Genomic DNA, 113,887 nt, shown 5'->3' with positions numbered 1-113,887 from the left:
GCGGCATACCGGTGCTGCCGTCCCCCGGATAGGAGGCGGAGCGGCTGCGCAGCGCATCCGCGGCGGTGACCATCTGCTCCTCGCGGAAGGCGCCGTGAGCGTCGCTTCCGGTGAGGCCGAAGAGGGAGTTGACGCAGTCCGTCGTGGTCGAGGTGATCTGCTCGACGAGCGCTGCCCCGGTCCGCGCGAAGTCCCCGGGTGAACAGGCGGCGCGGGCGTGGCCGTCGGCCGGTGCGAGCCGGGCTGAGGGCCGTTCGCGAGGGGGCCGGGGGGCGGGGCTGTCGTAGTCCGTCCGGAGCCGGTCGGGGGACGCCGGGAGCGGTGCGCGGTCCGCCACCTCGAGCCGTCTGCCCTGGATGTGCTCCGGTTCCTCTCCGGTGCGGACCGCCCGGGGGCCGCTGTCCCGGTGCGGGGCGACGTCCCGGGCGGAGTCTCCGGGCGCTGCGGCGCGGGCCGGGGTGCCGCCGAGCTGTGCGGCGCCCGCGGCCAGGGAGAGCGCGAGAGTTCCGGCGCCGACGGCGCGTATCAGGTGGCTGCGTAACAGGTTGCGCGTTCTTCGTCCTCGGCAGAGCATCTGATGCCTCCTGTGGGGGTGTTCACCGGTCCGATCCGGTGGGGGTCGTGCTGCGCTCCTTGACGCGAGCACGACGAATCGGCTCAGTACAATTTCACACATCACATGTCATGGGGGAAGGGCCGTGCGGCGGCGGGATTCCCGGAGCCCCGCCGACGGCGACGCGCTCGCCCTACACTCGACACGATCACCAGCACGATCACGCTCGTCCCCGCACGCCGAGGAGCAGCGCACCCATGACCGCAGACCGCCCGCTGAAGCTGCCCGCCGTGCCGGACCGGCTCAGCATCCGCGACCATGTCGCGCAGGCCCTGCGTGCCGCGCTGATCGCCGGTCGGCTGCGCCCCGGCACCGTGTACTCCGCACCTCAACTCGCCGCGCAGTTCGGCGTCTCGGCCACGCCTGTGCGCGAGGCCATGCTGGACCTCACGCGGGAGGGCATGGTCGAGCCCGTGCGCAACAAAGGTTTCCGGGTGACCGAGCTGTCGCGCCGCGATCTGGCCGAGTACGTCGGGATCCGCGAGCTGATCGAGGTGCCCACCGTCGGGGAGGTGGCGCGCAGCGCCGACTCCGCCCGGCTGGAGGAGCTGCGCCCTGTTGCGCAGGAGATAGTCGCGGCCGCCCGCGCCGGCGACCTCGTCGGCTTCCTGGAGGCCGACCGCCGCTTCCACCTGGCTCTGCTCGAACGCGCGGGCAATCGGCGCCTGGTGGAGACCGTGGCCCAACTGCGCAGCCACTCACGTCTCTACGGCCTCGCGGGTCTCGCGGAGAGCGGCCAGCTCATCGAATCCGCCGAGGAGCACGAGGTGCTGCTCGACCTCGTACTGGCCCGCGACGCGGCGGGTGCGCAGGCGTGCATGCGCACCCATCTGGGCCGACTGCGCACCCAGTGGGAGCGCGGCGGCGGCTCCCCGGCGGAGTAGCCGTCTGCCGCCTGCGGTGCGCCGCACACCCGCCGAGGGGGCGGGGACCTGCCCCCGACCCCGGTTGCGTTCGCCGGGCGCGGCGTCATGGACCAGGAGCGTGCGGGCCGGTGACACACGCGGCGTCTTGGGTAAAATATGAAATTGTACTGTCCGCTCGCCCGAGAGGGAGCGCCTGTGCCCGTGATCCGGCAGGACGCCGCCGCCGTCCGCACCGTGAGCCATGACCTGCCCTACTCGGACGAACTCAAGCGCTTCATGGCCCAGGGGTGGCGACCGGCGCCGGTGTCCGACGGCAGGGCACTGCCCGGCGCCGCGGTGACCCCGGCACGCAGGGCGCAGCTCTCCGCCCGCTTTCCCGGCGAGCGGCTGGTCGTCCCGGCCGGTGAGCTGAAAGTCCGCTCGAACGACTGCGACCACCGGTTCCGCCCGCACAGCGCGTACGTCTGGCTCACCGCGCTCACTGGCGAAGAACAGGCGGGCCACGTACTGGTATTGGAGCCGTCCGGGCCGCACGGCCACGAGGCCGTGCTCCATCTGCGGCCCCGCTCGCCCCGCACGGATGGCGACGCGTTCTACCGGGACCGGCGCCACGGGGAGTTCTGGGTCGGGCCCAGGCCGGACCTCGAGGAAGCGGAGCAGCTCACCGGCATCCGGTGCGTCCCGCTGGACCGTCCGGCGCGGGAGATCAGCGGCCGCAACGCCGACCGCGACAGCGAACTGGCCTCGGTGCTGGCCGAGTTGCGGCTGGTGAAGGACCCATGGGAGGTCGCACAGCTCGAAGAGGCCGTACGGCACACGGTGTCCGGCTTCGAGGACGTGGTGCGGGCGCTTCCCCGCGCACTGGAGCACCCCCGGGGCGAGCGCTGGGTCGAAGGCGTCTTCAACCTGCGCGCCCGGGCCGAGGGCAACGGAACCGGATACGAGACCATCGCCGCGGCCGGCGCGCACGCCTGCGTCCTGCACTGGACACGCAACGACGGTCCCCTCGACGCACGCGAACTCCTGCTGCTGGACGCCGGAGTGGAGACCGACACCCTCTACACCTCGGACATCACCCGCACCCTCCCGCTCTCGGGCCGGTACTCGTCCGTCCAGCGACAGGTCTGTGAACTGGTGCTGGCCGCACAGGAGGCGGGCATCGCGGCGCTGCGGCCGGGCGCGGACTTCCGCGACTTCCACCGCGCCGGAATGCGGGTCGTCGCCGAGGGCCTGACCGAGTGGGGCATCCTCCAGAGCCCGGACGGCGAGCGGTACCGGCGCTACACGCTGTGCAGCAGCGGCCATATGCTCGGGCTGGACGTCCACGACTGCGCCCGGGCGCGCGCCGACGCCTACCTCGACGGCACCCTCGCCGAGGGCCAGGTCCTCACCGTCGAACCGGGGCTCTACTTCCAGCCGGACGACGAGACGCTGCCCGCCGAACTGCGGGGCATCGGGGTGCGGATCGAGGACGATCTGGTGATCACAGCGGAGGGCGCGCGGCTGCTGTCGGGGGCGCTTCCCCGTACTCCCGACGCCGTCGAGACCTGGATGGGTGAACTTCTGGCAGCCTGACGGCCTCGAGTGCGAGCAGTCGCCCCGCGACGGAGCGCACCCTGGCGACGTCCGGCCAGGGCGGTACGGGCAGCGGCACGGGAGCGCCGCACGCCCCGCCCGCCGACGTCAGCAGCACGCGGCACCGGGAGACCGCCGGCGCCGCACGGGAGGGCGGCCGGCGCGGCTCGGCAGGGTGTCCGGCAGGGGCACGCTGTGGTAGTCAGTCCTCAGCCAACTCTCCTGACGGCCGCACGGAGACGTCCCGGGCGGCCGCCCCCACATCGACTCGGAGCCTGCAGATGTCACGGTCCGGCGGTTCGCCGCGGCGCGGGAGCCCTTCACGCCGTACGGTGCTCGCCCTCGCCGGCGCGTCCCTTGCGTCGGTACCCCTGGCGGGGGCCCGCTTCCTCCCGGCCGCCTCGGCCGACGTGCCGGGAGCGGGACTCGACGATCCCGCCCGGAAGGAGATCGCCATGCAACTGGTCTCGAGCGCCGAGAACTCCTCGCTCGACTGGCAGGCGCAGTACGGGTACATCGAGGACATCGGCGACGGCCGGGGATACACCGCCGGGATCATCGGGTTCTGCTCCGGTACGGGGGACCTGCTCGACCTCGTCGAGCTGTACACGGAACGCGCACCGGACAACGCCCTGGCCCCGTACCTGCCCGCGCTGCGCGCAGTGGCCGGCTCCGACTCGCACGACGGGCTCGACCCGCGCTTTCCCGGCGACTGGCGCACCGCCGCCCGGGACCGGGTGTTCCGGCAGGCCCAGGACGACGAACGCGACCGCGGGTACTTCGCTCCGGCGGTCGCACGGGGCAAGGCCGACGGGCTGCGGGCACTGGGGCAGTTCGCCTACTACGACGCCTACGTCATGCACGGCGGCGGGAGCGGCGGCACCGGCTTCGGCGGCATCCGCGAGCGCGCTCTGGCCCGGACGCGGCCCCCTGCCGCGGGCGGCGACGAGACCGCGTACCTCCACGCCTTCCTCGACGCGCGGGTCCGGGCGATGAAGCAGGAGGAAGCACACAGCGACACGAGCCGGGTCGAGACCGCACAGCGCGTCTTCCTGCGCCGCGGCAACCTCGACCTCGACCCGCCGCTGGACTGGAAGGTGTACGGGGACAGCTACCGCATCCGCTGAGCTCGCCGCCCCTGGCGCCGCGCCGGGCCCGGGCCCACGGCCCCGGTTTCCTCCGGGCCGCCCGGTGAGCCGCCGTCACACCAGCACGGGCAGTGCGGACAGGCCGCGGACCAGCCGGGTCGGGCGCCACTCCAGCTCCGCCGGGTCCACGGCCGGCCGGATGTCCGGGAACCGGGTCAGCACCATCCGCAGCGCGATCTCCCCCTCCAGCCGGGCGAGCGGCGCCCCCAGACACCGGTGGATGCCGTGACCGAAGGCGAGATGCCCGGAGGCGTCCCGGGCGAGGTCCAGCCGGTCGGGCGAGGGATACCGGTCGGGATCCCGGTTGGCGGCGCCGATCGCCACCTGCACCGGGCATCCCGGCGGCAGCTCGGTGTCGCCGAGTGTGCTGGGCCGCGTCGTGAACCGGAAGGTGGCCGTGCTCACGGGAGAGCTGTGCCGGAGCAGCTCGTCGAGCACGTCGTGTACCCGGTGGGGGGCTCGGCGCAGCAGTTCGAGCTCGGCGGGATGCTGCAGCAGGGCGAGGAGCGAGCTGCCGATGAAGTGTGTGGTCGTCTCGTGTCCGGCGACGAGCAGCAGGACGCCGAGGGACACCAGCTCCTCCTCGCTCAGCCGGTCAGTGCCGTCCCGGACCGCGATGAGGCGGTCCAGGAGCCCGTTCCCGCCCCGGACGCGTTTCTCGGCGACGAGCCCGGTCAGGTAGTCGGCCAGCGCGTGCGAGGCCGCGTCGATCAGCTCGGGCCGGCCTGCCGCGAACAGGTCCGCTGACCAGCGTCGTACGTCTGCGCGGTCGCTCGCGGGCACCCCCAGCAGTTCGCAGATGACTGTGACGGGCAGCGGCATGGCCAGTTCCTCGACGGCGTCGACCGGCCCGGGGGAGGGCCAGCGCTGCAGCAGTTCCGCGGTGACCTGTTCGACGAACGGGCGCAGCGCGGCGACGGCCCCGGTGGTGAAGGCCCTGGTGACCAGCTTCCGCAGCCGGGTGTGCCGCGGGGGGTCGCCGGCCAGCATGCTCCGGGCCACGGCGGGGTGCAGACGGCGCCGCGAGGGCGCGTCCGAGAAGAAGGCGGCGGTGTCCTTCGACAGCCGCGGGTCGCCGAGCGCTTGCCGGGCTTCGGCGTACCCGGTGACGAGGTACGTGGTGCGGCCCGCCGGTCCGCCCTCCAGCGCGCGCACCGGGCGCTCCCGCTGCGGGCTCGCACGCTGTGGTGAACCGGCCTGCCCGTGCGGCTGCTTGCGGCGCGACGAGGGTTCCTGCACGGTGCCGGACTCCCGATTCCTGGTCGTGTCACGTGCCTTCGCGGGACGTGCGGGGCAGCACGCGGACCGCGGACGCCCCCGGCAGACTACGCGTGCCTGCCGCGGCTCGCCGCCGCGCCGCAGTGCCCGGCGCGGCGGTACCCGAGGAACCTGCCGTGTCCGTGCACGGGAGTTGGGTGCGCCGGGTGGGCGGCTCACGCGTCCTTCACCGGCACCGGCCGCTCGAAGAACGTCTCCAGGACGACGGTGGCCTGGGTCCCGCTGACACCCTCGATCGCGTACAGCCGCCGCAGTACGTCCTGCAGCTCCACGGTGGTCGAGGTGCGCACTTTCACCAGCACCGAGGCGCTGCCGGCGATGACATGGGCCTCCTGGATCTCGGGCAGGGCGGCGAGATCGGGTGCGGAATCACCCATCCAGGACGTGGAGTCGAGCATGACGTAGGCCAGTACGTTCCCACCCACCGCGGCCGGATCCACCTCGACGGTGGTACGCCGGATCACCCCGCGTTCGCGCAGCTTCCGCACCCGTTCGTGGGTGGCGCCGGGGGACAGGCCGACCGCCTCCCCGAGGGCGGCGTAGGACTCCGTGGCGTCCCGCTGGAGTCGGGTCAGCAGGGCGCGGTCGATGTGATCCACAGCTCTCCCATTCGACAAAATCTTGTGCTAGCAATACATCATACTGTTGATGCGAGTAAGCACCGAATGTGATTCAGGTGCGAGAGGGTGTTTCCATGAGTGCTGAACAACGGCCCCCGCTCTACGAGTGCCTCGACGACCGCTTCCGCTCCGGGCGCTGCATGAACGGCGACGAGCGGTGGGAGGTGCTGCACACCGGCTCCCGCTGGGCCGAAGGTCCGGTGTACGTGCCCGCCTGGCGGCAACTGGTCTGGAGCGACATTCCCAACGACCGGATGCTCCGCTGGGACGAGGAGACCGGCGCCGTGGGGGTCTTCCGGCGCGAGGCCGGTCACACCAACGGCAACACCCTCGACCGGCAGGGCCGCCTGATCACCTGTGAGCAGGGGAACCGCCGGGTGACCCGGACCGAGCACGACGGCACCCGCACGGTGCTGGCCGACCGCTGGCGGGGCAAGAGGCTGAACAGCCCCAACGACGCGGCCGTGACGTCGGACGGCGCGATCTGGTTCTCCGACCCGGACTTCGGCATCACCAGCGACTACGAGGGGCACCGGGCGGAGAGCGAGATCGGCGCGAACAACGTCTACCGGATCGATCCCGCGACCGGACGGGTGGAGGTGGCAGCGGACGGCTTCGGAGCCCCGAACGGACTGGTGTTCTCGGCGGACGAGCGGCAGTTGTTCGTCTCCGACACCCGCGCCGGATGCATCCGGGTCTTTCAGGTGCGCGGTGACGGATCGCTCGACGGGGGTGCGGTGTTCGCCGACGCCGCGGAGCGGCCCGACGCCCGCTTCGACAACCTCCGCTTCGACGCCGACGGCCGGCTGTGGGCGGCGGCGATGAACGACGGTGTGCACTGCTACGACCCGGACGGCACCCTGATCGGCAGGCTCGACGTACCGGAGCCGGTCGCCAACATCGCCTGGGGCGGCGCCAAGCGCAACCGCCTCTTCGTCGCCGCCACCACTTCGCTGTACTCGCTGGTCAGCGCGGTGACGGGCACCCACCCGACCGGTCCCGGCCGGCCTCCGGCCCCCGTCGCCCTTCCGGGTGCCGAGGGCCAGGTCTGAGACCGGGCGATCCTCTCCGGCGGCACGGGTCCTGCCACCGGGCGCTGCCCCGGCTCCCGGTCCGCTTCACCCCTGCCGACTCGACAGCACGGGAGTCAGCAGTGGATGACGACCTCGTCGTGGAACCGACCGGCAGCGATCTCCACGGTGCAGCCGAGCGGCTGCCCGTCCCGGGGCCCCGCGGCCGGCCACGGCCCCGGGACGGGCGTCGACCTGTGCACCGCCTTCGGGCATCCGCTGCCCAGGGCCGTCATCCGCCGCCGACCGTGCCCCCGTGAACGCACGAGCAGCGCCGTCAGGGCGGGCCGCGGCCGGCCGCGGCCCGCCCTTCCCTGCTCGCTCACACGGTGGAGGCGATCCATCCCACCGTCTCGGACGTGTGTGTCCCGTCCGAAGTGACCTTGCCGTTCACATGGATCTCGTTGATGCGGATCTTGAAGCCGGTGGTGGTGACATCAGCGATGCGCAGGCCGGGAGTGTCGGGGCCGTTGAACGTCTGGACGAAGGGAACCACGATCACCGAGGACCCGCTCGGGAAGGCCGAGGGGAAGGTGACCTGGGTGAAGGTGGAGATGTCGCCGCCCTGCGTGGCCACAGGGTTCGAGGAACTCAGGTTCAGCTTGCCGGTCTGGATCATGCTCATCCGCGTCCGCCCTCTCCGCGCGCCGGCTGCCGCAGGACCGAGCCGGGCGACCAACCACGCCCGCGCAACCGGTAGTTGAGCCACTTCTCGTGAAGCGGCTACTCAGGCATTGCCCGTGCGCAGGGCTGGCCAGTGGTGAAGTCATCCGAAAGTGTACTTTTTACGATGTGCAGCTTTCCGGATGCCGAACGGCCCGCCGGGGAGTCCGCGCACTCGGCTCCGGGACTCGTCGACGGCGCGGGCCGGAGCGGCAAACGACGGCCGGGCCGCCGCCGCTGGTGCTCCATGGAGCACTGCGGCAACCGTCACAAGGTCAGAGCGGCGCGGGCCCGCCGCTTCGCGGAGGGGCGATCCCGTAGCGGCTGTCGCGGCGAGGGGCGCGCGGTTCCCCGTCCGCTCGGGGGCGAGGCCGACGGCGAAGCGGGCGTGGCACGCCCCTGCGGCGGCTCATGAGCTGTCACCGAGACGCCTGCGCACGTGGGTGGGGGTGAGCGGCACGTCGGAGAGCACGTCCAGGAAGGCGCCGGCGATCGGGTCGGCGCCGGTGCGGGTGTAGGCGGCCACGGACCGCCGGAACGGCGGCTCCGGACGCAGGACCACTCCGGGGAAGTGCCGGGGAACGACGTTGCCCGGGACGAGGGTGGGGCCCAGTCCGGCGGCGGCGAAGTTGACGGCGGAGGGGCCCTGCTCGGTGCGCACCGCGACGGACGGGCGGAACCCCGCCGCGCCGCACGCCTCCTCCAGCGTGTCGGCCAGGCCGCTCGCATGGGTGAAGTGCACCCAGTCCCGCCGGGCCAGGTCGGCGAGGCGCACCGTGCTGCCGGAGGCCGGGGCGGCTGGGTCGTCGGCTCCGGCGACGACGACGAACTCCTCCTCGCCGAGGTGGCGCACGATGCCTTCCCAGCCGGGCGGCGGCGGCCCGATCGCCACATCCGCCTGCCCCGCGGCCATCGCCGCGGCCATCTCGCTCGCCTGTCGGTGCTCGAAGAGGGTGATCCGCACTTCCGGGTGGAGCGCTCGCCACCGCGACAACGCAGTGGGCAGGATGCCGCTGCTGACCGAGTAGAGGGCGGCGATCTGCAGCTCGCCGGAGGCGACGCCGGTCGCGCGCCGAGCCGCGGTGACACAGCGGCGGACATCGGCCAGTGCGGCACGCGCGGACGGCAGCATGGCCCGTCCCGCGGGGGTGAGCCGCACACCGCGTGGCAGCCGCTCCAGCAGCCGGCCGCCGACCTCCTTCTCCAGAGCGAGGAACTGGTGGGACAGGCCCGGCTGGGTGACGTCGAGCAGGGCCGCCGCCGCGGTGAAGGAGCCTTCGTCGACGATGGCGACGAAGTACTCGAGTTGCCGCAATGTGGTCATGAGCTCAGTTTATCGTTTTCACAAACTGGAGTACTTGGACTTATGGCCGATGCCGCAGCACACTCGAACACGTCCTCCGCCCGGAGGGCACCCCGACCACCGGAGAGCACCACCATGACCGCCCCCATGCTCAACCGCGGCCTCGACCACGTCGCGCTGCACTGCTACGACCTGGACGCAACCGTCCGTTTCTACACCGAAGCGCTCGGCTTCCGGGTGGCGCAGGAATGGTCGGCACCCGACGCCGGGGTGCACCGGTGCGTCTTCCTGGACGCCGGCGACGACCGCGTCATCGAACTGTTCGACGCCGCCTCCACGCCGCCCGGAGGTTCCCCGACCGGTCTCGTCCCGCGACGGCGGCCCACCGACGAGGAGCGGGCCGACCGGGCCGCCCTCGTGCACTTCGCGATCCGCACGGACGATCCGGTGACCCTCTTCCAGCGGGCCGTGGCCGCCGGTGCGCGTCCCCTCATGGAGCCTTCCGTGATCGAGACGAGCGGCGACGTGCCCATGATCCTCCACGTCGGATTCGTCCACGGGCTCGACGACGAGGTCATCGAGTTCATCGACCGCCCCGCCGTACGTCACTGACCCGCCCTGGCGTCCCGCCTGCGGCGGGGCGGACTCGCAGGAGGCAGCACTGTGCTCACACCCCCTCGTACCACCACGGCCGTCGCCGCGCCGGCAGCCGGAGAGGTCGACGCCCCGGCGTCCTTCGCCGTGCTGGACGTGCCCCTCGATCCGATGGGTCCCCACGACCTGCTCGTCGAGGTGCGCGCCGTCTCGGTGAACCCGGTCGATGTGAAGGTCCGCGCCTCCTTCCCCGCGCAGGCGGCGCCGAAGGTGCTGGGCTTCGACGCGGCCGGAGTGGTCGTCGCCACGGGCAGCGAGGTCACCTTCTTCGCCCCGGGGGACGAGGTCTACTACGCCGGCAGCATCGCGCGCACCGGATCCAACGCGGAGCACCACCTGGTCGACGAGCGGATCGTCGGGCCCAAGCCCGCTTCCCTGGACTTCGTCCAGGCCGCAGCCGCACCGCTGACCGCGATCACGGCCTGGGAGACGCTGTTCGAACGGATGGGGCTCACCGCGAAGAGCGCCGGCACCCTTCTGGTGGTGGGGGGTGCGGGCGGTGTCGGTTCGATGGTCACCCAATTGGCCCGGCAGTTGACAGGTACGACCGTCATCGCCACCGCGTCGCGTGACGAGTCGCAGGCGTGGGCCAGGCGAATGGGTGCACACCATGTCGTCGACCACCGCCGGTTGCGCGAGGAGGTCGCCGAGGTGGCGCCCGGCGGGGTCGACCACATCTTCTCGCCCTTCTCCGCGGGCAATGTGCAGACCTACGCCGACATCATGAACGTTCACGGACAAGTGGTGGCCGTCGACGAACCGGAGGGCCTCGACACTCTCCCGCTCAAGGCCAGGAGTCAGACCTGGCACTGGGAGTTGATGTTCTCCAGGCCGCTGCACGATCCCACCAGCACCGCCCAGCGCGACCTGCTCGTCCGGGTGGCCGCCTTGTTCGACGCCGGGGTCCTCGAGTCCACCCTCACCCGGACTCTCGGTCCGCTGACGGCTGACACGCTCCGCGAGGCGCACCGGTTGCTGGAGAGCTCCCGGACGATCGGCAAGGTGGCAATGCCCGTGACGCACGCTCCGTCCAGCGGGGCGTATACCGCCTGACCCGGCCGCATGGGCGCCGGTCCATGCCGGCCGCCGTTCTCGGCGGCCCCCGGTGGACATTCCGGGCAGGCCGCACCCGAGGGGTGCTTCGGAGCGCTGCGAGCTGAGAGGGCGTCAGCGCTGGAGCAGCCGTGCTCTTGGTGTGCACAGCTCGCCGCTCCCCGCTGGATCGTCGACTTCCGGCCCCTTCGGGGCCGGATGACGGCGTGAGTTCGGCATCCGGCGAGAAGCTGATCACATATTCAATCAACGGTTGAATGCCGCTGGTCTATGCGGGGCAACTATGGCCATGATCACGACGCCACGTTCCCCCTCGTGGCGCTCATCATCCCTGGGAGTCTCATGATCAGCTGCATTGCGGACCTGCCGATACCGCATCGGGCCCACGCCGTCCGTCCGCAGGGGCCTGCGCTATGACCACCGCTGTCCTTCCGGTGCCGTCCTTCTGGTGTCCCCTGCCCGGCGGACAGCAGACCGGTGCGTACGAACTGGGCGCAGCAGCGGCCAGGTTCGTGCACGACTACGGGCTGGAATCGGATCCTGTCCAACTCCGCAGACTGGAGCAGGCCGATTTCGGCGGGCTGACGACCCGTACCGTCCCCGCGGGCAAAGGCGCCGTACTCACCTGGATCGCCCGGCTGCACGCCACTCTCTTCGCGCTCGACGACGGGATGTGCGACGAGGGCGAGCCGGCACCGGAGTACGTCGCTGCTGAAACGATTCGCCTGGAAGAGGTGCTGACCCCCGGCACGCTTCTGCGTCCGGACGACTCGCCGTTCGGCAGGGCACTCCAGGCGATCGCCGCCGGGTTGGCGGAGCACGCCGACCCCCAGCAGATGGACCGCTGGCGGGCGGGCATGCGAACCTACCTCTCCGCCCTCCCGGCGGAGACCGCGTTCCGTCGCTCCGAGGGGCTTCCCGTGCTCCAGGAGTATCTGCCGGTGTGGATGGGGGCGATAGGAATGGCACCGGCGACCGCGCTGCTGCCCGTCGCCCTCGGCCGCCCGGTACCCGTCGAGGAGCTGAACCGGGCGGACGTCGGAGCGCTGACAGAGATCACCTGGACCCTCGTCGCGCTCGACAACGATCTCTACAGCCGCCCCAAGGAGATCGCCCGCGCCGACGACGACCTCAACGTCGTCGACGTCCTGGCCGCCGAGCACGGCTGGGATGCGGCACGGGCTCTGCACGAGGCGATCGTCCTGCGCGATCGCGTCATGGCCCTCTTCCTCGCGCTCTCCCGGCAGGTCACCTCCGGCGCGGACGCGCCGTTGCGGCACTACGTGCGCGCACTCGGCCAGTTCGTGCGCGGACACGTGGAGTGGGCGAGCCGCAGCAGCCGCTACACCTCGGAGGCCCCGGCGACGGCCGACGGCTGGTTCACCGAGGTCCCCGCCGACAGCAGCCTGCGGCCGGTAGCGGTGCCGCGGATCGCCTGGTGGTGGGAGCAGTTGGCGGTCTGACCGGCCGTCGAGCGCCGTGTGCCGGGCCCCGGCCCGGCACACGGCACTGCCCGGACCTCTCGGTCCCGCGCTCTGGCCGCCCGTCAGCGGCGCCCCAGCAGCGACCGCCGCCTGGCCTGCTGCTGGGGCGCCGCGGGCGGCGGGGCCGGGGCGTGCTGCGGGGCCACCGGGGCGGGCTGCGGGCGGCGGACGACCTCCTGCTCGTGGGGGAAGTGCCGGGGCACCGGGGTGAACTCCACCGGCAGGGACTCCAGGACCCGGGACATCAGGGCCTGATGCTCCAGTACCGCTTCCTGCCCCACCGACAGCCGGTAGTCCGGCAACCGCTCCAGCAGGGTGTCCACACCCGTCTCCACGATGGCCCGGCCCAGCTCCTGACCCGGGCAGACGTGCTCACCGGCACTGAAGGTCAGGTGGGAGGAGTTGTTGTGCACCGGCTCCCCGTCCTCGGGCCGGATGGCGGGGTCGGTGTTGGCGGCCCCGATCGCGTGCACCACCAGATCCCCCTTCCGCAGGTCGTACCGCCCCAGCACCGTGTCGGCCTTCACCCACCGGCCGACCAGCCGGGGGAACGGCGGCTGGTCCCACAGGGTCTGCTCCACGGCGTGGGGCATGCTCATCTGGCCCCCTGCGAGCCGGCCGCGGAACCGCGCGTCGGTCAGCGTCATCCGCAGGGTACTGGCCAGCAGACTGGCGGTCGGTGCGTGCGCGACCGTCAGCAGCAGCCGCAGGTGCTCGCGCACCTCGTCCCGGAGCTGGTCCTCCGTCAGGACGGCGTCGGTCCGCGCCGGGTCGGTCTTGTACCGGATCAGGGACGAGGTGATGTCGTGCCCGGGGGCCCGCCGCTTCTGCATGAACAGGTCGTTGAGGAGTCCGGATATCAGCGCGTTGCTGTGCACCGCGGTGGCCGACCCGGTGAGCATGTCGCGGACCGAGGTGATCAACTGCGGTACGTGCTGTTCGTCCAGGCCGAGCAGCCGCGCCACCACGCGGAGCGGAAGCTGCTCGGTGTACTGCGAGACCAGGTCCGCCTTGCCCACCTCCGCGAAGCTGTCGATCTGCTGGTGCGCGCAGCGCACCGCGTAGCGGCGCACCCCTTGCCGGTCGAAGGTCTCCAGCGCGTGGGTGACCGCGCCCCGCAGACGTGCGTGCTCCGGGCCGTCGGTCAGGTTCGGGAGCGGCGCCCAGGCGGTCAGCGGCGCCAGCGGGCTGTCCGGGGCAAGCTCCACGTTCCAGTTGCGCGGATCCCGGGAGAACAGCGTGCTGTTGCGCATCGCTTGGAGGTTCTCCTGGTATCCCAGAATCAGCCAGGCGCCCACATCACCGGAGAGCCGGACCGGGGCGACCGGGCCGTGTGTACGGCGCAGCCGCGCCTCGACCGCGTCGAAGTCGGCTTCGACCTCCGGCCCGTACAGGCGCACCGCGTCCGCGAAACGGTCGTCGCGCCTCCCACCGGAGGCGTGGGCGGGGCAGCCGGGCGGCGGCTCTGCGGGGCTGGAGGGCTGCTGCCCGCGGGGCGAGGTTGTCACTGGGGTACTCCATGATGTGTTGATCACTGCGCCGAATCCGCAGCATATCGCCGTGCCGGAGCGGGGCCCGCCGCCGAATGCCCCGCCCTGCAACGGAGTTGCACCGCCCTCGACCGCTCCTGCCGGGCGCCCCCGGGTGACGTCCTTGCCCCCGCGATTCCGGTCCGGCGCCTCAGCTCCCCCGGGGCGCCGCCACCGGCCGGGCCGCGGAGGCCGGGGACGGGCTCTTCGCCGCGAACAGCACACGGCTCATGATGCGGGGAGCGGCCATCGCGGCGGGACTCGCGAGCATGTGGTAGACGCGCATGAAGGTCTTGACCACCCCGGGATCACGGGTGGCCAGGTGCAGCAGCCGCTGCTTGTACCAGGCTGTCGCCCGCCAGTGCAGCGGCAGCCGCGCCCCGCGCATGGCGTAGGACCACACCAGGTCGTCCGAGGTGGCCATCAGCCAGGGGATCCGGGCGGACCGCGCCACCATCCGCTGGGTCTGCCGCCCGAGTCCCGCCGGATCCCCGCCGCGTGCGGCGAGCGCCTCACCGAGCGCGACACACTGACCGACGGCGATCGTCATGCCCTGCCCGAAGACGGGGTTGAAGGCGGTCGCACTGTCGCCGAGCGCGACCAGTCGCTCGGGCCAGCGGCGCATCCCGGCGTACGCCCGCCACCGGTTGGCCGTCGCCTTGTACTGGAACACACCCGAGACCGGGGTGCTCTGCTCCAGCAGCCGGTCCAGATCCTCGTTCCCCAGGCTCTCGGCACAGGCGAGCCAGCCCTCGTCGTCCACCGGGGGATGCTGACCGCCCGCGCCGAAGAGGGTGACCGTCCACCGGCCCCCTCCGGTGTGCGAGGCGTAGACGCCCCCTGGACGGTCCGGAGGCTGGTTCATCTGCTGCAGGCCCTGCGCGGGTTGCTCCCGCTCCACCTGCACAGTGCGAGTGGCGTAGGCGAGACCGCCGTCCACCACTGTCTCCTTCGGCGCCGGGTACCCCGCCGCGGTCAGCCAGTCGGGCAGGGCCGAGTTCCGCCCGGAGGCGTCGACGACGAGATCCGCCTCGATGACCTCCGTGCTGCCGCCCGAAGCCGGCGTCACCGACACCCCTTCGGCTCGGGTGCCGTCCTCGCTCACGTGCAGACCGGTCACTGCGGTGGCGTCCCGGACCGCGACCTTCTCCAAGGCGGCGACCCGCCGCCGCAGCGCACCCTCCAGAGCGTCCCGGTGCGCGGTCTGCACCTCCAGGCCGACCGTGACGGTCGGCAGCGACCCGGCCCACACGCGGGTACGGGCACCCGCTCCGTGGTCGTAGACCGGTGCTCCGGCCTGCGCCAGTTCCGTGCGCAGCCCCGGGAAGAGGTCCTCCAGATGTCCGGCGCCGCGGGCCAGCAGTCCGTGCACATGGCGCGCCTGCGGGGTGCCGCGTCGCCGCTCGTCCCCGTCCGGGAGGGTGTCCCGCTCCAGCAGCGTCACCGTGTCGAAATGCTCCGTCAGCACGCGCGCGGCGGTCAAGCCGCATATGCCGCTGCCTATGACCACAGCGTGTCCGCGCTGTCCGCCCATACGAGTTCACCCATCCTCACCGGAAGCAAGATCATCGTATGCGTGCCCACGTCGAGTCCCACGGACACCTCCTGTCCCATGGGTCGGTCTAGTCCGTCCGGTCCCGGAATCGTTCCGCCGAGTCGCGCAGCCCCCACCCATCCGCGGCCGCTCCGGCTCCGAAGGGGAAGACGAGCCCGTGGGCGGGCGCACCGCGCAGGCGGCCGGTACCCGGTGACCGAGAGGAGCCGGGCGCCGGTGGCTCGGACCGGCCCGCCCTGCGATCCTGGCCGCCCGCCCAGTCCGAGGAGTTTCCGGTGGAAGAGCCCGCTTCCGCAGTGTCGTTGACCGTGCCCGCTTCCGAACCGCAGGCCGCGGTCCTGGTCCTGCACGGTGGCCGCGCCGACGGGTTGGAAGCCCCGCCGCCGTGGAACCTCCCCGGCGCGCGGATGCGGCCCTTCGTGCGGATGATCGGGCGGGCGACAGCGGGGCAGGGCGTGGTGCTCGGCACGGTCCGCTACCGCCACCGGGGCTGGAACGGCGACCGCCAGGACGCGGCGCGGGACGCCCGGCGCGCCCTGGCAGAGCTGGCGGACCGGGTGGGCGACGTCCCGGTCGTGCTGGTCGGGCACTCGATGGGTGGCCGGGCCGCGCTGCGGGTGGCGGGGCATCCGCGCGTGCGGGGCGTCGTCGGCCTCGCGCCCTGGTGCCCCGCGGCCGAACCGGTGGCGCACCTCGCCGACTCGCGCATCGTCCTGGTGCACGGCGACCGTGACCGCACGACGGATCCGCGGGCGTCGCAGGAGTTCGTACGGCGGGCCCGTGCCGGGGGAGCGGAGGCCCGCATGATCCCGGTCCCCGGTGGGGACCACGCGATGCTCCGCCGGCCGGGCTTCTGGCACCGCCTCACCACCCGCCTGGTCACCGGACTGCTGGACCCGACGCCACGGCCCCCACGCGCCGCCGCTCGTTAGACCGCTGCCGCTGCCCGTGGTGTCGCCCGGGGGCGACGGGTGCGGCTGCCTCGTCCGACCGGTCCGGGGCGAGCCGTCCGCGGGCGGCCCCGCATCCTCGACGGGGCCGCATCCTCGACGGGGAAGTCCAGCGGGCCCGTGCACGCGGGCATCGTCCCGCCGTGGACAGAGAGCCCGGCGCGCTGCGGAGCGACCGGCCGGGGGTGCTGCTGCCGGGTGCCCGAACCCCCCCCGCGTCGGCACGAGCCCGGTTCGGCCAGGGGTTCGGCTGGTACGTTGCGTGGGTGACGACAGGTGAAGACGACGGCGCCCTGCTGTACGGCTGCATGGGACTCGGCGGGACCGCGGAGGCGGAGACCGGCGGCCCGGCGGAGATCGGCGCCGCCGAAGCGGCTGTCGAGGCCGCCCTCGACGCCGGAATCACCGTCTTCGACCATGCCGACATCTACCGCAGCGGCAAGGCCGAGGCCGTCTTCGGTGAAGTCCTCGGCCGCGCGGCGGGGTTGCGCGAGCGCATAGTGCTGCAGACGAAGTGCGGCATACGCCTGCCCGACGGCGACCGCCCCGGCCACTACGACCTGCGCGGAGCGAGTATCCGCCGCCGGGTGGAGGAGAGCCTCACCCGGCTGCGCACCGACGTCCTCGACGTCCTCCTGCTGCACCGCCCCGACCCCCTCGCAGACCCGGCCGACGTCGCCGAGGCGCTGACCTCGCTGCACCGGGAGGGACTGGTGCGCCGCTTCGGCGTGTCCAACATGAGCGCCGGCCAGATCGCCGGGCTGCAGGCGCACCTGGAGCTGCCGCTGGCGGTCGACCAGTTGGAGATGAGTCTGGAGCGGCGGGACTGGCTCGAGGCAGGCGTCCTCGTCAACACCGCGGCGGCCGCGGACAACGGCTTTCCCTTGGGGACCCTGGAGTACTGCCGCAGCAACGGCATCCGCCTCCAGGCGTGGGGCGCCCTCGCCCAGGGCCGCTACACCGGTCGGCAGGAGACCCCGGAGCAGCACCGCACCGCGGCGCTGCTGAAGGAACTGGCAGCGGCCAAGGGCACCACCCCGGAGACGGTTCTGCTGTGGTGGCTGCAGCGCCACCCGGCCCGCATAGCCCCCGTCGTGGGAACCACCAGCCCCGAACGGATCCGTGCCTGCAAGGACGCGGCGGGGGCGGCTCCGCGCCTCACGCACGAGGAGTGGTACGCGCTGTGGATCAGCGCGCGCGGAGAGCCGCTGCCCTGAACGCACGTTTGCGTTGTCGCTCGACGTCTCGCGGGCGCGTGTGCGCCCACCGCGCCGACGAGGGGAAGAGCCCCCTTGCGACGTGCTTCGTTGCCACGACGGAACATGCGTCACCAGGTTTTCAGCATCGTCGAGCGAAGTGCCCGACGGGACTGCGAGGGCTTTCGCGAGCGGCTCGACACGGCTCAGCAGCTTCGGGGTGAAGGTGTCCAGGTGCCACAGTCCGATTCTCCGATTCGGCAACGTGGTGCGAGAGCTGCGGCCATATCGCCGGACGGGGTGTCGGCTTCCTGGAGTTCGAGTTCCCGCGTCCGGTGCCGAATTCGATGATTCGGCAGATCATGCCAGAAGACGCACCGAAACTCCGAAAGTGGCGTATATATAGATCACACCATCTGGTCAGGTGCTGGGCGGTCGTCGGCAGTGACCGGCTTGCGGGCGCCCTGGAACGGCCTCGGCGCCGGAAGATGCGGCACAACCGCCGGTACCCGGAGCGCGGGGGAGGCGCTGTGGCGGGGTTGTCGCGGAGGAAGCGGCTGTTCGTGCGTGCGGCTTTCGGTTTCTGTGCGCTGGCGGTCGCGGGGCTCGTGGCCACAGCGATGCTGGCGGAGACCGAGGCTGCGACGCTCTGGGCGACGGTGGCCGCAGCGGCAGCCACCCTGGCGGGGGTGGCGGTCACCGTGCGCGGTACGGGCGGGGCCCCGGCGGTCCGGGGCAGTGCACCTGAACCCCGGAGGGCCGAGGGCGAGGCAGCGCCGGAGGGGCCGGGATCGAGTGGACCGAACAGGTCTGGGAACGGCGGCATCGACGTGCGCACCCGTGACGTCGGCGGCCAGATCGTCGCAGGCGACGGCAACACGGTCGTTCAAGGCGTGCAGCCGCCCTCGGCGCGGGAGCACGGCCTGAGCCGGGCGCAACGTTCGGTGCTGCGTGCTGAGTTCGCGGGGCTGCGGGCACGGCTCACTGACCTGCCGGGTGAGGTCGTGCGGCCGGCGGTGGACCTGCTGCAGGAGCTCGAAGACACCGTCGCGGGTCCGTGTCCGGAACCGGACGTGATAGCCGCCGCGTACGACTGGTTCCGCGATCATCTGCCCGAACTGGCCGACGCACTGGGCGAGCTGCTGGCACGACCGGCTGTCCGGGCGCACGTGTGCGGGGACAGCGAGACGTCGGCCGCTGCACTCGCCCGGCGTCTCGGCTGCGGAGAGGCGGAGCGGTGAGCGCCCGCGGGACAGCTGTCACCGTCACCGGAGACGTATATGGGCAGATCGTCGTGGGCGACCACAACGTCGTCGTTTCCGCCGAGCGTTCCCACGTCACCGTCATCCGCGAGGGGGAACGTCCTGTTCCCCGCCGGCGTTCCGCACCGGAACTGCTGCCGCGTCGGGTGCGTCGCGCCGTGGGGCGGGAGACTGAACTGCGCCAGCTCGAGGAGTGGTTGGCCGAGGACGGTGCGGCGCAAGTCCATGGTCCTCCGGGCATGGGCAAGAGTACCCTGCTGCGCCTGGCCGCGCACCGTGTCGCGGACGGTGCACGTGGTGCCGATGGCGCCGCCGGGTTGGTGTTCGTAGACGGGCGGGCCGGGACGTCTGGGACGTGCTGCACGAGATCTTCGAGTCCTGCTGGGAGGCACCCGGATACCGCCCGAGCACCCTGGAGTTGCGCCGTCTGATGAAGGACGTGCGCGCCACGGTGATCGTCGACGACATCGAGTGCGAGGCCGACGTCTGGCGGAGTGCCCTGGACGCGTTGCCCGAGGCGACCGTGCTGTACTCCACGGGGCGCCGCCTCCTGCACGACGAGGCCCGGACGTTGGCCCTGGGTGGCCTCGGCCACCGCGAGAGCGCGAAGCTGTTGTCGGGACGGCTGGGAAGGTCACTCCGCGAGGACGAGGAAGTGGTCGCGGAAGCTCTGTGGCGGGCCACGGGCGGCGCGCCTCTGTCGCTGCTGCGGGCGGTCGCGCCGTTCGGCCTGCGCCGCCCGGCCGAGTTGGCCGAGGTGCTCCCGGATCTGCTGGCGGGACTGACGGGAGCAGACCGTGAGGCGGTCGTTCTGCTGGCGTTGGCTGGATCCTCTGGGGTCGGCGAGTACCTGCTGGGTGAGCTGCTGGGCGAGGGGGCCTCGCCCAACGCCGTGTACGAACGTCTGGTCGCGCAGGGCTTGGCGATCGTGTCAGCGCACGGGTACCGCCTCGCTTCGGACATCGGCGGGATGCTGCCCAAGGGGCTGGTCCCGGATGCCGGGTCGGTCGGGCACCTCGCGGAGCGTCTGGCGCACTGGGTTACGGCGCCTGGTCGGACGGCGGCGGAGACGGCCGCGAGCGGGGCGCTGATCAGCGGTGTCATCGCGGCGGCGGACCGGGCCGGGGTACCGGCTGCGGGCGCCCGGCTGGCACGTGCTGCCTCACCGGTGGTCGCTTGTTCGCTGCGGCTGGGGACGTGGGGGCGGATCCTGCACGTGGGGAATCGAGCCGCGCAGCGCGCCGGGGACAAGGGCACTCAAGCCTACCTCAGCCACGAGGAAGGCGTTCGACGGTTGATCGACGGACGGCGCGTGGCCGCAGCGGCGGCCTTCGCGACGGCGGGGAGCCTCTGGGGGGAACTCGGCCGGGGCGTGGACGCCTCCGCTGCGTGGGAATCCGAGACGTCGTGCGACGTGCCGGACGGTGGCGCGATGCCTGATGGGTCATCGGCCTCGGGGTCTGGCGCTCCTTCGGGGGGCGACGCTGATCCGGGAGGTGCCGTCGATGCGGTCGCGGACGCCGTGGGGGAGGGGGCCGGCCAGGCCGCGGGGGCGGTGCCGCCCGGGGACCCGGCCACCATGGGGTCGGTCGCAGGGGGCGGTGGCGCTTCCAGCGGGGGCGTCGGAGGTCTGTCGGTGACCGCGAAGGTGGTCATCGGCGGCGGGCTGGCCACGGTGGTGGCAGGGGGCACGGTGCTTGTGCAGACCACCACGTCTTCGGACACGGTTCCGGTCTCCGTGACGGTGACGACCGCCGTGGCCGAGATCGGTATGCCGGGCGAGGCGCGTGAGGGCTGTTCCGTCGGGGGTGGCACGACGGACTGCACTACCGTCGTCTCGGCGAAGAAGGGGAAGAAGGGACCGGTGAGGGTAGATCCGAGCGCCCCCCTTTCGGAGGGGGTGAGCATCCTCTACTGGGGGTGCTCAGAGGGGCCCGAGTCCGGTGAGTGCACGGTCACGGCGGACGTGAAGAAGACGGTGTGCATCAGCACGACGAGCCCCGAGGACGCGGGGTCTCGCCAGGACTGCGCGCGGGCCACCGGGTCGCCGCCTGCCTCGGTCTTCCGTCCCTTGGCGTGGGCCACCGGTACGCAGGTCAAAGTGCTCACGGATCCGCAGAAGGAGCCTCGGGTGATCGGTACCGCCACGGGCTGGAACACCCCCGCCAACATCTGCTGGTCGCCCGACCGTTCACGGGTCGCCTGGGCCGAGGTCCGGGGCGACCAACTGGGTCTGGAGGGTGTGGCGCACCTGCTGGACCTGGAGTCCGGCACGGAACGGTCCTGGGCCTGCTTCGGCAGCTGCGGCCTGGCGTTCCTCGGGGAGGACCTGATCACGTATGCGGACCCCGGGCTTGTCGGCAAGACGCCCTCCGACGCCGGCATCTACAGGTATCCCGCGGACGGCAAGGCGATGGAGCGGCTGGACATCGACGGGATCACGATCCCGGAGACCTCCTTGCCCGAACCCTTCTCCATTCGGACCAGGTCGGGTCTGGAGACGTACCTCCGTGTCGACGCCGGCGGCACCGGTGCGAAGGCCGCCCTGTACCGGCTGTCGTCCGGCGCCGCTCGGCGTGTCGCCACGTTCGACGGGGAGAAGTACGAGCTCACATCCGTCAGTTCCGGGGGCTCTCGGCTGCTGCTGGCGGAACATCCGCAGAGGGAGGCCGGGTGTGAGGAAGCGGCTTCGACGTTTGTCGTGGTGGACACGAAGACGGGTCGCCGATCTGTTTCGGCGACACCGCAGCCGGCCGCCGTTGTCGCAGAGGGCTGGTTCGACGTCGACGGAACGGCGCATACCCTCTCCTGGCCTCTGAAGCCCTTGGCGATGCACTGCGAGCCTGTGCGGGGCGGTGCCGGCGGGCAGCACCATGTGCTTGCTCCCGACGGCACATCCTGGACCAGGGCGTCTGTGCGGTTCAACTCCCAGGCTCTGGGGGTGGGTTGGCAGGTCGTCACGGAGGGGGGAAAGGAGAAGAACAGGCTGACTCTTCGGGCCGGATCCGGGAAGAAGACGGTGCTCGACAGCGGGGTGGTGGAGCTGGCGCCCTCCGGCGTCCGGCGGATGCCCCGGCGGTGATTCGACTCTTGCCAGGAGCGTTCGAGGGACGGTCGGCGGATCCCCCGGTGCAGCGGCCGGTGCGTGCGACGGACCTCGGCCTTTGCGGTGCGATCCGGCACCGGCGGTCTGGAGTTGCCGTAGGCCGTGCCGGACCGTGGTGACGAGGTCGTCGGGGTCGGCGAGGGCACGATGGGCCGTGGTGGTGCGTCGCAGGACGGAGCAGATGCCTCGACCGGGTCGAGAGGACGGAGCTGGTTGGGCGGTTGGTGCCGGACGAGTTGTGGGTGCTGTTCCGGCGGGTCGTTCCGCCGACGGAGGCAAGGCGTCCTCAAGGCGGCGGTCGGCGGCGTGCCGGTGATCCAAGGCTCTGGCAGCGATCATTTTCCTCGCCTCGTCGGACTGCACGTGGTGTCGGCTGCCGCCGGAGTTCGGTCCGGCCTGGCCACGGTCTGCCGGCGGTTCGCCCAGTGGAGCCGAGCCCGGGTCCGGGCAAGGCTCCACCGGGTCGTTCTCGACGAACTCGGAGCCAGAGGCGAGTTGGACCGGTCGCGGTGCGCGAGCGGCTCCGTCAGTGTGCGAGCCGCGAAAGGGGCCCGCTGACCGGACCGACCCCGACCGACCGTGGCAAGCCGGGATCGACAATCCACTGATCACGGACAGAAACGGGCTGCCCCTGTCGGTGGGCGTCCCCGCCGCCAACACGCACGACGGCCTCGGCCTCAAGTCGCTGGTCCGCGACCTCGCCCATCCGCTCGCGGCGGGGTCTGCGCCGCCGACGCATGCATCGCTGCTGCGGACGCAAGATCGCACACTTCCTCGCCTTCGTCGGCGTTGCGGCGGCCTTCATCGGCTACCGTCGACTCACCGACTGAAACGATGGCTCAGCAGCTCAGATGGTCACCCGCGGGCACCCCCAGGATCGCGGTGAACTGCCGGTACTTGTCGATCCGGCTCTGGACCTGGCCGGGGTTTCCGCCGTCGCACTCCAGGCTGCCGTTGATCGCCCGGATCGTCTCGCCGAAGCCCGCGCCGTCGACCATGGCGCGGTGCGCCGTCATGCTCCCGGGGCCGGACTGGGTGTTCCAGTACCACAGAGCGGTCTTCCAGGAGACCGCCGCGTCCCGCTCCACCTGATAGGGGTCGTTGAGCAGGTCGATCCCCAAGGCGTCACCGGCGGCCTTGTAGTTGAAGTTCCAGCTGAGCTGGATGGGGCCCCGCCCGTAGTAGGCGGCCTGCCCGGCGGGGCAGCCGTACGGCTGGCCGGCGTCGCAGTAGTGGGGGTAGTTGCTCTCGTTCTGCTCGACGATGTGGACGAGGCCGCCGGTCTCGTGGCTGACGTTGGCCAGGAACGCCGCGGCTTCCTGCCGCTTGACCGTGTCGCTGCCGGTGTTGGCGAAACCCGGATAGGCGTCCAGGGCGGCGGTGAGGCCGCTGTAGGTGTAGAAGGAGTTCCGGTTCGGGAACATCTGGTTGAACTGGGCTTCGCTGACGACGAACTCCGCTGCCGCACCCTTCCGGGCCGGAGCGGCCTGTGAAGTTGTGGGCATGACAAACCACAGGGCGCATCCGACCGCCAGTGCGGTCAGCAGTGCCATGACGCGTCGCTTCGACACCGGTGCTCTCCTCGCATGTAGGGGGTGAGGAAAACTGAACTGCATTGGTCTGTACCAAGTCAAGGTGTGGGATCGCGTGACTCGCGGCGGTCGCCGGTGCGGTGCGGTCGCCTCCGTGTGACGCGTGCGCCGCCCGGGGGAGACCTCCGCTCGGGTGCCGGGGGCCGGCTGACCGGGTGCGCGGAATCCGCTGTGAGCGCGCCCGGTTCCCCGCCGTCCTGCGCGTGCGGGCCCGGGGCTGCCTCCCGGGCTGCCTCCCTCGGCCCCACTGCCCGCCGCGCTGCTCAGAGCCCGGCCAGCAGACCCGCGAGCGGAGCCGGCACCCGGTCGGGGGCGAGGGCCTCGACGAGGACGCGGCCGTAATGGATCTTGCGGCCCTTCTTGGTGCCGAGGAAGCGCCGCAACTGCTGCTGCGGGGTGCGGCCCTGCTGCGCAGGCTGGCGCAGGAACGTCCGCAGGGCACGCTCGTCGCCCTCTGCCCGGACGAGTTCCGCCACCCGCGCCGTGCCCAGCGTGCGGATGAGCTCGTCCTCCAGATCCGCTGCGCAGACGAAGAACTCCTGCGGTGCCGCACCGGCACGCTCCCACCCGCGCGCGTAGTAGCGCCGCTCCGCCTCGTCGCACAGTCCGGTCAGGCGCAGGTCCAGGCCGGGCGGTCCGAGCACCGAGGCGAACCGTCCGACGCTCATCGCACCGCCCATCGGCAGGACGCAGACACCCTCGGCCGCCAGATCCCGGCCGCGCCGCGCGGCCAGCGCGTCGACCGCCGCCAGGTCGCTGGCTCCTTCGAGGAGGACGGCGGTCCGCACGGACAGCCGCGCGGCCAGCTCGCGCGCGGTGTCACCGGCGCCACCGGCCGCCCAAGCGGTCACCGCATCCCGGAACGCCTCGATGTCAGTCATGCGGTGAGTCTCCGCCTCCGGCCGCCTCCGCGGTAGGGAGATTCCGCCCGGCCCCGCCGAGGGCGACCGGGCGCCCTGGGCGCGGAGCGGCAACCGGGATCCGGCCGGCAGCTCCGTGGCAGGCCGTGCCGATGCCGTCGCGCCGCACGCTGCCCGGTCACCGGCGTCGGACCGTCCGCCTCTCCGCATGCGGGCGCCGCAGCCGCTCCGCCCGGCTCCTCGTCACTCGCTCTCGCGCCGGGACGACCGGGGCGCGTCTGCATGGGTATGGGCGCGCAGCCCCTGCAGATCGAAGAGAATGAGCAGTTCGACCGTGCCGCCGTCTGCACTGCCCAGCCAATGGGGCCGGGACGTGTCGAACTCGGCCGCCTCGCCCGGGGGCAGCACCAGGTCGCGTTCGCCCAGGACCAGCCGGAGCCGGCCGTCGAGCACATACAGCCACTCGAAGCCCTCGTGGGTCTGCGGAGCCGGTTCGAGGGGCTCCGGCCGGGCCGGAATGATCATCTTGAACGCGTGCGTGCCGCCCGGTCGCCGGGACAGCGGAACGAGGACCGTCCCGAACCGGTGGATCGGCTTCAGGTGGATGCGGGGGTCGCCCGTGCGCGGAGCGCCGACGAGATCGTCCAGCGGCACGTCGTAGGCGCGGGTCAGCGGAAGCAGCAGCTCCAGGGTCGCCCGGCGCCGTCCGCTCTCCAGCCGCGACAGCGTGCTCTCCGACACCCCCGTCGCTGCCGCGAGTTCGGCGAGGGTCAGGCCGCGCCGGCGGCGCAGAGCGCGCAGCCGCGGCCCCACGGCGTCGAGTACCTCCTCCTGCGCGGGATCCACGGGGGCATCTTGCCAGAACGGCAAGATTTCGTGCCAGGTCGCGATGAGCCGCGCGAGGCTGACCTGCGTCCCGACAGAAGGAGATGCGATGAACACCGAAGCGGTTGAGTTCTGGGACGGCGTCTACAAGGCCCGTGCCGCGCCCGCCGACCCGCGGCCGAACGTACGTCTCACCGAGACGGTCACCGGCCTGGCGCCCGGCGACGTGCTGGACCTCGGTTGCGGAGACGGCGGTGACGCGCTGTGGCTCGCCCGCCAGGGGTGGCGGGTGACCGCGCTCGACATCTCGGATGTGGCCGTCCGCAGACTCGCCGGTCTCGCCCATGCGCACGGTCTCGCCGACCGGGTCACCCCCGAGCGGCACGACCTGGGCGAACCCCTCCCGCGCGGCCGGTTCGACCTGATCTGCGCCCACTATCTGCACACCCCACTCGGCCTGGACCGGGACGCCGTCCTGCGCGCGGCGGCGCACGCGCTGCGCCCCGGTGGACGGCTGCTGGTCGTCGACCACGGCTCCACCGCTCCGTGGTCGTGGAACCAGGACCCCGGCATCCGCTATCCGGCCCCGCGCGAGATCGCCGCCGGTATCGGCCTGGACCCGGCGCACTGGCCGGTCGAGCGGGCCGACGTGCTGCACCGGACGGCCACCGGCCCCGGCGGGCAGACCGCCGAGGTCACCGACCACCTCCTGGTCATCCGCCGCACCCCCTGAACCCGCACCCCCTGAACCCGCACCCCCTGAACCCGCGCCGCCGAGGCGCCCCGCAAAGGAGATCACCGTGCCCACCGGCTCCCCCCGCCGCGACACCCCGCCGCCCCGCACCGGACCCACCGAGGCCGACGTACTGCGCGGATTCCTCGACCACCTGCGCGACGCGATCGCCACGAAGGTCGAGGACACGCCCGAACCGCAGGTCCGGACAGCGCAAGTACCCTCCGGGACGAATCTGCTCGGACTGCTCAACCACCTCGTCTCCGTCGAGAGCGCGACGTTCCTCGGCGGCCGGGTGGCCGACTGGCAGGCGACCTTCCACGCTTCGCCGCAGGACAGCGTGGCCGAAGTGGTCGCCCGCTACCGTGCCGTGACCGTGCGGGCGAACGCCGTCCTCGACGAGTGCGCCGACCTGAGCGCTCCGCTTCCCCGGCCCCGGCCGAACAGCCCGGCACCCAGCCTGCGCTGGGCGCTCACCCATCTGATCGAGGAGACCGGCCGCCACGCCGGGCACGCGGACATCCTCCGTGAACTGATCGACGGCACCACCGGACGCTGACCCCGGGCACGGTCCGTCGCCGCCCAAAACGCCCGGCCTGCGGACGGTCGTTGCTGGGCACCCCGGCCGCGTCGGGGCCGGGCGGCGGGCCCACCGGGCGGCGGAGGCGGCTGCCGGTACCGCCGGCCGCGTCGCCCGGGAGGTTCGACGCCCACTTGCGGATCGCCGGTCCGACGGCACTGCGGGACGCGTGCGAACTGCCGGCCGCCGGTACGCGCGCGCTGCGACCGGTGGACCGGACCAGGCCCGTGCGGGCCGGTGAAGCGACCCCGTGCCGCCCGCGGGGGAGTTCACCGCGGGTTCCCGCGTCGGTCATTCGCGCCGGTTAGTCTGCCGCGAGCAGCAGCACCATCCGTGCCCCTCCCTCTTCTCCAGGAGCGCTCATGGATCGTCGCTCACTCCTCCGCACCGCAGCCGTCGCGGGTTCCACCGCCGCGCTGGGCGGCTCGCTGTGGCGCACGGCCGCCGTCGCTGCTCCCGCGCAGCCGGGCGCGGGCCCCTATGGCCCGCCGGGTCCCGCCGACGCGAACGGCATCCGGCTGCCGGCGGGCTTCACCAGCACCGTGATCGCGCGGACCGGGCGGAAGGTCGGTTCCACCGGATACACCTGGCACCCGGCACCCGACGGCGGAGCGTGCTTCGCCACCGAGGACGGCGGCTGGATCTATGTGTCGAACTCCGAGGTGTCTCCAGGCGGCGGAGCCGGTGCGGTCCGGTTCGGGGCCGGCGGCGACATCACCGGAGCCCACCGCATCCTGGACGGCACGCGGCGCAACTGCGCGGGCGGCAGCACCCCCTGGGACACCTGGCTCTCCTGCGAGGAGACGGACCGCGGCGCTGTGTACGAGACGGACCCGCGGGGCCGGGAGGCGGCACGGCGCCGCCCCGCCATGGGGCTGTTCAAGCACGAGGCCGCCGCCGCCGATCCCGTGCGCGAGGCCGTCTACCTCACGGAGGACGAGCCGGACGGCTGCCTCTACCGGTTCCGCCCCAGCACCTGGGGCGCTCTGTCGGCGGGCAGGCTGGAGGTGCTGACCATGGGGTCGGGTACCTCGGGCCCCGTCGGCTGGTCGGCGGTGCCCGACCCCGCGGCCCGGCGCACCCGCACCCGCCACCAGGTCGCCGCGGCCAAGCACTTCGACGGCGGCGAGGGATGCCACTACGCGGCCGGGCACTGCTGGTTCACCAGCAAGGGCGACAACCGTGTCTGGCAACTGGACTGCGCCGCGAACACCCTCGACCTCGTCTACGACGACGATCTCGTACGGCAGGGCGAGGACGCGCCGCTCAGCGGGGTGGACAACATCACCGGCAGTGCCTCCGGCGACCTGTTCGTGGCGGAGGACGGCGGCAACATGGAGATCTGCCTCATCACTCCGCAAGCCGTCGTGGCGCCGTTCCTCCGCGTCGAGGGCCAGAGCGGGTCCGAGATCACCGGCCCGGCGTTCTCCCCCGACGGGAAGCGGCTGTACTTCTCCAGCCAGCGCGGTGTCGGCGGCCGTTCGTCCGACGGGATCACCTACGAGGTGTCAGGGCCCTTCCGGGGACGCTGAGGCGGTGCCCCCGCACCGGGGCGGGGGCAGGGCCTCAGCGGGCGGATGCGGTGCGCGTCCGACACACGGAGAGGGACCGGGATGGGTCGTCAGGTGACCGCGCGCCGGAGGACCTGGCGTGAACCGCCCTCCGGCCCCGGTCCGGCCGCTTCGGCCGCAGGGGCCGAGAGAGCCGGTCGGCGGAGGGCGGAGCGTACGGAGCGCAGCCATTGATTACCCGCGGGTAATATGGCGTACGCTCTTCCGGGCGCGGGCGCTCGGCCCGTGCCGTCCGCCCCGGCAGACAGCACGCGAAAGCGCCCGCGACCCGGGGCGGTCCGAAGGAGAAGGAAGGACCGGACCTCATGGCCGTCGCGCGTCGGCTCCGCGGAATACTGCTCCCGCTGGCTCTGGCCGCCGGAGCAACCCTCGTCGGGGCCGGGAACGCCCCCGCCCAGCAGCCCGCTTCCCAGGAAGCCTCCTCAGCCGCTGCACAGCAGCGCCCCACCTGGGCCATCGCCCACCGGGTACTCACCACAGGCGGGGTGACAGCGTCCCTCCGGCAGGGGGCCAACGCGCTGGAGATCGACGCCACCGCCTGGCGGGACGGCTGGTGGGCGGACCACGACGGCACCCTCACCAGCTACGGTGACTCCATGGCCGCCATGTTCGACCAGGTGGCGGAGGAGCACCGGGCAGGGCGCCAGGTCTCCTTCGTCTGGCTGGACATCAAGAACCCCGACTGGTGCGAGAGCGCCGACCCCGAGTGGCGCCACTGCTCCGTGGCGGCGCTGCGGGACCTGGCCCGCAGCAAACTGGAGAGCCAGGGCATCCGGGTGCTCTACGGGTTCTACGGAAGCGAGGGCGGCGCCGGCTGGCAGGACGCCGTCGGCGGCCTGAACGCCAAGGAGGCCATCAGCTACAGCGGCGACTACGCCGAGGTGCGGGACGGCTTCGCCGAGCACGGAGCGGCCGTGCAGAGCAACCAGCGCATCATGGACAAGGGACTGTTCAGCATGGCGCTGGACTTCGGCAGCATCCAGGAGGAGCTGCGGGCCGGGGGCGCGGCCCGGGACCGCGGCGAACTCGCCCGCACCGTCGGCTGGACCGTGGGAACCGGCGACCGGGAGCGCACGGCCGAGCTGCTCGACTCCTCCGGTTCGGGTGCCGCCGTGGATGCGCTGATCTACGGCAACCGCATGTCGTGCTACCCCGACGGGGTCAGCGGTCCGGACGGCTGCGGAACGGACGACAGCGGCGTGCGTACCGCGCTGTCCTACCTCAGGGACTATGTGCGGGCACACCCCGGCACCCGTCGTATGGCCACCCCGCAGGACATCCCCTTCGGGAGCTGACCCGCGCGGGCTCCCCGGGCCGGGACGGATCCGGCTCCGGCCCGTCCGGTCGCCGTGACGCGCTCCGGCAGCACGCGCCCCGCCGCCCGCAGCCGGCCTCCGCAGCGGAGCCGTGCGGCGGGCGGCCCGCACGGGACGGTTCAGATGGCCATCGCCTCCTGGATCCAGCGCCGCACCCGGTAGGGCAGCCACCAGACCATCTCGCCGACGTCCCCGACGAGTTGCTCGGACCGGAAGTCCTCGAGGATCGCCGCCGGTACTGCCGCGGCGGGTGCGCCGTCGGCCAGCAGCGCGATGGCCTCCTGGTAGTCGGGTTCGTCCACGGTGAAGCGGTGGAGTTCGCCCCACCGCCGGTCCCGGATCTGGACGAAGCCCGGCCCCTGCCGCCAGAGGCACTTGCACAGGTAGTGCTCCTCGCGCCAGGTGCGCAGCGCCTCCTCCGGGTCGGGCGGACCGGAGAGGGCGAGCGGTGGCTGGAGGTGGTTGAGCGGTTGCCACACGTCGGGTCCGGGAGCGGTGCGCAGCTCCCACTCGACGTACACGGCGTGCGCCGTCAGCTCCCGTACCAGGCACAGCCTGCGCACCGTCCGGGCCGCGTCGGCGGGTTCCGTGTTCGCTGCGGGGCGCAGGTCGGTGGTGCCGGTCAGCCGGACCCGCCGGGCGCCGGAGCGCCACAGCCGCGCTGCGGCCTCGGAGGGCGGTCCGGCCGCCTCCAGTTCGCCCAGTGGCATGCCGGGCAGAGCGGCGGCCTCGAGTTCGTAGTCGCGCCAGGCGGTGACGGTGTCCATGGAGCTCCTCGGTACCGGGGTGCGTGCGGATGAGAGTGCGGCCGCGGGGCGGCGGGCTGCGGCCGGGCGCGGTGCGGCGTCAGGGGACCGGGACGGCGGGCCGCTCTCCCGGATCCTGCGCGGCTGCCGGTTCCGGGGCGGCTGCCGTGCTGCGCATGAACTCCAGCCGCAGCAGGTCCTCGTTGACGGCAGCCGGGGCGAGCTGCACGTACTGCCCCGCGTCGGTGAACACCACACCCCACTCGAGCCAGCGCTCCAGCAGCTCCCGGATCGCCGGCTCGTCGGCGGCGCCGCCCTCCTGCGGCGGGCCCTCCGCGCCCTCCGACGCGAGCTGACCGGCGACCTTCCGTGCGAGTGCGGCGGGGTGGTGCGGCTGGTCCAGCAGCCGGAAGGCGGCCAGCTCCACCGGCGCTGTCAGCTCCCGCACCCGCCAGTCGAACATCCGGCGGCGGCTGACCAGCACGATCCGGTCGCCGAGATCGGTGTGGGTGAGCCGGCTGGACGGGTACGCCTCGTGCCACGCCTTGATGCCGTCGTTGAGCCGGCCCGCGGTCTCCTCGCCGATCCCCCGCTCGGGCGCCTCGAACACGTAGGCCAGATCGTAGAGTTCGGACTCCGGCAGGTCGTAGGTGAAGCGGTAGTGCACGTCCGGGCGCAGCGCGTCGTAGCCCAGTTCGGGCCGGTTGAAGTAGGGACTGAAGCGCTCGATGGCGATGCGGGCCGAGAGGTCGACAGGCGGCATCAGATGCTCCAGCGCCGGGAGCTGCGCGATCACCGGGGTGTAGTCCTCGTCGCGCTCGTGCGGAAAGCCGTGCAGATAGTTCCAGGAGACGGCCAGACCGGTCTCCGCGCCGTCGCGCAGCATCCGCACGTTCTGGCAGCCGCTCACCCCCTTGTCCATCAGGTCCAGCACCCGGCTGTTGAGGCTCTCGATGCCCGGCTGGACGTAGATCATCCCCGCGTCGGCGAGGGTCTGGAGCTGGGAGCGGCGCATGTTCGCCTTGATCTCGATGTGCAGCCGCAGATCGTATCCGCTGTCCACGATGCGGGGCAGCACCGTGCGCACGTAGCCCATGTCCAGGATGTTGTCGACGACGTACATGTCCAGCACCCGGTGCTTGCGGGCGAGTTCCATGATTTCGTCGTAGAACCGCTCCGGGGCCTTGCTGCGGAACTCCATGAAGGTGCCGTTGAGCCCGCAGAACGTGCAGTGGTGCTTCTCGCCCCACCAGCAGCCCCGGGCGCCCTCCACGACCAGCTTGGGCTCCACCCAGTGCCGGGCCGCCGAGGCGGCGAGCCGCTCGAAGTAGCCCGAGTAGTCCGGCGAGGTGATCGCGGCGGGCGGAAGCGGGGCGGTGGCCATCGGGTTGGCCACCGAGGTGCCCTCGGCGTCCCGCCAGCACAGGCCCGGTATCGCACGGGGGCTCCCCGAACCGTCGAGGGCGGCGAGCAGCCGCGGGAACGCGGCCTCGCCCTCGCCGCGCACCACATAGTCGACGAACGGGAAGTTGCGGTGGGCCGCGTGCCCCTGTTCGGCGTCGCAGTTGGCACCGCCCAGCACCGTCGTGATGTGCGGCGCGAGTCTCTTGACGTATTTGGCGGCCGCCAGCGCCGCGGTGTTCTGCTGGAACGTCGAGCAGAACCCCACCACGTCGGGCTCCCGCGCCACGATCTCGCGGGCGGTGCGCTCCACGAACTCCGGCGCGAGGCGGTGCAGCTCGTGGCTCATGCGCATCCGGGAGGCGGACAGCTTGCCGCGCAGCGCAGCGGTGAACTCCTCGGTGCGCCACTCCGGATCGTCGTAGAGCGCCGAGGAGAAGACCCAGTCGCCGCAGCCGAGGAAGTAGGAGGAGAGCGCGTAGTACTCGTAGTCGCCCTTGCCGAACTCGGTGCGCTCGGTGATCCAGTCGGTGTACTCGAGGTTGGCGTGGTACACCTCCGCGCTGGTGGCGGGTCGGTTCTCGACCGCGCTGCGCTTGAGGATGCCCAGCGCGAGCGAGGGCACGTCGATGGGGGACCAGGGCATGTTGACCAGCAGCACGCGCATGGGCGGACTCCTCGGAACGATCGCTGTCGGGCGGGCCGGGCGGGCCGGGCGGGGCCGGGCGGTGACGGTGGGGAGCGGCGGTACGGCGGCCGGGGGCCGGGATGGATCCCGGCCCGGTGCCCCGGGGCACCGGGCCGGGACGCCGGGTCAGATCTCCTCGGTCTCCTCCGCGTTGCGGATCGGAACCGTGATCGTGATGCTGACGCCGGGCTTGCGGTTCTCCTCGTCGTCCTCGAGCGGGTTGTTGTGGATGACGTCCTTCTGCATGGTCATCGCCTCCCTTCGGAGTGTCGGCGGACGGTGCCGGAGGGGTCCGGAGCACCGGCCTGCTGGGCCCCGCACCGGTCGGAGCGGGGAGCTGCGGAGGCCGTGCGGCGGGCGGCCGCGCCCAGGTGGCGGTGGAGGAACTCCAGGGCCCGGCGCAGGGTGGCCACGTGGTCGGCGCCGCGGTAGCCGTCGTGGCCGGACTCCAGCCACAGCGACTCGTGCGGTGCTCCCGCGGCCCGCAGCGCCGCCAGGTAGTCGGCGATCTGCTGCGGTGGGCACTTGGTGTCCCGGGCGGCGGCGACCACGAGTACGGGCGCGGTGACGCGGGCCGCGTGGGTGACCGGGGAGCTTCGCGCATAGCGCTCCGGCACCTCGTCCGGCGTGCCGCCGAACAGCCGCTCGTCCAGGGCGCGCAGGGCGGGCAGGCCGCTACGATGCGCCGCGGCGAAGTCGGCGACGGGCTTGACGGCGACGCCCGCCTGCCACAGCCCGGGCCGCACCCCGAGGGCCAGCAGCGCCAGCGCTCCGCCCCACGAAGTGCCCCAGAGGCCGACGGCGCCCTCCCGCGCCAGGCCGCGTGCCAGCAGGTCGGCCCGTACCGCCACCAGGTCGTCGACCTGCGTGAGACCGACCCCGGCGCCGAAGGCGGCCCGCCAGCGCGGCCCGTAGCCGGTGGAGCCGCGGTAGTTCACCCGCGCGGCACCGAGACCGGAGGCCACCAGCGAGTGCACGGTGCCGTCGTAGGCGTCCCGGTCGTGGTCGGCGGGGCCGCCGTGCAGCAGGAACACCAGGGGCGGAGGCGCCGTGCCGGTGCGCTCCGGGAGGCTGAGCAGAGTGTGCACGGGGCCGTCGGGGCCGGGCGTCCACAGTTCGCTGTGCACGCCGGGCACCCGCTCGGGCAGGGTGCCGAGCACCGGCGGATGTGACCGGGCCGGGCCCGCTGCCGCTGTGGTGCACAGCCGCGGCGGGGTGGCGCTGTCCGTCCATACGTAGTGGATCCCTCCGCCGGGGCGCGGGGCGGCGTCCGGGATGCTGCCGGGCGGGGTGGCCGCTGTGGACAGGGTGCGCCGGTCCAGGTCCGCGGTGTGCAGCAGGCTGCGCCCGTGCCGGTCCTGCCGGATCAGGACCTTGCGTGCGTCGGGGTACCAGACGGCGTCGATCTCGGTGTCGAAGGCGCACCAGGCGTGCTCGCGGAGTCCGTGCCGGGCATCCCAGGTGGCGAGCCGGTACCGGTCGGAGTGCTCGGTGACCAGCAGGAGTTCGGCGGGTTCGGCCGTCGGCGCGAAGCCCCGCGCCCAGATGCGGGCCGCGGCGGGCGCGCCCGTCCCCGCCTCCCGTTCCGGGAGTGCGGACGCGCCGGAGTACGCCGCGGTGTCCGGGGCGGCGGCCACCTGCGGCAGGTCGCCGCCCCCGAACTCGGCGACGGTGCGTCCGTCCGGGCTCAGCAGGGTCACGGCGCGGAGGTCGTGCGGCGGTCCGGCGACGGCCAGCAGTGCGCCGTCGGGGGAGAGTCCGGCCAGCCGCCGCGGGCCCGCGGCCCGGTGGACCTCGCGGGCCGGGCCGCCCCGCCGGCCGAGCCACACGGCCAGCCCGGCGGGGCTGCCGACGCCCGCTGCGACCTGCCCGGCGGCGTTCATCGCGAGCCCGCGCGGGGTGCCCGCGGGGGCCGGAGGCAGTCCCGCCGTGTCCGGCCCCCCGTCGAAGTCCTGGACCCGCCAGACGCCGCGTCCCTCCAGGTCCTCGTCGAACCACCACACGGCCCCGTCCCGGTCCAGGGTGCCGTGCAGGGTCCCGTGCGGCCGGTCGGTCACCTGTCGGGTGCGTCCGGTGGCGGCGTCGTGGGCGAAGACTTCGCAGCGTCCCCCGGCGTCGGCGCTCAGCACCATCCGGTCCGGGTCCGCCGGGCAGACCTCCGGGATGACAGGGCGGTAGACGCGGTAGCCGCGTTCGTTCTCCGCGGCGCCGGACCCGGTGCCGGCCGATCGTGTGGCGCCGGACCCGCCGCCGCCGGCCGGTGTGGCGCCGGACCCGGCGCCGTGGGATCGCGTGCCGCCGGCTGGTGTGCCGCCCGGCCCGGGCACGTCCGCTTCCGTTCCGCCGCGCGTCATGGGGCCTCCTTCCGCAGTACCACGGGGGCACGTGCTGTGGACCACAGGGAGAGCAGGACCAGTGCCGCGCAGCAGCACAGCGCCGTGCGGCCGGTGCTCCCGGTCCCGGCGAGTCCGCCCGCCGCCAGTGGCCCCGCGGCGGCCGCGAGTCCGGTGGCGGTCGCGAGCACCGTTCCGGTGCGGGACTGGAGCTGCTGCGGGGTCACCTCGAGCGCACGGGCCTGCAGGACGACGGCCGCCGCCGGAAGCAGCAGCGAGATCGCCCCGAACAGCAGCGCGTACGCCCAGACCTGGGTGGTCAGTGCGAGTCCGAGGGTGGGGGCCACCATCAGCCAGGACACCGTGATCACCAGGCGGGCACCCGGCAGCGCGCGAGCGAGCCGGGGTGCGAGCAGCGCGCCGGCCAACCCGGTGGCCCCGGCCACGGCGAGCACCGCACCGACCGGTGCGCCGCCCGCACCTGAGTCCCGCAGGGTGAAGATCGTGCCGTAGGAGAGGGCGGCCAGCAGCAGGCTCATCGCCGTCGACCAGAGCACGACGAAACGCAGGAACGGCTCTCGGCGCACGAACCCCGCTCCGGCGCCGAGTTCCCGCAGAAAGCTCCTGCCGGCCGCGGCGAGCCCGGCGCCGGACACGGTCGCAGAGCCGGAGCCGGAGCCGGAGCCGGAGTCGGAGCCGGAGTCGGAGCCGGAGCCGGAGCCGGTAGGGGAGCCGGAGCCGGACTCGGCCGGGCCGCCCCGGCGCGGGCGCAGGTCGGCACGCATCGCCGCCACGCAGAGCGCCGAGGCCAGATAGGAGAGGGCGTCTGCGAGGAACGGCAGCCAGCGGCCGAGCTGGAAGAGGGCACCTCCGAGGGCCGGTCCCACCACGAGCCCGGCCTGTTCACCGGCCTGCAGCATGGAGACGGCCCGGGGGTAGCGGTCGGGCGGCACGAGGGCTGCCACCGTGCCCGCCGAAGCGGCCTCCTGGCAGGAGGTCGCGGTCCGCTCCACGACCACGGCGGCGCACAGTTGCCACAGCGGTGGATCGCCCGCCAGCGCGCCGGCGGCGACCCAGGTCATGGCCCCGGCCGAGACCAGAGCGGCGCAGACCAGCACGCGCTTGCGTGCGCCGTGGTCGGCGAGGACGGCGGCGAACGGCCCCGCGAGGATGCCGCATCCGGCCGACACGCCGGCCACTGTGCCGACGACAGCGGGTGGGGTGCCGAGAGCGAGCAGCAGCAGCGGAAGAGCCAGACCGGAGGTCTGGGTGCCGAGCGCGTCCGCGGTATTGGCCCACCAGAAACGGCGGAAGTCCCTGTCCGCCGCGGCCCCCGGAGCAGTCGCCCGCCTTCCCGGGCGGGCGGTGTCCGGGCTCAACGCGCCGTGGGCGTGCGCCGATCCGGCGAGGGAGGTGCGGAAGGTGCGGGCGGGCGGAGTAAGCAGCCTCTGCCGTGGTGCGCCATGGAACGTTCCCCCGGTTCACGAGCCGACATCGCGTGAAGGTTTCGTGCCTTTCCCGTGCGCACTCTGAGGAATATCAGCCGCTGTCAAGGTTGCGCAATACGCGGGACGCGGACCCGTCCGATGTCTTCCCGCGTCTTCCGCGGCCGCTCGGTGGCCGCGGTCCGGGCTACCGCTGCCGGTACGGCTGGGGTCGCCGAGGCTGCTGCTGTGCCGCGAGCTGCGCAATGGTGTCCCCGGAGCCGGAGCCGGAGCCGGAGCCGGAGCCGGAGCCGGAGCCGGAGGCGGAGCCGGAGCGGGTGCTGCGGCGGGGCCGGTCGGGAACCGGCAGTCCGTGCCGGATCGCGTGGCCGGTGTCGATGCCGGTGGCGATGTCGCGTGCGAGGTGCAGGAACCGGTGCAGTGCCGTGCGCATGGGCTCTCCTTGGGGTTGGTACGGACGTCTCAGAGGGAAGCTGCGGGATTCCCGGCCGGAGCCGGAGCGTCGCTCCGGGCACGGACCGGTGCCGGGGACGTGGGCCGCCGGCCGCGGTGGACGAGAGCGACGGCCGCGAGGCAGACGGCCAGGCCGAGGGCGGTCCGCACCCCGAAGTGCTCGCCGAACATGATCGCGCCCCAGACCGCGGTGACCGGAGCCATGAGGAACATCAGCGTGTTGACCTTCGTGACGCCGGAGCGCCGCAGGATGAGCCAGTAGAGGCCGTAGCCGCCGAAGGTGGAGAGCACGACGAGCCAGGCGACCGCCGTCCAGAAGGCGGGTTCGGCCGGTGGCGCCGCCGAACCCGCCGCCACGGCCAGGACGGTGAAGATGACCGCACTGGTGGCGCAGTGCACGGCCAGCGGCACCTCGGGGGAGACGTCCGTACGCGAGCGGCCCTCCAGGAAGGTGGCCGCCACCAGCGACAGCATGCCGAGGAACGGTATGAGGTAGGCCCACCAGGCCACGTCGGCCGCCGTGGCGGCGTCGGCGGTGGTGACGATGACGACTCCGGCGAGTCCCAGCCCCAGTCCCAGCCACTGCCGGCGGCTGACGTACTGGCGCAGCAGCGGCCCGGCCAGTGCTCCGGCGACCAGGGGCTGCACGCCGTCGATGAGGGCGGTGGTTCCGCTGGAGACGCCCAGCCGGATCGCCCAGAAGACGGTGAGCAGGTAGCCGCTCTGGGAGAGCGCGCCGATCAGCACCTGCCGGAGGAGGGCTCGCGGTGGGACATCCCGCCAGGAGGCGCGTGCGGCGGTGGCGGCCAGGAGGCCGAGCGCGAGCGGCAGGAACCGCCACATCAGGAGCGTCGCCACGGGCGCGCTGCCCGCCCCCAGCTTCGCTCCGATGAACCCGGAGCTCCAGCAGACCACGAAGGCGACGGCTAGCAGGAAGTTCACACCTCACCCCACTGTTCGAATAAACAGATCGGTTTACTCGTCCCACTATACAGATCGGTTTAGTTCTGGCGAGGTGAGGTCCGCCGGTGCCGGAGCCGGGCCCGGCCGCCCGTCGTGCGGCCGGGCTTCCGGCTGCCGCCGCGGTGCGGCTACGGCCGCGCTCTGCCGGGGGCCGCCAGGAACCGGCGCTGGTCGGCCAGGTACCCCTCCGCGAACAGGCCGCGGGGGGAGAGGAGTGCGGTGAGTGCGAGCTTGAGGTCCGACTGCTCGACGGACTCCTTGACCAGCGAGTGGGCCGCGTCCGGGTAATGCGCGACCGTCAGTGCGTCCGAGCCCAGGACCTTCCTGTAGACCCTCTCGGTCTCCGCGGTGTCGACGTTGGTGTCATGGCCGGCGAGGGCCAGCAGTACGGGCGTGCCGCGCAGTGCCTCCAGGTCGCGCGTCGCGTCCGCGGTGTAGTTCTCGGACACGAATCGCCACCGGCCGGCGGTCATGCCGTCCGTGCGGCCCTCCACGGCCTCGGTGTACTCGCTGAAGGTCGCGCCCCGGCGCAGCAGCCGCCGCGTGGTGTCGCTCCTCGCGGTCTCCGCCTCGATGCGGGCTGCGGAGGCGCCCTCGGCGTGCAGTTCGGCCAGGAGGTTGTAGCGGCCCTGCCGGAGCCAGTTGATCGCGGGCGAGGCGGCGATCACGAAACGCACAGGGGTCTTGGCGGCGACCTTCGGCAGCACCCAGCCCGCCTGGCTGGCGCCCCAGAGTCCGATCCGGTCCCCGTCGATGCCGGGGCGTCCGCGCGCCCAGGCGATCGCGGCGGCCACCTCGTCGGCCCGGTCCTGCATGGACTGCTCCAGCCAGTCGCCGGGCGCCCCCGCCACACCGGGCTTGTCCCAGGAGAGCGAGGCGTACCCGGCCGCGGCGTTCGCCTCCCACAAGGGCCGGTAGCCGCCGTCGTAGGTGGCGTCCACGGCGCCGTCGCCGTGCACGTACACGACCAGGCCGTGCTGCTCGCGCCCGTCCTCGGGGGTGGCCAGCACGCCGTGCAGGACGTGGCCGCCGTGGCGGATCGAGACGCGCTGCTCGTGCATGTCGTAGGAGTGCTGCCAGACCACCACGCCGCCGAGGCAGCAGGCCGCCACCACGACCGTGGCGAGCGCCCACGCGGCAAGGCGGAGGACGCGCCGCCGGGGTCGGGTGGGCCGCTGCTCGGTTCTGGATGTCTCTCTCCGGGTTCGCATGGCGCCAGAAACTATCATCAGAAATACGATCGTCGGCAACGTGATAGTTTTCTGTTCGGTGGCGAAGCGGAAGGAGTGGCGTATGGAAGCGGATGCGAAGCGCTCGGAGGACGCCGGAGCCGGTGGGCCCTGCCGGGCCGACGGGCTCGGCAGGGCCCACGGAGCCCACGGAGCCCACGGCGTCTCGGTGCGGCGGGGGCTTCCCGCGGGAGCCGAACGGCGGGCGGCCGAGCTGTACTGGGACGCCTTCGGCCGCAAACTCGGTCCGGCACTGAACCCGCCGGAGAAGGCGGTGCCCTTCCTCGCCGACCAGTTCGACGCCGACCGCGCGGTCTGCGCGCTCCTCGGCGGGCAACTCGTCGGCCTCGCCGGGTATCAGCTCGACGGCCGTGCCCTGACCGGCGGTTCGGCCTCCGCGCTGCTGCGCGCCTACGGATGGCTCCGGGGACTGCCCGGACTCCTTCTCCTCGCCCTGCTGGAACGCCGCCCGGCACCCGGGCAGCTCGTCATGGACGGCATCGCCGTGGCTCCGGAGGCGCGCGGCCGCGGCGTGGGAAGCCTGCTCCTCGAGGAAGTGGCGGGCGTGGCGGGAGAGCACGGCTGCCGGGAGATCAGACTGGACGTGATCGACACGAATCCGCGGGCCAGGGCCCTGTACGAACGCCGCGGATTCACGGCCGTCCGGACCGAGCGCACGCCTTGTCTGCGCAAGCTGCTGGGGTTCGGGGCGGTGACCACCATGCACCGGGCTGTCGCAGCCCAGGAGGAAGGACCGTCGACACCGTGACCGACCGCGTCGAGATTCCCACCCGTATGCTCGTCCATGCCCTGATCCGCGAGGACGGCACAGTCGGCGCAGCCGAGCTCTACGCCGTCGCCGACACCCTCGGCATGAGTGACCAGCAGGTGCGGCTCTGCATCAAGCGACTGCTCGCCGAAGGGCGCTTCACCCACGAGGGCCGGGGCCGGAAGGCGGTGCTGCACGCGACCGAGGCGACCGCCCGGTTCCTCGCCCCCAACGCGGACTTCCTCCGGCACGCCTTCCGGCAGGACGCCGGGCAAGCGCCCTGGGACGGCACCTGGCATCTGGCCGCGTTCGCCGTACCCGAGTCGGCGCGCACGGTGCGGGACGCCCTGCGCGAGACGCTCGTCCATCTCGGCGGCGCCGCGCTCCAAGGGGGCTTGTACGTCTGCGCCAACGCCTGGGAACCCTACGTCGAGGACGCCGCCGGCCGCCTCGGTGCCGATGCGGCTCTCACCCTCCTCACCAGCACGGATCTACGCAGAGGAGGTACCCGGGACCCGGTCGGACTCGCCCGGGACCTGTGGCCCCTGGAGGAGATCGCGGGGCGCTACCACCGGCTCGACCAAGTGGCCCGGCCCCGCCTCGAACGGCTCACCGGCACCGATCCGGTGCCGTCGGCCGAACTCCTCACCATCGCTCTCGAACTGGCCGCCGAACTCACCCGCGCCATGGACCCCGACCCTCTGCTGCCGCCCGAACTGCTGCCCCGGCCCTGGCCCGGCGCCCAGGCCAGGGAAGTCGTCGCCCGGTGCTGGGCGGCGCTGCACGAACGAGCACCCCGCGACTCCCGCCCGGCTGTCTTCCGCGTCTACGCCGACATCACGCGCGAGGCGGCGGAGCGGATCCGGCGCTGAAGCGGACCTCGCTTCGAAGTGGCCCTCGCTTCGAAGTGGACCCCGCTCCGAAGCGGACCGCGGTGCCGAACGGCGGTGCCGCAGGAACCTTCCCGCGGACGGCGGAGGGGGCGGCCCCTGGTCGTGCCGCCGGTCCGGGAGCGGGCCCCGGGCCGTGCCCCCGGAGCGGCTAAGCTCCCGCCGTGGACGACATCGCCCCCGGCATACGGATCAGGCCCGGAGACCCGGCCGACGCACCGGCTGTCCTGCACCTGCTCGACGCCGCGGTGGCCTGGATGAACGCCCGCGGCAACACCCAGCAGTGGGGCACGACTCCGTACTCCCGCAAGCCCGGCGGAGTGGCGCGGGTGGAGCGGTACCTGAGTGAGAACAGCCCCTGGATCGCCGAGTTGGACGGCGCACCGGCCGGGGCGCTGGTACTCGACTCCGGCCCCAGCGCGCAGTTGCCCATCGGGCCGGCCGGTGAACCCGAGCGGTATGTCCGGCTGCTGGTCTCCGACCGCCGGCACGCCGGCCGCGGCATCGGCGCCGCGCTGCTGGAGCACGCCGCAGGAGAGACCCGGCGCGCCGGTGCGCGGTTGCTGCGGGTCGACTGCTGGGCGGGCGGGGGCGGCGAACTCGTCGCCTTCTACGAACGCAACGGATTCACCCCGGCAGAGCGGTTCCTGCACGGGGACTGGCCGGGAGCGGTGCTGGCCCGCCGCATGGGCTGACGCGGGCGCGGTCTCGACGTGGAAGATTGCGCAGAGTGGTCCTTTCGGCTCCGCTGTGCGGGTACGCCTACGCACGGGGCGGGGCAGTCTCCTGCGCCGAAGAGCGCTGAGAGGCTACGTGCCCGGCCCCGTCGCCGGTAACCGCTGCGAACCGCCCCCGAAGGGCGCTGCGTCGACCGCTCTGCCGGACCTGGTACTACCGCGGCCGCGCGTGGGGGCCGGTGGAGGGTGAGGAGTTCGGCGTACCGGCGGTTCGAGGGATCGCCGCCCGGGCTGCCGGCGGTACCCGGCCGCACGCAGCCGCGGGCCCGCACCGTTGGGCGTCCGCTGCCACGCGACTGAGCGGCCCCTGCGTCTGCTGAGGGGAACCGGAGGACGTGCCGGCGTCCCCCGCAGCCCCCGCGTGTGTCCGTCCGCCGGACACACGCACGGCGTGCGCGGCATGGCAATGGTTGAGCAAACATCACGTTCGGGGGAATGAAAGGGTATTCGGCATGATGCGCATCAATTGCGCCAAAATGTACCCATGGGTGGCTTGGAACAGGCGTTTCCGCAGGTCATGTCTAGACGCAAAATGTCCTCGCGCCGTCTTCTTGTGGAGTCGGGAGCAGAACGCCGCACGCCGTCGACTCACTGCTTGAGTTCGCCCAGCACACCACTCACGTTCAGTACTTCATGGCACCCGGAGGCCCGCTTCCCGGTGGCCGGTGTGCCGGGCTTCGCGCAGGTCACGTCCGCGGTGACAGTGGCGTCCTCAGGGATGCGGATGGGGGTGACCCAGTGATAGTCCTGATTGCGGAAGGTCTCCAGAGCGATCGTGGTGATCTTCCGTTCGCCGAACTTGATGGTCACCACGCCTTCGTCGCCCTGGAAGTTGGCCACCACGATGTCGGTGACGCCGAGCACCCGGCCCTCGGGGACCTTGTAGGTGCCCACCTTCCGGGAGCCGCCGCCCGTCTGGACATCGACGGTCGCCGAACTCTGCCGCCCGCTTCCCGGCACGATGTCCGGCCCGGTGACCCCGCCGCTTCCACCACCGTTCCCGCCGGTGCCCTGCCCCGGGGCGCCGCCGCCGGGCTGACCGGCCTTCTTGTCCCCCTTGCCGGCTCCTCCGGCGCCGGGTGCACCGCTCTCTCCCTGCTTCCCGCCGCCCTTCGCGGCGGCGCGCTCGGCGGCCGCTTCGTCCGCGGCCTGCTTGGCGGTGCTGCGCACTGCCGGGCGGACCAGCGCAAACCAGGCGAGCAACAGCGCCAGCAGCGCGGCGAGCAGCCCCAGCAGCCACTTCGGGAACACCGAGAGCTGCACGAACTCGCCTTCCAGCGGTTCCCGCCCGGACCGCGGCTCCTCCCCGGCCGCGGCATCGCTCGCCGTGACAGCCACCCCGAAGGGCCAGGTGACCGACGGCCCGAACCAGCGGGGCTTCCCGGTGCGCACCCGCAGGCCCGACTCGGCCGACTCACCCGGTTCCAGGCGCGGATTCCCGTTCCGGACGGTGAACCGCAGGTCCTCCCCGTCCTGTTTGCCGACCAGCCCGACCGTGACCGGGGTGTTCCCCCGGTTCTGCACCGCCACCCGGTAGCGTGCCCCCACCCATCCGCGCCGGCGCCGCGGCTCCAACTCGGTGCGCAGTTCGTGGAAGGGCGCGAGGCGCACCGTGGTCTCCGGAACCACCACCAGATCCGGCTGCTCGGCCGGGAGCACCCGGACGCCCAGAGGCAACTCCCCTGCTCTCACCTCGCTGGAGCGCGGGGGAGCGAGCCGCACCGTCACCGTCTCGGAGGTGCCGGGGTAGAGCGAGACCCGCTCCGGTTCGACCGCGCTCCAGGCGGCGCAGTCGCCGACCACCGTGAGCGTGTAGGCCTCGACGATGTCGGTGTCGTTGCGAATGGTCAGGCTCGTCGTCGCCGTACTGCCCGGCGACACCGCCACGGCCGGCATTTCGAGTTCGGCAGATGTGGTCACCTTGCGAACCTAGGACGCCCTGCCCGGCCCGCGGGAGGGGCGGCGGGGGCAATGTGCGGGCAGTCGGGATGCCCTCCTGGACCACCGGGACCGTGCCCTTGAGGGGCCGCACACCCGACGCGTTTCGCCGCGGCCGGAGTCCGGCTCCGCATCGGCCGGCCGACGCCGCCGGTCCCACCGCACCCACCGCAGATCCGGAAGAGACGGGTACCGAGCATATGACTCACACAGACGAGCACGACTCTCCCACTGCGGCCCGGAGGGGATCCGCCTCCTGGCCGTCGGCCCTGCCCACCGCACCGCCCGTCCCTGCCCGCAAAGCCCGTGTGTCCGTCGCCCTGTACGCGGAGGACGGCATCCTGCACGCCGGTGTCGTCCAGCAGCTCCGCCAGCAGCCCGATGTCCGGTTGCTGCCGGAGGCTGAAGGGGACCAGGCCCAGGTCTCGCTGGTGGTCGTGGACACGGTGAACGACCCCGCCGTCCGGCTGCTGCGCCGCCTGCAGCGCAACACGGCCACCCGCACCGGGCTGGTGGTCGGCTCGTTCGAGGCGGCGGCCCTGCAGACGATGATCGAGTGCGGAGTGGCCGCCGTGCTGCGCCGAGCCGAGGCCGACCAGGACCGGCTCCTGCATCTGATCACGGCGATGGCCAACGGGGAGGGGGTACTTCCGGGCGACCTGCTCGGCAAGCTGCTCGAACACGTCGGCACCCTGCAGCGCACGGTGCTCGACCCGCGCGGTCTGACGCTCTCGACCCTCACGACCCGGGAGGCCGAGATGCTGCGGCTGGTGTCGGAGGGCTTCGACACCGTCGAGATCGCCCAGAAGACGTCGTACTCGGAGCGGACGGTCAAGAACGTGCTGCACGAGGTCGCCACACGACTGCGGCTGCGCAACCGCGCGCACGCCGTCGGCTACGCGATGCGCCACGGACTGATCTGAGCGCACGGCGCCCCGGCCCGGGACAACCGGGGGCAGGGCGAAGGGGAGGCGGACCGGCGGGAGAGCGCAGCCGGCCCGGTCCGGTGCTGTTGCCCGAAAGAGCAGCCGCCGCTTCCCCCGGTCCGGGTACTCCTGCCCTGGCCCGGCCCGGGCCCGCCGCGCGACGCTCGGCGCACGAGACTCCTTCCCCGACTGCGAGGTGGGCGGTGACCGGCACTGTTGGCCCGGCGAGGCGCTCCAGGCAGGGCGGCCTGGCGGCGGTCCTGGTGCTGTTGCTTCCGCTGCTCGTGGTCGCGTCCCCGCCGGGAACCCGGCCTGCCTTCGCCGCACCGAGCGCGCAACCGGGGGCCGATGCGGGGCGGATCGCCTTCGCCGGTACGGAACACCGCAGCATGGGGCGGGTCAGTGGCACCGCCTCCAGCGACCCGCTCTTCGGCCCCGGGCCCGCACACTTCGACCAGCACTCCTCCGCACGCGGCGACCTGCTGGTGTTCACCAGCCTCCGGGACAGCACGAAGGCCCAGGTCTACCTGCGCGGCAAGGACGGTGCCGTGCGCAAGCTGACGACCGGCCGGGACGCCGGGCACCCCGCCCTCGCCCCGGACGGCGGATCCGTGGTGTTCGACTCCGCCGAGCCCTCGTCCGCGGGCAGCCAACGGGACCTGTGGCAGGTGGGGACCGACGGCTCGGGGCTGCGCCGGCTCACCGACACACCCGCCGACGAGACCTCACCGACGTACTCCCCGGACGGCACCAGGATCGCGTACTCCAGCGACGCCGACCCGCTCCGCGGCAAGCAGATCTACACCCGCGCCGTCGCGGGCGGGGCGCAGACCCGGATCAGCGACGGTCCCGCCGGTGACGCCACCGAGCCGACGTGGAACCCCGCCGGCGACCCGGCACACCGCGACCTGGTGGCCTACACCCTCGACACGGGCCCGGACACCGGCCCGCGGCTGCGGGTCACCGACGGCCAGGGCACCGACGAACCGCTCCTGGCCGGTGGGCAGGCCGACTGGAAGACCCGGTCGGCGGCCTGGCTGCCGGACGGCGACCAGGTGCTGTTCCTCAGTCCGAACGAGGAGTGCGTCTGCACCACGACCGAGCGGGTCTACCGGGCGCGAGCCGGCTCGGACGAGGGAGCCCGGCTGGTGCTGAGGGAGGACCGCGCCGTGGCGTCCCCCACCTGGCTGGGCTCCGCCGACGACGGGGAGACGGTCGTCACCCGCACCAGCGCCCCCGCCCGCAACGTGGTCACGCTCCAGGACGCGCGGCAGGACGGCTCCGATCCGCGCGACCTCGGGCTGACCCTCCTCAAGGAGGACCCGGCCGCCTACACCAACACCGACCCCGCGGTCGATCCGCTGTTCCATCCCGCGGACGGCTACGACCCGTGGACGGAGCGGCAGAGCTACACCCCCGACGGCAGACGCATCGTCGTCACCCGGTTCGAGGACTCCGACGCGGGACGGATCGAACGCATCTGGCTCGCCGAGGCGGACGGTTCCAGCCCGCACCCGCTGCCGCTGGCCGGACGCGGCGCCGCCGACCGGGACACCGACCCCGCCTTCTCACCCGACGGCAAGTTCCTCGCCTTCACCCGGACTTCGCCCCGCGGTCCCGGCGGGGAGCCGGGACCGGGCCGTATCCTGGTCGCGGACGCGGCCACGGGCGAGATCGTCGACCGGATCGTCCCGCCCGCCGGGCAGGCCGACCGCAGCGACGCACAGCCGACCTGGTCCGCGGACGGCACCACCATCGCCTTCACCCGCACCCAGGTCATCGGCGGGAACGGCGGCAACAAGCACATCTGGACCGCTCCGGTGGACGCGCTGGAGCGGCAGCGCGACCTGAGCGCCGCGAACTGCCCGGGCGAGTGCCAGGTGATCGACGACAGCCCGGCGTTCTCACCGGACGGGAAGGACGTGGCGTTCAACCGCAAGGACGGCGGCGGCCGGGTCAACGAACGCAACGGCATCCTGCTGACCGGCGCCGACGGGGAAGGCTGCCGGGTCCTGCTGCCCGCCGCGGCCGCCGCAGGCACCGGTGCCTGCGGCCGCGAGCTGCCCGACACCCGCACGACGGGCCCGTTCCAGCCGCGCGACGTGGCATGGTCGCCGGACGGCAGCCGGCTCGTCCTCAGCTCGCGCCGGGCCGTGGACGCCAACGCACCCGAGGGCCTCTCCGTCCTGGAGCCGGCGACCGGCCGCCTGACGCCGCTCACCGACGGTCTGCCCGGACGCCAGAAGGAGCCCAGCTACCAGCAGTCCGTCGACCTGTCGGTGGACGCGCCGGACGCCGCGCCCGCGGTGCGGGTCGGCGGCACCCGCTCGGTCACCGCCACCGTCACCAACCACGGCCCGGCCCCCTCGCCCGCCACCACCCTCACCGTCGCGGTGCCGCCGGGCGTCCGCCTGGAGCGGTTGACCGCGACCGCGGGAGACTGCCCCGCGGCGACACCCCAGTGCGCCCTGGGGGTCCTCGCACCCGGCGCCGAGGTGCGGATCACCGCCCGGCTCACCGGGGTGGCGGTCGGGGACCAGCAGGTCGGATGGTCGGTATCCGGCGCGGTCGTCGACCCCCGGCCCGGTGACAACGCGGCGGACACCGTCGTACCCGTCGAGGCCGACGCCCCACCCCCGCCGCCCCCGTCGGCTTCCCCGTCACCCCCACCGGGCTCCGCGCCCCCGCCGAGCTCCGCGCCACCCCGACCGCCCGCACGGCGCACGCCGTCGGCCGGGCCCGGTGTGACGGTCCGGGCGCAGCCCGCACCCGGCTACGTGGGCGGACACGTCGTGGTGACCTACACCGTCCGCAACGGGCGGAACGCCCTGGCCACCGGCCTGCGACTGAAGTTGGGACTGCCGCCGGACATTCCCGCCGGGCGGCTTCCCGCCGGGTGTTCCACCGGCGGCCGGTGCGCACTGGGCGATCTGGCGCCGGGCGCCTCCACCGTCCTCCGCGTCGTGCTGGCACCCGACAAGGCGCTGCGGACCACCGTCACCGCGACCCTGTCGACCAGCGGGACCGACGCCGACCCGCGCGACAACGTCGACAAGGAGCGGCTGCGCATCCTGCAGCCCCGCATCGTCGCCGTCCCCGAAGTCGGCAAGCCGGGGTTCGTCACCTCGGTACGCGGCAAGGACTTCCCCCCTGGCACCCCGGTGCGGCTGAGCTGGAAGCCCGGAATCACCGCGGCGGCCGCACCGGCCCTTCCCGGCGGCACGGGACGCTTCACCGCCCAGTTGCTGATCCTCTCCAAGGACGCGACGGGGCCGCGCAGAATCCTCGCGAAGGGCGCCGGCTTCAGTCCGGTCAGCACCACGTTCCTGGTGGTCAGCGGCAGCGTCGCGCCACCCGACGAGGTGGCGCGCCGGTGATCCACGAAGTCGACGAGGCGCTGCGGCTGCTGCTGTCCGGCTCCGGCCTCCAGGACAGCGGTGTCGAGCTGGTCTTCGACGCGCCCACCAGCGACTGGGCCGCCCGCCGCAACGCGCCGACCATCAGCGTCTTCCTCTACGACATCCGCGAGGACCTCTCCCGGCGGCGCAGCGGTACGGCTCAGGAGTACGACGAGAGCGGCGCCGCCGTCGGCATGCAGGCCCTGCCGCGCTGGTTCGAACTGACCTATCTGGTGACCGCGTGGACCAACCGGCCGCAGGACGAGCACCGGCTGCTCTCCCAGGCACTGCGCTGTCTGACCGGCATGGACGTGCTGCCCGCCGAGCTGTACACCGGGAGCCTCGCCGAACTCGGGCTGGCCGTCGGCATCGAGGCGGCAGGCCGCGGCAGGCAGGGCCCCTCGGCTTCGGACCTGTGGACCGCGCTGGGCGGCGAACCCAAGGCGTCCATCGACGTGCGGGTCTGCGCACCGCTGGGCGGCGAGCGGACCGCCGCGGGGCCGCTGGTGACCGAAGGGCTCGTGCTGCGGCCGGAATCCGACCCCGAGGCCACGCCGCCCACCGCGCCCGGACGGCGGCTGCGCTACCAGGGCGCCGCCGACCCCGGCCCCGAGGGATTCTCCGCACCGCGCGAGCGCCGCCCGCCGGCCGTCCGGCGCCGACGCCGAGGACCCGGCCGGTGACGGCCGGCCTGCGGAACCACTCCGGCGGCCGTCCGGCGGCCGGCAGCCCGGCCGCAGCCGGTGCCGGGACGGAAGGCGACCTGTGGGCGCGATTCGCCCGCGTCGAGCGGCGCGTCCGCTCCGCGGTGGCGGCCCGCCGCGCTGTCGACCCGGAGCCGGACGACCCCTACCGCGGGCAGTACCTCACCCCGGAGGCAGCCGGACGCACAGCGCAGTCCCCGCGCGACGCGCTCGCCGCGACGGTGGAGGCTGTCGAGCCGGCCCTGCCGCCGCCCGGCTCGGCGCTCGGCCGGCTGGCCGAGGCATTCGGCCTGGCACCCCTCGACATCGAGCTGCTGCTGGTGGCCGTGGCACCGGACCTCGACGCCCGGTTCGAACCTCTCTACGGCTACCTCAACGACGATCTGACGCGGCGCCGGCCGACCGTCGGCCTCGCCCTGGAACTGTGCGGTCTGCCCACCGCAGGGCCCGGACGCTTCCGCCTCTCACCGGCCGCCCCGCTCGCCGGCCGCGGGGTCCTGGAACTCACCGAGACCGACCGCCCGCTGCTCTCGCGGGTCCTGCGCGTACCCGACCGGGTGACGGCGTATCTGCTCGGGGACGACGAGATCGACCACCGGCTGCGCGGCATCGTGCGCGTGGGGCGGGCGGACGGCGCCGCCGATCCGGAACTCGTCCGCCGGGTGCGCGACCTGCTGACCACGAGCAGCCCGCTGGTGTACCTGCGTGCGACGGACGGCGACGCAGCCCCGGTGGCCCTCGACGCGCTCGCTTCCGCCGGGCTGCGCCCGCTCGTGCTCGACCTCGCCGCGCTCCTCGCCGCGCCCGCCCCGGCGCACCTCCCGCACCTGGCGGCCTTCGAGGCGCGGCTCGGCGCGGGCGGCATCGTCGCCGGCCCGGTCGATCTGCTCGAACTCCGGCGCCCCGAGCGGGCACGGCTGCTGTACGACCTGTGCGAGACGGCCGCCGGAACGCCCCTGATCCTGTACGGCCGCACGGGCTGGGACCCGCGGTGGGCGCAGGAGAGTCCGGTGCCCTTCGCCGTCGCCCCGCCCGGCAGGCCGAGCCGTCTCCAGCGGTGGGAGCGGGCGCTGGCCGCCGCGGGCGGGACCGCCGGGGTGCCCTTGCCGGGCGCGACGGCCCCGCCGCGCGGCGGACTGGCCGAGGAGGTCGCCTCCTGGCGACTCGGCGCGGAGCAGATCCGCAAGGCCGCCTCCCTCGCCGTCCGCAGCGCCGCAGCCGAGCGGCGCCCGGTCTCGGAGCGCGATGTGCGCCTCGCCGCCCGCGCGCAGAACGGCGCGGGTCTCGAACAGCTCGCGCGCCGTGTGGAGCCCGCTGTCGGATGGTCCGACCTGGTGCTGCCCGACGCGACGCGCGCACAGCTCCGGGAACTCGCGCTGCGCGCCCGCCACCGGGACCAGGTGCTGGGGGAGTGGCGGATGCGGCCCGGAGGAGGGCGCGGGCGTGGGGTGATCGCGCTCTTCGCGGGGGAGTCCGGTACGGGCAAGACCATGTCGGCCGAGGTCGTCGCGGGCGCGCTGGGCATGGATCTGTACGTGGTCGACCTGTCCACCGTCGTCGACAAGTACATCGGAGAGACCGAGAAGAACCTCGAACGGATCTTCGCGCAGGCGTCCGAGGTCAACGGCGTCCTGCTCTTCGACGAGGCCGACGCCATCTTCGGCAAGCGCTCGCAGGTCAAGGACGCGCACGATCGCCACGCGAACGTCGAATCGGCCTACCTGCTGCAGCGCATGGAGTCGTTCGACGGGATCGCCGTCCTCACCACCAACCTGCGCGCCAACCTCGACGAGGCGTTCACCCGGCGGCTGGACGTGGTCGCCGAGTTCCCGATGCCCGACCGCGACCAGCGGCTCGCGCTGTGGGACCAGTGCCTGGGCGCGCGGATCCCCCGGGACGGCGGGCTCGACCTGGACTTCTGCGCCGAGCGTTTCGAGCTGGCGGGCGGCTCCATCCGCGCCTGCGCGGTGACCGCGGCCTATCTGGCCGCGGAGTCGGCACAGCCGCTGGGGACGGCGCAGGTCGTCTCGGCGGTCCTGCAGGAGTACCGCAAACTCGGCCGCCTGGTGCTGGAGAGCGAGTTCGGCCCCTGGCTGGACGGCGCGAAGGAGAGCGGCCCTTCCGCGGCCGGGTGACGGGAGGCCGTCCCGCAGCGCCCACCCGGTCCTGGCCGCACCGGAGCGCGCGGCCGAACTGGGACGCCCGGCCGAACCGGGGCGCCCGGCCGAACCGGGGCGCAAGGGCCGTCCGCCCCCGTCCCCTGTGCCCCGGAAGGCAGCACGTCTGCCCTCCGGCCAGGACTCCGGGACCTACTGCCCTGCCCTTCGGCGCACGAGACTCGGCAGCGACCCAGCGGCCACCCGAAGGAGCGCGCATGCCGTCGTACCTCACCCCGGGCGTCTATGTGGAGGAGGTGCAGTCCGGAGCTCGGCCCATCGAGGGAGTGGGTACCGCGGTCGCCGCCTTCGTCGGGTTCGCGGAGTCCGGTCCGTTCCACACCCCGACGCTGGTCACCAACTGGGACCAGTACGTGCAGACCTTCGGCGCCTTCGCCCGGGGGACCTACCTCGCGCACGCCGTGTACGGGTACTTCGCCAACGGCGGCGGAACCGCCTATGTGGTCCGGGTCGGAGGCCCTTCCCCGGAGGCCGCTGCCGGGGACGGAGGGACCACGACGGCCACCCCTGCCGGCAGCGGTACGCCCGAGCCCACGCCGATCGGCGGCTTCCTCGTCTCGGCCAGGTCCGGCGCCGAGGGGGACCTCGCCGTCGAGGTGACCGAACCGGAGGGGGAGCACCCGCCCGAGGACCGCTTCCGCCTGGTGGTGCGGCACAACGGCAAGGTGGCCGAGACCTACGACGCCTCCACCCGCAAGAACGTCAAGAGCTATCTGGTGACCCAGACGCGGGACTCCAAGCTCATCGAGGTCGCCGAGCGCCCCGGCGCCTCCGCCTCCCGCCCGGAGCAGCAGAGCGCCACGCTGGCCACCGCCCCCGCCGAGGCACCGGCACCCGGCACCCCGCCGGACGGTGTGGCGCGGCTGGACCCCGCCGAGTACGTCGGCGACGCGGCGGCCCGCACCGGCTTCGCGGGGCTGGAGGCGATCGACGAGATCACCATGGTCGCGGTGCCGGACCTGATGAGTGCGCATCAGCGCGGCGACATCGACGCCGAGGGGGTGAAGACGGTCCAGCTCGCCGTCGTCTCGCACTGCGAGCAGATGGGCGACCGGGTCGCCGTCCTCGACACCCCGCCGGGCCTGCCGGCCCAGCGGGTCCGCACCTGGCGCAACGACGAGGCCGGGTTCGACTCGCCGCACGCCGCCCTCTACTACCCGTGGATCAAGGTGTTCGATCCGTCCGCAGGACGCAACACGCTCGTGCCGCCCAGCGGCCACGTCGCCGGTGTATGGGCGCGCAGCGACGGCGAGCGCGGTGTCCACAAAGCCCCGGCCAACGAAGTCGTGCGCGGCGCCGTGGACCTGGAGACCCGGCTCAGCAAGGGGGAGCAGGACTTGCTCAACCCCATCGGCGTCAACTGCGTGCGCGCCTTCCCCGGCAGGGGGATCCGCATCTGGGGCGCCCGGACGCTCTCGTCGGACCCCGCCTGGCGCTTCCTCAACGTGCGGCGTCTCTTCAACTACCTGGAGGAGTCGATCCTCCTGGGCACCCAGTGGGTCGTCTTCGAGCCGAACGACGACCGCCTCTGGTCGAGCATCCGGCGCAACATCACCGGCTTCCTCACCGAGGAGTGGCGCCGCGGTGCGCTCTTCGGGCGCACCGCGGAGGAAGCCTTCTACGTCAAGTGCGACCGCGAGAACAACCCGCCGGAGTCCATCGACCTGGGCCAGGTCGTGTGCGAGATCGGAGTGGCCCCCGTGAAGCCCGCCGAGTTCGTGGTCTTCCGGCTGTCCCAGTTCTCCGACAGCACCAGCCTCGTCAACGAGTGACCCGCAGAGTCCGGAACCGGGAAGGTGACAAGCAACCATGGCTGAAGGCGATGCTCTTTCCACCCATGTGTTCGGCGTTCAGCTGGGCGGCTACCTCGTCGAGTCCATCCAAGAGGTCAGCGGTCTGACCGTCGAGGAGGAGGTCGTCGAGGTCCGCCAGGTGTCGTCGGACGGCAAGCAGATCATCCGCAAGCAACCCGGGGCCCGGCAGTCCGGCGAGGTGACGATCACCCGCGGCCTCGACCAGAGCAGCGAGTTCACAAGCTGGATCAAGGAGACGCTGAACAACGGCGCTGTCGACACCGCCCGGCAGAACCTCACCATCGAGATCAAGGACTCGACGGGCGAGACCGTCCGGCGTATCCAGCTCATGCAAGGGTGGGCGAGCAAGTGGGAGGGCCCCTCGCTGAAGGCGGGGGAGTCCAGCGCCGCCACCGAGACCGTGACGATCACCTTCGAGGAGATCGTGGTCGAATGAAGCGCAGGAAGGTCTCCACCAGCAACCTCGAGGAGTTCCTCGAAGCCACGGCGCCCCCCGACCGGCCGGCAGCATCCCCCGCTCCCGAGCCCGCCCAGGGCGCGGCCCCGGTGCAGCCACCGGGATCCGACGCCGCGGAGCCCCATACCGGACTGCGTACGGAGTTCGCCTTCGAACTGCCCCGCGGATACGTCGACGACGCGGGTACGGTGCACCGCACCGGTTCGATGCGGCTCGCGACCGCGCGGGACGAACTGCGGCCGCAGATCGACCTGCGGGTGAAGGAGAACCCCGCATACCTCAGCGTGGTGCTGCTCAGCCAGGTCATCACCCGGCTGGGCACCGTCACCGACGTGCACGCCGGGGTCGTGGAACGGATGTACGCCACGGATGTCGCCTTCCTCCAGGACTTCTACCGGCGCGTCAACAGCGAGGGCCACACCCACGCCGCGGTGACCTGCCCGCTGTGCCACGGCTCCTTCGAGGTCGACCTCTCCGGAGGGCGCCTGGGGGAATCGTGACGTACGCCCTCCCCCGGCTGTGGGAGGAGATCGCGTACGTCGCCTACCACTTCCACTGGCAGCGCGAGGAGATCCTCGACCTCACCCACGCGGAGCGCCGGCAGTGGGTGAACGAGATCGCACGGATCAACACCCGAGTGAACGAAAGCGGTTGATCAGGTGGGGTTCTGGAGCACAAAGCGACGCCGCCGAGCCGCCCCGGCCGACGGCACCCCGGTCGGCGAGGCGCCTCAGGCACCCGGCGCCGGGCCCGCCGCGCCGCCGCCCGCCCCGCGCGAGGGCTGGGACGGGGGATGGCGGCAGGTCCCCGCGCCGGAGACGACGCTCTCCCGGCGGCCACTGGCAGGCATCAGCGACGGCCTCCGGTTCAGAGCGCGGCTCGCCGCATGGCAGAACCCCGCGTTCGGCAGCGGGCTCGGTCACGCCGTCCTGCCCTCGGCGCCACCGGGCCGGATGCCCGACATGGCCCGGCCCTCGGCCCCGTCGGCGCTCACCCACGGGGCTCCGCTGCTGCTGCGCGCCGTGCGCAGCACCCCGGAGCCCCCGACGCGGTCCGAGCCGGAACCGGAGGCGGGCACGCTGGGCGCTCCGCAGCCCGCGCCGCAGCCGACCGCCGCGAGCCCGACCGCCTCGGCAGCGGGGCGCCGGGGGAGTGATCCGGCACCGGGCCGGACTCCGGCGCCCGCCCCGCGACCTGGCCCACGACCCGGCTCCGTCCGCGGCCGGGAACCGGACGTGTCCGCAGGGGAGTCCGGGCCGCTTCCGCGCCCGCGTGCCGTCGTCCGCCCGATCCCGGCGGGGCCTTCCCCGACGGTGGCCCGGCGCCCGGCAGGCCCCGTCCGGAGACTTGCCGCGCTCCCGCCCCGGACGCCGCCGGACCCCGCACGGGCCGGTGGCGGGGCCGCCGCGGCCGGCACCCGGCCCGCCACCTCCGCCCGGCAGGAAGCGTCGAGGGGCGAACGCTCCCTCCCCCCGGTGCAGCGCCGTACCCGGCCCGGGCCCACGGGCCCCGAAGCCGCCCGGCACGAGGCGGTTCGGCCCCTCCTCGACCACCCCGACCACCCCGACCACCCCGACCACCCCGACCACCCCGACCACCCCGACCACCCCGACCACCCCGACCACCCCGACCACCCCGGCCACTCCGACCACCCCGACCACCCCGGCCACTCCGGCCACTCCGGCCATCCCGACCCGCGGGGCACGGAGCCGGACCGCCGTCCGCGCGAAGCGCGCACCGTGCGGCCGGGGCTCGGCCCGCCGCAGCGCACGCTTCCGGCATCCGCCCGGGAACCCGGGGTCCGCCGCCCGGACGCCGCCCCGGCGGCGGACACCGGGACGATGCCGGTCCTCCGGCCGCAGGCGGTGCAGCGGCAGGCCGAGGAGACGCGACCGGCGGCCGGGCAGCGTCCGGCCGCCGCACAGCGGCAGGAGCCGTCCGCGGCAGCCGGGAGCGCCCGGCCCGAGACGCGGCCTCCCGCTTCCCGGACATCGCCCGATGTGCAGCGTGCGGCGCCTGTCACGCGCCCCGGTGCACCGGCGAGCGGGTCCGGGCGGCGAGCGGGCCTCGGCGCGCCGCTGCCCTCGCTGCCGCCGACCGCGGCCACGCCGCGAGCGGCACCGTCCCGCGGTGCGCCCGTCCGGAGCAGGCCGGAAGACGCTTCCGCGGCCCCGGCCCGAACCCGACCCGCTCCAGGGGAGCCTTCCGGCACCACCCGCTCCACCGGGGCCGACAGCGGCACCGAGGGCGCCGACGGCCACCGCACGGACGCGACCGCCCCCGCGCCGCCTGCCGGTGCGGACGGCACCGTGGGAGCCCAAGCGCCTTCGCGTACGGCAACCACCGGCACCGCAGCACCCGCCGTCGGCGCGGTGCCCGGCGGCGGGCCCGAGCCCCCCGTCGGAGGTGCCGGGACGCGGAGGATCGCACCGGTGCGGATCTCCGGCCCCCTGGCACCTGTTCCGGCCGTCCAGCGGGCCCTGGCCCTGCTCGGCGACCGGCCCCTCGAGGTCGCCGCCCCGGGCAGCGCGTCGCTTCCGGCGTCGGTACCCGCCGCCGCGCGAGCGCCGCTGCCCGCGGTCCCGGTCGTCTGGCGGCGCGACCGGGAGGCCGGGGCCCCGGCCGCGACGTCGCCCGCCCCACCGGCAGGTCAGCCGGTGCGGCAGGTTCCGCGGCAGCCCGAAGCCGCCTGCGCGGAGCCCGCTTCCGAGCGGCGTGGACGGCGCAGGCGGCGCCGGAAACCGCCGCCCGGAGAGTCCACGCCCATGACTCCCCAGGCGTCACCGGCCGGCGGCCCGACCCCGCGCAGTGCCTCGGGCACGGGCGGCAGCGGGGCCGCCCTCCAGCGCGCCACCACCGGCCCTCCCCGGCCGGCAGCCGCCGGCGAACGGGCTCCGTCCCGCGGCCCGGCCATGTCCCCGCAGGCCGGGGCCAGTCCACCGGTGCACCACGTCCGCCACCCGGCACCGGACACAGCGGACTCACAGGCCCGCACCGCGCCGTCAGCGCCGCGTGCTGTACCCCTGGCCGCGGCCACCCGGCCGGCCTCCGCGCCGTACCGCACCCCGCAGCGGTCCGCCGCCCCCTCGCCGGGTCCTTTGCCGCGTACGCCGAAGCACCGGCGCACGCCGACCGGTGACCCCGTCTCGGGTGCGGACGGGAACTCGGCCGCACTCGGCGTGCGGCCCGTCGGCTCGGGCTCGTCGGCGCCGCGCGGTGCCGGGCATCCGGGCCCTGACGTGCCGAACGGGGCTCCGCCCGTCCAACGGGCCCCGCATGACGGGGGAACCGGTTCCGCCCGAACCGTGTACACCACCCCTGCGCTGCCACCCGCCGCGGCGCCGGGCGGGGTTCCGGTCGTCCGGGCCGCACCCCCGACCGAGGCCGGGCCCGGACCGCACCCCACCTCCTGGACGGCGGGGGCCGTACCGGCCTGGCCGGCGGCCGGTCCCGGAGCCGGGACCGGGACGGCAACGGGGCCGGACCCGGGAGTCGGCGGCACGTCCGCAGCCCCCTCCGCCGCGCCGCCGTCCCTGCCGGTGCGGGCCGCCCAGCGTGCACCGTCGGCCGGTGCCGGTGCCGGTGCTCCGCTCCCGCCACCCCGCCCCACCCGCCCCGGACCGGAGCCCGCGCGGCGCCCGGAACCGGGCGGGAGCCGGCCGACCGGCAGCCGCCCCCAATCCCCGGCCCGCCGCGCGGACGGGGCCGCCGCCCGGGCGGCGGCGCTGCAGCGCATGGCGGACGCCGGTCTCGCGGGGGTCCCGGCCACCCCCGTCGCCGGACCGGCGGGCCGGGACGACGCCCCGGACGGCAGTCCGCCACCGCAGCGGCCGGCGGACCCGCGGGGGATCGAGGGCATCGACCTCGAAGAACTCGCCCGGCGGCTGCTCGACCCGCTCGGCCGGCTGCTCCGGGCGGACCTGCGGCGTGACCGGGAACGTGCCGGAAGGCTGCACGGAGGCCGGCGCTGACCATGCAGGCCAAGGAGACCGGGACCGCGCGGCGCGCACGGCAAGGGAGACGGAGAGATGACCGACAGCATCTTCGCGACGAGCGTGTTCTTCAAACTCGCCATCGGAGGCAGCGACCTGGGCGCCTTCCACACCTGCTCCGGGCTCGGCGCCGAAGTGGAACTGGAGAGCTACGCGGAGGGCGGCAACAACGGCTTCGCGTGGCAGCTTCCCGGCAGGATCACCTGGACCAACATCACGCTCACCCGACCGGTCACCGAGGACACCGCGAAGATCGCGCAATGGCTCGACGAGATCCTCACCCGGGTCGAACCCAAGGACGGCGAGATCGTCGCCCTCAAGCCGGACCTCAGCCGCATCGTCAGCTGGCAGGTCCTCGGCATCGTCCCGGTGCGCTGGCAGGGGCCCTCGTTCGACCCCGCCAGCTCGCAGGCCGCGATCGAGACGCTGGAGATCGCGCACGAGGGACTGCGGCCCTCCTGAACGCCGCCCCCGGTGACACAAACCGCACGGCCACCACCGGCCGGACCGAAAGGAGAGTGCCGTGCCTGCCGCACCCCGCACCAGCCGCGCCCGAGCGCAGTTGACCGTCATGGAGCCGCCCGCCACGGTCGGCGCCCGGCCGGGCGGCACACTGGCCCGGCTCTCGCTGCAGTTCAACCCGGCGGCGCTCTCCTTGAGCAAGCGCACCGAATGGCGGCGCACCCCCTCCCGGATGGCCGGGCAGTCCGCCCTGCCCGAGTTCGTCGGCAGCGGCCCGCGCTCCCTGACCATGGACGTCTTCCTCGACGCGACGTCCTCACACGACAACTCGGTCGAGGAGACCGTACAGACCCTGATGACGGCCTGCGTCCCCACTCCAGGCAGCCTGGCCCGCAAGAAACCGGCCAGCCCCTGGGTGCGGTTCGAGTGGGGCACGGCCAGGACGACCTCCTTCGACGGCGTCCTGTGCGACCTCTCCGTCTCCTACACGCTCTTCGACGTCGACGGAACCCCGCTGCGTGCCACCTGCTCGCTCTCGATCGAGGAGGCGAGCGTCGACCCTCCCGGCCAGAACCCCACCTCCGGATCGCGCGAGGCCCGCAGCACCTACCGGCTGGTCGCCGGGGACAGCCTGCCGCTGCTCGCCTGGCGGGAGTACGGCGATCCCGCGGCGTGGCGCACCATCGCCGAGGCCAACGGCATCGACGATCCGCTGGCGCTCACCCCCGGCACGGAACTGGTCATCCCCGGCACGGCCGGCGGGACGAGGGAGGAGCCATGAGCGCACCGCAGGCCCGCGGCGGACGGTCGTTCGCCGCCGACCCGATCGTCGAGGCCCCCGGCGAACTCCCCGCGCACTGGGTCACCCAGTTGGTGGGCTGCGTGGTCGACGAGAACGTCGCACTGCCGGACGCCGCCGTCCTCACCTACCGCGACCCGGACCACGAACTGCTCACCGCCACCGGCATCACCCTCGGAACCGCCGTACGGATCTCGGTCGTCACAGCGCAGGGCAATGCCAGGGAGCGGCTGTTCACCGGAGAGGTGACTGCCGTCGAACTGGACAGCGACACCACCGGCTCCTTCACGGTGGTCCGGGCACTGTCCGCGGCACACCGGCTGCAGCGCGGCCGGAAGGTGGTGGCCTACCGCAACATGACGACGGCGGCCATCGTCCGCAAGGTAGCCGCAGGAGCCGGTCTGGCCTGCGGCCGGATCGAGGCCCCGCCGATCACGCACAAACAGCTCTCCCAGGCCAACGTCTCGGACTGGGAGTTCCTCCAGTACCTGGCGGGGGAGTGCGGCACGCAGGTGGGCATGGACGACAAGGGGCTGCTGGAGTTCGTCCGCCCCCGGCCGGCAGCGTCGGCGCCCGCGCCTTCCACCCCCGCCACCAGCAGCCCGTTCGTCCTCCAGTACGGGCGCAATCTGCTCGCACTGCGCGCGGTGCTCACCGGGTCCGAGGGGGCCGGCAGCGTCGAGGTGCGCGGCTGGAACGTGGACACCAAACGCCCGCTGGTGGCCGGCGAGCAGGCCGTCCGCAGCGAGACGGTCACTCCGGGGATGAGCCCCTCGGCGGCCGGCGGGGCCTTCGACCCGGCCGCCCGGATGACGGTGGCCGACACGCCCTACCGCAGCCAGGCGGAGGCAGCAGCCGCGGCCTCCTCGCTCGCGGCCGCGGTCGGTTCCGGATTCGGCGAGGTCGAGGCGGTCGCCGAGGGGGACCCGCGGCTGCGCGCCGGACAGCCCGTCGCGCTCGGCAACGTGGGCCCCCACTTCTCCGGGCGCTACACGGCGACCGCCGCGCAGCACGTCCTCGAACCGCACGGCGGCTACCGCACCACCGTGCTGGTGAGCGCCTCCCCGGACCGTTCGCTGGCGGGCCTGACCTCGGGCGCCGCAGCCCCGGGGCGCGGCCCGCGGATGCCGGGCCTCGCCATCGGCGTGGTCACCGACATCCGGGAGGCCGGCGGCGCCCAACGCGGCTGGGTGCGCCTGAAGTTCCCCTGGCTGGATGCGGACTATGTGACCGACTGGGTACGCACCCTGCAATGGGGCGGCCAGGGGGGCGGCGGAGTCTTCAGCCCCGAGGTCAACGACGAGGTGCTGGTGGGCTTCGAACAGGGCCTGCTCGACAGCCCCTACGTGCTCGGCGGACTGTACAACGGCGTCGACACCCCCTCCCCGCACGACGTGCCGCTCGTCGACGGGACCAGCGGCAGGGTCAACCGGCGCTCCCTGGCCTCCCGTTCCGGGCACCGGCTCGAACTGCTCGACACCCCCCGGGGCGTCTCGGGAGTGCGGCTGTCCAGCGGGAACGAACGCCTCAAGGTCGTCCTCGACGAACGGCGCGACGAGATCGCCCTGGAGGTGACCGGTCCGGGCGGCCGGAACACCCTCGCTTCCGTGACGCTCTCGCCCTCGGGCATCACCCTCGACGCGGGCACCGGCGAGGTCCGGGTGAAGGGACGTGCGGTGCACATCGACGGCACCTCGCAGGTCTCGCTGGACGGCGGACTGCTGGCGGTGCTCAAGGCCAAGCTGATCCGCATCAACTGACCGCCGCCGCCCACCTGATCACGCAGCCCACCCCTCAGGAGCAAGGAGTCGCCCACGATGCCTCCAGCAGCGCGCACCGGAGATCCCACTGCCCACGGCGGAGTCGTCGCCGCCCCGCCACCGGGCAGCATGCCCCGCGTCTCCACCGTACTGATCGGGGGCCGACCCGCCGCCGTGGTGGGGAGTGTCCACACCTGCGTGATCGTGCCGCACGCGGCACTGGGCCCCGGCAACGTCATCCTGCCCAACCCGGCCACCGCGCTCACCGGGCAGGTCCTGATCGGCGGGCTGCCCGCGGCCCGGATGCGGGATTCCACCACCTGCGGGGCCACCATCGCGGCGGGCGAGCCCACCGTGCTGATCGGGGGACCGCTGTGAGCGAGCGGTTCATCGGCCGCGGCTGGGCCTTTCCGCTGGGCGTGGGACCCACCGGCGGCATCGCCATGGTGGAGCGCGACCGGGAGATCGAGGAGGCGATCCGGCTGGTGCTGGGGACCGCGCCCGGCGAGCGCCCGATGCGCCCGGAATTCGGCTGCGGCATCCACGAATTCGTCTTCGCCCCCGCGGACGGCGCCACCGCCGGTCGCCTCGCCCACGAGGTCCGGATCGCGCTGGAGCGCTGGGAGCCGCGCATCGAGGTCACCGACGTGACGATCGCCTTCGACACGGCCGAGGAAGGGACCCTCTACATCGACGTGCGGTACACCGTGCGCTCCACCAACGACCGGCGCAACCTGGTCTTCCCCTTCTACTCGATCCCGACCGCGGCGGGCCGCGGCGAGGAGGGGGCCGGCTGATGGCGCTGCCCTCACCCAACCTGGACGACCGGCGCTTCCAGCAACTCGTCGACGAGGCCAAGCGCTACGTCCAGCAGCGCTCGCCGGAGTGGACCGACCACAACGTCTCCGACCCCGGCGTCACCCTCATCGAGACGTTCGCCTACCTGGTCGACCAGTTGCTCTACCGGCTCAACCGGGTACCGGAGAAGAACTACGCGGCCTTCCTCGACCTGCTGGGAATGCGGCTGTTCCCGCCCACCGCGGCCACCGCCGAGGTCGACTTCTGGCTGTCGGCCCCGCAGCCGGAGACCGTGCTGCTTCCGGCGGGGACGGAGGTCGCCACCGCACGCGGGGAGACCGCGGACGAGGTCGTCTTCTCCACCACCGGGCAACTGCCCATCGTGCCGAGCGCGCTGGACCGGCTGGTCACCGCACCCGTCTCCGGCGAGCAGACCGACCGGACGGCGCCGCTGGCCGAGGGGCGTGACATCCCCTGTTTCCAGACGGCGCCGCAGGTGGGCGACGCGCTGCTGTTCGGGCTGCCCAGAGCCGTGCCCCGGTGCGTCGTCGCCGTACGGCTGGACAGCCGGGTCGAGGGCGTCGGCGTCGACCCCCGGAATCCGCCGCTGGCCTGGGAGGCGTGGGACGGCACCCGCTGGACGGGCTGCGAGACCGGCTCCGACACGACCGGCGGTCTCAACCGGCCCGGCGAGGTGATCGTGTTCGTGCCCGCCGGGCACACTCCCTCGGTCGTTGCCGGAACCCGCGCCGGATGGCTGCGCTGCCGGGTCACCGAGCCCGAACGGGGGCAGGCGTTCTACTCCGGTACCCCCACCGTCCGGGAGGCCGAGATCTTCACCGTCGGCGGCACGGCGACCGTCGAGCACGCCGAGGCGGTGCACGGCGTTCCGCTGGGTGTCTCCGAAGGGGTCGCGGGGCAGCGGTTCGCCCTGAGCAGACCGCCCGTGCTGCTGGACGGCGACCCGCCGGTGGTCGAGGTGTCCTCCGCCGAGGGCTGGCAGACGTGGACCGTCGTCGAGCACTTCGGTGCCTCCGCACCCGGGGACCGGCACGTCGTGCTCGACGCGACGAGCGGCGAGTTCGCCTTCCCGCCCGCGGTGCGGGAGGCGGACGGAACCCTGCGCGCCTACGGAGCGGTGCCCGAGAAGGGAGCGCAGCTCCGCGTGCCGCGCTACCGGACCGGTGGTGGGGCCGCCGGGAACGTCGCCCGCGGCGCGATCTCGGTGCTGCGCAGCTCGGTGCCGTATGTCGCGGGAGTCGACAACCGTGAGGCGGCGCGCGGCGGAGTCGACGGCGAGACCGTCGAGAACGCCAAACTGCGGGCACCGCACATGCTGCGGATGCAGGAGCGGGCGGTCACCGCCGAGGACTACGAGCGGATCGCCCGGCAGGCCGCCCCCTCCGTCCGCCGTGCCCGCTGTCTGCCCGCCGCTCCCGGCGAGCCCGGCGCCGTCCGCGTCCTCGTGGTGCCCGACGCGGTCGCCGACGAGGGGGGCCGGCTGCGGTTCGAGCAGTTGATCCCCTCGGAGCAGGTGCTCTCCGCGATCGCCGCCCGGCTCGACGAACGGCGCCTGGTCGGTACCCGCCTGCTGGTCGAGCCCCCCGCGTACCAGGGCGTCACGGTCGTCGCCCGGCTCAGCGCTCCGGCCGAGGACGTGGAGCAGGTGCGCGAAGCGGCCACGACCGCCCTCTTCCGCCACCTCGACCCGCTGGAGGGCGGTCCGGAACGGGCGGGTTGGGCCTTCGGCCGGCCGGTGCAGTACGGGGAGGTGTTCGCCGTGCTCCAACGGGTCGCCGGAGTCGTCCTGGTGGAGGAGGTGCTGCTGTTCCCGGCGGACCCGATCACCGGGCGGCGCGGGTCTCCCGCCGAGCGCATCGAGGTGGCCCCCGGCGCCCTGGTGTTCTCCTACCAGCACCAGGTCGCCGTCACCCCGGCGGCCGTCCCCGGGGAGGAGCGATGACCCGGGCGGCCGTCCCCGGCCTTGCCAGCCGCCACCCGATCGGCGGTCTGCTGCCCGCCCTGTACGCGGACGACCCGTTCGCCCAGCGGTTCACCGCCGGGCTCGACACGGTCCTGGCCCCCGTGCTCGCCACCTTGGACAACCTCCCGGCCTACTTCGATCCGGCCCTCGCCCCCGGCGACTTCCTGCCCTGGCTGGCATCCTGGGTGGGGGTCGAGCCCGATCCGGAGGTCCCCGAGGGACTGCGCCGGGCGCTTGTCGTCCGCGCGCTGGAACTGCACCGGTGGCGCGGCACCAGCCGAGGTCTCGCCGAACGGCTCCGCCTGTGCCTCGGAGTGCATGCGGAGGTCGTGGACGGAGGCGGCGCGGTCTGGTCGTCCACCCCCGGGGCCGAGCTGCCGCCCGCACCGTCCGGGGAGCTGCTGGTCCGGGTCCGGGCCGCCGACGGCCGGCAGGTGGACGAGGCCCGGATCCGGGACCTGGTCGCCGCGTCGTGCCCCGTCCACCTTCGCTGCCGGGTCGAGATCCTGCCGGACCCGGACGTACCCGAAGGGAGTTGACTCATGCCCTCGTGCCCGGCATGCGGATCGGCCAACGGGCAGACCGACGACTTCTGCGGCAACTGCGGCGCCTACCTGGGCTGGTCGCGGAACGAGACGGCCGCCCGCCAGGGCCCGGCCCCGGCGTCCACCGGCGCCGCGGCATCCGCCCCGGCTCCGCGGGTGCCGCCCCCGGCCGAACCCGCGGAACCGGCGTCCCCCGCACCGGCCGAACCTGCACCGGCCGAACCTGCACCGGCCGAACCGGGGCCGGCCGAACCCGCACCGGCCGAACCGGGGCCGGTCCCCGCGAAACCCGAGCCCGGCCGGGAGGCACCCGCCGGGACGTCCGCACCGGCCGACCGGCCGCCACCGGCAGGCCCCGCGGCGCGCGCGACCCGGGTGGCGCCCGGGGGCCGGGCGCTGCCCGAGGACGAACCGGTGGGGCCCGTGCTGCCCGCCAGACCGGCATTCCGCCGACCCGCCACCCGAACCCCGGCGGTGGCGCCGGAGTCCCACGGCCCGCCCTGCCCCGCGTGCGGCACGGCCAACCAGCCCGAACGCCGGTTCTGCCGGCGCTGCGCCGCCCCGCTCCACCCCGCCGAACCCGTGTCGCCACTGCCCTGGTGGCGCACCGTGTGGCCGTTCCGGCGCCGGGTGCGCAGCGGCTCGGGCCGGTTGCTGCGCGGCCTCGTCGTCCTCGCTGTGCTCCTCGCCCTGGCGGCGGGCGGCTTCCTGCTGCTGCCCGCCGGCCGGTCCGCCGTCGAGGACATCCGCGACAAGCTCGGCAAGGCCGAGGAGATCGGCCCGGTCAAGGTCTCGGCCGGCGCCCAGGCACCCGGCCACCCCGCCTCGGCGGCCACGGACGGGCTCACCAACACCTATTGGGGCGCGCGGGCCGTGGGCGACTCGGTATCCTGCCGCTTCGCCGAGCCCTTCCGCCTGGTGGCCGTCGTCGTCCACATCGGCGCCTCGAAGACCCCGGCGGAATTCCACGCGCAGGCCCGGCCGGTTCGCGCGGACCTCGTGGTCACCAGCCAGGACGGTACGCGGCACACCGAGGAGTTGACGTTCAGCGACAAGCCCGGTCAGCAGACCGTGCACACCGGCATCTCCGATGTGGTGGAGGTCCGGCTCGTGGTGCGCGCCGCCGCCGGGGCGGGCGAAGGGCGCCATATCGCTCTGGGCGAGCTGGAGTTCTTCCGCCGGAGCTGAGTCACGGTCGGCGGACGGGAGCGGCCGCCCGCCGACCGGTGCTGGACCCGGACGGCCTACCCGTTGCCGCCGTCGGTGTCGGTGTCGTTGTCGTTGCCCACGTTGGTCAGGTCCACGTTCCAGGTGTGATCGCCCGCGGCCTGGTGGACGACTGCGGAAGCGGCCTCCGGCTCGTCCGGGTCGAACGCGGAGGTGAAGGTGTGCGTGACCACGGGACTGGTCCATGCGGGGTTGTTGGTGTTCCACGTCCCCTCGGCGCGTGCGACCTTCCAGCGGAAGCTGATGCTGTAGGACTTCACGAAGTACCCGGCGGTCAGCCGTTGGTCGGTGCTGAACCCCGGATTGTCGTTGAAGGTGATCTGGGCGGGCTCGTCGTTGATGACCTCGCTGGTGTACGGCGGCCGGTACCGGGCGTCCTGCCCCCAGGGCCGCTGCACGGACTGGTCGTGGAGGCCGTCCGCGGCGACGATCTGCACGCTGCGGTCGGTCACCTGCTGCCAGAAGTGGTAGTTGGTGGAGACGCGCTGCGGTGCGTTCGCCGGGTTGTGCAGGGTGGCCGCCTGCCCGAAGCCGATGCTCTGATCGGCGTTGAGCCGCTGCGTCGCGGGACCCTCGTACCACGACCGGAACTCCAGTCTCGGGTGGTCCAGGTCGACAGGTCCGCGCGCGCTGGCCCGCGTGGCCCGCCGCGGCGGCGGGCTGTTGCCCTTGATCCCCGCTTCGTCCTTCTTGCGTTTCGACGAGGAGGCGGAAGGGGCACGCTGTACAGCGTCGCCGGGGTGCGCGGACTCCCCCGCGCGGGTCGCCGGGTCCGGGGCCTCGACGAGGGGCTCCGCCAGGGCCCGGGTGGCATTGGCCTCGGCCGCGCGCTCGAAGCGGTCGGACGGGTCGGAGACCTTGAGCCCGTCACCGCGGTCGGTGCCGGCGACGCTTCCGGAGCGCTGCTGGATGACATGGGTGAGCTCGTGCGCGAGCGTGTGCCGGTCCTCGCCGCCCGCACCGATGACGACATGGTTGCCCGACGTGTAGGCGCGGGCACCGATCTCCTCGGCGGAGGCCCGGGCGGAGGTCCCGGTGTGCACCCGGACATCGGAGAAGTCCGCCCCCAGCCGTGCCTCCATCTCCGAGCGGACCTCGCCGTCCAACGGGCGCCCCGCGGACCGCAGGACCTGAGGCACCGAGGAGCGCTGCACCGGGGCGCCGCCGCCCCGCTCCTGCCGCTTCTTCTCGACCATGCGGGCCACCGCCGCGTTGCCCACGGTGCGTTGCAAGGCGGTCGTCGCCGAGGGCGGCAGCGGAGCGGACGGTGCGCGTGCCACCTGCCCCGGCGTCCGCGTGACCTGTCGCCCGGCTGTGACCTGGCCCTGCTGTTCGCTGTCCGGGAGGCGCTCGTGAGCGTGCACAGATGGAATTCCTTCCGCTGCTCGGTCCCCGGGCGCGACTGTAACGCCGGCCTGGTGCGCCGTCACCGGGCCGTGCGGGCAGCATCGCTGTCCGCACGGGCAGACCGCACTGCACCGGCCGGTTCCGCCTACCCGCCTTCTCCGGGCCGGCGGACCGCCCGGTGGGCGGAGCCGACGCCGGCAGCGGGGCGCCGTCGCGGTGGCCCACCGCGCCGGATGCACCGGCCGGTCCGACCGACTCTGCCTCAGGACCGCGGGCCGGGCGGGGACGCTCCCGGAGGAGGGCCGAACGGAGGCGAGCCGAACGGAGGCGGGCCCGGATGGCCCGGGTAGGGCTGCGGGCCCGGCATGGTGAGCCGGCGGCGGTGGCGTCCCCGGCGGACAGCGGTGACGACGCTGATGGTCACGGCCGAGGCGACCGCGGCGAGGAACAGCGCGATCGCGGCGAGGACGGAACCTACCGCGGTTCCCACGCGGGGCTCGTCCCCCAGCGCGAACTCGGTCTGCCGATCCGAGGTGCACGTGAGGGTGTAGTCGCCGCTGCTGCCCGGCTTCACCTCGAAGACGCGCTCCCAGGTGCGGGACCCGCTGGTGATCCGGAACGTGCTGTCCGGCTGTTTCATGGATCCGGACTGCATCTGCGGAATCCGGCAGTTGACCCGGCCCCGCCCGGAGACGGAGGCGTAGATCGCCTTGGTCTCCCCCGCGGTGAAACGGAAAGTCCGCGAGCCGCCGCTGGGGAAGGTGTGGTCGGTGTCGATCGAATCCACCGTGTCCCGCACCGCCGACACGATGACGGCGGTGCCGCTGCCGGCCAGCACGAGCGCCAGCACCGCGGCGACCACGTACCAGAGGCGCCGGGGCCGCAGCTCCTTCGCCGGGACGTTCCGCGGCGGCGGGCCGCCGTACGCTGCTCCTCCAGGGTTACCTATAGCCACGGTCCCGCATCGTAGCGCGAGGGGAGCGCCCGGCAGGGAGCGGCCCACGACTCCCTGGGCGCGGGAGCCGCTGTCCGGGCCCCTCAGCGCACCGCCCTCTCCCGCCGCCGGAATCGCCGCGGCCGGCGCCGCGAAAGCGGTGGTCAACCAGCGGCCGTCAACCAGCGGTCCGACGCGGTGGCTTCCGCTCGTCGGCCGTGAGCCCGCGGAGGGTCCACACCCCGTGGAGCGCGAGCAGCGGTTTGACGATCAGCCACTCGCCGGGGCGGTAGTCCTCGGCGCGCACGAGCCGCTCGGCGAGGTCGGGGCGCTGCCGCCGCAGATACGCGCGGGCCTTGAGCGCGTGCGCGGGCTGGGAGACGATCTTGATGCGGTCGGCGCTCTCGAGCAGGGGGAGCACATTGGCGATGTTCTCCCATGTGGTGGCGCTCCGCTCCTCGAGGAGCACCCTGCCCTCGAAGCCGAGCACCGACCGCGCGTACCCGGCCATCAACCGGGCCTCCGGCACGCTGCTGCCGACCGCGCCCCCGCTGAAGATCACGCAGGTCTCGTGCTCAGCGGCAGTGCCGATGGAGCGGATTCCCGCCCGTACGCGCCAGCGGTTGACGAAGTTCGCCGTCGCCCGCGGGTTCTTGTAGCCCAGCACGACCACAGCCGCGGCAGCGCCCCCGCCGTTCGCCACGAGAGCGCGGGACCAGCGCCGGTTCACCCACTCACCCCAGGCCAGGGCGGCGACGGCCCCGGCCGCGGCCAAACCCGTCCTGCACCGCATTCCGCGGACTCTAGGGCACCTGGGCACGGAGCGGCAAAGGACTCAGTCGCGCAGCAGCCCGCGTGCTCTGCCGGGCCCCCGGAGCGCCTTGGCGAGCGAGCGGAGGAACCGTCCCCGGACGCCCCGTCTGCCGGCGCGCTCCCGGCCGGGTGTGGGACGCGGCGTGGCTGTGGGACTGCGACCCGAGGCGCTTCCCGTGGAGGCGGGCGGAGTTGCCCTCCCGCGGGCCTGTCGGGCGAGGCGGTGTTCGTCGGCTTCCCGGCGGAGCTGCTGCAAGCGGGTTCGGTGCCATGCGCCGTGCATGCCGCTCACGCCTGCTGCTGGAGGGCCAGGATGTCGGCCACCACGCAACTGACGTTGTCGGGTCCGCCGGAACCGTTGGCGAGGGCGACGAGTTCACGGACCGTTTCCTCGGGTTCTGCGCCCCCGGCGAGCACGCGGTGGATCTCGGTCGCCGGGGCGACGGCCGACAGCCCGTCCGAGCAGAGCAGATACCGGTCTCCTTCCCGGACGTCGCGCAGGCGCAGGTCGGGAAGGGCGGCCGTTCCTCGGCCCAGCGCTCGGAGCAGCAGGGACCGCTGGGGGTGGGAGGCGGCCTCTTCGGGACTGAGCCGTCCCTCGTCGACCATCGACTGCACCATGGTGTGGTCGTGGGTGATCTGGAACAGGTCCCCGTCCCGCAGGAGATGGACGCGGGAGTCGCCGATGTGCACGAGGCCCAGTTGCGAGCCGGTCCACAGCATCGCGGTGAGCGTGGTGCCCGCCTCTTCGGGCCGGGAGCCGGTGCCTGCGGCGCCGTCCACGGCCTGCCGGACCCGGTCGACGGCGTCTTCGAGGACGTCGAGGAGGCTCCCGGCCGGAATGCTGTCGGTCTCCAGGTGCTTCAGTGCGCCGACGGCCGCGGAACTCGCCGGGGCTCCCGCGGTGCCGAAGCCGTCGGCGACGGCCAGCAGCCGGGATCCGGCATAGGCGGTGTCCTGGTTGCTCGCGCGGACCAGGCCCGGGTCGGAGAGCGCGGCGTAGCGGATTCCCAGGGGCCGGGGCTGGGTGGTCGGGGTCATGGCGGGGTCCTTCCTGGAGAGGCTGTCGACGAGGAAGGTGGCCAGATCGCGTCGTGCCGCGGTGTCGGCTTCGACCTGTGCCCAGAAGGCACGGACCTCCTGGGCGGCGGAGCCGGCGTCCAGCGCGCAGACCCGCTGGATGCGGGCCAGGGGCATCCCCAGCCGCCGGAGCCAGGCGACGAGCCGGGCCTGTTCCAGTTGCTCGGGCGCGTAGTGCCGGTAGCCGGTCACCGGGTCGACGCGAGCGGGGGGCAGCAGACCGAGCTCGTCGTAGAGGCGCAGCGCCTTCGGCGAGAGCCGGGACGCCTTCGCGAACGCTCCGATGGTCAACAGGTCCATGCCACTCCTCCTCGTACCGGGCACGTCGCCCGGTCCCACCGATGCTGTGGCCTTCCCCGAGGTGAAGGTCAACGCCGCCAGGCCCGGCCGCGTGCCGGGATATTCGCTCGCCGCGCCCGGGGCGGGTGTCCATACTGCGGTGATGGACTCGGTGACTCTCGAGACGGACCGGCTGCTGCTGCGGGCCTTCACGTCCGCCGACGTGGACGCGGTGTACGAGGCGTGCCAGGACGAGGACATCCAGTTCTTCACTCCGGTTCCGGTGCCGTTCCGGCGTGCGGACGCGGAGAAGCGCATAGCCGAGGACCTCCCCGCGGGCTGGGCCGAGGACCGGAACTACACCCTCGGCGCGTTCCGCAAGGACACCGGCGCCCTGGTGGGGTCGTACTGCCTGTTCCTCGTCAGCCAGGGCGTCTGGGAACTCGGTTACTGGGCGGCGCGGGACCAGCGCGGGCGCGGCTTCTCGGTGGAAGCCGCCCGGTCGCTGTGCGAGTGGGGCTGGGCCGCTCTCGACGTGCACCGCATCGAGTGGTGGGCCATGGTCGGCAACGCCGGCTCACGTGCCGTTGCCGAGAAGCTGGGCTTCACCGTCGAAGGGACCCTGCGCAACCGCAGTGTCGCCAACGACGGCCGGGCCCACGACTGGTGGGTCGGCGGCCTGCTGCGGCCCTGAGGGCCGCCCGCCCCGGCTCCGCTGCGGTCCGGGAGCGGGCGGGCCCGCGGCCGCCCGGGCGGTCGGCGTCCGGGCGGCCACGGGTGTCGAGGGGCCGGCTGGAATCAGGCGGGGACGGTCTGCCGGTCCAGGTCACGGGTGCGGGAACGCGAGGAGGAGCGCAGCGAGTCCAGGGCCAGTGCCCCGGGCCCGGTGAAGACGAGCAGCAGCAGCGTCCAGCAGAACATCGCCGAGGCTTCCCCTTCGTTCTGCAGAGGGAAGAGGCCCTTGGGCTGGTGGACGGCGAAATAGGCGTAGGCCATCGAGCCGGACGAGACGAAGGCCGCTGTCCTGGTGCCCGCGCCGACCAGGACCAGCAGGCCCCCGGCGAACTGGATCACTGCCGCGTACCAGCCGGGCCAGGCACCCACCGGCACGGTGCCGCCGCCCTTCGCGCCGCCGAGCACCCCGAAGAGCGACGCGGCGCCGTGGCAGAGGAAGAGCAGGCCGACGACGATCCGGAAGAGTCCGGTCGCGTAGGGACGTGCCCGGTCCAGTCGAGCGGTGAGGGAGGACATGGGGGGTTCCTTCCGTGGGGGGACGGACACCGCCGAGCCCCGCGCGCCGACTGACCTGGACGGAACGGTGTGTGCGCACGAGGGGTCCGGCCGGCGGACCGGGCCGGGTGGTGCGCGGTCGGGAGCCGGCAGGCCGGTCGTGGCGGAAGGGCGGCGGTGGAGGAAGCTGTTCCGCGTGCCGGGTCTCGGTTTCGCGGACATGCATCCCGTGCTTGGTCTAGACCATGCCCGAGGTGGCGGAAGCGGTCAAGACGCTGGAGGACCGCTCGGGACTCGGCCAAGAGCCGGTCGAGACAGGGGAGAAGGCCCTGCACCGCAATGCGCCCAGCTCCGGCGGTCCTGGTGGAGGACCCTTCGGCAGACCTCCGGCCGGAAGCCCTCCCGGACAGGGCGGAGAGCAGGCTGCGCCGCATGGGATAGGGAGGTGTGGGCGAGGACGTAGCGCACCACGGTGCCGCGACGTACCGCTGTGTCGGCACGGTGTCGCCCCGCGCCGCGCCCCGCATCGGCACGGAAGTCCAGGGGGCGCCCCGGCACGCCGCCCGTACCCGCGCTGCCGACCACGAACGGGGACGGCGCGGACCGGCGATCCGGTCACGTGTGCCGACCGCGTCCTCGGAGCACGCGGCCTGCCCCTCCAGGAACGGGGCGCCGGTGTGGGAGCGGGCATCGGGAGTGGACGCGAGATATACAGGGGCCGTGGGTTCGGAGCAGAGTCTTTGGGGGACGGCGCGGCCGTGGCAACCGCGCCATGCGCTGCTGGCTCTCCCGCTCGGCCTGATCGTCGCCGTCATGGTGGTGGACATCCTGGCGCCCCCCGACGTGCACCTCGGTCCCGTTCTGGTCGCGGCACCGGCGGTCACCGCTGCTCTGGGAGGCCCGCGCCTGGTGGTGGCGGTGGGAGTGGTGGCCACTGCGGCACAGCTCGCGATCGGAGTCACACGCCGCGGGTGGCTGACCCTCAATCATGAGATGCAGATCCTCGCACTGGCCCTTGTCACCGTCGTGATCGCTGTCTTCGTCTCCTCACGCGAGCGTCAGCAGCGGGAGATGACCCAGATCCGTACGGTCTCCGAAGCCGTACAGCGCGTACTGCTCCGCCCGCTGCCCGCGCGGCTGGGCCCGCTGCGGGTCGCCTCCGTCTACCTGGCGGCCGAGGAGGAGGCGCAGGTCGGTGGCGACCTGTTCGCCGCAGCCCGTACCAGCGGGCGCACCAGGGCGATCATCGGTGATGTCCGGGGGAAGGGGCTGAGTTCGGTCAGTGACGCCGCACTGCTGCTCGGCGCCTTCCGTGAAGCCGCGTACCAGCACGAGGACCTGTCCTCCCTCGTACGCTACCTGGAGCACAGCGTCAGCCGCGACCTGCACGAACTCACCGACACCGACGGCGGCGGCGAGGAGGACTTCATCACCGCGGCCCTGGTGGAACTTCCCGACGACGAAGCCCTGATCCGGCTGGTGAACTGCGGACACCCGCCACCCCTCCTGCTGCGCGGCCGGAGTGTGACGCCGCTCCTGCCCCATGTGCAGGAAGCTCCGCTCGGCCTGGGCGAGTTCGTCTCCTCCGCCTACCACGCGGACACCTTCCTGCTGGAGGAGGACGACCTGCTCCTCCTGTACACGGACGGCGTCATCGAGGCCCGGGACGAGGCAGGGGCCTTCTATCCGCTGGCCGAGCGGCTCACCCGCTGGGTGGGACAGGACCCCGACACGCTGGTACGGCGGCTGAAAGGCGATCTGCTCGCGCACAGCGGCGGCAGCCTCGGCGACGATGCCGCCGTGGTCGCGCTGCAACGCACCGCGGGACCGGCGGACATCCCCTGACCTTCCGCGCCCGGCCACGGCCGCCCAGTCCCACGCCCCCGTGGACACGCGCCGTCACACGTCCGGCCCGCAGCGGGATCAGGAGTCCAGCCGGTCCAGTTCGCTGCCGATCGCGTTCCGCAGCGGGTCGTGCTGCGGTCCCAGCCCGAACTCCTCCGCACTCCGGTGTTCGCGCGGGTAGAGCCACACCGGACCTCCCACGAGGGAGGCCGGTTCCCAGTCGTACCGGGGCCACACATGCGCGTGCAGGAACGGGTCCGTGTTCCCCAGGATCTCCAGGTTGACCCTGCGGAACGCCGGATCGAGCCGCCGGCAGGCGCGCTCCACCGCCTCGCCGAGCCGATCCATGTCGGACAGGAACGAGAGCCGCTTCGCCTTCGGCAGGTCCGACAGCCGCCGCACGCCCGGGTCGTCCACGAGCAGCAGCGCGTAGCCCGGCAGGAACTGCACATCTCCGATCACTGCGAACCCCGAGGCCAACCGCCGCAGTACAGCGGGGTTCTCGCCGCGCAGCGCGCTCCCGATCCGATCGCTCCGCCAGTCGACTGCCATGGCTCGCATCCTCTCTTCCGGTGGTGAGGAGACCGCCGCCGCCCCGGGCGGTGCGGGCCGGAGTGTGCGGCACCGCGGCGCCGCTTCGGGCGCGGCCCCGGACGTTCCGGGCAGCCCCGGAGCTTCCGGGGGTCGTCGGAGCCGAAACCGGAGTCCGGGCCCCCGGCCCGTGCGCGGGGCGCCGCCCGGAGGCGGGCCGTGGCGGTGGCCGCGGACCGCTCGCCGACGCGACTCCGAGGGCGCCACGGGCCCGCCCGCGGCGGCGGACCCGATCCGGGCACTCTCGACCCACCGCGTCGCGAACCTGTGCCGGACCCCCGTCCCGGCACGCCGCGGACGGGTCCCCACGGCACAGGTCGCACCCTTCCCGGGTCCGTCGGCCGGCTGGCTGCCTGGTGGCCCGGAGGAACGGAACGCTCCCCGCGGGCACGGGATTCGTAGTTCTCCGGAAACAACAGCGTCACAGGGCGATGCTCTCATGGCGAGGAAAGAGCCGAGCGGCGTTTTCCGGCCTGCGGAAGGGGTGGCCGACGAAATCCGTCGGCGCCGGCAGGGGGCCGGTGGGTGCCGAGTGGAGGACCGGCGGAGAAGGGCGGGGCCGCGGGCTCGCTGTTCCGGTTCCCAAGGGCTGGAACAGTTCCGGTTCCCAAGGGCTGGAACAGTTCCGGTTCCCAAGGGCTGGAACAGTTCCGGTTCCCAAGGGCTGGAACGGGCGAATGGTAAAGCCCTCGAGCGGCATCGGGCAAACACGAGCGGTATCCGTCCGGCCCCGGCGGAATGCGCCGGCGCGCATTCCGCTCCGGAGGCCGTCCCCCGGGGGGAATGCGGGGTGTCGCGCGGCCCGCCGGAACCCCATCGGGGCGGGAGCCGGCGGGCCGGGGCGCCGGGGCCCGGCTGCCCTGCGCGCCGACGCCGCCGTCACCTCTCAACGCCCCTTCGACCAGGGGTGCTTCACCCGATCGGGCCAATCGGACGGGGGTGGTCACGCGGGCGCCGGAGCCGCCTCCAGAGACACCTTGACAAGGGGTGATCCCGACCTCACAGTGGTCGCTACGTACAACGCAACCGGATGCGTTCTCTGCGTACATCCATCCCCTCCCTTTTCTGGGGATCACTGGAAGAACACCCCTGCGGGTGCAATTCGGCCTGCCCGAATAAACCCGCACGACCGTCGCAGGTATTGCTGCCCGCCCGATCGGTGGAACAGGACCGCGCGACCCCCACATGTGCGTCAGCGAATTTCTGCCCGCGGGGCGGTGCTGCCTGAAAGCTCGCACATAAAGCCTGGATAGTTAACGGAAGGGTGAGTGCCACATGACACAGAACGCTGTCGACACGCCGCTGCAGGCTGCCGAGCATGAACCCTTTCTGCAGGTCATGTGGCGAGATTCGGAAACCACCGCCCGGGGCTACGTCGTGATCGACCAATTGGTGTCCGGCATCGCCACCGGCGGCCTGCGCATGCGGCCCGGATGCACGCTCGACGAGGTCGGTGCGCTCGCCCGGGAGATGACGCTCAAGATGGGGGCCTTCGGCATCCCGGTCGGCGGCGCCAAGGGCGGCATCGACTTCGACTCCGCCGACCCCCGTGCCGACGGGGTGCGGGAGCGGTTCCTCCAGGGTGTGCGGCCGCTGCTGGAGCGCTTCTGGGTGACGGCGGGAGACCTCGGGACGCAGCAGGACGAGCTCGACAGCGCCTTCGCGCGGGTCGGCCTCGGGGACACCTCCTTCCACGCCGCCATGGTGCGCGCCCCGGACGAGGAGGAAGCACGCGCACGCGTCCGGCAGGCTTTCGCCACCCGGACGGACGGCCTGAAGCTCTCGGAGCTGGTCGGCGGCTTCGGAGTGGCGGAGGCGGCACTCGCGGCCCTGGAGCACCGCGGCATCCCCGCCTCGTCCGCGCGCGCCGTCATCCAGGGCTTCGGCACGATGGGAGGGGCCACGGCGCTCTACCTGGCCCGCGCCGGAGTGAAGATCGTCGGTGTCACCGACGCCCAGGGACTGGTCCGCAACCCCTCGCGCGGCGTCGACGTCGAAAGCCTGTTGCGCGCACGCAGCACCAGCGGGGTCATCGACCGCTCCGCGCTGCGCGACGACGACGAGGTGCGCCCCGGCGACGCGTGGCTGGACCAGGAGGTCGACGTCCTGGTCCCGGCAGCCGTCTCCTACGTGATCACCGAGGAGAACTGCGACCGCGTCACTGCCGAACTCGTGGTGGAGGCGGCGAACGTACCCACCACCCCCGAAGCCGAACAGCTCCTGAAGGAGCGGGGCGTCGGCGTGGTGCCCGACTTCATCGCGAACACCGGTGCCGCCGCCGGAGCCTGGTGGGTCATCCTGGGCGACGTGGTCAGCCCCAGTGGAGCCTGCGGTCGGCTGGCCTCCCAGATCCGGCCGCTGGTCCGCGAACTGATGATCCTGGCCGACGAGACCGGAATGTCCATGCGCGCCGCCGGGGTCCGGCTCGCGAAGCAGAACTCGCAGCGGATGATCGGCGAGTGCGGGGCGGCGGTGGCCTTCCGCGACCTGTTCGACCGCACGGCTCAGGAGCAGCAGCTGCCGGACGCACACACCGCTTCGGCGCTCGGGTCCGCGCCGACACCGGCCCCCGAAGCCGCCACCGACGTCCTCGCGGCGGCCCCGCCGAGCGGGGTGGCACCGATCGTCGCCGAGCTGGAACCGGACACCGGGCTCATGGAGACCGGGCGGCAGCCCGCCGCCGCCTTCCCGGCCTACTGGCCGGGCACGGCAGACGAGCCCCCCGCGCGGCACTGAGAAGTCTCGCGCCGGGCAGGTGCCTGCGGTCGGGAGGTTCCGGCCGCAGGCACCTCCCGTTCCGCCCCGATGCGGCAGAGCCGCTGTGTCCGGTTCCGGTGCCTCCGCGGTGAGCCGAGCCGCCGCTCCCGCTGGCGGGCGGCGGCCCGGAGGCCGTACAGCCGCCCTCCGGGGAGGGCGCGTTGGGCCCAGGGTGACCGGATGCCGGGACGGGGCGGAGATGCAGGAATGGAGGTGCGCCGGAGCCCGGTTACCCGGTGCGGAAGGAAAGCGCACCGGAGGGATGGCGATCGATGACGCGGGTGAGTGAACAGCCCCAGGACTCGGCCGGAAGGCCGCAGCCCAACCGATCTGACGAGGGGCGCGACAGCCCGCCCCGGCGGACCGGGCGCCAGTTGGTCGCCGCCTCGGTCGGCAACGGCGTCGAGTGGTACGACTGGTTCGCGTACTCCTTCCTCGCCACCTACATCGCCGACGAGATCTTCCCCAAGAGCGCGGGCAGTTCACTGGTCCCGCTGCTCTCCACCTTCGCCGTCTTCGCCGTCGGCTTCTTCATGCGGCCGGTGGGCGGCCTGCTGCTGGGTTCGGTCGCCGACCGGGCCGGACGGCGGGCCGCCCTGACGCTGACCATCCTGCTGATGGGCGGCAGCAGTCTGCTGGTCGCGGTCACGCCCACCTACGCGTCCGCCGGGGTCCTGGCCCCGGTGGTGCTGGTGGCAGCGCGCCTGCTGCAAGGGCTCTCCGTGGGCGGGGAGTTCGCCGCCTCGACGACCTTCCTGGTGGAATCGGCCGGTCCCGGCAGGCGGGGGCTGTTCTCCAGTTTCCAGTATGTGTCGACAACCGCGGGCCAGTTGGTCGCCAGCGGGGTCGCGGCACTGCTCGTGTCCACCCTGAGCAACGGGCAGATGCACCAGTGGGGCTGGCGGGTGCCGTTCCTGTTCGGGGCGCTGCTGAGCCTGGCCGGATTCTGGGTGCGGCGCGGGGCGCAGGAGACGCGGAGCGAGCAGCAGGCCGGAGCGCCGCGCCCCGGGCTCTTCGACGCGCTGCGCCTGCACCCCCGCGAATCCCTCCTCATCGTCGGGATCACGGCCGGCGGGACGATCGCCTACTACGTGTGGACTGCCTATCTGCCGACGTACGCGGAGGTCAACGCCGGTCTCGACAAGAGCGATGCGCTGGTATCCGGCACGATCTCGCTGGTGTTCTTCATGCTGCTCCAGCCGCTGGGCGGGATGCTGTCGGACCGGATCGGCCGCAAACCCCTGCTGCTGGCCTTCGCGATCGGATTCGCCGCCCTGTGCGTGCCGCTGCTGCATGCGGTCGGCGACTCGTTCGCCTCACTGCTGCTCGTCCAGTGCGTCGGCATGGTGCTGCTCACCGGCTACACCTCGATCGCCGCCGCGGTGAACGCGGAGGTCTTCCCGGCCCGGGTCCGGGCCACCGGCATCGGGTTCCCCTACTCGCTGGCGGTGGCGCTCTTCGGCGGCACCGCGCCCTACGTCGGCACCCTGTTCGAGGACCTGGAGATGCCGGACGCCTTCCCGTGGTATGTGGCCGCGCTGTGCCTGCTGTCCGCGCTGGTCTATCTGCGGCTGCCGGAACGGTCCGGGGAGGAGCTGGAGCGCTGACCCGAGGCGCCGTCCCCGCACGACCGGGCAGGACCCCGATCCCGTAGAGGCAGGAGGCAGGCCGCGGGGGAGTGCGGCCCGGCCGCGCACACCGTCCGCCGAATCCCGGGCTCTTCCCGGGATTCGGCGGACCGGCGGACCGGCGGGAGGCTACCGTACGGATACGGTCCGCTCCACACGGTCATCCGAGGAGGAATCCTGTGCCCTCGCCCTGCGATCCCCAGCACGCGCCCGCCGGTGACGTGGGCGCAGCCCTCATGATGATCGACTCCCAGCTCAAGGCCGTCTACGACGAGAACACCCGACCCGACGCCGAACGGCGGCGGCTGGACCGCCAGTTCGCCGCCTCGCTGGGCCCCGGCGGCATCGACGACGTGCTCGACGGCGCGTGCACGCTCATCTACCTGTTCATGCGGTGGCTGCGACTCGCCTATGAGGACCACGACAAGGACGTCATCGAGTGCGTGGTCCCGAACCTGGTCGCCTCCATGCGCATGATGCCCAAGAGCGTCCGTCCGGAAGTCGTCCCCACCATGGCCGGCCTGCTCGTCGCCGCGGGCACCGGTCTGAGCCCTAGCCTGTGGCGCCGGCAGTTCGGTGAGTGGCGGCGCGAGGAGCTGAATTCCCTGGAGGCCACGGCCTTTCTGCTCGCCGAGCTCATCAACCGGATCACCGACGACCGCGACTTCGCCACCCGCATGATCGCCGAGGCGCTCACCAGCGCGGACGGGAGCTGACGCACCCGTCTCCCGCCGCGGATACGGCCCGCGGCGGGCGGTGTGCACGCCGCCGCGACGACGGGTGTCGTTCCTGCCGCCGAGACGCCGAGACGCCGAGACGCCGAGACGCCGAGACGCCGAGACGCGGCGCCCCGTCGCGGCGGGGTCGCCGCACATGCTCGGCGCCCCGCCGACCGCAGGCCCGCCGCTCAGCGCAACGGGTCGAGGCGGCGCAGCAGCGGCGGCACCTCACCGCCGGTCATGGCGTCGGCGAGCAGCCGCCCGGTGAGCGGCCCGAGCACCATGCCCCACATGCCGTGCCCTCCGCAGACCTGCACCCGTGGCGAGCGGCTCGGCCCGACCAGCGGCAACCCGTCCGCGGTGCACGGCCGGGATCCCACCCACTCCTCGCGGCGGTCGTCCCAGTCCACATCGCGGAACATCGGCCGGGCGGACTCGACGATGGTGCGCACCCGCCGCGGATCGAGCGGCGCGTCGGGCGCGCGGAACTCCATGCTGCCGGTGACCCGGAAGCGGTCGCCCAGTGGATTGCACGCGATCCGCTGGCCCGACAGATAGATCGGATGCGTCGGCATCGCCCGCGGCCGCACCGTGAAGCTGTACCCGCGCCCCGCCTGCACCCGCATCCGGACCCCGAAGGGCCTGGCCAGGGTGTCGAGCCACGTGCCGCAGGCGAGCACGACCGCGTCGGCCCGCACCGGCTCCGCCACCGCGGAGGCGGGAGAAGGCACCAGCTCCACGCCTGCCCGGCCCCGGTCCCGGATCCGGGCCACCGAGCAGCCCTCGACGATGTCCCCGCCCCGGCGGCGGACATCCTCCGCGAGCGTGCGCAGGAACGCGGGCGGGTTGATGAAGCGCTGCCCGTGCACTTTCAGGCCCAGCCGGACTTCGTCGCTGAGCACGGGTTCGAGCGCGCGCAGCTCCGCGCCGGAGACGGCCTCGAACCGGGCCTCGTCGCCGCCGGCCGCGCTCATGTGCGCGAACTCCTCCAGGACATGTGCGCGGTCCTGCTGGTTCCGGCAGGCGATGACCAGCGGGTCGGCGTCCTTCACGGGGGCGTGCACGCCTCCTGCGACGAGCTGCTCGTACGCCGCGAGACAGCCGCGGTTGAGCTCGTTGAAGACCGCCATCGTGCGCCGCCACCGCCGTGCCGTGCAGTTGCGCGCGAAGGCGAGGAGGAAGGCCCACAGGTGCCGGTCGACCGCGGGCGGCACGGACACCGGCGAGTCCCGGTCGAAGAACGAGGCGATGCCGTAGCGCAGCACGGACGGCTCCGGGAGCGGCACGGTGAACGCGGGATTCAGCATGCCCGCGTTCCCCCAGGAGGACCCCGCGGCCACTCCCTCCCGGTCCAGCACGGTCACCCGTACCCCGCGTTCCTGGAGGAACCAGGCGGCGGAGAGCCCTGCCATGCCTGCACCGACAACGGCGACGTGCTCGGGTGCGGTATGCGATGTGTTCACGGTCACCTCGAAGAGTCCGGAGAAGCAGTGCGGTTGCTGAACCCGTCCGGGCCCACGCCCGGCGGCCCGAGCGCGACCGGAGCCGGTCTCACACCTCGATGACGTCCGCCGGGCCGTGGGTGAGCACGCGTGTGCCGTGCTCCTCGACCACGAACGTCTGGCTCAGCCCGACCCCCGACGTGCCGAAGGAGCGGAAGGAGCCGGGAATGTGGAACGCCATGCCGCTCACCAGGGGCTCGTGATTGTCAGGGGTGAGATAGAAGGGGGCGCCGTCCATCCAGTGCGGCTTGTGCGCCAAGCCGACCGGATAGCCGAAGAGCTGGTGGAACATGACGTCGTCGGGAAGCGGCCCCAGCGCCTTGCCGGCCTGCACGGCGACCTGCGCGGCGGTGACGCCGTCCGCGGCGGTCTCCAGTACGGCGGCGACGGCCGTGCGGGCCAGCTCCGCCAGCCGCCGGTCCGCCGCGTTCAGCGCCCCGTCCCGCACCACCGTGCGCATCACCGGCGCGTGGTAGCGGTCCCGGGTCCCGGCGAACTCCATGAAGGTGGGCCCGCTGCCCAGCTCCCGGCCCACCCAACTGGAGTGCGGGATGCCGCCGCGCCGCCCGGTGGCGACGACCGGCCCCCAGGCCGAGGGCGAGTCCGCCTCGCGGTACAGCGCCTCGGCGATCGCCGCCGCCACCGAGGAGTCGGTGGCTCCGGGTGCTCCGGTGGCGGCCACCCCCGCCGCCACGCCCCGCTGGGTCACCGCGGCCGCCTCCTCCATGCGGCGCAGCTCGGCCGGCGAGAGCACCAGGCGGGCCCGCTCGACCAGATGGTCCGGGTGCACGACCACCAGCCCCTGCTCGCGCAGCAGCTCCAGCGCGCGCGGGGGCGTGGAGGCGTGCCCGACCTCGACCCCCACCCGCGCACCCCGCGGAAGTACTGTCGCCGCGTGCCGCACGAAGAGTTCCAGACCGCGCAGTGCGTCCGCGTAGCCGCAGTAGTGGAGACTGCCGGCCACCGAACTGGCCAGCGCCCGGCCGACCTCCAGGTCGGGCAGGTAGAGATGCGTCGCGGAGTGGGTGACCAGCAGCGGCTGCGGAGCCGTCTCCGCCGTGTGGAAGCCGCACAGGTACTCCACGCTGGAGGGGCGGAAGACCAGCATCGCGTCCAGCGGCAGCCGCTCCATGCGGCCGCGCAGCTCCCGCAGCCGCGCTGCGTACTCCGCTTCGTCGAACGCGGGGCCCTCCGTCGCCCGGATCGACGCGATGTTCTCCTCGGTGAGCCAGCCCGGCGACGGGGCGCTGCCCAGCCGGGTGACGTCGGGTCCGTATCCGCGGTGCTCCGTGGTGCCCATGTGCCCCTCTTCTCTTCCTGGTGGGGGAATTCGGCGGACCGCCCGGCAGCAGTGCCCCACCGGTCGTCGTCGTGTGACACGGCGGGCTCCGGGGCATCCGGCCGCCCGCGTTGCGTGCTCGTCGTACCCGCCCCGGCGCGGGGGAGCGCACCGGGGCGGGGCCCAGCGGCTCCCGGCGTCCCGCTGCCACCGCCGAGGCGGCGCGGACGGGGCGGGTCCGGGAGCGGAGAAGGGTGGATGTGTGGAATCGGTCTGCTGCGGCGGGATCCGCCCGACCGCCGGGCTTCCGCCGTGCACGCAGTCTCGTGCACGGCGTTCTTTCACGTCCATGGCGAAAACCTTCAGCGATCTCATTAGGTTTGGTTAATGGAACTCTCGCTGAACCGGCTGCGCATGCTCCGGGAGCTGTCCCGGCGCGGCACCCTCACCGAAGCGGCGGCCGCGCTCCACTACACGCCCTCCGCCGTCTCCCAGCAGTTGGCCGCGCTGGAGCGGGAGGTGGATGTGCCGCTGCTGGAACATGTCGGGCGCCGGGTCCGGCTGACGGAGATCGGGCGCGTGCTGGCGCAGCACGCCGAGGAGATCCTGGCTGCCGAGGAGCGCGCCCGGATCGCGCTCGAACAGGCGCGGGAGACCCTCACCGCCGACCTGACCGTGGGCGTGCTGGCGACCCTCGCCGGAACCCTCGTGCCGCCCACGCTGGCCACCCTCGCCGAACGCCACCCCGGAGTGCACGTCAGGACCCGGGAGGTCGTACCGGAGGAGACCCAGGCCGCCGTACGGGACGGTGACCTCGACCTGGCGTTCGTACTGGACTATCCCACCGCCCCCGGCTCCGGCGCCCTGGACGGTGCACTGGAGAGCACCCTCGTCGGCGTGGAACAGCTCTACCTCGTCGCCCCGCGCGGCACCCTGAGCACACCGGCGGCCCCCGGCGCGTCCGCCGAGGAGCCGCCCGCGACCGCCGTCCCGCCGCGGCTCGCGGACCGGGGCAGCGCGGCCCCGGGCGCCCCCGTCGACCTCGCGGACCTGGCCGGGAGTTCCTGGGTGGCCTCCGGGACCGACACCGAGTTCGGGCGCGCCCTGTGCGCGGTGTGCCGGGCCGTGGGCTTCACCCCGCGGATCGCGCATCAGATCGACGAGCAGGCCACGGCGATGGCGATGGTGGCGACGGGACTGGGCGTCACTCTGGTCGCCGAACTCGCGTTGCCGCTGCGGCCGGCGAACGTCGACGTCTTCCCCTTCCGGGACCCGATCAGGCGCCGCATCACCGTCATCCGGCGGACCTCGACCAGAGACCGCCCCTCCGAGCTGGCCTTCGTCCGCGCCGCTCTGGACACCGCCGCCGCGCTCCGGCTCCTGGAGGATCCGGAAGGCCGCTGAGGGGCGGCCGCACCGCGCCATCGGTGCCGGGCTCCGGATCCGTCACATCCGGGAGAGCACGCCGCACTGTGTGCAAGGCAGCGCTCCGGGCGGCTACGGGGGCAGGAGGGCGAGGGGCCGGGCGGGATGGCGCGGACCGAGGAAGACGACGACACCTTCGCCCTCGGGGGAGGGGTGGGTGGCCTGGGTCCAGCCCTGACGGCGGTAGAACGAGACGGCCCGCGGGGATCTGACGGAGGTCAGCAGCCAGACCCGGCCTCCGGGAGCGTCCGCCGCCACCGCGGCCAGCAGCGCGGCGGCGAGGCCGGTGCCGCGGGCCGCGGTGCGGACGGCGAGCTCGTCGACCTCCCGGGCGCCGCACAGCCACGCGGCGGTACGCTCCGCGCCCAGCGCTGCGGCCGCCTGCTGATAGCAGCGGCCGTCCGGAAGGCGGGCAGGAGTCGTACGGGCGGTGGCGAAGCCGGACGTACGCCCCTCCGCGCCGGCCGTCACCGCGGTGAACCCCGGCCGGAACGCCTCCTCCCGCAGCCGGGCCATGAACTCCGCGGCCCGCTCCTCCTCCTCGTTCCACGGCGGGGCGCAGAACGCCTCGACGTACACGCGGCGCAGGGCCTCCGCCTGCTCCAGCAGCGCGGCACCCCGGACGACACGGAGGCCCGCGGCCGTCACGCCGCCCGCCCGGCACCGGCCGGAGCGCCCGGCTGCAGTGCCGCGTACTCCAGCGGCGCCGACGGGTCGACGGACACCTCCAGCGGCGCGGGCTCGGCACCGGAGCGCACCAGGAGATCGCCGACGGCTGCGATCATCGCCCCGTTGTCCGTGCACAGGGTCAGCGGCGGAACGCGCAGTTCGACGCCGGCCGCGGCGCAGCGCTCCTCCGCCAGGGCCCGGACCCGGGAGTTGGCCGCGACGCCGCCGACCACCACCAGCGTCCCGACGGCGTGGGCGCGGCAGGCCGCGACCGCTTTGCGGGTCAGCACGTCCGCGACAGCCTCCTGCAGGGCGGCGGCCCCGTCGGCCACGGGCGGCTCCTCGCCCCGCAGGCGGTGCTGCTCGGCCCAGCGGGCCGCAGCCGTCTTGAGCCCGGAGAAGGAGAACGCGTACGGGTCGTCTCCGGGGCGTGTCAGCGGCCGGGGGAAGGCCACCGCCCGCGGATCGCCCTCCCGTGCGGCCCGGTCGACGGCCGGACCGCCCGGATACGGCAGGCCCAGCACGCGGGCGACCTTGTCGAAGCATTCACCGGCCGCGTCGTCGAGGGTGTCGCCGAGGTGCAGGATCGGCTCGCGCACCAGGTCCCGGACCAGGAGCAGCGAGGTGTGGCCGCCGGAGACGATCAGCACGACGGACGGGTCGGGCAGCGGCCCGTGCTCCAGGGTGTCCGCCGCGACGTGTCCGGCCAGATGGTGCACCCCGTACAGCGGCACCCCCACCGCGTAGGCGAGGCTCTTGGCCCCGGCGAGCCCCACCTGCAGCGCGCCCGAGAGGCCGGGCCCGGTGGTGACGGCGACGGCGTCGATCTGACTCAGCCGCAGCCCCGCCTGGTCCAGTGCCCGCCGGACCACGGGGTTGAAGGAGTGCAGATGCGCGCGGGCCGCGATCTCGGGTACGACACCGCCGAACCGCGCGTGCTCGTCCATGCTCGACGCGACGACATGGGCGAGCAGTTCCCCGTCCCGCACGATCCCCGCACCTGTCTCGTCGCACGACGACTCGATACCGAGCACGATCGGTCCCCGGGACACGGCCACTCCCTCACATCCGGCTTTCTTGCATGTAAGTGCAACTGATATGCAATAAGCCTGTCTCGGGCGGCGGGCCTGCGACAGGAGATGAGGGTGGCGGTGCGGGTGAAGGTGAGGAAGCGACCGGCTCGGCGTTTCGCGCCGTCGGCGGAGGCGGTGGCAGCCGGCGAGCCGGGACGTGGCCGGGGTCACTGGTCGGTACGTGCACTGAGATGGCGCGCGCCGGGGAGTTGTTCACCCGATTCTGTCCCCGCTGTGCAACGGCCTGCCCGTCCCCGCCGGGCGGGCCGCAGCGCCGGCCTGCCCGGCGGGGACGGGCAGGCGTGCGCCCCCGTTCAGTCCTCGCGGCCGGAGGGCCGGGTACCGGGCCCGGACAGTTCGATGACCGTGCCGAGGTTGTCGGTGACGAAGGCGATGCGCCGGCCGACGGCGGAGATCTCCATGGGGCCGCCGCACAGCGGGACCCCGCGGTCGCTCAGGTGGGACACCGCCTCGTCCAGGTCGGGGACGGCCAGGCAGAAGTGGTGCAGACGCTGCGGGTCCATGCTGGCCAGCACGTCCGTGACCGGGGGCCGCCCGGGGACGGACGCGCCGGACAGCAGCTCGATCCTGACGTCGCCGGCAGTGAGGAACACGAATGTCGTGCCGTGCGCCGCGAACCGCCGGTCGACCGTGAAGCCGAGATGGTCCGCGTACCACCGGACGGTCGGCTCCAGGTTCTCGGGAGTCACGGTGATGCCCACATGGTCGTGGGGAAGGGCGAAGTTCATGGACGGCAGCGTGCGTCGAGCCCCGGCGCGGCCGCCAGTGAAGACCTCTCCCTGGGAACAGCGCTACCACCCTCGACGGCGTCGAGCGCCGCTGCCCGGGGGAGGAGAGTGCGACAGTGGACGGCATGACAGCTGGTGAGACGCTCGGCCCCCTGCTCCGCGCCTGGCGGGACCGCGTCTCGCCAGGCGACGCCGGACTCCCCGACGGACAGGGGCGACGGGTCAGCGGGCTGCGCCGTGAGGAGCTGGCCGAACTGGCCGGTGTCTCCGTCGACTACGTGGTGCGCATGGAGCAGGGCCGGTACACGACACCGTCGGCCCAGGCGACGGCCGCTCTGGCCCGCGCACTGCGGCTCACCGGAGCAGAACGGGACCACCTCCACCGGCTCGCCGGGCTGGCCCCGCCCACCGGCGGGGAGGTCCCCGACGACGTCCCACCAGGACTGCGCCGCGCGCTGGGCAGACTCGGAGACGCCGCGGCGGCCGTGTTCGCCGCCGACTGGCAGCTCATCTGGTGGAGCCGCACTTGGGCGGCGCTGCTCGGCGCCCCGGACCGCAAGCCGCCGCGGCTGCGCAACTTCGCCCGTGACACCTTCCCCGCCGAAGGCGACCGCCCGCACCTGGCGCACTGGCCGGTGACCTCGCTCGGCCCGCAGACGGTGGAGGCTGCGGTGGTCTCCGACCTCCGCCGCGCGACCGGAAGTTTCCCGGACAGCCGCCGTCTGGCGGGCCTCGTCCGGGAACTGGCGGCCCGCAGCGAGCGCTTCGCCGAGCTCTGGGCCACCGGCGCGGTGGGCGCCCACCAGGAGGACCGCAAGATCGTCGAACACCCCGGGGCCGGGCCGGTCGCCGTGGACTGCGACGTCCTGTGCGACAGCGACGCACTGCGCAAGACGGTCATCCTGACCCCCGCCCCGGACACCCCGGACGAAGCCGGCTTCCGGCTGGCTGTCGAACCCCCGGCCACGACGGCCGCCCCCGAACGTTCCACGCGCCGCCGCTGAGGACGCGACCGCGACCGTATCCGGCCGACGCGCCCCGCCTCTCCCTCGGACAGCGTCGCCCGGACCGTGGACAGGGTCTCCGCTGCGGACAGTGAGCCACGAGGGCGCCCCGGGGCGCGGGGCCCGTATCCGGCCACCACGCGCCGCAGGGGGCCGCTCCGGTCCGGAGGGCCGCCCGCGGACCGGCAGGCCGGAGGTCAGCCCGCGGCGTCCAGTGCCCGCCGGGCCTCGGCGACGAGGGCGGGGTCGGTGACGAAGTGCCCGTCCTCCGCGGCCGAGGTGCCTGCGGCGCCGAGCGGCACCCATCTCCCGCCGCGCCGGGGCGCGGCCCGGGTCTTGGCGGAGAGGTGGACGGCGGCGGCGCCCGCGGCGAGGAGCTCCGCGACGGTGCCGGGACGCACCCCGCCGCCGGCCATCACCTCCACGCCGTCAGCGGCGGCGGCCATCGCGGCGATCACCCCGGCGCCCTCGGCCGCGGTGGCGGCGCCGCCCGAGGTGAGGACCCGGGTGAGGCCGAGTCCGGGCAGCAGCGCGGCGGCTGCGACCGGGTCGGCGGTCTGGTCGACGGCCCGGTGCAGGGTGACCTCCACCGGCCGGTCCGCGGCGTGTGCGGCCTCGGCGAGCGCGGCCAGCACGGGGACATCAAGGGCGCCGCGGGCGGTGAGCGCCCCGATCACCACTCCGGCGGCTCCGGAGGCGACGGCCGACCGCACCTCGGCGGCCATCAGCGCCACCTCCTCCGCGTCGTGCACGAAGTCGCCGGGCCGGCACCGGACCAGCACGTGCACCGGCGGGCCCGCTTCGGCGGCGGCCTCGACGAGCGCGGCGGACGGGGTGAGGCCGCCCAGTTCCAGGCCGGTGCACAGCTCGACCCGGTCGGCGCCGTGTTCGCGTGCGATGCGGGCACCGGCCGGCGAGGTGACGGCGATCTCCAGGGCGGGGCCGGCGGTCACTCGTCGTCCCCGGTCAGCGGCTGGTCGGAGGCCGGGATGCGGCGGGCCCGCAGGTCGGGGTCGGCCATGCCGCGGTCGAAGGGGAACATCGGGCGGCGGATGCGGTGGTGGCCCAGGCGCACCAGGTCCTGGTCGACTCCGCCGGGGGTGAGCGCCATCTTCCAGCCGGCCGACATCTCGGCGAGTTCCGGCTCCAGGTAGCCGATCTTCACGATCACGATGTCGGCGCCGCGCGGGTCGAGGCCGAGGTCGGTGAAGTCGTGCTCGTGGTGGTAGGGCTTGCGCAGCCGGGTGAGGATCGCGTGGACGCTGCCGACCCGGATGACGACCTCGGTCCCGGCGTCCCGGTCGCCGTGCCGGACGGCGTGCACCACGCCGGTGAGGGTGACCGGACCGGCGTGCCGGTCGTCGACCTCGGCCCCGGCGGTGACGGTGACGGTGGCGCCGACGCCCGCCGCGACGGCGGTCTCGACCGCCTCCGGCCCCGGGACGGAGGCGTAGAGCACCGTCGGGCCGTCCTCGCGCCGGAACTCCGGGCGCTCCAGCAGCCGGGTCAGGCCCCAGGTGACGTCGCCTGCGCCGCCTGCGGTCGGGTTGTCACCGGTGTCGCTGACGAAGAACGGGCGCCGGCCGGAGGTGAGCGCCTCGTCCAGGATGCCGTCGAAGGTGCCGGTGGGGGCGACGAAGTCGAAGTCGTGGCGGGCATCCCAGAAGCCGTGGGCGAGCCGTTCGGCGCCCGCCGCCACCGCGTCCCCGTCCGGGCCGGTGACCACGACGGCGGCGCGGTTGCGGGGCTCGTCGGCCCAGGCGTAGCCGACCCAGATCGCGGCGTCGGTGACGCCGTCGGCGGCCTCGACCTCCTCGACGGCGGCGTACACGCTCCGGGCGGGTTCCACGCGGGTGGAGGTCTGCTCGCCGGCCAGCAGCACCGGTACCGGCACCCACGCCTTGGCCGGGCGGGGTGCGCCGGAGGCCAGCAGGTCCACCAGGTTGCGTACGGCCCGCTCCTTGGTCTCCATGTGGTCCTCGTGGGGCGCCATCCGGTAGCAGGTGATCAGGTCGCTGCGGTGGACGAGTTCACGCGAGACGTTGCCGTGCAGGTCCATCGAGGTGGAGACGGTCACGCGGGGGCCGACCGTGGCGCGGATGCGGTCCAGCAGCACGGCCTCGGCGTCGTCGACGCCCTCGACGGTCATGGCGCCGTGGATGTCGTACCAGAGGCCGTCCGGCTCGGGCAGCGCCGCGAGCCTCTCGATCAGTTCGCCCGTGAGCTCCTCCCAGGCGGCGGCTGTGACGGTGCCGCCCGGCAGCGACTTGCCGACGAGGGCGCCGTGCCACTCGGCGGCCTCGCGCAGCTCTTCGCCCGGCGCCAGGAAGGGGTAGCGCTCGAGCACCTCCTCGCCGCGCGAGGGGTGGAAGGCGGGGGCACGGGTGCGGGCGGGGGAGAAGGTGGAGGATTCGATGCCGAGTCCGGCTATTGCGATCACCGGGCGGTCGGCGGGGGTGCGGGGGCGTGACACGGCTGTTCTCCTACGGGGTGCGGGGGTCCGGCGCGGCGGGGGAGGCGGGGGAAGCGGGGGAGGGGAGGTGGCCGGACGCCAGGTCGGTGCGGCCGACCTCGCGCAGAGCGTCGGCCAGGGCGCGCTGCAGCGCGAACTGCCCGGCGCCCACCAGCCCGGCGTCGGCGCTGAGGCTGACGCGTTCGATGGTGAGGTGCTCGGTGACCAGCGGGTGGCAGCTCTCGTACAGCTGGCTGCGCACGGCGGCGACGAACGGTTCCAGAGTGGAGAGGATGCCGCCGAGGTAGACGGCGTCCGGGTTGAAGAAGTTGACGTTGGCGGCGAGGACCTGGCCCAGGTAGTCGCCGGCCTTGCGCACGGCGCGGGTGGCTTCGGGGTCGCCGTGGGTCGCGAGCCGCACCACATCCTCCAGACGGTCGACGCGGGCGCCGCGTTCGCGGAGGATGCGGACCAGCGCGGCGCCGGAGGCCACGGTCTCCAGGCATCCGGTGTTGCCGCAGGAGCAGGGGGTGTCGGCGCCGCCGACGACACGGATGTGGGTGATCTCGCCGGCGGCCCCGGTGGCGCCTCGGAAGAGGCGGCCGTCGGCGATGACTCCGGCCCCGATGGCGGAGCCGATCTTCACCGTGATCGACTGCCGGTGTTCGGCGGGCCGCACGGTGTGCTCGCCGACCGCCATGCAGTTCGCGTCGTTGTCCGCTGCCGCCGGGACGCCGAAGCGGTCCTGCAGCCAGGAGATGATCGGGAAGCGGTTCCAGCCGGGCATCCGGGCGGGCATGACGACCGAGCCCGAGACGACGTCGACCGGGCCCGGCAGCGAGAGGCCGACGCCGCGCAGCCCGGGACCGTGGTCCTCGGCCAGTGCCTGCAGGGTCTCGGCGAGCCGCGGCAGGGCCGCCTCGGGCCCCTCGTCGATGGCGAACGGAACGGTCGAGACGCCCGCGACGCCGCCGCCGGGCAGCACCACGCCGACGCGCGCGTGCCGTCCGCCGAGGTCGGCGGCGACGGCGAACTCGTCGGTGCCGCCGAGCCGCAGCACTTTGCGGGGCCGCCCGCCGGTGGATGCCTGGGTGCCCTCCTCCGCGATGAGCCCGCGCTCGACGAGCCGGCTCACGGCCAGCGAGACGGTGGAGGCGGCGGCGCCGAGCAGACCGGCGAGCTCGGCGCGCGAGGACGCCTGCCCCGACGCCACGAGCTCCAGGATCCGCGGGGCGAGGGCCGAGGCGCCCTTCGCAGCCTTGGAGCCCTCTGTGCTTATTTCATTCATGGACGAAGTAACTTCCGCGATGGAGGGATGTGCGGGAGACGGTACGCCCGGACGGTGCGTTGCGAAACGGTTCCTGGTGATCTTTTTCAGCCATAAAAACCGCCCAATGTTCCGCAAACAGGGGCAACGTGGCTGGTTCTCGAAGCGAGCCGAACTTTTTCCAGAATCGCAGATACTTACTTGTTACAGAACTTTGTTTGTGTGCGGGCCGCGGCAGGCGTTAGCTGTCGTGAACACAGCGCCGGTCCGACGGCGCCAGCCCGGTTCAACCGGGATCCCCCTTCGGGGCCTACCTCCTGAGGAGAGCCATGTCCCCTGCTCGTACGGCCGCCGGCCGCCGCTGGGCCCTCGCCGCGGGCGCCGCCGCCACCACCGGTGCACTGCTGGCCGGCTGCTCCGGTGGCGGCACCTCGTCCGCCTCCGGCGCCTCGGACACGATCAACTACGCGCTCCCGGCCAACTTCACACCGAACTGGATCCTCCCGATCGGCACCGCCGCACACCTCAACACCAACAACTCCTCCATATCCCAGTCCCTGTGGGAGCCGCTGATCGCCTACGACGGCTCCGCCGGCAAGGTCGGCTGGAACAAGGACAACTCGCTGGCCACCGCCGCGGACTTCGCCGACGACAGCAAGAGCGTCACCGTCACCCTCGGCGACCGGCACTGGAGCGACGGCAAGCCCATCACCTCCCGCGACGTGGAGTTCTGGTTCAACCTCGTCAAGGCCAACAAGAAGGACTGGGCCAGCTACAGCCCCGGCAAGGCACCGGACAACTGGAAATCCTTCAAGACCGTCGACGACACCCACTTCACCCTCACCTTCGACCGGGCCTACAACGAGCAGTGGATGCTCGCCAACGAGCTGAGCATGATCCGCCCGATGCCCCAGCACGTCTGGGACAAGACCAGCGACTCCGGCTCCGTCTCCGACCTGGACCGCACCCCCGCCGGGGCGAAGAAGGTCTGGAAGTACCTCAACGGAGTCGCCAAGAAGATCTCCGGCTACGCCACCGACCCGCTGTGGAAGACCGTCAGCGGCCCCTACACCCTCAAGTCCTTCTCCACGGCCGGAAAGGTGCAGCTCACCGCCAACGCCGAGTACGACGGCCAGGGCAAGGCCCACATCAAGAACGTCAACCTGCTGCCGTTCACCACCACCGACGCCGAGGAGAACGCGCTGCGGGCCGGCACCGTCGACTACGGCTACATCAAGGCCACCGACCTCGGCCAGAAGTCGCAGTTCACCGCCAAGGGGTACACCGTCCGGCCGTGGTCGGGCTGGGCCATCACCTACATGCCCTACAACTTCAACAACCCCAAGATGGGCCCCGTCTTCAAGCAGCTCTACGCCCGCCAGGCCATCCAGATGTCGGTGAACCAGAAGACACTCTCCAAGGTCGTCTTCAACGGCACCGCGGTGCCCACCTACGGCCCGATCCCACAGGGCCAGAAGTCCTCCTTCGTCTCCAAGAAGCAGCAGGACAACCCCTACCCCTACGACACCGCCAAGGCCCGCAAGCTGCTCACCGGCCACGGCTGGAGCGAGCGCGGCGGCACCATGGTGTGCACCAGCCCCGGCGACGGCGAGGGCCACTGCGGCAAGGGCGTCGACAAGGGCACCAAGTTCTCCATGCAGGTGCTCTCGCAGTCCGGCTCCACCGTGACCGACAACATGATGAGTGCCCTGCAGTCGTCGTTCGCCAAGACCGGCATCGACTTCCACATCAAGACCGCACCGGTCAACTCCGTCCTCTCGCAGTCCGGCCAGTGCAAGGCGAGCGAACCGAGCTGCAAGTGGCAGCTCTCCTTCTTCGGCACCGCCGGCAGCTGGTACTTCCCCGCCTACCCCAGCGGCGACTCGCTCTTCGCCGCCGGCGGCGGCTCCAACTTCGGCAACTACTCCGACCCCGAGGTCGACAAGCTGGTCGCCCGGACCACCACCTCCTCCTCCGACGAGGCCATGCGCGAGTACAGCGCAGCGCTCGCCGAGAAGCTCCCGGTGGTGTGGCTGCCCGAACCCGACTACCAGGTCTCCGTGGTCAAGAAGGGACTCGGCGGCTTCGCGCAGGACTCACTCGCCAACTTCCACCCCGCCATGTGGAAGTGGACCAAGTAGCCCGTCCCCGCGACCGCGCGCACCACCGAGCCCGAACGACGGAACACACATGAGCACTCCCACATACCTGATCAGGCGCGTCCTGCAGGCCGCCGCGGTCATCCTGATCGTGACGATCGTGGTCTTCGCCCTGCTGCACGCCCTGCCCGGGGGTCCCGCCCGCGGGATCCTCGGCCCGCAGGCCACCGCGCAGCAGATCGCAGCCTTCGACCACGAACAGGGCCTCGACAAGCCCCTCCCCGTGCAGTACCTCTACTACCTGGGGCAACTGGCACACGGCGACCTCGGCACCTCCTACACGCTCAACGAACCGGTGTCGCAGCTCATCACCGAGCGGCTCCCGAAGACCCTGCTGCTGACCGTCCTCTCGGCGGTCGTCGGCCTGCTGCTGGCCGTGCCGCTGGGCATGTGGCAGGCCGTGCGGCGGAACAAGCCGGTCGACTACGTCATCACCACGCTGAGCTTCATCGCCTACTCCACACCCGTGTACTTCCTCGGGCTGATCCTGGTGCTGGTGTTCAGCCAGGCGCTGCCGTGGTTCCCCTCCCAGGCCCCGCAGGGGCACACACTCGGCGAGGTGCTCGCCTACCCCCAGGGACTGGTACTGCCCGTCGCCGCGGGCGCCGCCTCGATGGTCGCGGTCTTCAGCCGCTACATGCGCGCAGCCACCCTGGAGAACCTCTCCGAGGACTACGTCAGGACGGCCCGGGCCGGGGGCTCCCGCTCCCGGGCCATCCTGTGGCGGCACGTCTTCCGCAACTCGCTGACCCCGGTGGTCGCCATGCTCGGCTACTACGTGCCGGTGCTGTTCGGCGGTGCCCTGGTCGTCGAGCAGCTCTTCAACTACCCCGGCATGGGCCTGCTCTTCTGGACCGCCGCGCAGTCCTCCGACTACCCGGTGCTGCTCGGCTGCGTGCTGATCATCGCGGTCGCCACGGTGACCGGCACGCTGCTCGCCGACATCGTCCAGCGGATCATCGACCCCCGAGTGAAGGCAGGCCGGTCATGAGCACAGTCATGCAGCCGGACCGCGCCCCCGGCACCGCCACCACCCCCGAGCCCGCGGCGTCCGGAACCCGGCTGGCCGTCCGGCGCTTCCTGCGCAACCGGCTCGCCGTCGTCGGCCTCGGCGTCGTGGTCTTCTTCGTCCTGTTCTGCTTCGCGGGCCCGCTGGTCTACTCCACCGACCAGACCCACACCCTGCTCCACCAGGTCAACCTCGCCCCCAGCGGCGCACACTGGCTGGGCACCGACGCCGTCGGCCACGACGAACTGGGCCGGCTGATGTACGGCGGCAAGGTGTCGATGACCGTCGGCCTCGCCGCCGGCGTCCTGGCCACGGTCATCGGCACCCTGTGGGGCGCCGCAGCCGGATACGCCGGCGGCTGGGTCGACGCCGTCATGATGCGGATCGTGGACGCCGGTATCGCCATCCCCGCCCTCTTCATCCTGCTGGTGGTCTCCGCCATCACCACCCCGGGCCTGGGCGGCCTCGTCCTCATCCTCGGCTTCGTCTCCTGGCTGGTCCCCTCACGGCTGGTCCGCGCCGAGACACTCACCCTGAAGAACCGCGACTACGTCCTGACGCTGCGCGCCATCGGCGGCACCCACTCCAGAGCCATCACCCGGCACATCCTGCCCAACTCGGTCTCCACCATCGTCGTCGCGGCCACCTTCCAGATCGCCGACGCGATCCTGCTGGTCGCCTACGTCTCCTACCTGGGCCTGGGCGTCCAGCCGCCGTCCACCGACTGGGGCGGCATGCTGTCGGCGGGCCTGACCGCCGCCTACTCCGGCTACTGGTGGCTCATCCTGCCGCCGGGCCTCGCCATCATCCTGGTGGTGTGGGCGTTCAACGCGATCGGGGACGGGCTCCGCGACGCATTCGACGTGAGGGGACGCGGATGACCGCCGCCGAAAGCCTTGCCGCACCGGCGGCCGGGCCCATCCTGCAACTCGACGACCTCGGCGTCGTCTTCACCACCCAGTCCGGCGAGGTGCCCGCCGTCCGCGGCGTGTCCCTGCTGGTCGAACCCGGCGAGACCCTCGCCCTCGTCGGCGAGTCCGGCTCCGGCAAGTCCACCGTCGCGCTCGCCGCGACGGGCCTGCTCGCCGACAACGCCCGCGCCACCGGGAGCGCCGCCGTAGCCGGCACCGAGGTGATCGGCGCCGGCGAGGCCGCACTCGCGGGCCTGCGCGGCCGGACCGTCTCGATGGTCTTCCAGGAACCGGCCACAGCCCTGGACCCGCTCACCCGCGTCGGCAAGCAGATCGCCGAGGTCGTCCGCAACCACCGCGACGTCTCCGCCAAGGACGCCGCCGCCGAGGCCGTGGACCTCCTGCGCCGCGTGGGCATCCCCGAACCGGAGAAGCGGGCCTCCGCCTATCCCTTCCAGCTCTCCGGCGGCCAGCGCCAGCGCGTCGTCATCGCCATGGCCATCGCCAACGAGCCCGCGCTGCTCATCGCCGACGAGCCGACCACCGCGCTGGACGTCACGGTGCAGGCCGAGATCCTCGACCTGCTGCGCCGCCTCGCCGCCGAGACCGGCACCGGCGTGCTGCTGGTCACCCACAACATGGGCGTGGTCGCCGACTTCGCCGACCGGGTCGCGGTCATGTACCAGGGCACCGTCGTGGAGACCGGCCCCGTCGAGGACGTGCTGCTGCGCCCCTCCCACGAGTACACCCGGCGACTGCTGGCCGCGGTGCCGCGCCTCTCCGTCGCCGACGCGGGCGCGCCGCATGCGGCACGGCCCGCCGCATCCGCTGCCGGGTCCGAGCCGGTCGTCGAACTGGACGGCGTCTCCGTCGTCTTCGGACGCGGCAGGAACGCCGTACGGGCGCTGGACGGTGTCTCCCTCACCGTCCACCAGGGCGAGACCCTCGGCCTGGTCGGCGAGTCCGGTTCCGGCAAGTCGACCGCCTCCCGCGTCGCCCTCGGCCTGGTCCCGCCGACCGAGGGCACCGTCTCGCTGTTCGGCACCGGCCTGGCCCGCACCCGCTCCCGGGCCCGCCGGGCGCTGCGGGCCGGCATCGGCGTGGTGCTGCAGGACCCGGTGGCCTCGCTGGACGCCAGGATGACCGTCGGCGAATGCGTCGCCGAACCCCTCAGGGTGCACCGCCGGGGCCTGACCGCGCGGGAGCGCCAGGACCGGGTCGCCACCGTGCTGGACCGGGTCAGGCTGCCGCGCGAGGTGGCCCGGCGGGCCCCCAGGGAGCTGTCCGGCGGGCAGCGCCAGCGGGTCAGCCTCGCCCGCGCCCTGGTGCTGGAGCCCCGCCTCCTGGTCGCCGACGAACCCACCAGCGCGCTCGACGTCAGCGTGCAGGAGGCCGTCCTCGAGGTGATCTCCGAACTCCAGGCCGAACTCGGCTTCGCCTGCCTCTTCGTCTCCCACGACCTCGCCGTCGTCCAGCACTTCGCGCAGCGCGTCGTGGTGATGCGGGCAGGCCGGGTCGAGGAACAGGGCGACACCGGCAGTACGCTGCTGCGGCCGGAGACCGACTACACGCGCAGACTGCTGGCCGCCGTGCCGGTGCCGGACCCGGTGGTGCAGCGCGGCCGCAGAGCCGAACGCCTGGCCACCCTGGCAGCGGGCCGGACGGAGGCGACGGCTTGACCCCCCGGGAACGCACCCTCTTCGCCGGGATGGACATCGGCGGCACCACCACCGAAGTGGTCCTCTGCGCCGAGGACCTGACGGTCCTGGACCGCGCCGGTACGGCGACCCCGGCAGCCGACGGCGGCCAGGCCATGATCGGCAAGGCGCTCGGCGCGCTGGCTCCGCTGCTGGAGCGCACCCCCGGGCGGCTGGTCGGGGTCGGAGCCGGTGCGGCGGGCGTCGTCGACTCCGCCGCGGGCCGCATCCTGGTGGCCAGCGACTCCTTCACCGGCTGGGCGGGCTTCGCGGTCGCCGACGCCGTCGAGTCCGCACTCGGCGTCCCGGCCTACCTGGACAACGACGTCAACGCCTTCCTGTACGGGGAGGTGTACGGCGGCGCCGTGCGCGGCGAGACCGACATCCTCGGCATCACGCTGGGCACCGGTGTCGGCGGGGCGCTGTGGACCGGCGGTGCGCTGTTCCCCGGACCGCACGGTGCGGCGGGCGAGATCGGGCACATCCCCGGATTCGGCGACCTGCCCTGCACCTGCGGCGGCCGCGGCCATCTGGAGACCCTCGCCTCCGGGCGTTCGCTGTGCGCCCGATACGCCGAGCGCACCGGCCGCCGGCTGACGGCGCGCGAGATCGCCGAGGCCGCCGGGCACGGGGACGGGGACGCCCTCGCGGTGTACCGGGCCGCCGCCGGGGGGCTCGCGCGGGCCATCGTGATGACGGCGGGCCTCGTCGATGTCACCACGGTGGTGGTCGGCGGCGGTGTCAGCGGCGCCTGGTGGCTGCTGGAGCCCCTGGTACGGGAGGCGCTGGCCGCCGAACCGCCGGTCAGCGGCCACCCGGTCCGGCTGGTGCGGGCCGCGCTGGGCGCCGACGCGATCCCGGTGGGCGCGGCGGCCAGGGCCCGCCGGGAACTGACCGCGGGCGCCCTGGTCTGAGATCCGCACCGGGGATCCGGCGGCGGCCGTGAACGGCCGGTCCCGGACAGTCCCGGGCGGCGGCACCAGGGGAGGACGTCGTCGCCGGGGCCGCCCGCGGACCGGTCGGCACCTGTCCCGGCGGAGGCCGTTGTCCTCGAAGTCGCCACGGGGACCAGGGGAGTGTGCCCGGCCGGGTGCCGGCCTGCGCGAGGTTTCGGAAGGGTCCTGGCGCGATGCGGCAGCGTACGGCGGCACCGCCCGTCGCCCGGGGGAGGGCTGAGGCGCCTGCGGACCGGCCGGCCCCTGGCGGGCCCCTCCGGGCGCAGGGCGACGAGCGGTTGCGGTCGGCCCGCCTGGAACAGGACCTCGCTCCGTGCGGACCGCCTCCGAACGGAAGTTCCGCCCGGCGGGCCGGTGCAAGCAGGTGGCGGCCCGGGGACCTCGCAAGGGCACCGCGAGAACCGTGTGCCTGTCCCGCGTCGGCGGTCGAAGCAGAACAACTCGCCCTGCACGGGGAGGTCCGCGGCCGCGACGGCGGGTCTCGGCCGGAGCCCGGCTTCGCGGTCGGGGCCCCGGCCCGCGGCAAGCATGTTGTGGCAGGGGTGGCAGGAGTCGAACCTGCGGCATCCGGTTTTGGAGGCCGGCGCTCTGGCCTCTGAGCTACACCCCTTCGGCACGGTTCAGCCTGGCACCTCCAGCAGGCGGATCGCCAGGGAATTTCCGTCGCGGACGCCGTGAGGCACCGCCCGCTCGGCAGGCAGGAGTCCGAGACCCGTGCGGCGGGCGATTCCTCCCCGAGGCAGAGGACCGAGGCCGACCACCGTGCCACGAAGCCGGCAGAGCCCTCGCCCGGTGCGCCCGTCGCCGTCCCGTCCGGTGGTCGTCCCCACAGGCCCTGTCTCCGCAGGTCCCGTCCCCGGCGGGGACGATCGGCGTCGCGGCGGGCCGCTCGCCGGAGCCCGCGGGACCGCCCGGGTCGCGGTGGGCCGGCGTCACCCGGATCCCTTCCGGCGCGCGCGAGCCCGTCCAACCTCCTCAGGCGGTCGGCTGCTGCTGGGTGGCGCAGTGGATGCCGCCGCCGCCTTCGGCGATGGCGTCGATCTCCAACTGGACGACCTCGCGGCCGGGGTGGAGGTCGCCGATCACGGCAGCGGCCCGCCGGTCGGCTCTGCGGTCGCCGAAGCGCGGGACGAGCACGACATCGTTGGCGAGGTAATAGTTCGCGTAGGAACCGAGGAAGTCCTCACCGCGACGACCGAGCCTGGCAGGGTCGGGCTCGGGGAGATCGACGATCTCGAACTTCCCGCCCCGCGCGTCGGCGCTGTCCTCCAGGACGCTGCGGGCCTGCTCGTGTGCCCGGGTCCACACATCGGGTCCGTCGCCGTCCCACGCACGGCTGAGCAGGACGACCCCGTCCGCACCGAAGCGGGCCAGGGAATCGACGTGGTAGTCGGTGATGTCCTCGCCCTTGACGCCCTTGAACCAGATCACCTTGTCCGCGCCGGCCAGGTGCTCGAGTGCGGCCTCGATGTCATCACGGCTCAGACCGGGGTTGCGATGGGAGTTGACCAGCGAGCTCTCGGTGACCAGAAGAGTGCCCTTCCCGTCCACCTCCAGTGAGCCGCCCTCGGCGACCAGGGGTGCGTCGATGCGGGGAACGTCCGCGTACTCCAGCACGGTGCGGGCGACCTTCGCGTCCCTCTCGTGTTCCTGCTTGCCGCCCCAGCCGTTGAAGTGCAGATCGACGCCCCGCAAGCCCTCGGGGCCCTGGACGAAGACCGGGCCGCTGTCACGCATCCACAGGTCGTCGGTGGGACCGGCGATCACCTCGACCCCGGAGCCGCAGGCCCGACGGGCGGCCTTGGCCTCCTCCGGGGCAGCAAGGAGGACCACCGGCTCGAACTCGGCCAGTGCGCGGGCGATACCCGCGATGTCACGCTGGACGTCTTCCGCCATCTCCTCCCAGACCGAGTCCAGCGGCGGCCAGGACATGAACGTGCGGACATGCTCGTGGGTTTCCGCCGGCATGAACAGATCTGTCCGCTTCCAGTCGGCCACCGTGCTCTCCTTCGCTCCGGTCGACGGGCGGCCCGTCGTCCTCTCCCGGTCCGGAGCGCAGGCCGTCACCCCCGCGGTGGTCAGTGCCGCAGCCGTACCGCCCCTGAGCACGCTGCGCCGACTCGGTCTCCCCATGACCTGACTCCCACCCTCGACATCATCCTGACTGAAATTTCAGTCAGGATGGGACTGTAGCATCATCCCTGACAGCACTTGGAACGCCTTGCCGGAACGCCTCGAGGGAGCCGAAACCGTGTCCGCCCGCCGTACCGCCATCCTGGAAGCCGCCGCCCGCGTCATCGCGCAGCGCGGGATCAGGGGCCTGCGAGTAGAAGAACTGTCCGCCGAGGCCGGAGTCTCCACCTCGCTGATCTACTACCACTTCCGCGACCGGGCCGGTCTGCTTGCCCGCACCCTCGACTTCATCAACACCCGGGCCGAGCACTACACCCACCCCACCGCCGATCCCGACACCGACCCCCGCGGCCACCTGGAGGAGATGCTGCTCCTCGAACTCCAGGACGCCCCCGCCGTCGTCGAGAACAGCACCGCCTGGGGCGAACTGCGCTCCACCGCCGTCTTCCAGCCCGAACTGCGCGACCAGCTCCGCATCACCACCGACAGTTGGAACGACTACGCCGGCGACCTCATCCACCGCGCCCAGCAGAACGGCCGCGCCACCCCCGGCATCTCGCCGGACGATGCCGCCGACCGCCTCACGGCTCTCGTCGAGGGACTCAGCAAGCGCTGGCTCAGCGGCACCCTCACCCTCGACCGCGCCCGCCATCTGCTCCGCGGCGCCGTCACCGCGGAGCTGGGCCCCTGACCGGCCCCTGACCGCCCCACGACGGCCCATGACAGCCCATGGCCACTCCCCTCCTCCCGTCCGCGGAGCCAGAGCCGGGATCGCCGTGACCGGTCGGCACCGGAGTGCAGCGACTCGGCACCGGAGTGCAGCGACTCGGCACCGGAGTACGGCGACGATTGCGGCACCGGATCCCGACGCCCCCGGCCGCCGGCAGAGCTGTCGGTGACCCGTAGGCGAGGTGTCGGTGGCCCCTGGAACCGTGGATGTCGCGTCGCCCGGCAGCCGGCAGCCGGCCGCCGCAGCAGCAGTCGCCCGTCCGGAAACAAGGGAGCCCCCCCGCCATGCCGTCCGCAGCCTCCACCCCGCCTTGGAACGTCCATCGGCTCCCGCGCGCCGACGGCAGCGTCTTCCTGGTCACCGGCGGCAACGCCGGCATCGGGTACTTCGTCGCGGAGCAACTGTCGGCCACCGGGGCGACCGTCGTACTGGGCAGCCGGAACCCGGCGAAGGCCGAAGCCGCCATGGCCTCGATACGTGCACGGGTCGCCGACGCACGGGTGCGGGCGGTGCTGCTCGACCTCGCGGACCTCCCGTCGCTGCCGTCAGCGGTGGACTCGCTGGGAGTGGAGCGGCTCGACGCGGTGGTCCACAACGCCGGTGTCGCGCTTGACGATCCCCCGCGCAGCACGACAACGGCCGGTCACGAGCTCATGTTCGGCACGAACCACCTGGGACACTTCGCGTTGACCCACTGGCTGATGCCACTGCTGTCGGCCGCGCCGTCGGCCCGCGTGGTGACCGTGGGCAGCTTCGCCGCCAAGTCGGAGCGGCTCGACCTGGACGACCTGCAGTCCCGGGCGGACTATCGGCCCAAGCGCACCTATGGACGGTCCAAGCTGGCGCAGATGTACTTCGGTCTCGAACTCGACCGCCGCCTGCGCGCTGCCGACAGCACGGTGGAGAGCGTGGTCGTCCATCCCGGCGGAGCACTGGACTCCCTCACCCCGGCACGGCCGCCGGTCCACATGCGGACCACGGGCGCACGACTGCGCGCGGCACCCGCGGCCCTCCTCGTCCAGGGCAAGCACGCCGGTGCGTGGCCCGCCGTCAGGGGAGTGCTGGACCCGGGCGTGCGCGGAGGCCGGATATGGGGGCCGCGCGTCTTCGGCCTGCGCGGCGAGCCGCGGAGCGAACAGGTGTGGAACCACCTCTCCGACACCTCGGTGGCGGCCCGGCTGTGGGACGCGAGCTGCGACCTGACCGGCGTCGACCCCGCTGCCCTCATCGCCGGAGGTACCCGTTCACGGGCGCGCTGACGAAAAGCGGCCCGGGACCTGCTCGACCGCACTGTCCGGAGCCGGGACTCCGGCAACCGACGGCCACCGGCCGTCCACACCCCGGGCGACGGGCCCGCGCCCCGTCCGGCACCGTCCGTCGCGAGACGCGGCACAGCAGCCCGCCCCTCGCGCAGCCGCCGACGAGTCCGCAGGACACAGCGCCGGACCTCCCCCTGCTCTTCGCCCGCCCCCGGCGCGGACAGCGGAACGTCGCCGATCCTGGCGTGCACAGCCGCGGGCCTACGACAGAAGACGCCGCTCCTTGGCGACGGCGACGGCACCTGCGCGGGTGTCGACACCGAGCTTGTCGTAGATGCGGCCCAGATGGGTCTTGACCGTGGCCTCGCTGACGAAGAGAGCCCGCGCGATGTCCCGGTTGGACAAGCCGCGGGAGAGCTGGCCGAGGATGTCGCGCTCCCGGTCGGTGAGGGTGGGCCGCGGGTTGCGCAGACGGGCCATGACGCGGTGGGCCACCGGCGCCGACAGTGCGGTACGGCCGACGGCGGCGCTGCGAATGGCGGCGAAGAGCTCATCGGGACGTTCGGCCTTCAACAGGTAGCCGGTCGCGCCGGCCTCGATGGCCCGGGTGATGTCGGCGTCCGTGTCGTAGGTGGTGAGAACCAGGACATGCACCCGGCCTCCGGACTCGGCTGTGATCCGGCGGGTCGCCTCCGTACCGTCCATGTCCTCGCCCAGTTGGAGATCCATCAGGACCACATCGGGGGCCAGCCGGGCGGCGAGCGCGACAGCTTCCGGGCCGCTGCCCGCCTCGCCGACGACCTCGATGCCGGGCGCGCTCCCGAGCAGGGCGAGCAGCCCCGCGCGGACAACGGCGTGATCGTCGCACAGGACGAGCCGGACCGGTGCCGAGGACGCATCGGGGCCGCCGTCGCCGGGCGGGTCGGTTCCGGCGGGTGCGGAGGATGCCGCATCGTCGCGGTGAGCGCGGTTCATGGGGTGTCGGCTTTCGCGGAGGCGGGGTGGAGCGGAACGGAGACGGAGACGACGGTGCCGTCACCGGGCGCGGACTCGACGGTGAGCGCACCGCCCACCTGCCGGACCCGGGCCCGGATCGCCGGCAGACCGTGGCCGCGGGCGTGCTGCCAGGGCCCGTGCGACGCCGCGGTGTCGAAGCCGCGGCCGTTGTCGGCGATGTCCAGGCGCACCTGGTCGCCGAGATGGGAGAGCGTGAGAGCGGCACGTGAGGCGCCGGAGTGCTCCCGCACGTTCGCCAGGGCGCCCTGCGCGATGCGCAGCAGCGCGGACTGGACGTGCCCGGGCAGCGCAGGAGCGCCGACGGCGTCGTCGACACGGCAGTGGACGGACCGCTCGGCAGTCGACTCGCGGGAGGCGAGCCGCTGCAGGGCGGCCTCCAGACCGCCGCCCTCGGCCAGGTCGGCGGGCGCCAGATCGTGGACGAAGCGACGCGCCTCGGCCAGACTCCGCTCGGCGATCGAGGTCGCGGCGCGGACGTGGGCGCGTGCCTGCCGCGGGTCGGCGTCCCACAACCGGTCGGCGGCCTGCAGAAGCATCTGCTGGCTGGAGAGACCTTGGGCGAGGCTGTCGTGGATCTCCACGGCCAACCGCTGGCGCTCGGCGAGCGTGCCCGCGCGCCGCTCGGTCGCGGCCAGCTCGCGATGCGTGCGGGCCAGGTCGTGGATCAGCACGGCCTGCCGGGCGGACTGGCGGTCCATGGAGGTGAAGACCGCGAGGGCCAGGGCGGCCACCGCGGGCGGGCCCACCACCAGGTCCAGGTCGAAGCGTGCTGCCAGCCGCAGTTGGGCGAGGACCACGAAGCCGGTGAAGAACGCCACCAGCCCGTACGCGGCCGGCGGCGGCAGCGTACGCAGCGCGGTGTAGAACAGCGGAACCGCACACCACGAGAAGCTCGGTGCCAGAGCCACCAGCGCGGCCCAGACCACGACCAGCACACCCAGCCACAGCAGGTGCCGCGCCGAGGGGCGCCGGACGGCGTCCGGGGGCGCGCCGACCGCTGCGGGCGGGCCGGTCGCCGGAAGCCGGCCGAGAGCCGGGCCGAAACCGTAGAGCAGAGCCAGCGCTCCGGCCAGGGCGAGCACCGGAAGGGCGGCGCCGTGCCGCTGCACGTACCGCACCAGCGCGGCTCCCAGCAGCAGGAAGAAGGTCAGGTGGATCACCAGCGCCAGCCACCGGCGGTCACGCCCGGCAGCCGGTGCGCCGCCGGGGGCCGACGGTCTGCTCCGGGCCACGTCCCTGCTCCTCACCTTGCACGACGGGTCCTCAGCGGCCGACCGCCGGTCGGGCACTCCTCGTGTCCGCCCACCGGTGAGGCAGCTGAGCTGCACAAACGACTCCATTGTCACCCTGCGCCGAGCCCCTGCGGGTCAACCGATCGGATGACCACGCCGTCGGCCGTCGTATCCCCGCGGACCAGCCGGTACGCCGACGCCCGCGCCCCGTCCGCGCCGGAGGGTGGAGACACGGCACCGGACCCGAGGCCCGGTGCGGGACACGAGGCGGACCCGGCCGAGCACAGAGCACGGAGTGCCGCGGCCGGGCCGGGCCCGCGAAACCCGTACTGCCCCCCGGGCGGACTGCCCGAGACACCCGACGACGAGACAACCGGAGTTCCCAGGCATGCAGCACAAGGCCAAGAAGTTCCTCACCCCCGCCAAGGTCGTCTCCTGCGCCGCGGGCCTCGCCCTGGTCGGCGCCGGCACATTCGGCGCGCTCTCCGCCTCGGCCCAGGCCCCGTCGGCCGACGCGGCCGCCGCCGTGCCGAAGGCGAAGACCACCACCACCCGGCACCTGACCGCCGATGCCGCCACCGACGCGGCGCGATCCGCACTGGCGGCCGCCGAGAAGGAGGGCCGACAGGTGACCGTCGCGGTGGTCGACCGCAACGGCAACACGCTCGTCACCCTCCGCGGCGACGGCGCGGGTCCGCAGTCCTACGAGTCGGCGGTCGAGAAGGCGTACACCGCGGTCTCCTGGAACGCCCCCACCTCGAAGCTGACCGAACGGCTGGAGTCCGCCCCGAACCTGAAGGACATCCCCGGCACACTGTTTCTGCCGGGTGGGGTGCCGGTGACGCACCGGGGCACGCCGATCGCCGGTATCGGCGTGGCGGGTGCGCCCTCCGGGGAACTGGACGAGAAGTTCGCCCGGGCCGGTCTCGCCGGAGTCGGCGCACACCGCTGACCCGTCCCGTGCACCGGGCATCGCCGACCGCGCGGGAGGAGATCCTGCCGCGCGCCGGGCGGGTGGCTCCGTCGATTTTCAGGAACAGCGTCTGACGTCCGGTTCCGGAGGCGGTTGGTGATCAACTGGCTCACGGGTCTCGATGAGAAACGACGGCACTGTCGTGCCCGCGAAGGGGGGCTGCCGGCCGCTCGTGGGCCGGCAGCCCCTCACCGGCGAGGTGGCTCTTGCAGGTCAGACCGCCCCGGGACCGTCCGAGTCCTTCGTCGGGGTGGTGGTGCCGGGGCGTTCTCCTTTTTTCGGATGCGTGGCTTCTTCTTTCGGGCCCCGGCCCTGTGCTGCTGAGCACGGCAGGACGTCGAATCGACGCCGACCATGCTCCAGTCGATCCGGCCCGCGAGGTCGGCGTCCGCCGGGACGGCACGCAGAATCCGGTCCCACGTACCGTCCGCCGACCAACGCCGGCCCCACTCGGCATTCGTCAGATCACCCCGCCCCATGCCGGGAACAACGAGCCAGGCAAGCCGACGGTCACATGATCCGCCGGACAGTGCCCAGTACTCGATGAAGCCGAGCGGGCGTGCGGCCATGCGGCAGGTACGGACCGTGTGAGGGCGGACTTCGGGAGCCGGGCCGTGGCAGGTGGGTGACGGCGCTTCTCCCCCGAGGGCTGGGGCAGAAGCGCCGTCGAGCCGTCCGGCGGAGTGTGCTCCTCCCGGGGCCCGTACTGCCGTCGCGCACGGGCCCGAGCCGACGGGGTGCATGTGCGCGTGCTGGCTGCGTCGCTCACCGAGGGGAACAGCCGCCTGCGCACTGCCTACGGTCAGCACGATGCGCTTGGCGCCGAAGCGGCCTGGAAAGGTCTCTCCTCCCCGTCGCTCTTGTGCAGCTTGAGCCAGCCGTCCCCGAGAACGCCGGGGCGGTGTACCCGGCGGCCCACACAGCCCTGACAGACACCAAAGGCAGGGCACTGCTGCCTGTTGCCAGCAGACAGCCGACTCCCACAACCGGTTCCCGAGGCCGAGGTGTCCACTATTCGGGCACAAGAGTTCCACAGCTGTACGTGCATCAACTGACGCTGCAAGTATGTCGGTTGCGGCAACGCGCTGCCGCAGCAGGCGGTAATACGCGGCGACTCTTCAGTCGCTCTGCCCGTAATCACCGGCCCCCCATGTACAGCGAAAGGACGCACGTATGGCGAACAATCGCAGGAGACGGCACACCGGACGGATGCTGGCGCTTTCAGCGGCCGCCCTGGGCGTGGTCGCGGCGGCTGCAGCACCGGCCTCGGCCGAGGAGCAGCCCACCCGGACACAGCTCATAGCCGATTGCGACTCGGGCGCAGGAAAGTGCACATTCAACGAACCCAAGTTGGGCGAGGCATACCTGGGAAGCTTCCATCAGGTCTCCGACTCGCTCTACAACTGCACCACCTCGCCTGCCACTCAGTCGATGACGTGGTCCGACACGGTAGGATCCACCGACTCGGCGGGCGTTTCCGTGACCGCCGGCGGCAAGATCGCAGGCATCATCGACCTCAGCGTGACGGCGACCTACAGCCACACCTGGTCCAGCACGCACTCGGAGAGCAGCTCCGTCAACATGACGGTGCGGCCGGGCGAGGTCGGCTGGATCTCCCGGGCGCAGGTGATGCAGAAGGTCTCCGGCACGTGGCAGACCCACTACGACGACCCGAAGTGGGGCCACTACTACTGGTTCGTGCCCGACGTCATCACAGGCCCGGCCCCGAACGGAACGGACGGCCAGAGCAATGCGGTGGTCGTCAAGACCCGGAAGATGACTGACGAGGAGAAGCAGTCATGCTCCAGCCGTTCCGGCGAGGCCAGGACATTCGTCGCCGAACGCTGATCCGCTGACCGTTTCCCCGGCTGCCTCGCGATGCTCCCCGATACCGTTTTCGCGGTCCTGCAATGTGCTCGCTGCCTCGGAACTCCGGCATGGCTTGTCCCGTCGGGCTGACGGCAATTGCCGTTGCTCTTCGGTTGTCGGCCAGGCCGTGCGCCGGTATGCGGGCCGGAGCGGTTGAGACCGGGTGCTCTGGATCCCGGATGAGACGGGCTCCGAAGAGGCGGGCCGGGGTGCGACGGACCGTACGGCGGGCATCCGACGGGGCCCAGCGGGTCAGCAACCTCGGCAGGGCCCAGGACCGGAGTACTCCGGACCTGGGCCCTGCACCGCCCCGCTGGGACTCCGAGGGGCGTGCCCCGAACGCGGCGAGCCTGCACCGAACATCACCGTGCCCGAGCTGGAACCACTGGCCGAGCCCACCGGCCTGGCGGCCGTCGAGGACGAGGTCGCACACCGATGGGGCGTCCTGGACCTCCTGAACAGGCTCTCGCACCTCTCCAGGTACTCGGTCAGCCCTCGGGCGCAGGTGTCGATCGTCCGGGGAGCACGACTCAGGTCGCTCCACACCTGCAACCACCCGGCGGCCTGCTCGTGCCTGCCGAGCACCGGCCACTCCTCGTGGAGGACAGGGGCAGCGCGAACACCGTGCTTCACTACGGCAAGGACGGGGGCGCTCACCGGTCCGGACAAGGAACACGCCGAGACCTCGATGCTCGCGCTCCATCTGCTCCAGTCCGCACTCGTGCACGTCGATGCGCTGCTGCATGTGTCACCGGCGGGTCGATGCTGTCCATTGTGAGAGTCAGTCGGCCGGTACCGGCCGTGGCGAGCATCCCGGCCTCCTTGGTGGCGGACCGGCAGGCGAGGCGACGGAGGTCCGTCCGCGGGCGGCGGGTGCAACGGGCCGAGCGTGCCCGGGTCCGTGCGGGCACGCCGGATGCGCCCCGCCTCGCCCGCGAGCAGCACCCGTCGGGGCAAGGTTTCCACTGTGATGCGCGCAGCGCAGCCAAGCCGCCGCCGTCGATGGCGAGCCATGCAGTGACGGCCATGGCAGTGACGAGCCAGGGCACGGCGGTTGTCACCGGAGCAAGGCTGTCGTCACCGAGAGACTCCCAGCTCCCGCCACGCCCGGTCGAGCCTCCGCCCGGTGACGGCTTTGACGGGGATCAGGCAGGCCCACAGCCACATCGCCCCGGCGGGGGAGAGGTACGCGACCGGTACCGAGGCGGTGAAGATCACCACACCGGGGACCGTGTCCGTGACCGAAGCTCGGCGAACCTCTTCGGCCCCCGGCTGCCGACGCACTCCCTCCCGGCTCCACACGACGTGCCACAGCACTATCAGCACCGCCTCTGTGGCTGCCACGTTGGCCGAGTACAAGGCGACGGCCGAGGAGTGTCCGCTGTAGTCCGACAGGAGAGAGGTCGGAAACGGCAGCAGCGCCACCAGCGCGAGTCCGAGCAGAGTGAGATTCATTTCCACCGGACCGACCCACTGCGTGGTGCGGAAGATCCGTTGGTGCTCACGCCAGAACACAGCGATGATCACAAAGCTGAGGAAGTACGCCCACAGCTGGGTCATGGTCTCCTGCAGCGCCTTGTCGTACTCCCGGGCATCCAGGTCGTCGGGGACCGAGATGTCGAGGACGAGCAGCGTCAGCGCGATGGCGAACACACCATCGGAGAGCGTCAGCAGCCGCTGGGCGCCGTTCCCGGTGCCGGCAACGGGGTTCTCCTCGTTCACCCGGAGCACCCTACTGAGCTGAACCGTCCGGGGCTTTGACACCACACGGGCAGCGTGACGAATCCGTCGCCGACGAAGCCGCGCCTCCCGAGGCCGCCAGCCGTCTCCGAAGGAGGACCCCCCGCATCGACAGGTGCCGACCGGAGTGCGGGGCGTAGCCGTACTCACCCGGTCCGATGAGTACGGGCCCGCTGCCGTGACCGAGCCGACTCAAGGCAGCGGTCGTCCCCTTCACGTCGGAGCAGGCGAGTCAGGTCACTTCGTCCGCACGACCTTGATGACCGTCCAGTCGGCGTCGACACAACCTCCCCGAGGTCCGGGGGCACTGTCACAGGACCTTGGGCCGTCGAGTCGCTGAAGCGCTGGGCAACGGCGAGAACACGTCGGACGGAGCCGAGCGGCCGACGGGACGTCAGGTACAGTCCCGATCGGGCTCACGTTCGAGTCTCAGAGATCCGATGGATCACCTTGATCCGTCCCGTGCATGCGCTGTTGTTCGACCCCGAGGCGCGGTCCGTCGGGGTGTGCGGCGTTTCGCGGTGTTGTATGGCGTAGAACTCGGGGGAGCACCAGGTGAGCAGGACCGGACTGCGCCGCGGCAGCGCAGGACCCATCGCCGCGGTGTACGCGGCTCTCCGCGTCGGCCTGGGGAGCGTGCGCCCCGAACTCGACGAACGCACACACGACGCGGTCATCGCCCGGATGCAGCTCGGGCGGACGCTGTTGGGCATGGCTGCGGCGGCCTGGCTGGTCCTGGCCTACCCGCTGAGTGATGGCCGGGAGGAGTTCATCCTCGGCAAGCTCCTCGAAATCGCCATCTCCTGCGGTGTTCTGCTGGTCGGAAGCACGGTCGGCATCACGGCCTTTCTCCTTGCGGGAACCCAGGATCGGCGCCGCCACTTCACCCGGCGTCTGTTGGGGCCACTGAAGTCCATGCTGGCGCTCGCTGCGGGCCCGGCAGTGTTCTGGCTGTCCGTGACGACGCTCAAGGGTGACCTGGTCGGCGAGCCGGAATTGGTTGCCTTCTTTTCCTCGATCACCGGTCCCGGGATCATCTGTTCCTTGCTGAGCCTGCTGGTCCTTGTCCTCGGGGCACTCGTCGCCGTGGTCCTGCTGATCGTCTCGTCCCTCTACACGATCGTTGCGGCCTACAGCTGCGTCAGCTCATGCTTCCGCGCTGCGGAGGTCCACCAGCTGCTCCCGGCGCTGCTCTCACCTTTGCTGGTCTGGTCGCTCTTCGTCTTCCAGGTCTTCGACGGCCCCGATGTCGCCGCGCCTTGGGAGGTGCTGTACGCATTTCTCCTCGGCGGCCCGCTGACGGTGACCGCATTGTCAGTCTGGGAGGTACGGCGCCTGCGCAGCCGCTACGGCATAACCCTGCGTACCGCGCTGGGTCGCTGAGCATGGTGGACCACCTTCACCAGACGGTCGACCATGCTCTGCCACGGGGTGCTGTCCTGGTGTTTCACTACTTCGGCCCCTTTGACGGGTGCCGGCCGGTGACGCGGTCCGAACGCCGACCGTGTGCTGATGGGCGCGCACGACGGTGGAATCGAGCGCGATGTCCCGGTCGATCTCGGCTGCCGCGTCGGCCCCGGCCTGACCTGCTGGAGCAGGCGTTCCCCTGTCCCGTCGGCCGACCACAGCCGGTGGCGTTCATGGACGGTCGTCCACGGCCCGAACGGTTCGGGCCGGTCCCGCCACTGCACGCCGGTCCGTACCCGGTGCAGAATCCCCTCGGTCACCGGCTGATGGTCCCGCCACCTGCCACAACGTCGTCGGCCGGCTCGGACAGGGCATCCGAACGAGCGGTGAACCAGGAGGAGAGCTCGCTCCGGCGGTGTCACGGTGCGGTAGGGGGTAGGGGGCCTGCCGCAACACGGTGCGGCAGGCCCCCTACCGGCCTTGTAGCTGGACGTGGTCCTCGGGCGGAGCACATGTCCGGCCGGGGCCGCTGCTGTCGGACCGCGGTGACCGAACCGCGTGGTCAGGTACGGCGCATCGTCCGCCGGCGGGGCGTGTTGCAGGCCCCGTCAGGTGATGTTCGTCTGTGCCCTCTTGTCGGTGTTCGGCGGTGTGGGGGTCTCAGGGGCCTTCACCCGTTCGCACGTGGAGGCGGTGCCCTTGATGCCGCCGACGGCGAGGGACCGAGGTGACGTGCCGCTGTGGGAGTCAGCGTCCTCGAAGACGAAGGCATGGGATGTGCTGCTGTGGGACTCGGAGTTCTCGAAGAGCAGCGTGTCGCCCTCCTCGAGGGTGATCTTGAAGTGGCCCTTCTGCGCCACTGAACGGCTCCCGTCCTGCGACCCCGCGGCCTTCACGGGCTTGCCCTCCGGGACGAATGTCCAGTCGATGGCCTCGCCGCGCGGTTCCCGGCAGCGGTAGCCGGGAGGAAGCACGTCGATGCTGACTGTTATCCCGTACTCGCGCAGCTTGTCGGCCAGTTCCTGCTGTGCTTGGCGGTCGGGCTTGATCTCCCCCATCGTGACGCTGACCCTGCTGTCGTCGATACGCTCCAGAGCGTACGCCGGTGAGTCGGCCGGAGAACCCGGCGTGAGGACCACGGCGGCCGCCGCTGCTGAGCAGGCCATCCCGGCTCCTGCGACACGCAGGGGTGTGAACAGGCGGCGGTCCGGCCCCGTCGGCCTCGTGCGCTGCTCCCGCGCCTGGGGTGCCTCCCGGACGGCCAACGCCTCCCGCTTCCCGATCTCGTCCTTGAGCTCGGAGAGCAGCCTGTCCTGGAACGTCGTCTTCGTGCTCATGCCTTCTCCCCAACTTTCTGTGTCACCACGGAGACACGGGTCTGCAGCCTGCTCTCGGTCATGTCGTCACGCAGCGCCTTGCGGGCTCGGTGCAGGCGAACCCGGGCGGTCACCTGGCGGATGCCGAGCGAGGCTGCGGCCTCGCTGACGGTCAGTTGGTCGACCGCGATCAGTTCCAGTACGGCGCGTTCTCCTTCCGGCAGTCGCTTCATGGCGTCCAGCGCACGCCGGCCCGGGCTCTCGGCGTCCAGCTTGTCCTCGAGCCGGGCGATGTCGTCCGCGTCGAGCAGGCGCCGCCCCGAGATCCGCTGGTCGCGCGCGGTGTCCCGGGCGACTCTGCGGCGCTCCGACGAGACGACGTTGCGGGCGATCCCGTACAGCCAGGCGGTCTCGCTGCCGCGGCCGGGCCGGTAGGTGTGGGCGGAGTCCAGCACCGCGAGAAAGATCTCCGCGGTGAGGTCGGCGGCCGTGTGCGGGTCCGCGACACGTCGGGCCACGAAACGCGTCACACCCTCGACATGGCGCCGGTAGAACTGCTCGAACAGTTGTGGATCACGTGCGGCGGCAGCAGGGCCGCCCCGTATCCGTTGCACTCACTGACTCCTCTGCTCCGGTCTTGCCTCTTCTCGTTGTCACCTCGTCTGTTCTTGGGCCGGCGCACGAGAAGCGTTACGGACACAGAGGGCCGGATCGCGGCTCGGTTTCCTGGTTTCTGGTGGGTCATCTGCTGTCGGGTGGGGGTGGGTTCTCCAGGCGTGTCAGCCAGGTGGCGAGCAGTCCTTGGAGTGCCGTGGCCTCGGTGGGTGTCAGCAGGTCCAGCAGGCGGTGTTCGTTGCGGATGTGGTCGGTGAAGGCATGGTCGATCAGTTCGCGTCCCGGCTGGGTGAGGGCCACGATCCGGCCGCGCTGGTCGTCGTCGCAGCGGCGGCGGGTGACGAGTCCGGCCTGTTCCAGGCGGTCGATCCGCTTGGTCATCGCACCGGTGGTGACCATGGTGTGTGCGGCGAGTGCGCCGGGTGCGCGTTCGTAGGGTTCACCGGCGCGGCGCAGTGCGCACAGGACGTCGAACTCTCCCTCGCTGAGTCCGTGGCGTCCGTAGACCAGGCACAGTTCCTCGGTGAGGTGGCCGGCCAGGCGGTGCAGCCGGCCGATCACACCCTGGGGGGAGACATCGAGGTCGGGCCGCTCGCGGCGCCAGTCCTCCTGGATACGGGCCACGCGGTCCGGTGATTGCGGGTCGTCCATGCCCACCACAATACCTTCCCCGGAAGCTATATTGCCTTCCATGGAAAACAATGCGCGGTGGGCGGCCCTGACCGCTGTCGCACCGGTGGCCTGGGGCACCAACTACTGGGTCACCCGCGAGTTCCTGCCGCCCGACACTCCCCTCTACGGGGCAGCCTTGCGCGCACTGCCCGCCGGTCTCGTCCTACTGGGCCTGTGCAGGCAACGGCCGCGCGGTGCCTGCTGGTGGCAGTCGGCGGTGCTCGGACTGCTCAACGTGAGCGTGTTCTTCGTCCTGGTCTACGCCGCCTCCCAGCTGCTGCCGACGAGCATCGCCTCGACCGTCATGGCGCTCTCCCCCCTGGCGATGATGCTCCTCGCATGGCCCCTCCTCTCCGAGCGGCCCGGCCTCCCGCACCTGGCCGGCGCCGCGATCGGCCTCGGCGGAGTCTGCCTCATGCTGCTCACGGGAACGGCTGGAGCACGCGCATCCGGTCTCCTCGCCTCGGCCGCGGCCATGCTCGTTTCCTCCACCGGCTACATCCTGGCCAAACGCTGGAACACCGGAACCGACGTACTCGCCTCGACCGCCTGGCAGCTCATCGCCGGAGGACTGTTCCTGCTGCCGGCCGCCGCCGCAGTGGAGGGCCCTCCGCCCGCACTCTCCGCACCGGAGCTCCTCGCGTTCGGCTATGTCGCCCTGGTCGCCACCGCGCTCGCCTTCACCGCCTGGTTCACCGGGCTACGACACCTGCCTGCGGGGACGGTGGGCCTGGTCGGACTGCTCAACCCCGTCACAGGTGTGCTGCTCGGCACAGCGGTGGCCGGAGAGGTGCTGACAGCCCGGCAACTGTGCGGACTGGCACTCGTCCTGGTCGGAGTCGTCCTGGGACGGCCCGCACGCGCCGGGCGGCGCGGTGCCGGTCCAGCTCCTCTCCGGCCTGCACCCGGCAAGCCCCCGCCGCGAGCCCTCCATCTGCAACCCCCCGTGCGGATCGGGGAAGAGGAGCAGAAAGCGGCCCCGAGGGCCTGCCAGGATGAATGAGCCGACGAGACGGGGCGCCGCCGTCACGGATCAACATGTTCCCCAGCCCGAGGCGACGCGGCGATGCCTGCCCGGCGGACCCTCGGCCGGCGCTGCCGGGCACACCATCTGCTGCCGCCGGGCACGAGCAGGCTGTGACGTCAGCGAGGGCCTCCGCCGAGAAGCGTGAGCGGCACCGGACTTTCATCCTGCTTCTCGTGCCGCGGGTCTGCTCAGGCGGCTCGGCAGGCGAGCGGGACGCCCGGGCCGTCGACGGACAGGCTGCCCGAGCGCCGGGAGGCGCGGCCGGGGCGCGCCCGAGCAGAAAGCGGAGCGCGGTTCTCGCGGTTCCGCACCTGAGGGCGAAGACCGTCACCTCGCCCGCGCGGGCCTGCTGCTGCTCGCGCTCCGGGAGACCGTGGAGCACCGTCAGCGGTGAGGAGCGCGCACGGCGGTGAAGAGGAATCCTGCGAAGCGGGCGGGTGAGGACGGTCGCTGGAGATGCCCAGCCTGCCCCAGGGGCTGCCCGAGGGGTCAGGCCACAGCGTGCGAAGATCTATTGGCTGAGCGACGGTTTTTTTGGGGGGAACATGCCGCAGCGTGACGACGACGAGCCGGTCTTCAAGAAGAGCAACTGGGGTACGAGCCGGTATGTCTACAACCCCGACAATCCCGTAGGGCTGGCCCTGACCATCTTGAGTGTCGTCTTGGCGCTCGTGACGATATTCATGATGAATGAGCGGAAGGGCCCCTTCGCGGTCCCCGAGGAGCCGTCCTGGAGCCCGTCGATCGACGACGACCCCGTCTATCCGTGGGAAAAGGGCGATGAGACGACGCCCTCCGAGACCCCAGAACCTTCCGTCGACGCAAAGCCTTCCGGAAGCGCTGCGCAGCCCCCGGGCCGAACCGTGCCCTCCGGCATGTCCGGCGGCTCATGAGCGGAGCCAGAGCCGGATCGCTGCGACGGTGACCGTGCTCTGGAAGACAGAGGCTCACTTGTTGAACCGTGCCGCGACGGAGCGGAAGCCCTTGAGAGCGTTCACGCTGCGCTCGACTTCGTTCCTGCGGGCGTACCGGTCCCGCTGGAAACCGGTGGGTGTGCCCCAGGGCCACGGTGTCGGCGGTGGGCCTGTTGGTCCCGGCGCTCGGGGGTCGTGTGCCGGATATGCCTGCGTCCAGGTGATGGCGGTTTCGGTGGGAACTGTACGCCTTGTCCCCGCAGAGGTGATCCGGGCGCGTCCTCGGGTGCCCAAAGGCTGGCCGCGGGACACGGATGTGCTCCAGAACCGCGATGAGGGCGTCGCCCCACTGTCCCGGTGTGATCAGGCCGGCCAGGCCGACAGCCGCCTTCCGGATGTAGCCGTGCCAGTTCCCTGCCCCCAAGAGTTTCGTGACGACGTCGTCCGTGTGGCCCGCAACCGTGAGAAGGGCGTGCCCCTCGCGCAGATCGAGAAGGACTTCGGCGTCACGGGATGACACTGTCGAAGAGGATGCGCCGAGCAAGGGTCGAGGACGGCGAGGAGCCCGGCGTCACCGGGTCGGAGTCGGCGGAGAATCGCGAGCCGATGGAGCGGGTCCGGCTGCTGGAGCAGGAGAACGAGGTCCTGCGCCGTGCGGCGGCGTATCTGTCGCAGGCGATCCTGCCGTCAAGAGGTTCTACCCCGCTCGTGAGGGAGTGCCGCTGACAAGATTCCTTCCGATCGCGGCGCGGTTTGGGTCGACGAAGTGCGTCCACGCTCTGCCCGCCATGGCCTGACCGGATCCATGGGAGGAGTCGGCGCTGCCGGTGGCAACGCCGCGACGGATCCTTCTTCGCACTCCTGCGGAACAACATCCGCGACCGCCGCCGCCTGTGCACTGCCCGGCAGGACCTCCGCACTGCGATCGTCACCTGGATCGAGCGGACCTACCACCGGCGCCGCCGGCAACTCCGACTGGGCCGCTTGCCCCATCGAGTACGCGACCACAATGCAGACCACCGCCCCTCCAGGACCCTCGGCCGCCGAGTCTCTGAAGCGCAGCGTAACGGCGAGAACAGGGGACGGAGCCGAGAAGTCGGCGGGGCGTCAGGTACAGTCGCAACGGGCTCACGTTCGAGCCTCGGAGGTCCGATGGATCACCTTGATATAACCCGTGTATATGACCTGGTCGGCGAGCCGGAATTGGTTGCCTTCTTTTCCTCGATCACCGGTCCCGGGATCATCTGTTCCTTGCTGAGCCTGCTGGTCCTTGTCCTCGGGGCACTCGTCGCCGTGGTCCTGCTGATCGTCTCGTCCCTCTACACGATCGTTGCGGCCTACAGCTGCGTCAGCTCATGCTTCCGCGCTGCGGAGGTCCACCAGCTGCTCCCGGCGCTGCTCTCACCTTTGCTGGTCTGGTCGCTCTTCGTCTTCCAGGTCTTCGACGGCCCCGATGTCGCCGCGCCTTGGGAGGTGCTGTACGCATTTCTCCTCGGCGGCCCGCTGACGGTGACCGCATTGTCAGTCTGGGAGGTACGGCGCCTGCGCAGCCGCTACGGCATAACCCTGCG

Annotated in this window: 97 protein-coding genes, 1 tRNA gene and 7 pseudogenes (1 of these 105 cut by a window edge); 60 read left to right on the top strand and 45 right to left on the bottom strand. The window is 72.9% G+C overall.

The genetic code is table 11. The features are described from left to right. A pseudogene (locus BMX65_RS27840) lies at positions 1–574 on the bottom strand (collagenase); its annotated part reaches 1,418 nt to the left of the window's first position; the annotation flags it as partial. A 236-nt stretch (positions 575–810) separates the two neighbouring features. On the opposite strand from BMX65_RS27840, the gene BMX65_RS27835 reads away from it, so the two are divergent. The 3 genes from BMX65_RS27835 to BMX65_RS27825 all read left to right on the top strand — a co-directional run bounded on the left by BMX65_RS27835 (position 811) and on the right by BMX65_RS27825 (position 4,181). Continuing rightward, positions 811–1,497: a GntR family transcriptional regulator gene (locus BMX65_RS27835; protein WP_075003113.1), complete on the top strand. Its 687-nt coding sequence runs from the start codon at positions 811–813 to the stop codon at positions 1,495–1,497. A gap of 183 nt (positions 1,498–1,680) precedes the next feature. Further along, on the top strand, positions 1,681–3,054 hold the full coding sequence (locus BMX65_RS27830; RefSeq protein ID WP_420856839.1) for an aminopeptidase P family protein: 1,374 nt from the start codon (positions 1,681–1,683) through the stop codon (positions 3,052–3,054). 281 nt (positions 3,055–3,335) lie between these two features. Beyond that, the gene (locus tag BMX65_RS27825; RefSeq protein ID WP_075003112.1) at positions 3,336–4,181 is read left to right on the top strand and encodes a chitosanase; all 846 of its coding nucleotides are present in this window, start codon (positions 3,336–3,338) and stop codon (positions 4,179–4,181) included. Positions 4,182–4,256: 75 nt separating this feature from the next. On the opposite strand, the gene BMX65_RS27820 is transcribed toward BMX65_RS27825, so the two are convergent. After that, complete coding sequence (locus BMX65_RS27820) at positions 4,257–5,357, bottom strand: cytochrome P450 family protein (protein WP_239502249.1); 1,101 nt, start codon at positions 5,355–5,357, stop codon at positions 4,257–4,259. A 278-nt stretch (positions 5,358–5,635) separates the two neighbouring features. Then, on the bottom strand, positions 5,636–6,079 hold the full coding sequence (locus BMX65_RS27815) for an Lrp/AsnC family transcriptional regulator (protein WP_075003110.1): 444 nt from the start codon (positions 6,077–6,079) through the stop codon (positions 5,636–5,638). A gap of 95 nt (positions 6,080–6,174) precedes the next feature. Between BMX65_RS27815 and BMX65_RS27810 the strand changes: the two genes are divergently transcribed. Beyond that, positions 6,175–7,152 (top strand): SMP-30/gluconolactonase/LRE family protein, encoded by a 978-nt coding sequence (locus BMX65_RS27810; protein WP_075003109.1) that lies wholly within the window; start codon positions 6,175–6,177, stop codon positions 7,150–7,152. Positions 7,153–7,492: 340 nt separating this feature from the next. Here BMX65_RS27810 and BMX65_RS27800 read toward each other — a convergent pair whose 3' ends face one another. Then, on the bottom strand, positions 7,493–7,795 hold the full coding sequence (locus BMX65_RS27800; RefSeq protein WP_075003107.1) for a hypothetical protein: 303 nt from the start codon (positions 7,793–7,795) through the stop codon (positions 7,493–7,495). Positions 7,796–8,053: 258 nt separating this feature from the next. Here BMX65_RS27800 and BMX65_RS34375 point away from each other — a divergent pair. Then, positions 8,054–8,143, top strand: a pseudogene (locus BMX65_RS34375) (CGNR zinc finger domain-containing protein); the annotation flags it as partial. 99 nt (positions 8,144–8,242) lie between these two features. On the opposite strand, the gene BMX65_RS27790 reads toward BMX65_RS34375, so the two are convergent. Next, on the bottom strand, positions 8,243–9,157 hold the full coding sequence (locus BMX65_RS27790) for a LysR family transcriptional regulator (protein WP_075003106.1): 915 nt from the start codon (positions 9,155–9,157) through the stop codon (positions 8,243–8,245). 114 nt (positions 9,158–9,271) lie between these two features. Between BMX65_RS27790 and BMX65_RS27785 the strand changes: the two genes are divergently transcribed. The 3 genes from BMX65_RS27785 (at position 9,272) to BMX65_RS27775 (ending at position 12,306) form a co-directional block, all read left to right on the top strand. Continuing rightward, entirely contained in the window at positions 9,272–9,748 is a 477-nt protein-coding gene (locus BMX65_RS27785; protein WP_075003105.1) for a VOC family protein, read from the top strand. A 51-nt stretch (positions 9,749–9,799) separates the two neighbouring features. After that, positions 9,800–10,843, top strand: a complete 1,044-nt coding sequence (locus tag BMX65_RS27780; protein WP_075003104.1) for a zinc-binding alcohol dehydrogenase family protein — start codon at positions 9,800–9,802, stop codon at positions 10,841–10,843. Positions 10,844–11,256: 413 nt separating this feature from the next. After that, positions 11,257–12,306 (top strand): terpene synthase family protein, encoded by a 1,050-nt coding sequence (locus BMX65_RS27775; RefSeq protein WP_075003103.1) that lies wholly within the window; start codon positions 11,257–11,259, stop codon positions 12,304–12,306. Positions 12,307–12,389: 83 nt separating this feature from the next. Here the strand turns inward: BMX65_RS27775 and BMX65_RS27770 are convergent, their stop codons facing one another. Both BMX65_RS27770 and BMX65_RS27765 read right to left on the bottom strand, forming a co-directional pair. Continuing rightward, a complete protein-coding gene (locus tag BMX65_RS27770; protein WP_075003102.1) occupies positions 12,390–13,835 on the bottom strand; it encodes a cytochrome P450 in 1,446 nt (481 codons plus the stop codon). Between the two features lie 172 nt (positions 13,836–14,007). After that, entirely contained in the window at positions 14,008–15,390 is a 1,383-nt protein-coding gene (locus BMX65_RS27765) for an FAD-dependent oxidoreductase (RefSeq protein ID WP_075003101.1), read from the bottom strand. 296 nt (positions 15,391–15,686) lie between these two features. Here BMX65_RS27765 and BMX65_RS27760 point away from each other — a divergent pair, with 296 nt between their 5' ends. The 5 genes and pseudogenes from BMX65_RS27760 to BMX65_RS32310 all read left to right on the top strand — a co-directional run bounded on the left by BMX65_RS27760 (position 15,687) and on the right by BMX65_RS32310 (position 22,755). Continuing rightward, positions 15,687–16,343, top strand: a complete 657-nt coding sequence (locus BMX65_RS27760; protein WP_239502240.1) for an alpha/beta hydrolase — start codon at positions 15,687–15,689, stop codon at positions 16,341–16,343. A 284-nt stretch (positions 16,344–16,627) separates the two neighbouring features. Continuing rightward, a complete protein-coding gene (locus BMX65_RS27755; RefSeq protein ID WP_239502241.1) occupies positions 16,628–17,578 on the top strand; it encodes an aldo/keto reductase in 951 nt (316 codons plus the stop codon). Between the two features lie 542 nt (positions 17,579–18,120). Then, positions 18,121–18,798, top strand: a complete 678-nt coding sequence (locus BMX65_RS27750; RefSeq protein ID WP_075003099.1) for a hypothetical protein — start codon at positions 18,121–18,123, stop codon at positions 18,796–18,798. A 376-nt stretch (positions 18,799–19,174) separates the two neighbouring features. Next, positions 19,175–21,901, top strand: a complete 2,727-nt coding sequence (locus BMX65_RS27745; RefSeq protein ID WP_075003098.1) for a hypothetical protein — start codon at positions 19,175–19,177, stop codon at positions 21,899–21,901. A gap of 233 nt (positions 21,902–22,134) precedes the next feature. Beyond that, a pseudogene (locus BMX65_RS32310) lies at positions 22,135–22,755 on the top strand (transposase). Positions 22,756–22,764: 9 nt separating this feature from the next. On the opposite strand, the gene BMX65_RS27725 reads toward BMX65_RS32310, so the two are convergent. The 3 genes from BMX65_RS27725 to BMX65_RS27715 all read right to left on the bottom strand — a co-directional run bounded on the left by BMX65_RS27725 (position 22,765) and on the right by BMX65_RS27715 (position 25,223). Further along, positions 22,765–23,430 (bottom strand): chitinase, encoded by a 666-nt coding sequence (locus tag BMX65_RS27725; protein WP_239502250.1) that lies wholly within the window; start codon positions 23,428–23,430, stop codon positions 22,765–22,767. Between the two features lie 350 nt (positions 23,431–23,780). Next, positions 23,781–24,398, bottom strand: a complete 618-nt coding sequence (locus BMX65_RS27720) for a TOPRIM nucleotidyl transferase/hydrolase domain-containing protein (RefSeq protein WP_075003096.1) — start codon at positions 24,396–24,398, stop codon at positions 23,781–23,783. A gap of 222 nt (positions 24,399–24,620) precedes the next feature. Next, complete coding sequence (locus tag BMX65_RS27715) at positions 24,621–25,223, bottom strand: XRE family transcriptional regulator (protein ID WP_075003095.1); 603 nt, start codon at positions 25,221–25,223, stop codon at positions 24,621–24,623. An 88-nt stretch (positions 25,224–25,311) separates the two neighbouring features. On the opposite strand from BMX65_RS27715, the gene BMX65_RS27710 reads away from it, so the two are divergent. The 4 genes from BMX65_RS27710 (at position 25,312) to BMX65_RS27695 (ending at position 29,381) form a co-directional block, all read left to right on the top strand. Further along, positions 25,312–25,935 carry an SAM-dependent methyltransferase gene (locus tag BMX65_RS27710; RefSeq protein ID WP_075003094.1) on the top strand — a complete coding sequence of 208 codons (624 nt, stop codon included), beginning with the start codon at positions 25,312–25,314 and terminating at the stop codon, positions 25,933–25,935. Between the two features lie 67 nt (positions 25,936–26,002). Further along, positions 26,003–26,494 (top strand): DinB family protein, encoded by a 492-nt coding sequence (locus tag BMX65_RS27705; protein WP_075003093.1) that lies wholly within the window; start codon positions 26,003–26,005, stop codon positions 26,492–26,494. Positions 26,495–26,877: 383 nt separating this feature from the next. Further along, positions 26,878–28,047: an alkaline phosphatase PhoX gene (locus BMX65_RS27700; RefSeq protein WP_075003092.1), complete on the top strand. Its 1,170-nt coding sequence runs from the start codon at positions 26,878–26,880 to the stop codon at positions 28,045–28,047. A 344-nt stretch (positions 28,048–28,391) separates the two neighbouring features. After that, entirely contained in the window at positions 28,392–29,381 is a 990-nt protein-coding gene (locus tag BMX65_RS27695; protein ID WP_075003091.1) for a PI-PLC domain-containing protein, read from the top strand. A 140-nt stretch (positions 29,382–29,521) separates the two neighbouring features. Here the strand turns inward: BMX65_RS27695 and BMX65_RS27690 are convergent, their stop codons facing one another. The 8 genes from BMX65_RS27690 to BMX65_RS27655 form a co-directional block, all read right to left on the bottom strand. After that, positions 29,522–30,169, bottom strand: coding sequence for a DUF5825 family protein (locus tag BMX65_RS27690; RefSeq protein ID WP_075003090.1), 648 nt, complete (start codon positions 30,167–30,169; stop codon positions 29,522–29,524). A gap of 79 nt (positions 30,170–30,248) precedes the next feature. Next, positions 30,249–32,216, bottom strand: coding sequence for a RiPP maturation radical SAM C-methyltransferase (locus tag BMX65_RS27685; protein ID WP_075003089.1), 1,968 nt, complete (start codon positions 32,214–32,216; stop codon positions 30,249–30,251). 147 nt (positions 32,217–32,363) lie between these two features. Further along, on the bottom strand, positions 32,364–32,489 hold the full coding sequence (locus BMX65_RS34020; protein WP_019357533.1) for a hypothetical protein: 126 nt from the start codon (positions 32,487–32,489) through the stop codon (positions 32,364–32,366). Beyond that, complete coding sequence (locus BMX65_RS27680; RefSeq protein WP_075003088.1) at positions 32,486–34,591, bottom strand: S9 family peptidase; 2,106 nt, start codon at positions 34,589–34,591, stop codon at positions 32,486–32,488. The genes BMX65_RS34020 and BMX65_RS27680 overlap by 4 nt, the downstream gene beginning before the upstream one ends. Next, on the bottom strand, positions 34,588–35,949 hold the full coding sequence (locus tag BMX65_RS27675; RefSeq protein WP_075003087.1) for an MFS transporter: 1,362 nt from the start codon (positions 35,947–35,949) through the stop codon (positions 34,588–34,590). Before BMX65_RS27675 ends, BMX65_RS27680 begins: the two co-directional genes overlap by 4 nt. A 253-nt stretch (positions 35,950–36,202) precedes the next feature. Further along, on the bottom strand, positions 36,203–36,448 hold the full coding sequence (locus BMX65_RS27665; RefSeq protein WP_075003085.1) for a hypothetical protein: 246 nt from the start codon (positions 36,446–36,448) through the stop codon (positions 36,203–36,205). 29 nt (positions 36,449–36,477) lie between these two features. Beyond that, entirely contained in the window at positions 36,478–37,410 is a 933-nt protein-coding gene (locus tag BMX65_RS27660; RefSeq protein WP_075003084.1) for a DMT family transporter, read from the bottom strand. A 149-nt stretch (positions 37,411–37,559) separates the two neighbouring features. Then, positions 37,560–38,642 carry an alpha/beta hydrolase family protein gene (locus BMX65_RS27655; protein WP_075003083.1) on the bottom strand — a complete coding sequence of 361 codons (1,083 nt, stop codon included), beginning with the start codon at positions 38,640–38,642 and terminating at the stop codon, positions 37,560–37,562. A gap of 82 nt (positions 38,643–38,724) precedes the next feature. On the opposite strand from BMX65_RS27655, the gene BMX65_RS27650 reads away from it, so the two are divergent. The 3 genes from BMX65_RS27650 (at position 38,725) to BMX65_RS27640 (ending at position 41,014) form a co-directional block, all read left to right on the top strand. Beyond that, positions 38,725–39,429, top strand: a complete 705-nt coding sequence (locus tag BMX65_RS27650) for a GNAT family N-acetyltransferase (RefSeq protein WP_079172117.1) — start codon at positions 38,725–38,727, stop codon at positions 39,427–39,429. Then, positions 39,426–40,301 (top strand): PaaX family transcriptional regulator C-terminal domain-containing protein, encoded by an 876-nt coding sequence (locus BMX65_RS27645; protein WP_107437598.1) that lies wholly within the window; start codon positions 39,426–39,428, stop codon positions 40,299–40,301. Before BMX65_RS27650 ends, BMX65_RS27645 begins: the two co-directional genes overlap by 4 nt. A 182-nt stretch (positions 40,302–40,483) precedes the next feature. Next, positions 40,484–41,014 (top strand): GNAT family N-acetyltransferase, encoded by a 531-nt coding sequence (locus BMX65_RS27640; protein WP_075003082.1) that lies wholly within the window; start codon positions 40,484–40,486, stop codon positions 41,012–41,014. A gap of 630 nt (positions 41,015–41,644) precedes the next feature. On the opposite strand, the gene BMX65_RS27635 is transcribed toward BMX65_RS27640, so the two are convergent. Beyond that, the gene (locus BMX65_RS27635) at positions 41,645–42,976 is read right to left on the bottom strand and encodes a COG1470 family protein (protein ID WP_239502242.1); all 1,332 of its coding nucleotides are present in this window, start codon (positions 42,974–42,976) and stop codon (positions 41,645–41,647) included. Positions 42,977–43,194: 218 nt separating this feature from the next. On the opposite strand from BMX65_RS27635, the gene BMX65_RS27630 reads away from it, so the two are divergent. The 8 genes from BMX65_RS27630 (at position 43,195) to BMX65_RS33085 (ending at position 53,125) form a co-directional block, all read left to right on the top strand. After that, entirely contained in the window at positions 43,195–43,917 is a 723-nt protein-coding gene (locus BMX65_RS27630; RefSeq protein WP_075003080.1) for a helix-turn-helix transcriptional regulator, read from the top strand. Positions 43,918–44,123: 206 nt separating this feature from the next. Further along, positions 44,124–47,297 (top strand): DUF11 domain-containing protein, encoded by a 3,174-nt coding sequence (locus tag BMX65_RS27625; protein ID WP_075003079.1) that lies wholly within the window; start codon positions 44,124–44,126, stop codon positions 47,295–47,297. Next, complete coding sequence (locus BMX65_RS27620) at positions 47,294–48,001, top strand: Pvc16 family protein (RefSeq protein ID WP_075003078.1); 708 nt, start codon at positions 47,294–47,296, stop codon at positions 47,999–48,001. The genes BMX65_RS27625 and BMX65_RS27620 overlap by 4 nt, the downstream gene beginning before the upstream one ends. 80 nt (positions 48,002–48,081) lie before the next feature. Beyond that, on the top strand, positions 48,082–50,157 hold the full coding sequence (locus BMX65_RS27615) for an ATP-binding protein (RefSeq protein WP_075003166.1): 2,076 nt from the start codon (positions 48,082–48,084) through the stop codon (positions 50,155–50,157). 239 nt (positions 50,158–50,396) lie between these two features. Further along, a complete protein-coding gene (locus BMX65_RS27610) occupies positions 50,397–51,971 on the top strand; it encodes a phage tail sheath family protein (protein WP_075003077.1) in 1,575 nt (524 codons plus the stop codon). Between the two features lie 37 nt (positions 51,972–52,008). Continuing rightward, positions 52,009–52,449: a phage tail protein gene (locus BMX65_RS27605; protein WP_075003076.1), complete on the top strand. Its 441-nt coding sequence runs from the start codon at positions 52,009–52,011 to the stop codon at positions 52,447–52,449. Continuing rightward, positions 52,446–52,970 carry a hypothetical protein gene (locus BMX65_RS27600; protein ID WP_075003075.1) on the top strand — a complete coding sequence of 175 codons (525 nt, stop codon included), beginning with the start codon at positions 52,446–52,448 and terminating at the stop codon, positions 52,968–52,970. The genes BMX65_RS27605 and BMX65_RS27600 overlap by 4 nt, the downstream gene beginning before the upstream one ends. Beyond that, positions 52,967–53,125 carry a DUF6760 family protein gene (locus BMX65_RS33085; protein ID WP_177214361.1) on the top strand — a complete coding sequence of 53 codons (159 nt, stop codon included), beginning with the start codon at positions 52,967–52,969 and terminating at the stop codon, positions 53,123–53,125. Before BMX65_RS27600 ends, BMX65_RS33085 begins: the two co-directional genes overlap by 4 nt. A 264-nt stretch (positions 53,126–53,389) precedes the next feature. On the opposite strand, the gene BMX65_RS33080 is transcribed toward BMX65_RS33085, so the two are convergent. Beyond that, the gene (locus BMX65_RS33080) at positions 53,390–53,548 is read right to left on the bottom strand and encodes a hypothetical protein (protein ID WP_162637695.1); all 159 of its coding nucleotides are present in this window, start codon (positions 53,546–53,548) and stop codon (positions 53,390–53,392) included. A gap of 2,656 nt (positions 53,549–56,204) precedes the next feature. On the opposite strand from BMX65_RS33080, the gene BMX65_RS32600 reads away from it, so the two are divergent. The 9 genes from BMX65_RS32600 to BMX65_RS27555 all read left to right on the top strand — a co-directional run bounded on the left by BMX65_RS32600 (position 56,205) and on the right by BMX65_RS27555 (position 63,998). Next, on the top strand, positions 56,205–56,441 hold the full coding sequence (locus BMX65_RS32600; protein ID WP_143081896.1) for a hypothetical protein: 237 nt from the start codon (positions 56,205–56,207) through the stop codon (positions 56,439–56,441). A gap of 57 nt (positions 56,442–56,498) precedes the next feature. Next, entirely contained in the window at positions 56,499–56,924 is a 426-nt protein-coding gene (locus BMX65_RS27590; RefSeq protein WP_075003073.1) for a phage tail protein, read from the top strand. Between the two features lie 109 nt (positions 56,925–57,033). After that, positions 57,034–57,705 carry a CIS tube protein gene (locus BMX65_RS27585; protein ID WP_075003165.1) on the top strand — a complete coding sequence of 224 codons (672 nt, stop codon included), beginning with the start codon at positions 57,034–57,036 and terminating at the stop codon, positions 57,703–57,705. After that, the gene (locus tag BMX65_RS27580) at positions 57,702–59,483 is read left to right on the top strand and encodes a VgrG-related protein (RefSeq protein WP_075003072.1); all 1,782 of its coding nucleotides are present in this window, start codon (positions 57,702–57,704) and stop codon (positions 59,481–59,483) included. Before BMX65_RS27585 ends, BMX65_RS27580 begins: the two co-directional genes overlap by 4 nt. 57 nt (positions 59,484–59,540) lie before the next feature. Further along, a complete protein-coding gene (locus tag BMX65_RS27575) occupies positions 59,541–59,861 on the top strand; it encodes a PAAR domain-containing protein (RefSeq protein WP_075003071.1) in 321 nt (106 codons plus the stop codon). After that, positions 59,858–60,280: a GPW/gp25 family protein gene (locus BMX65_RS27570; protein ID WP_075003070.1), complete on the top strand. Its 423-nt coding sequence runs from the start codon at positions 59,858–59,860 to the stop codon at positions 60,278–60,280. Before BMX65_RS27575 ends, BMX65_RS27570 begins: the two co-directional genes overlap by 4 nt. Then, positions 60,280–62,244: a putative baseplate assembly protein gene (locus tag BMX65_RS27565; RefSeq protein ID WP_075003069.1), complete on the top strand. Its 1,965-nt coding sequence runs from the start codon at positions 60,280–60,282 to the stop codon at positions 62,242–62,244. The genes BMX65_RS27570 and BMX65_RS27565 overlap by 1 nt, the downstream gene beginning before the upstream one ends. After that, on the top strand, positions 62,241–62,804 hold the full coding sequence (locus BMX65_RS27560; RefSeq protein WP_075003068.1) for a phage tail protein: 564 nt from the start codon (positions 62,241–62,243) through the stop codon (positions 62,802–62,804). The genes BMX65_RS27565 and BMX65_RS27560 overlap by 4 nt, the downstream gene beginning before the upstream one ends. Positions 62,805–62,807: 3 nt before the next feature. Then, positions 62,808–63,998, top strand: coding sequence for an NADase-type glycan-binding domain-containing protein (locus BMX65_RS27555; RefSeq protein WP_075003067.1), 1,191 nt, complete (start codon positions 62,808–62,810; stop codon positions 63,996–63,998). Positions 63,999–64,054: 56 nt separating this feature from the next. Here BMX65_RS27555 and BMX65_RS27550 read toward each other — a convergent pair whose 3' ends face one another. The 4 genes from BMX65_RS27550 to BMX65_RS27535 form a co-directional block, all read right to left on the bottom strand. Then, positions 64,055–65,401 carry an eCIS core domain-containing protein gene (locus BMX65_RS27550; RefSeq protein WP_075003066.1) on the bottom strand — a complete coding sequence of 449 codons (1,347 nt, stop codon included), beginning with the start codon at positions 65,399–65,401 and terminating at the stop codon, positions 64,055–64,057. A gap of 245 nt (positions 65,402–65,646) precedes the next feature. Next, positions 65,647–66,339: a serine/arginine repetitive matrix protein 2 gene (locus tag BMX65_RS27545; RefSeq protein WP_239502243.1), complete on the bottom strand. Its 693-nt coding sequence runs from the start codon at positions 66,337–66,339 to the stop codon at positions 65,647–65,649. Between the two features lie 157 nt (positions 66,340–66,496). Next, a complete protein-coding gene (locus tag BMX65_RS27540) occupies positions 66,497–67,111 on the bottom strand; it encodes a YdcF family protein (protein ID WP_075003064.1) in 615 nt (204 codons plus the stop codon). A 308-nt stretch (positions 67,112–67,419) separates the two neighbouring features. Next, positions 67,420–68,511, bottom strand: coding sequence for a MerR family transcriptional regulator (locus BMX65_RS27535; protein ID WP_075003063.1), 1,092 nt, complete (start codon positions 68,509–68,511; stop codon positions 67,420–67,422). 142 nt (positions 68,512–68,653) lie between these two features. Between BMX65_RS27535 and BMX65_RS27530 the strand changes: the two genes are divergently transcribed. After that, a complete protein-coding gene (locus BMX65_RS27530) occupies positions 68,654–69,184 on the top strand; it encodes a GNAT family N-acetyltransferase (protein ID WP_075003164.1) in 531 nt (176 codons plus the stop codon). A gap of 104 nt (positions 69,185–69,288) precedes the next feature. Here the strand turns inward: BMX65_RS27530 and BMX65_RS27525 are convergent, their stop codons facing one another. Then, the gene (locus BMX65_RS27525) at positions 69,289–69,741 is read right to left on the bottom strand and encodes a DoxX family protein (protein WP_075003062.1); all 453 of its coding nucleotides are present in this window, start codon (positions 69,739–69,741) and stop codon (positions 69,289–69,291) included. 699 nt (positions 69,742–70,440) lie between these two features. Between BMX65_RS27525 and BMX65_RS27520 the strand changes: the two genes are divergently transcribed. After that, positions 70,441–71,565 carry a PP2C family protein-serine/threonine phosphatase gene (locus tag BMX65_RS27520; RefSeq protein WP_075003061.1) on the top strand — a complete coding sequence of 375 codons (1,125 nt, stop codon included), beginning with the start codon at positions 70,441–70,443 and terminating at the stop codon, positions 71,563–71,565. Between the two features lie 78 nt (positions 71,566–71,643). Here the strand turns inward: BMX65_RS27520 and BMX65_RS27515 are convergent, their stop codons facing one another. Further along, positions 71,644–72,117: an HIT family protein gene (locus BMX65_RS27515; RefSeq protein WP_075003060.1), complete on the bottom strand. Its 474-nt coding sequence runs from the start codon at positions 72,115–72,117 to the stop codon at positions 71,644–71,646. Between the two features lie 1,314 nt (positions 72,118–73,431). On the opposite strand from BMX65_RS27515, the gene BMX65_RS27510 reads away from it, so the two are divergent. From BMX65_RS27510 to BMX65_RS27500, 3 genes are all read left to right on the top strand, one after another. Continuing rightward, positions 73,432–74,892 (top strand): Glu/Leu/Phe/Val dehydrogenase dimerization domain-containing protein, encoded by a 1,461-nt coding sequence (locus BMX65_RS27510; RefSeq protein WP_075003059.1) that lies wholly within the window; start codon positions 73,432–73,434, stop codon positions 74,890–74,892. A 293-nt stretch (positions 74,893–75,185) separates the two neighbouring features. Continuing rightward, the gene (locus BMX65_RS27505; RefSeq protein WP_075003058.1) at positions 75,186–76,520 is read left to right on the top strand and encodes an MFS transporter; all 1,335 of its coding nucleotides are present in this window, start codon (positions 75,186–75,188) and stop codon (positions 76,518–76,520) included. Positions 76,521–76,720: 200 nt separating this feature from the next. After that, the gene (locus tag BMX65_RS27500) at positions 76,721–77,257 is read left to right on the top strand and encodes a hypothetical protein (RefSeq protein WP_075003057.1); all 537 of its coding nucleotides are present in this window, start codon (positions 76,721–76,723) and stop codon (positions 77,255–77,257) included. 191 nt (positions 77,258–77,448) lie between these two features. Here the strand turns inward: BMX65_RS27500 and BMX65_RS27495 are convergent, their stop codons facing one another. Together BMX65_RS27495 and BMX65_RS27490 are read right to left on the bottom strand one after the other, a co-directional pair. Continuing rightward, positions 77,449–78,723: an NAD(P)/FAD-dependent oxidoreductase gene (locus BMX65_RS27495; RefSeq protein ID WP_280529000.1), complete on the bottom strand. Its 1,275-nt coding sequence runs from the start codon at positions 78,721–78,723 to the stop codon at positions 77,449–77,451. Positions 78,724–78,811: 88 nt separating this feature from the next. Next, positions 78,812–80,062, bottom strand: a complete 1,251-nt coding sequence (locus BMX65_RS27490) for a M24 family metallopeptidase (RefSeq protein WP_075003055.1) — start codon at positions 80,060–80,062, stop codon at positions 78,812–78,814. Between the two features lie 366 nt (positions 80,063–80,428). Here BMX65_RS27490 and BMX65_RS27485 point away from each other — a divergent pair, with 366 nt between their 5' ends. Further along, positions 80,429–81,445, top strand: a complete 1,017-nt coding sequence (locus tag BMX65_RS27485; RefSeq protein WP_075003054.1) for a LysR family transcriptional regulator — start codon at positions 80,429–80,431, stop codon at positions 81,443–81,445. A 93-nt stretch (positions 81,446–81,538) separates the two neighbouring features. Here BMX65_RS27485 and BMX65_RS27480 read toward each other — a convergent pair whose 3' ends face one another. The 3 genes from BMX65_RS27480 to BMX65_RS27470 all read right to left on the bottom strand — a co-directional run bounded on the left by BMX65_RS27480 (position 81,539) and on the right by BMX65_RS27470 (position 83,957). Then, positions 81,539–82,114, bottom strand: a complete 576-nt coding sequence (locus BMX65_RS27480) for a GNAT family N-acetyltransferase (RefSeq protein ID WP_075003053.1) — start codon at positions 82,112–82,114, stop codon at positions 81,539–81,541. Further along, positions 82,111–83,187 (bottom strand): tRNA (adenosine(37)-N6)-threonylcarbamoyltransferase complex transferase subunit TsaD, encoded by a 1,077-nt coding sequence (gene tsaD / locus BMX65_RS27475; protein ID WP_075003052.1) that lies wholly within the window; start codon positions 83,185–83,187, stop codon positions 82,111–82,113. Before tsaD ends, BMX65_RS27480 begins: the two co-directional genes overlap by 4 nt. Before the next feature lie 335 nt (positions 83,188–83,522). Continuing rightward, entirely contained in the window at positions 83,523–83,957 is a 435-nt protein-coding gene (locus BMX65_RS27470) for a VOC family protein (protein WP_079172115.1), read from the bottom strand. 125 nt (positions 83,958–84,082) lie between these two features. Here BMX65_RS27470 and BMX65_RS27465 point away from each other — a divergent pair, with 125 nt between their 5' ends. Next, complete coding sequence (locus tag BMX65_RS27465) at positions 84,083–84,961, top strand: helix-turn-helix transcriptional regulator (RefSeq protein ID WP_075003163.1); 879 nt, start codon at positions 84,083–84,085, stop codon at positions 84,959–84,961. Between the two features lie 197 nt (positions 84,962–85,158). On the opposite strand, the gene BMX65_RS27460 is transcribed toward BMX65_RS27465, so the two are convergent. The 3 genes from BMX65_RS27460 to BMX65_RS27450 are packed head-to-tail and all read right to left on the bottom strand — an operon-like array spanning position 85,159 to position 88,701. Continuing rightward, positions 85,159–85,914 carry a copper homeostasis protein CutC gene (locus BMX65_RS27460; RefSeq protein WP_075003050.1) on the bottom strand — a complete coding sequence of 252 codons (756 nt, stop codon included), beginning with the start codon at positions 85,912–85,914 and terminating at the stop codon, positions 85,159–85,161. Next, positions 85,911–87,434: a M81 family metallopeptidase gene (locus tag BMX65_RS27455; protein ID WP_075003049.1), complete on the bottom strand. Its 1,524-nt coding sequence runs from the start codon at positions 87,432–87,434 to the stop codon at positions 85,911–85,913. The genes BMX65_RS27460 and BMX65_RS27455 overlap by 4 nt, the downstream gene beginning before the upstream one ends. 10 nt (positions 87,435–87,444) lie before the next feature. Next, the gene (locus BMX65_RS27450) at positions 87,445–88,701 is read right to left on the bottom strand and encodes an ROK family transcriptional regulator (RefSeq protein WP_075003048.1); all 1,257 of its coding nucleotides are present in this window, start codon (positions 88,699–88,701) and stop codon (positions 87,445–87,447) included. A gap of 308 nt (positions 88,702–89,009) precedes the next feature. Between BMX65_RS27450 and BMX65_RS27445 the strand changes: the two genes are divergently transcribed. From BMX65_RS27445 to BMX65_RS27425, 5 genes are read left to right on the top strand one after another with little or no spacing between them, the layout of a single operon-like run. Then, entirely contained in the window at positions 89,010–90,821 is a 1,812-nt protein-coding gene (locus BMX65_RS27445; protein WP_075003047.1) for a peptide ABC transporter substrate-binding protein, read from the top strand. Between the two features lie 49 nt (positions 90,822–90,870). Beyond that, positions 90,871–91,830 carry an ABC transporter permease gene (locus BMX65_RS27440; protein ID WP_075003046.1) on the top strand — a complete coding sequence of 320 codons (960 nt, stop codon included), beginning with the start codon at positions 90,871–90,873 and terminating at the stop codon, positions 91,828–91,830. After that, positions 91,827–92,729 (top strand): ABC transporter permease, encoded by a 903-nt coding sequence (locus BMX65_RS27435; RefSeq protein ID WP_075003045.1) that lies wholly within the window; start codon positions 91,827–91,829, stop codon positions 92,727–92,729. The genes BMX65_RS27440 and BMX65_RS27435 overlap by 4 nt, the downstream gene beginning before the upstream one ends. Next, positions 92,726–94,438 (top strand): dipeptide ABC transporter ATP-binding protein, encoded by a 1,713-nt coding sequence (locus BMX65_RS27430; RefSeq protein WP_075003044.1) that lies wholly within the window; start codon positions 92,726–92,728, stop codon positions 94,436–94,438. The genes BMX65_RS27435 and BMX65_RS27430 overlap by 4 nt, the downstream gene beginning before the upstream one ends. A 29-nt stretch (positions 94,439–94,467) precedes the next feature. After that, positions 94,468–95,370, top strand: a complete 903-nt coding sequence (locus tag BMX65_RS27425) for an ROK family protein (protein WP_075003162.1) — start codon at positions 94,468–94,470, stop codon at positions 95,368–95,370. 576 nt (positions 95,371–95,946) lie between these two features. Here BMX65_RS27425 and BMX65_RS27420 read toward each other — a convergent pair. Beyond that, positions 95,947–96,022, bottom strand: a tRNA-Trp gene (locus BMX65_RS27420). Between the two features lie 365 nt (positions 96,023–96,387). Further along, positions 96,388–97,380: an agmatine deiminase family protein gene (locus BMX65_RS27415; protein ID WP_239502245.1), complete on the bottom strand. Its 993-nt coding sequence runs from the start codon at positions 97,378–97,380 to the stop codon at positions 96,388–96,390. Here BMX65_RS27415 and BMX65_RS33775 point away from each other — a divergent pair. The 3 genes from BMX65_RS33775 to BMX65_RS27405 all read left to right on the top strand — a co-directional run bounded on the left by BMX65_RS33775 (position 97,379) and on the right by BMX65_RS27405 (position 99,534). Beyond that, positions 97,379–97,552, top strand: a complete 174-nt coding sequence (locus BMX65_RS33775; protein WP_239502246.1) for a hypothetical protein — start codon at positions 97,379–97,381, stop codon at positions 97,550–97,552. The genes BMX65_RS27415 and BMX65_RS33775 overlap by 2 nt on opposite strands. A 111-nt stretch (positions 97,553–97,663) precedes the next feature. Continuing rightward, positions 97,664–98,236, top strand: a complete 573-nt coding sequence (locus BMX65_RS27410; protein ID WP_075003042.1) for a TetR/AcrR family transcriptional regulator — start codon at positions 97,664–97,666, stop codon at positions 98,234–98,236. Positions 98,237–98,559: 323 nt separating this feature from the next. Next, positions 98,560–99,534: an SDR family NAD(P)-dependent oxidoreductase gene (locus tag BMX65_RS27405; protein ID WP_075003041.1), complete on the top strand. Its 975-nt coding sequence runs from the start codon at positions 98,560–98,562 to the stop codon at positions 99,532–99,534. Positions 99,535–99,795: 261 nt separating this feature from the next. On the opposite strand, the gene BMX65_RS27400 is transcribed toward BMX65_RS27405, so the two are convergent. Both BMX65_RS27400 and BMX65_RS27395 read right to left on the bottom strand, forming a co-directional pair. Beyond that, entirely contained in the window at positions 99,796–100,509 is a 714-nt protein-coding gene (locus BMX65_RS27400; protein WP_239502247.1) for a response regulator, read from the bottom strand. Then, the gene (locus tag BMX65_RS27395; protein ID WP_075003040.1) at positions 100,506–101,783 is read right to left on the bottom strand and encodes a sensor histidine kinase; all 1,278 of its coding nucleotides are present in this window, start codon (positions 101,781–101,783) and stop codon (positions 100,506–100,508) included. Before BMX65_RS27395 ends, BMX65_RS27400 begins: the two co-directional genes overlap by 4 nt. Before the next feature lie 388 nt (positions 101,784–102,171). Here BMX65_RS27395 and BMX65_RS27390 point away from each other — a divergent pair, with 388 nt between their 5' ends. Beyond that, a complete protein-coding gene (locus tag BMX65_RS27390) occupies positions 102,172–102,735 on the top strand; it encodes a GlcG/HbpS family heme-binding protein (RefSeq protein WP_075003039.1) in 564 nt (187 codons plus the stop codon). A 191-nt stretch (positions 102,736–102,926) separates the two neighbouring features. On the opposite strand, the pseudogene BMX65_RS32295 reads toward BMX65_RS27390, so the two are convergent. Further along, positions 102,927–103,199: pseudogene (locus tag BMX65_RS32295) on the bottom strand (IS5/IS1182 family transposase); the annotation flags it as partial. 730 nt (positions 103,200–103,929) lie between these two features. Between BMX65_RS32295 and BMX65_RS27380 the strand changes: the two are divergent. Further along, the gene (locus BMX65_RS27380) at positions 103,930–104,604 is read left to right on the top strand and encodes a hypothetical protein (RefSeq protein ID WP_075003038.1); all 675 of its coding nucleotides are present in this window, start codon (positions 103,930–103,932) and stop codon (positions 104,602–104,604) included. Between the two features lie 1,098 nt (positions 104,605–105,702). Here BMX65_RS27380 and BMX65_RS27370 read toward each other — a convergent pair. Then, positions 105,703–106,347 carry a TMEM175 family protein gene (locus tag BMX65_RS27370; protein WP_162637697.1) on the bottom strand — a complete coding sequence of 215 codons (645 nt, stop codon included), beginning with the start codon at positions 106,345–106,347 and terminating at the stop codon, positions 105,703–105,705. A 573-nt stretch (positions 106,348–106,920) separates the two neighbouring features. Between BMX65_RS27370 and BMX65_RS27365 the strand changes: the two genes are divergently transcribed. Continuing rightward, positions 106,921–107,748 carry a hypothetical protein gene (locus tag BMX65_RS27365; protein WP_143081894.1) on the top strand — a complete coding sequence of 276 codons (828 nt, stop codon included), beginning with the start codon at positions 106,921–106,923 and terminating at the stop codon, positions 107,746–107,748. Here the strand turns inward: BMX65_RS27365 and BMX65_RS34370 are convergent. From BMX65_RS34370 to BMX65_RS27345, 4 genes are all read right to left on the bottom strand, one after another. Next, positions 107,712–108,194, bottom strand: a complete 483-nt coding sequence (locus tag BMX65_RS34370) for a transposase (RefSeq protein ID WP_420856786.1) — start codon at positions 108,192–108,194, stop codon at positions 107,712–107,714. The genes BMX65_RS27365 and BMX65_RS34370 overlap by 37 nt on opposite strands. A 186-nt stretch (positions 108,195–108,380) precedes the next feature. Further along, entirely contained in the window at positions 108,381–109,109 is a 729-nt protein-coding gene (locus BMX65_RS27355; RefSeq protein ID WP_075003036.1) for a hypothetical protein, read from the bottom strand. Beyond that, positions 109,106–109,702, bottom strand: coding sequence for an RNA polymerase sigma factor (locus BMX65_RS27350; protein ID WP_075003035.1), 597 nt, complete (start codon positions 109,700–109,702; stop codon positions 109,106–109,108). Before BMX65_RS27350 ends, BMX65_RS27355 begins: the two co-directional genes overlap by 4 nt. A gap of 127 nt (positions 109,703–109,829) precedes the next feature. Then, a complete protein-coding gene (locus BMX65_RS27345; protein WP_075003159.1) occupies positions 109,830–110,354 on the bottom strand; it encodes a MarR family winged helix-turn-helix transcriptional regulator in 525 nt (174 codons plus the stop codon). 40 nt (positions 110,355–110,394) lie between these two features. On the opposite strand from BMX65_RS27345, the gene BMX65_RS27340 reads away from it, so the two are divergent. Next, the gene (locus BMX65_RS27340) at positions 110,395–111,378 is read left to right on the top strand and encodes a DMT family transporter (protein WP_075003034.1); all 984 of its coding nucleotides are present in this window, start codon (positions 110,395–110,397) and stop codon (positions 111,376–111,378) included. A gap of 569 nt (positions 111,379–111,947) precedes the next feature. Beyond that, positions 111,948–112,295 (top strand): hypothetical protein, encoded by a 348-nt coding sequence (locus BMX65_RS33070; protein ID WP_075003033.1) that lies wholly within the window; start codon positions 111,948–111,950, stop codon positions 112,293–112,295. A gap of 54 nt (positions 112,296–112,349) precedes the next feature. On the opposite strand, the pseudogene BMX65_RS33765 reads toward BMX65_RS33070, so the two are convergent. Continuing rightward, a pseudogene (locus BMX65_RS33765) lies at positions 112,350–112,750 on the bottom strand (transposase family protein); the annotation flags it as partial. A 97-nt stretch (positions 112,751–112,847) separates the two neighbouring features. On the opposite strand from BMX65_RS33765, the gene BMX65_RS27320 reads away from it, so the two are divergent. The 3 genes and pseudogenes from BMX65_RS27320 to BMX65_RS27315 all read left to right on the top strand — a co-directional run. Beyond that, entirely contained in the window at positions 112,848–113,042 is a 195-nt protein-coding gene (locus tag BMX65_RS27320) for a hypothetical protein (RefSeq protein ID WP_143081893.1), read from the top strand. A 20-nt stretch (positions 113,043–113,062) separates the two neighbouring features. After that, a pseudogene (locus BMX65_RS33760) lies at positions 113,063–113,303 on the top strand (IS3 family transposase); the annotation flags it as partial. A 165-nt stretch (positions 113,304–113,468) separates the two neighbouring features. Then, positions 113,469–113,887, top strand: a pseudogene (locus BMX65_RS27315) (hypothetical protein); the annotation flags it as partial.

It is taken from the genome of Streptomyces qinglanensis (genome assembly GCF_900111245.1).
Lineage (GTDB): Bacteria > Actinomycetota > Actinomycetes > Streptomycetales > Streptomycetaceae > Streptomyces > Streptomyces qinglanensis.
The sequence above is the reverse complement of the archived record's forward strand: the minus strand, read 5'-3'. Positions and strand labels throughout refer to the sequence as shown.

Excerpts from the sequence above, each read along its gene's own strand:
- BMX65_RS33070 (WP_075003033.1), top strand. The coding sequence starts at position 111,948 with ATGCCGCAGCGTGACGACGACGAGCCGGTCTTCAAGAAGAGCAACTGG.
- BMX65_RS27560 (WP_075003068.1), top strand. The coding sequence starts at position 62,241 with ATGACCCGGGCGGCCGTCCCCGGCCTTGCCAGCCGCCACCCGATCGGC.
- BMX65_RS27445 (WP_075003047.1), top strand. The coding sequence starts at position 89,010 with ATGTCCCCTGCTCGTACGGCCGCCGGCCGCCGCTGGGCCCTCGCCGCG.
- BMX65_RS27540 (WP_075003064.1), bottom strand. The coding sequence starts at position 67,111 with ATGCGGTGCAGGACGGGTTTGGCCGCGGCCGGGGCCGTCGCCGCCCTG.
- BMX65_RS27590 (WP_075003073.1), top strand. The coding sequence starts at position 56,499 with ATGACCGACAGCATCTTCGCGACGAGCGTGTTCTTCAAACTCGCCATC.
- BMX65_RS27435 (WP_075003045.1), top strand. The coding sequence starts at position 91,827 with ATGAGCACAGTCATGCAGCCGGACCGCGCCCCCGGCACCGCCACCACC.
- BMX65_RS27400 (WP_239502247.1), bottom strand. The coding sequence starts at position 100,509 with ATGAACCGCGCTCACCGCGACGATGCGGCATCCTCCGCACCCGCCGGA.
- BMX65_RS27650 (WP_079172117.1), top strand. The coding sequence starts at position 38,725 with ATGGAAGCGGATGCGAAGCGCTCGGAGGACGCCGGAGCCGGTGGGCCC.
- BMX65_RS34020 (WP_019357533.1), bottom strand. The coding sequence starts at position 32,489 with ATGACCATGCAGAAGGACGTCATCCACAACAACCCGCTCGAGGACGAC.
- BMX65_RS27405 (WP_075003041.1), top strand. The coding sequence starts at position 98,560 with ATGCCGTCCGCAGCCTCCACCCCGCCTTGGAACGTCCATCGGCTCCCG.
- BMX65_RS27450 (WP_075003048.1), bottom strand. The coding sequence starts at position 88,701 with ATGAATGAAATAAGCACAGAGGGCTCCAAGGCTGCGAAGGGCGCCTCG.
- BMX65_RS27835 (WP_075003113.1), top strand. The coding sequence starts at position 811 with ATGACCGCAGACCGCCCGCTGAAGCTGCCCGCCGTGCCGGACCGGCTC.
- BMX65_RS27765 (WP_075003101.1), bottom strand. The coding sequence starts at position 15,390 with ATGGGCGGACAGCGCGGACACGCTGTGGTCATAGGCAGCGGCATATGC.
- BMX65_RS27585 (WP_075003165.1), top strand. The coding sequence starts at position 57,034 with ATGGAGCCGCCCGCCACGGTCGGCGCCCGGCCGGGCGGCACACTGGCC.
- BMX65_RS27415 (WP_239502245.1), bottom strand. The coding sequence starts at position 97,380 with ATGCCGGCGGAAACCCACGAGCATGTCCGCACGTTCATGTCCTGGCCG.
- BMX65_RS27720 (WP_075003096.1), bottom strand. The coding sequence starts at position 24,398 with ATGACTGACATCGAGGCGTTCCGGGATGCGGTGACCGCTTGGGCGGCC.
- BMX65_RS27610 (WP_075003077.1), top strand. The coding sequence starts at position 50,397 with ATGCCGTCGTACCTCACCCCGGGCGTCTATGTGGAGGAGGTGCAGTCC.
- BMX65_RS27320 (WP_143081893.1), top strand. The coding sequence starts at position 112,848 with ATGCGCCGAGCAAGGGTCGAGGACGGCGAGGAGCCCGGCGTCACCGGG.
- BMX65_RS27695 (WP_075003091.1), top strand. The coding sequence starts at position 28,392 with ATGGCCGTCGCGCGTCGGCTCCGCGGAATACTGCTCCCGCTGGCTCTG.
- BMX65_RS27380 (WP_075003038.1), top strand. The coding sequence starts at position 103,930 with ATGGCGAACAATCGCAGGAGACGGCACACCGGACGGATGCTGGCGCTT.
- BMX65_RS27340 (WP_075003034.1), top strand. The coding sequence starts at position 110,395 with ATGGAAAACAATGCGCGGTGGGCGGCCCTGACCGCTGTCGCACCGGTG.
- BMX65_RS27485 (WP_075003054.1), top strand. The coding sequence starts at position 80,429 with ATGGAACTCTCGCTGAACCGGCTGCGCATGCTCCGGGAGCTGTCCCGG.
- BMX65_RS27600 (WP_075003075.1), top strand. The coding sequence starts at position 52,446 with ATGAAGCGCAGGAAGGTCTCCACCAGCAACCTCGAGGAGTTCCTCGAA.
- BMX65_RS32600 (WP_143081896.1), top strand. The coding sequence starts at position 56,205 with ATGGCGGACGCCGGTCTCGCGGGGGTCCCGGCCACCCCCGTCGCCGGA.
- BMX65_RS27685 (WP_075003089.1), bottom strand. The coding sequence starts at position 32,216 with ATGCGCGTGCTGCTGGTCAACATGCCCTGGTCCCCCATCGACGTGCCC.
- BMX65_RS27690 (WP_075003090.1), bottom strand. The coding sequence starts at position 30,169 with ATGGACACCGTCACCGCCTGGCGCGACTACGAACTCGAGGCCGCCGCT.
- BMX65_RS27355 (WP_075003036.1), bottom strand. The coding sequence starts at position 109,109 with ATGAGCACGAAGACGACGTTCCAGGACAGGCTGCTCTCCGAGCTCAAG.
- BMX65_RS27700 (WP_075003092.1), top strand. The coding sequence starts at position 26,878 with ATGGATCGTCGCTCACTCCTCCGCACCGCAGCCGTCGCGGGTTCCACC.
- BMX65_RS27630 (WP_075003080.1), top strand. The coding sequence starts at position 43,195 with ATGACTCACACAGACGAGCACGACTCTCCCACTGCGGCCCGGAGGGGA.
- BMX65_RS27425 (WP_075003162.1), top strand. The coding sequence starts at position 94,468 with ATGGACATCGGCGGCACCACCACCGAAGTGGTCCTCTGCGCCGAGGAC.
- BMX65_RS27535 (WP_075003063.1), bottom strand. The coding sequence starts at position 68,511 with ATGGACCTGTTGACCATCGGAGCGTTCGCGAAGGCGTCCCGGCTCTCG.
- BMX65_RS27775 (WP_075003103.1), top strand. The coding sequence starts at position 11,257 with ATGACCACCGCTGTCCTTCCGGTGCCGTCCTTCTGGTGTCCCCTGCCC.
- BMX65_RS27470 (WP_079172115.1), bottom strand. The coding sequence starts at position 83,957 with ATGAACTTCGCCCTTCCCCACGACCATGTGGGCATCACCGTGACTCCC.
- BMX65_RS27505 (WP_075003058.1), top strand. The coding sequence starts at position 75,186 with ATGACGCGGGTGAGTGAACAGCCCCAGGACTCGGCCGGAAGGCCGCAG.
- BMX65_RS27490 (WP_075003055.1), bottom strand. The coding sequence starts at position 80,062 with ATGGGCACCACGGAGCACCGCGGATACGGACCCGACGTCACCCGGCTG.
- BMX65_RS27680 (WP_075003088.1), bottom strand. The coding sequence starts at position 34,591 with ATGACGCGCGGCGGAACGGAAGCGGACGTGCCCGGGCCGGGCGGCACA.
- BMX65_RS27800 (WP_075003107.1), bottom strand. The coding sequence starts at position 7,795 with ATGAGCATGATCCAGACCGGCAAGCTGAACCTGAGTTCCTCGAACCCT.
- BMX65_RS27440 (WP_075003046.1), top strand. The coding sequence starts at position 90,871 with ATGAGCACTCCCACATACCTGATCAGGCGCGTCCTGCAGGCCGCCGCG.
- BMX65_RS27565 (WP_075003069.1), top strand. The coding sequence starts at position 60,280 with ATGGCGCTGCCCTCACCCAACCTGGACGACCGGCGCTTCCAGCAACTC.
- BMX65_RS27725 (WP_239502250.1), bottom strand. The coding sequence starts at position 23,430 with ATGCCCACAACTTCACAGGCCGCTCCGGCCCGGAAGGGTGCGGCAGCG.
- BMX65_RS27665 (WP_075003085.1), bottom strand. The coding sequence starts at position 36,448 with ATGCGCACGGCACTGCACCGGTTCCTGCACCTCGCACGCGACATCGCC.
- BMX65_RS27530 (WP_075003164.1), top strand. The coding sequence starts at position 68,654 with ATGGACTCGGTGACTCTCGAGACGGACCGGCTGCTGCTGCGGGCCTTC.
- BMX65_RS27465 (WP_075003163.1), top strand. The coding sequence starts at position 84,083 with ATGACAGCTGGTGAGACGCTCGGCCCCCTGCTCCGCGCCTGGCGGGAC.
- BMX65_RS27790 (WP_075003106.1), bottom strand. The coding sequence starts at position 9,157 with ATGACCACATTGCGGCAACTCGAGTACTTCGTCGCCATCGTCGACGAA.
- BMX65_RS27810 (WP_075003109.1), top strand. The coding sequence starts at position 6,175 with ATGAGTGCTGAACAACGGCCCCCGCTCTACGAGTGCCTCGACGACCGC.
- BMX65_RS27345 (WP_075003159.1), bottom strand. The coding sequence starts at position 110,354 with ATGGACGACCCGCAATCACCGGACCGCGTGGCCCGTATCCAGGAGGAC.
- BMX65_RS27655 (WP_075003083.1), bottom strand. The coding sequence starts at position 38,642 with ATGCGAACCCGGAGAGAGACATCCAGAACCGAGCAGCGGCCCACCCGA.
- BMX65_RS27825 (WP_075003112.1), top strand. The coding sequence starts at position 3,336 with ATGTCACGGTCCGGCGGTTCGCCGCGGCGCGGGAGCCCTTCACGCCGT.
- BMX65_RS27580 (WP_075003072.1), top strand. The coding sequence starts at position 57,702 with ATGAGCGCACCGCAGGCCCGCGGCGGACGGTCGTTCGCCGCCGACCCG.
- BMX65_RS27515 (WP_075003060.1), bottom strand. The coding sequence starts at position 72,117 with ATGGCAGTCGACTGGCGGAGCGATCGGATCGGGAGCGCGCTGCGCGGC.
- BMX65_RS27605 (WP_075003076.1), top strand. The coding sequence starts at position 52,009 with ATGGCTGAAGGCGATGCTCTTTCCACCCATGTGTTCGGCGTTCAGCTG.
- BMX65_RS27430 (WP_075003044.1), top strand. The coding sequence starts at position 92,726 with ATGACCGCCGCCGAAAGCCTTGCCGCACCGGCGGCCGGGCCCATCCTG.
- BMX65_RS27785 (WP_075003105.1), top strand. The coding sequence starts at position 9,272 with ATGACCGCCCCCATGCTCAACCGCGGCCTCGACCACGTCGCGCTGCAC.
- BMX65_RS27710 (WP_075003094.1), top strand. The coding sequence starts at position 25,312 with ATGAACACCGAAGCGGTTGAGTTCTGGGACGGCGTCTACAAGGCCCGT.
- BMX65_RS27555 (WP_075003067.1), top strand. The coding sequence starts at position 62,808 with ATGCCCTCGTGCCCGGCATGCGGATCGGCCAACGGGCAGACCGACGAC.
- BMX65_RS27575 (WP_075003071.1), top strand. The coding sequence starts at position 59,541 with ATGCCTCCAGCAGCGCGCACCGGAGATCCCACTGCCCACGGCGGAGTC.
- BMX65_RS33775 (WP_239502246.1), top strand. The coding sequence starts at position 97,379 with ATGAACAGATCTGTCCGCTTCCAGTCGGCCACCGTGCTCTCCTTCGCT.
- BMX65_RS27510 (WP_075003059.1), top strand. The coding sequence starts at position 73,432 with ATGACACAGAACGCTGTCGACACGCCGCTGCAGGCTGCCGAGCATGAA.
- BMX65_RS27390 (WP_075003039.1), top strand. The coding sequence starts at position 102,172 with ATGCAGCACAAGGCCAAGAAGTTCCTCACCCCCGCCAAGGTCGTCTCC.
- BMX65_RS27525 (WP_075003062.1), bottom strand. The coding sequence starts at position 69,741 with ATGTCCTCCCTCACCGCTCGACTGGACCGGGCACGTCCCTACGCGACC.